The organism is Anabaenopsis sp. NIES-4685 (assembly GCF_059725405.1).
This window is the reverse complement of sequence record NZ_AP043602.1, coordinates 3344751-3460093: the sequence shown is the minus strand read 5'-3', so window position 1 is coordinate 3460093 and position 115343 is coordinate 3344751. Positions and strand designations below refer to the sequence as shown.

Here is a 115343-nt window from a genome sequence, read left to right as displayed (position 1 = left end):
CTACCGCTACTGTTAAATCACCGGCAAAGTTAGCATTAGGTGTAACGACTAAGGTGTACTCAGTACCACTGACTTCTGTAAAGGTTCCCTTGGTACCATTGGTGACTGTAATCTCCTCTGCGGTCAAGCCGGTCACTGCTTCACTGAAGGTGAAGGTGTAGGTTATGTCTCCTGTAGCTATTCCCTCTACATTGTCGCTAATGGTAACTGTGGGTGCTATGGTATCCACTGCTTGGGTGGACTGTGCGGCATTACTGGGGTTACCAGCACCATCAATGGCGGCTCCCGCTGCTACCGCTACTGTTAAATCACCTGCAAAGTTAGCATTAGGTGTAACGACTAAGGTGTACTCAGTACCACTGACTTCTGTAAAGGTTCCCTTGGTACCATTGGTGACTGTAATCTCCTCTGCGGTCAAGCCGGTCACTGCTTCACTGAAGGTGAAGGTGTAGGTTATGTCTCCTGTAGCTATTCCCTCTACATTGTCGCTAATGGTAACTGTGGGTGCTATGGTATCCACTACGGTATCTCCAATAGTCAACCGTCCATCTATTAACTGTGCCGGAACAGTGTCTTGACCCGATGCGATTCTGCCAACTCTTCCTTCCACCAAGTCTAAGATAATCTCTTGTGATGTAGTCCCTGCTGGTACCTGAAAAGTTAATTCGGCAATAGTGATGCTATCTGTGGTAATGGGTTGTGTGCCAGAAATGTCTACTGTAACAGTGCCTGACTGGATATTTGGTGTTAAAGTTAAACCTTGTGGTAAGTCCCCACGGTTGACCCCAGTTAAAGTAATGGCGCTGTTGTAATTGATTCTAAAGTTGATGGAGTCAACTCCAGTAGCACCATTGAGGGTTACAGGGACTGTGATTGTTTGCCCTGGGTTACTGGTTAAATTATCTGCAATGGTAATAGAGAATTCATCATTAAGAATGGTATCCACTGCTTGGGTGGACTGTGCGGCATTACTGGGGTTACCAGCACCATCAATGGCGGCTCCCGCTGCTACCGCTACTGTTAAATCACCTGCAAAGTTAGCATTAGGTGTAACGACTAAGGTGTACTCAGTACCACTGACTTCTGTAAAGGTTCCCTTGGTACCGTTGGTGACTGTAATCTCCTCTGCGGTCAAGCCGGTCACTGCTTCACTGAAGGTGAAGGTGTAGGTTATATCCCCTGTAGCTACTCCCTCTACATTGTCGCTAATGGTGACTGTGGGTGCTATGGTATCCACTACGGTATCTCCAATAGTCAACCGTCCATCTATTAACTGTGCCGGAACAGTGTCTTGAGCCGATCCGATTTTGCCAACTCTTCCTTCCACCAGGTCTAAGATAATCTCTTGTGCTGTAGTCCCTGATGGTACCTGAAAAGTTAATTCGGCAATGGTGATGCTATCTGTGGTAATGGGTTGTGTCCCCGAAATGTCTACCCTAACAGTGCCTGACTGGATATTTGGTGTTAAAGTTAAACCTTGTGGTAAGTCCCCACGGTTGACCCCAGTTAAGGTAATGGCGCTGTTGTAATTGATTCTAAAGTTGATGGAGTCAACTCCAGTAGCACCATTGAGGGTTACAGGGACTGTGATTGTTTCCCCAGGGTTACTGGTTAAATTATCTGCAATGGAAAGAGAGAATAAGGAGGTAATGGTTACTGGTACAGTTGAATTAGGTAGTCCCTGAATATTAAATACTGGGTTAACTACACTGAAGTTTGTATTTCCCGGTAAAGCGTCTTCAGAAACTTTAAAGGTAAAGATGGCAATGCTACCTGAACCACTTCCTGAAGGAAGTGGTTCGTTCTGATCGATACCTACGATAATTCGGTCGTTCTGAGGATTTGATAAAAAATTGGGAAAATTACTTGTTAAATCACCTTTCTCAACGTTGATGAACTCAACTAAGTTCTTATCGTAAATGATTGTAAAATTGAATGCAAATGCTCCGCTAGCATCATCGATATTAACCGGTACTTGGATATTTTCCCCTACTTTAACTGTTAGATCAGTTGGAATAAAAATATTCGGCATATAGTTTCTCCTAAATACTCAGAACGGCTGATTAAAGATGAACTCAAAGAAGGCTTGATACGTTCCGCTATATTTTTGAAAAATGACCCCACCTGATAGGGATCGCGTCGCGTCAGCCATGGAGAATTTAAACCAAATAGAGGCGGTAAAACCGCCCCATTTGAATCTTTAAATACCCCAGGTATTAAACCAATGGTGGGAGTAGGCTAGGCAGACTTACAGATGTCCGCCGCACAGAAGTTGCATCGCCGGAGTCTAATATTCCGTTGCCTGTAGCGTCTCCTATAATCAGAGGATCGGTCACAGGGAAAGCTCTAAATCCTGTATCAAGTCCCACATTGACGCGAGAAATTAAGGACGCATCTGCAGCAAAATACCTTTCAGTTCTGGTGGTGTCTCCCAATAATGCCACCAGTTGTACGGCACTGTCTCCTATTAAGCCTGCACCGGGAAGTATTTGCAGCACACCTTTAGCACCGTAGGTCGCAGTATCTCGAACCTGAGCATTCAAGGTGATTAAGTCGGTACTAGCATTGAGGGCAGGTCCAGTCAAAGTAAATTGAGCTTGTCCTGGTGTACTCAGGTCAGGAGTACCCGTCCAGCCAGCAGCGGCTACATTTGCTCCGGTAATAGCCAGGAGGTCTGGGTCATATTGCAAGGTGAAGCTGATGTTTTCTAAGCCGCCGGGATTGCTGATGCGGATGGGTAGAGGATTGAATTGACCCCCCCCACGTATGTTTACGTCTTGATCTGGTCTACGGCTAAAGTCAGGTAAGGTGAGGACTGGTGCTGTGGGGTTATTGACGGTAAATTGGCGCACAAAGTTACCACCAGATAAACCATCTTCATTACCATCGAGTAGGCGATCGCCGCTGCTGACGAAACCATCACTACGGCTCTCCAGGGTGAGGGTGTAATTACCGGGTGCTAGAATATCACCTGTTTTAACAAAGGTGAGGGTGTCAGCATTGCCTTCGTCCCAAATCAGGGAACCCTTGATGATAGTGCCGGTACCATCTCTGAGGGTGAGGTCTGGTGAATCAGTAACTGGTGCGAGTGGATTGGCTACATCTAATCCGCTGTAAAGGTTAAGGACACTGAGATTTAGGTCATCATTGAATGTTAAGACAAAGCCACTGGCGTTCTGGTCAAAATTCGTGACTTTGAAGGTTTCACCGATCTCTGAGGTACTAATCAACAGTTGTTGAGACTGGTCTGGTCCGATATTACCAGCAGCGTCGGTTTGAGAGGCCACCAACTGCAGGGATCCTTCTACCCTTAGCTGACCGGGGGCGATATCCAAAGACCAGTTACCGCCTGCATCAACATTCGCTGTGCCGATGTTTGTACCGCCAAGAGTCAGGGTAACTGTTGCTCCCGCTTCCCCTGTACCTGTGATGCTAAAGCCAGCTGCCGCCTCTGTGGCGTTGACAGCGTTATCCCCTGTGACAGGGTTAATGACCGGTGCTACTGGTGGAGTAAAGTCTAAGATCAACAATGCTGGTGCATCAGCTGATAGTGAGTTACCTGCTATATCTTCAGCTGTAGCCGTAACACCAATAAGTCCCTCGCCCAAATTACTCAAGTTAGGGGTTACGGTCCAAACACCATTAGCTACTCTAGCAGTGCTTTGTACATTGTTATCGTTGCTATCGGTAAAGACAACTGTAACTGTCTGACCTTCTGCCCCAATTGCAGTACCAGATATGCTAATTGCAGCCGCATCAGTTCTATTGAGCAAGGTATCAGCAGGCTCAGTGATAGTAACTGCTGCTCCATCCAGAATGACTGTAACAGTGTTTGCGATCTGGCGGAAGTCAGCGGTGGGTAAGTCCGCCAATCCGACAATGCTGAGAGTACCGTTCCCTGTAATGCTCTTACCACTGGCTTGGGTTGCGGTCAACGTCAGGGTTTGTTGAGGTTCTACCTCCAAGGCATCGATCGCAGAGATATCGATGTTAGTTAAGTCTACGGCGGTTTTGACGATCGCGGTGACATTTAAACCAGCACTCAGACCTGAGAGGTTTGTGGTGGCGTTTACACCTGCGACTCTGACTGCACCTGTACCTGTGATGGTCTTACCACTGGCTTGGGCGGCACTCAAGGTTAGGGTTCCGGCATCGACCTGGAAGGCATCCACTGTACCCAGGTTAGTGTTAGCACTAATGTCTGTGGCTGCTGTGACAGCGGTGACATTTAAACCACCACTCAGACCTGAGAGGTTTGTGGTGGCGTTTACACCTGCGACTCTGACTGCACCTGTACCTGTGATGTTCTTACCACTGGCTTGGGCGGCACTCAAGGTTAGGGTTCCGGCATCGACCTGGAAGGCATCCACTGTACCCAGGTTAGTGTTAGCACTAATATCTGTGGCTGCTGTGACAACGGCGGTGACATTTAAACCACCACTCAGACCTGAGAGGTTTGTGGTGGCGTTTACACCTGCGACTCTGACTGCACCTGTACCTGTGATGTTCTTACCACTGGCTTGGGCGGCACTCAAGGTTAGGGTTCCGGCATCGACCTGGAAGGCATCCACTGTACCCAGGTTAGTGTTAGCACTGATATCTGTGGCTACTGTCACCGTGGCTGTGACATTTAAACCAGGAATCAGACCTGAGAGGTTTGTGGCGGCTGCTAAACCTGTGACTGTGACTGCACCTGTACCCGTGATGTTCTTACCACTGGCTTGGGCGGCGCTCAAGGTCAAGGTTTGGTTGGCAAGTGTGACGGCGACATTACCAAGGTTGGTATCACCTGCAAAGGTCACGGACGCTGCGGCTAAATTAGCAGTAGCAGTACCAGCACCGGTAATACCGCTGAGGTTAACCTCATCGCTGCCTAAACCAGTAATTGTCACTTGTCCAGCATTGGTAATTGAGCGATCGCTAGCCTGAGCCGCTGTTAAGGTCAAATTACCAGAGCCAGTAACATCGAAAGTGAGAGTCTCCGCCAGGGTTGCTGCTGTCACATTCAGGGGTGCGCCAACTGCCAATCTCACCTCAGAGACGTTGATATTACTTAAGTCTGCTGTGAGGTTAGCGCCGGGGTTAGTCACGACTACAGTACCTTGTCCAGCGATCGCCGCTCCACTGGCTTGTGCTGCAGTTAGGGTGAGGGTTGCACCATCTCCCACCAGAAGAGTGTTGTTGGCGAAATTCAGTGCTGTTGTATTAGGAATACCCAGATTTTGGGAGAGAGTGATGTTGTTCGCACCCAGAGTAATGCTCGTCAGGTTGCCTGCATTTTCACCAGTCACAGCCTCAATTAGCTGTTGAGCAGTAAAAACTGTAATATCTGTGAGGATGATATCTGGTCTATAGACTTCTGAATCACCCACCTTCAGTACTACACGTCTATCTGTTGCTGTGGGCAGAATTAGTAAACCATTGTCTATATCTGCTTGGGTTAAATCGACAAATTGAATAGTGGGGAAATTCACTCCACCTGCTTCAAAGTTCTCTCCAATACCTGTGAGATCGATTGCACCACCTGGGTCTGCCTCGGAGAAAGGATCATTAGGATCGGCAGCCTCTCCAATACCACCCCGGACTACATAGACGCCATCACCAGATAATTCAAACCCGGCTGCTAATAACTCACGGAAGGCAGCAAGAGTAAAGTTACCAACAGAGTTAATGATCACCCTTTCATAATTTCGAGGGTCGAAGTCTGCCGTTGTGTACCAAACCTCGCCACCACTAATTCTAATGGTGTCGTCAAAACCAAGACCTAGATCAAGGAAGCCATTTCTCAGAAGCAGTTTTTGGGAGGTAGGGTCATCAGACACGGGAAACTTGAAACTGACCTCATCTTCTCCCCCTGCAGTATTAACCTGAAGCCCAGATAAAGTTATGAACGGACCATATGTTTCGGAACCTGCTTGGAAAATTTCAGCCTCGTCAAAATCGACATTTGATAGGTCAATGGTCAGTAGGTCACGAGCGCTTGTGCCATTAGCTATTAAGTCTCTGGTCTGAGACAGAGTAAGGACATATTCTGAGGAATTTCTCAAGGTCAAACCATTAAAGCCCAAAGTAGCCTGGGTTAAATTGATAATCCCTGATCTAATATTCGTAAAGAATGTGTCAGACTCAATCGACCCAGTTAACGCGAGAGTACCGTCGCCGTTGATGGTGGCGTTATTGACAGTATTTGCTGCCAGGGTCAAAGTTTGACCGTTACCGATGACAGCATTGGAAAACTTCGTAAAGTTATTTTCAATGGCGCTCAGTTTGCCGGTTCCCATGTTTCGGGTCTCAACGGAAACAGAACTGTCGTCTGCTGCACTCAGCAAATTGGTAATTACCCCTGCATTTGCAGTATTGGCATTAGTTAAGCTGAGATTGGTGAGACTTGACACCTTAGCCGCTTGGTTGGCAACCGCTGTTAGCTTGGCGCTATTCATACCAGCTGCATTCACAGCAGCAGATGCAACTACAGCGCTGCCTAGTAATGTGGTAATTAGAGATGCAGTGTCAGAATTGCTCAGGGAGAGGTTAGTCAGGTTAGAAATCTTGTCGATGGCGTTAGCTAAGGACTGATGCTGCCCTGAGTTGATGTCCCTGTGCATTCACTAATGTGGAAGCTACGGCATCACTGCCCAACAAAATCCGGATGGTGCCGGCGGAGTCAGAGTCCCTCAGGGTAAGGTTGGTGATGCTGCTGACCTTACTAATGTTGGTGGCAATGGCAGATAATATGTCACTTGCCATACCGGATGCATCAATAGCAACCGTACCTGCTACAGTTGTGCTTGACAGCAATCCATTGACTGTCCCTAGGGTATTGTCATTATTGAGGCTGAGATTAGTGATCCCGCCATCCTGAACCTGACCAATATTTGCTACCACTGAGGCTAACTGGGCTTCAGTCATACCAGCGGCATTTACCCTAGCTGACCCGGCTAAAGTTGTCTCGAGGAGTTCAGCAATGTCCTGAGGTGAGTCGGCTGCAGTAATCAGTACCTGAGTTCTTACGGTGAACTCTTGCACTGCTTGATCAGACTCATTGCCTGCTGGGTCTGTTTGTCTAGCGGTGATGATTTCTGCCCCTTCACTAAAGGCGGTCACATCTGCCTGTACGACGGCAATTGACCAGTTGCCATTAGCACCTACAACTGCGGTATTGCCACCTAGTAGAACGCGGTTACTGTCAAAACTCAATCTTACTGTTGCACCGGGTTCACCAGTCCCCGTGATGTTAAAGCCTGCTTGCGCCTCTGTGGCGTTAACAAAGTTGTCTCCCGCAATAGGTATGTTAATGACTGGAGGCGGGGGGGCAAATGTATCCACAGTAAGGTTACGGGTTGCTGCTGGGCTGGTATTGCCTGCGGTATCGGTTTGAGTGGCAGTAATCACCTCTTGTCCCTCACCAAAGGCTGCTATCTCCTGTGGTGTCAAGCGAATCGACCAACGATTATTAGCTGGTACATCAACTGTCTTGTCAGCAATACCATCGGTGCTGAAACTGAGTGTTAATGTCGCTCCGGCTTCCCCTGTACCCCGGATGGTCAAATCTCTGGTTGCTTCGCTGGCGTTGACAAAATCATCTCCCGCAATGGTATTAATTACCGGTACGGGGGGAACCATCGTATCTACCGTAATGGAGCGATTTGTGGACAAGCTGACATTGCCTGCTGGGTCTGTTTGGCTAGCGGTGATGTTTTCTGTCCCTTGGCCAAAGGCGGTTACATCTGCTGCGGTTACCGGTACTGACCAATTCCCATTAGCTGGTACTACTAAGGTATTGCCACTGGCCAATGTGCGACCGCTACTGAAGCTGAGTGTTAACGTCGCTCCGGCTTCCCCTGTACCTGTGATGTTAAAGCCTGCTGTTTCTGTGGCGTTGACAATATCATTTCCTGAAATTACGTTAATGACTGGAACTGGGGGGCGAAGTGTATCCACCGTGAATGGCTGAGTCACTGCTGGGCTAGTATTGCCTGCTGGGTCTGTTTGGGTAGCGGTGATGGTTTCTGACCCTTGACCAAAGGCGATTACATCTGTAGATGTCACAGGTACTGACCAATTCCCATTACCACCTACCTGTACTGTTTTGTCAGCAATACCATCGGTGCTGAAACTGAGTGTTAACGTCGCTCCGGCTTCCCCTGTCCCGGTAATTGCAAAACCACTTGCCTCGGCGATGTTGACTATATTATCCGCGGCTATGGGGTTAATTGTGGGAGCCGCCGGGGTCAAAGTATCTACGGTTTGCACATCGGTCTGCGGTGCAAGGCTGGGGTTACCTGCGGTATCTTGCCCGATCCCGCTGCTACGGCCACTGTCAATTCCCCTTCAAAGTTAGCATTGGGGTTGACTGCTAAGGTGTAGACAGTACCGCTGACTGGGGTGAAGATTCCCTTAGTACCGTTGGTGACTGTAATATCATCTGCGGTAAAGTCCGTGACCTCTTCACTGAAGGTGAAAGTGTAGTTGATAGGACCAGTGGCAATCTCAGGAGCATTGCTGGTGATACTGACTGTGGGTTCAACGGTATCGACTGTGAATTGTTTGGTAACGGGTTGGCTGTCAATGCCATTCAGCCTCTGGGTGGCAGTAATAACCTCTGTTCCCTCGCCAAAAGCATCTACATCATCAATGTTTACATTCACTGACCATGTGCCATTACCACCTACAGTCACTGTGTTGCCACCTGGTAACACACGACCGCTGTCAAATACCAGGCTGACTGTGGCTCCAGCTATACCAGTACCTGTAATGTTAAAGCCTCCATCTGCTTCGCTAAAGTTGACTAGATCATTACCGGCAATTGTGTCGATAGTAGGGGTGGCTACTGCGGTGTCATCTACATCTGTGACTGTAATGGTGACATTTGTAGCAGGGGAAGTATTGCCTGTAGCGTCCGTGGCGGTAATTCCCAGGGTGAAACTGTTGGGTGATGTCTCAAAGTCATTGGCTGCAGCGGCGACTCCTGCTGCTGTGAGGGTAATTACCCCGTTGTTGTCAATGCTAAAGAATCCAGCTTCGTTACCACTGTCAATGGTATACCCTCTAATACCAACGTTATCAGTATTATTTAAGTTATCACTCGCCGCCACTGTTCCCACAACGAAACCCAGAGCTTGGTTTTCTTGGTAGCTAAAGCTTTGACCTGCTGTGATGGTAGGAGCAATACCGTCAAAGACGTTAGATAAATTATTGTTGCTGAAGGTGTTGCCTGCAATGTTAACGGGTGTTGTAATTGGTTGTGTATTCCGCAGCACAACACCTATCCCCCAATCACTGATGGTATTACCAGTGATGTTCAAGTTACCTGCAAAGGTGCCGTATTTAGCAGCATTAAGGGTATTATCCGCATTTACGAAAACCGGCTGTAAGTCAACAGCATAGTAATCAGCAGGGTTGCGAGTGCCCTCTCCTCCCAAGAATTGGTTGTTGCTGACATTTACAGCACCTGGTAAGCTACCAGTGAGTGACAACCCAGTTGCTAAGGGGAAATTGTTGGTAGTTGCTCCGGTATATGCCAGATTATTACCCTGAATAGTCACACCGTTAAAGGCACCACGAATATCTATTAAGTGGGGCAGGTCTCTGCTCTGATCTGTATTATTTAACAGTGTCCCCAGATTTTTGGTGATGGTATTATCTCTGATGACCAGGTTACTGCCGGAATGTCCGTTTTCTACACTGGCACTAGCGACGATCGCAGGGGTTGTTCCTGACCTATTCCCTGCAATTCCTCTACCGTCGGGGTCAGCATTCTCAAAGTTCTCAAAGGTGTTACCCTCAATGGTGATGTTGTTAAAGACAAAGTCGCTGGAGCCTTCACCCCACAACTGAATACCACCGCTGTTACCCTGGCCGCCATTACCTTTGATTAATACGCCGTCGTTGGTTCCTTTGATTTCAAACCAGTAACCTGAATAGTATAGATTACCGTCATTAACACCGTTGTTGAAGGTGTTGTTTTCTATTCTGACATCGGTAAGAGATGACAGGTAAAGGTGGGCAGCTTGGGGACGGTCAAAGATGTTGTTACTGATGTCTGAATTATTCAGCCCAGCTAAATACAAGGCACCGCCGGCACCTTCACCACTCATGTCACCAATGTAGTTACCACTGATATTCCATCCCGTGACTACCGCTGGACCGTTGTAGTTGTTGGCATCTCCGAAACGAGGAGCATTGGCTGCTGTATACCCAGTAACGGAGCTGTTGAGCAGGTCAAAGTTATCAGGGGTTCCTTCCCAGGCTAAAGGAGCATTGGCATGATCGAGTCTGAAACCATTGATGGTGACGTTATCCGCTGCTATTGTCACCTTACCGTCAATCCTGGCGTCATTTGCCCGGGTACTTGCTGTTGCGGCGGTACCCTGATTTGGTCCAATGAGGGTGATCGCCTTATCAATGGTGAAAGATTCTGCGTAAGTCCCCGATGCTACTTGAATGGTATCCCCTGCATTAGCAGCAGCGATCGCATCGGCGATGGTTCTGTAAGCGAGACTTGTCGTTTGGTTAGTGACTGCAAGATTGGCGATCGTTACCGAAGAAATTGGATCGACTGTAATACTCTCATTTCCTGTCGTGACAACAAAATTAACTTTTGTGCCCACCTGAGGATCAAATGCACCACCAACCAATTGGAAAGGGACTCTGGCAAACACACTGGCTTGGCTATCTGCATTTAGCTCATTTATTGTTATTGCAATAAAACGTGTGGTGCTGGTATCACCATCCCCATTCCCCCCATCATTTAATGCTATCCTTCCACCAACTCGGGGTACTGTACCTCCCGGAATCTCAATATCATTGGTATTGATGGTAATTTGACTACTGTTGTAATACAGCGTTAGAGACACACTGGATACTACGTCATCTCCAAAATTATCGAGACGGTAGTTGAGGATAAACTCACTGGAACTATCGTCAATATCAACGCTAACGGGAGTAATAATTAAGTTTGCCACTGTGGAAATCTCCTATCTAAGATTGGTGATCACGGATTAATAATCGTAAATTTATCGGGAAAATATCCCACCCAGTCCATTGACCATTACGATTAACAGTCAATAGCTAAATTCTCTACTTCATGTTGTTAATTCCACACTGAACTCCTGATAAATACTTTGGGCTGTGTGCTGACTAGACAACAGTTGAATAATTTGTGAGCTGATCCAGATTAATCCTCAAAACTAAACAGTAGATACTGATCAGGCTCCCAAACCAAATACAACAATCAGGATTACACTGACGATATACTTGATCATTAAACAACTATTATTTTGCCATAGATTATACCTGAAAAAGTCTATCTAATTTTATTTTCACTCAAAAATTTTTGATGGCAGCCCGCATTTGGCGTAGACTAGCACCAATCGCTAAAAAATCGTCGTTTTTAGATAGGGCAACTACCGTAACCTCATCGCTAGAGTCGAGAATTCCGTTGTATATGAATATTGCTGTATTCAGTGTCTGGCGATCAACATTGGATATGGGCACACCCTGGAATTTGTTATCCTCCCTGCTCATGATTAAACCCTGGGAAAAATTCACCTGTTTACCCGGACTTTCAACTACTGCTGTCAACTTATGTAAAAATTTCTGATTTGATAAGGATACAAACAGTGCCGGTAAGGTGTTCATCAGCGCTGCTACCTGAGTATATTCAGCCCCAGTCAGAGCAATACTGGTACCGACCTGAACTTGAGATGGGTTGAACTCAGCTGCGGTAGCTACTGCTAAAAATGCCGATGCATTGGTAACTTGCCGAGATGTACCCTCTAGGAAAAATTGTGAGGGCTGATCATTAACTGATACCAATGTCACCATTGTGCGGACTTTATTATTAACTGTAGCCGTTGCTGCCGGAATTGACAAGGTTCTGGTTTCTCCTCTCACTGTAACACCTCCTCCACTGGCCACTTGAGCGGCTGTGGTTTGACCTAACTGAATTGGAGTCACTGGGGTAGTCGGGGGGACGTTGGGAGTTACCGTAACTGGGGTAGTCGGGGGGACGTTGGGAGTTACCGTAACTGGGGTAGTCGGGGGGACGTTGGGAGTTACTGTAACTGGGGTAGTCGGGGGGATGTTGGGAGTTACCGTAACTGGGGTAGTCGGGGGGATGTTGGGAGTTACCGTAACTGGGGTAGTCGGGGGGACGTTGGGAGTTACCGTAACTGGGGTAGTCGGGGGGACGTTGGGAGTTACCGTAACTGGGGTAGTCGGGGGGACGTTGGGAGTTACCGTAACTGGGGTAGTCGGGGGGATGTTGGGAGTTACCGTAACTGGGGTAGTCGGGGGGATGTTGGGAGTTACCGTAACTGGGGTAGTCGGGGGGACGTTGGGAGTTACCGTAACTGGGGTAGTCGGGGGGATGTTGGGAGTTACCGTAACTGGGGTAGTCGGGGGGACGTTGGGAGTTACCGTAACTGGGGTAGTCGGGGGGATGTTGGGAGTTACCGTAACTGTGGTAGTCGGGGGTCTCCCTGGCAGAGTTACCCCACTCAGAGAGCCGACGGGAACTGGCCGTTCAGGACAAAATCCGCACATATAGAGGTCAAACAATAACCCCATACGAAAGTAGCAGCAAACAAATTAAATCGTTTCATAACACCTCACACAAGTTAAGTTATATATGCAAATAGAAACTGATGTGATCCGCTAAGGTTCCTGTGACTAATATTGCTATTATTCCAGTGTTAATCCTGTTACAAGATTTCTGCCAAGGTATGCAGTATTTTTATTAACTCTACTCTTAATCAATCAGTTCCTGATTTCATAAATTTATTTTTTTTGAGAGAATAATGTTATATTGTTATGGTGGGCTTTTCTGTGTAGTAGATAGTTACCCGAAAATTGTTGTTAATGGTACTAGTAGTAGATATATGATTACAGTATGTTTCAACATAAAACTTAAACTAAAACCTATTTTGTTAACGACGGCAATTCAAAAATTATTATTTACACAGATAAATGATAGTCCGCTCTCTACTAGAACGGTTTTCATCCTATTTACCCACGATGCCAGATTCGATACTCTCCTGTTCATCTGAAGCCAAAACCCAGAGGTGGAAGATTTTATGATCTTATGGGTGGGTCTTAAGCGAGGATAAGGCTAATGTTATCAAGCTCAAGAAATGTAAAAAAAGTAACAAAAAAAATCATATCCTGATCTTAAGACAAGGCCAAGACAAGATATAGTTTAATTTATTTACTAAGTAAAATATCAGTTATTCTTCAGTGAAACAATCAAGTATAAGATAATTTCATATTATCTTCACATTCATATAGATATTACTGTATTTTTTTACCTAAAGAATATACAAGTATCAATGCTCTCCTTTGGATGAGGGATAGCTGGCTTGTTGATCTGCCATCTCCAGCCTGATTTATGAAGGATATAATCATATTTTTTAATAAAAATTCATACTTTGATTTAAGTTTCCATCCTGATAGATATAAGGAAATTTGAGTCGGTTAATTTAATTTAGTAGTCGGCGCTGGTTGCTACTATTCTTTTTTGCCCAGAGAAAAAGTATCTAAAGATACAGAATTTTAGGCTAACTAAATAGAAGATCAGTCAAATTTCTGGCTGAGTTGATGGAGGTTGATCGCAAAACCTACTTTCATTATGCCTAATCTTGTGGGAACAGAGGTACTAAATTTGTACTATTATCCATGCTTTATAGTGTTAATTTCACCTCAGATTTGCCAGTTGTGGCGATTGTGGGTTTCCAAACATGATGTTGAAGGATTAAAAATTCCGGTAAGGAGGTGAGAATTTTTGGTTAAGAATATGCTATTTCCCTAATACAATTATCAAAAATGTTTACAAGTGTACCAATAGTTTCCTAAACTCCTAGTTAGGTTATGTGCAATTTGTGCTTGATAAATCAATGTTTATTTTGGGCGTTAATGTGTAGCGCCTAAATGGTTTGTTGCATTCAAGTAGGGTGTCATTGAAACTCATGTACCAACAAAAATCGACAATTAAAAATAGGCGAGTATCTCCAAGAAAGTACGGTAAAAATACAGGCTTGACGTCCAAGTTAAAAAGATTTAACTTAGCTGTTAAGGGGCTTAGTCCCAGTTGGCAAGCCTGTTTACCCTTAGCTTGCTTGATTGTTTTGGGCTGGGGTTATGTAGCAGTTGCTCAAACGCCAGATGCAGGGATAACAGAAGTAGGAGAACTTAAGGTTGCTCTAGATACTCTTTGGGTGGCGATCGCCGCATTTTTAGTATTCTTTATGAATGCTGGTTTCGGGATGTTAGAAACTGGTTTTTGTCGCCAGAAAAATGCGGTTAACGTTCTAGCTAAGAACTTAATTGTATTTGCTCTAGCGAGTATTGCCTTTTGGGCAATTGGTTTTGGTATTATGTTTGGGGATGGTAATAGTTTCTTGGGAACCTCGGGGTTTTTCCTCTCAGGAGCAGATAACAGTCCTTTAACAAGCGACGCTTATAAAGGTGTGTTCAGTTCTCTGAGCTGGGCTGGGTGTACCTTTAGCAGCGAAGTTTTTATTTCAACTAGCCTTTGCGGGAACTGCGGCGACAATTGTTTCTGGTGCGGTAGCAGAGAGAATTAAATTTCTTGACTTCTTAATCTTCAGCCTCCTACTGGTAGGTATTGCTTACCCAATTACCGGACACTGGGTATGGGGTGGTGGTTGGCTAAGTCAATTTGGCTTCTGGGACTTTGCAGGTTCTACCGTCGTCCACTCCATGGGGGGTTGGGCGGCTTTAATGGGAGCTGCATTTCTCGGACCACGGATTGGTAAATATCAGGGTAGCGAAGTTTTGGCTTTACCGGGTCACAACATGAGCATTGCTACCCTAGGCTGTTTAATTCTCTGGTTGGGCTGGTTTGGTTTTAACCCCGGTTCCACCATGGCCGCTGATGGTAATGCGATCGCCCATATAGCTGTAACAACTAACATGGCTGCGGCTGCAGGTGCAATTGGTGCTACAGGTACAGCTTGGATTTACTTAGGTAAGCCCGACTTATCAATGATTATCAACGGTGTTTTAGCTGGATTGGTAGCAATTACAGCTTCTTGCGCCTACGTTGGTGTTCCAGCCGCGTTACTCATTGGTTTCATTGGGGGAGTAATTGTAGTTTTTGCAGTGACTCTATTCGATAAAATCCGTATTGATGACCCAGTGGGTGCTACCTCGGTTCACCTTGTTTGTGGTATCTGGGGAACCCTAGCAGTAGGTCTGTGGTCTGTAGGTCCTGGTATTTATTCCTGGTACGGTGAAGGTGCGGGGCCAGCAGCGGGTTTATTTGCTGGGGGTGGTTTAGGACAGTTCTTGATTCAACTGGTTGGTGTTGTGACTGTGGGTGGGATGACAGTTCTTCTGAGTAGCATCTTTTGGCTGACACTCAAAGCTACTTTAGGTATCCGGGTAACTCGTGAGGAAGAGTTAGAAGGTTTAGACATTGCCGAACACGGTATGGAAGCCTATACTGGATTCCTCAGAGAAACTACCCCTACGGGGTTTCCTGAAGGACACGGGTCACCTGAAATGTCAGGGGATAAATATTAAGATTGTGACTCATGACCCGTCTGAGAAGTGGCGGGTTTTTTTCAGCCCAATTTTGCACCTGTTGCCTCTGGGGATTTAAAATCACTATGGAAGGTCTGCCTAGAAAATCAATTATATTCTAGGGTTAGACATAATAAATAGTAGTGCGACTCGTTCTCTCGATCGGGAGCATATATGCTCAGGGATGAGAGGCAAGACTGGGTAAAGCCAGACTCTTGTAACTGTGTGTTCATGTGGGTGAGAATCCCACCCCCTAGGTGCAAGGGTGACAGCATCCTCCTTACGGTAGCGACTAGCCATCAATCCGTAAAGCAGGAGGAAAAGGCGTTCTTACTGGGAGCCTAACCTGGTATACGTTGAGCAAAGTACCCATGAGTAAGATTTCCTAAGATGCGTTTGAAGTGTCGTGAATTTTAACCAGCCAAATCAGGCTGACAGGCTGGAACCAAAAGGTAAAGGATAAGGAAACGGCTGCTTGCTATCAGACCGTTATGCACTCCCGATAAACCCGGCATATAGCATCACTCTAAAGGTACACAGAATGGACACATGGAACGAAGTAACCCCTTGTTAGCCCTTTTAGAAGGTCGAATCTAAAAGTAGGTGCTAACCGGATGCTGCAAGCGGGGAAGATTGAGTCAGAAGCGAACGCTTAGGGTAATGCCTAAGATATGCTGACAGATTCACGGTGATATGGATGATAAAGTCTCAAGTAGGAATTATGTCTAAAACGAGTGTAAAGACTACGGTAGAATGGAACACGATTAACTGGAAACAGTTAGAACGTCGTGTTTACAAAATCCAAAAACGAATTTATCAAGCCTGAGCCCGTGGTGATGTCAAGGTTGTTCGTGGACTCCAAAAGGTGCTGATGAAATCCTGGTCAGCCAAAGCTTTGGCAACACGTAGGGTAACTCAAGATAACCAAGGAAAGAAAACCGCCGGGGTTGATGGGGTGAAAGCTTTATCACCTAATGAAAGACTGGAATTGGTAGAAGAGTTAAAACTAGGGTCTAAACCCAGACCAACCAGAAGAGTTTGGATAGACAAACCTGGAAGGGATGAGAAAAGACCACTAGGAATACCCACAATGTATGATAGGGTACTACAGGCGCTTGTCAAACTGGCATTAGAGCCAGAATGGGAAGCAAAGTTTGAACCCAATTCATACGGATTTAGACCAGGGCGCTCATGTCATGATGCCATACAAGCAATATTCAATTCTATAAATGTCAAATCTAAGTTTGTTTTGGATGCCGATATTGCTAAATGTTTTGACAAGATTAATCATCAAGCATTGTTAAAGAAACTGAACACCTACCCTAAACTACGCCGTCAAATCAAAGAGTGGTTAAAAGCAGGTGTGGTCGATAGCAAAGTCCTATTTCCTACAGAAGAAGGCACACCCCAAGGCGGTGTAATATCCCCTCTACTGGCAAATGTAGCCTTACACGGTATGGAGGAAATTATTAAAGAGTATGCCTCGAAATTACCAGGTAAAGGCTCTAAAAGGGATAAGGCTAATGCAATATCAATCATTCGATATGCAGATGATTTTGTCATCTTGCATGAGAATCTGACAGTTATTGAACAATGCAGGGAAATCTTAGTTAAATGGCTAAATGAAATGGGATTGGAATTAAAACCTAGTAAGACCAGATTGGCTCATACCTTGTATGAACACCAATCAGAGAAACCAGGATTTGATTTTCTGGGATTCAACGTAAGACAATCCCCGGTTGGTAAATACAACTCAGGATTGAACACCCACAAGGAAATACTAGGGTTTAAAACCATCATCACCCCATCAAAGAAATCTGTTAAGAATCATTACAAAAAGGTTTCGGACACCATTAAAAGAAACTTACCAACACCACAATTGGGATTGATAAGTAAACTTAACCCTATAATCAAGGGATGGTGTAATTACTACTCATCGGTAGTAAGTAAAGAAATTTTCAACAATATCTCTAAACAGGTTTACCAACGTCTTTATAGGTGGGCAAAGCGCCGACACCCCAATAAATCTGGGAAATGGATAACCAATAAGTATTGGCATACAATCGGAGGTAATAACTGGGAATTTGCAGTAAAGATGGATGATAAGTTCATCAAACTGTTTAGACACCCAGAGACTCCCATAGTACGTCATATTAAGGTTAAAGGTAACGCCTCGCCATTTGACGGTGATTGGGTATATTGGAGTTCAAGAATGACAAACCATCCCGAAGCCAATAAAAGGGTAGCGACCCTACTTAAAAAGCAAAAGGGTAAATGTCCAGAATGTGGGCATTACTTTAGGGACGGTGATGTAATGGAAGTAGACCACATCTTACCCATCTCCAAAGGTGGAAAAGATGAACATAAGAACCTACAATTATTACACAGACATTGCCATGACAAGAAGACAGCCAGTGATGGAAGTCTTGTAGGTATTCATGACAAGAACCATATTGCTGAGGAGCCGTATGAGGTGAAAATCTCACGTACGGTTCTGAAGACGAGTCGGTCAGGTGACTGACCGGCTTAGTTTAATATTTAAGTTGCAAATCCAATGGATACAAAAGCTTTTAAACGAGCGCTCCAACATTCGGAAAATTATAATCGTAAGGGATTTGGTCACCAAGCCGAAGTCACTACCCAGCTACAATCTGAGTATCAAAGTGGTTTGATTCAGGAAATTCGCGATCGCAACTACATTTTGACACAAGGCGATGTGACTATCCGCCTCGCCCAAGCCTTTGGTTTTTGCTGGGGTGTAGAACGCGCTGTGGCCATGGCTTATGAAACCCGTCAGCATTTCCCCACTGAACCCATCTGGATTACTAATGAGATCATTCATAATCCCTCTGTGAATCAGCGCATGCAGGAAATGGGTATCAAATTTATTCCTGTAGAAGCTGGTCAAAAGGATTTTTCTGTGGTGGAAACTGGTGATGTGGTGATTCTACCAGCATTTGGAGCCAGCGTTCAAGAAATGCAAATTCTCCATGACCAAGGTTGTAAAATTGTTGATACAACTTGTCCTTGGGTATCGAAAGTTTGGAATACAGTTGAAAAGCACAAAAAAGTTAATTACACATCCATTATTCACGGTAAATATAAGCATGAGGAAACAGTTGCTACTAGTTCCTTTGCGGGCAAATATCTGATTGTGCTCAATTTACAACAAGCCCAGTATGTTGCAGATTACATTCTCCATGGTGGCGATCGCCAGGAATTTTTGCAAAAGTTTGCTAAAGCTTGTTCAGCAGGATTTGACCCTGACAGGGACTTAGAAAGAGTAGGTATTGCTAACCAAACCACCATGCTCAAAGATGAGACTGAGCAAATTGGTAAGCTGTTTGAGCGGACTATGATGCACAAGTATGGAACTATTGAGTTAAATCAGCATTTCCAAAGCTTTAATACTATCTGTGATGCTACCCAAGAGCGTCAAGATGCTATGTTGGAATTAGTACAACATAACCTAGATTTGATGCTAGTAATTGGTGGGTTTAATTCATCGAATACAGCCCAATTACAACAAATTGCCTCTGAAAAAGGTATTCCTTCCTACCACATTGATTGTGTGGAACGAATACAGTCAGCAGATGCTATTGAACATCGACGGTTAAACGGGGAATTAGCGATCGACCAAAGCTGGTTACCTGATGGTGAAATCGTTGTGGGAGTGACTTCTGGTGCTTCTACACCCGATAAAGTAGTAGAAGATGTGATTTCGCGGATTTTTACATTAAAAGCAATGGTATCAGCAGTTTAAGTAACTTCTACATAGCAGATACCCGACTGATCAAAGAAGTCGGGATCTATTCCCTTGAACTACTCATAACTTAGGTAAAATTTCGGGTAATAAAGATCCTGGAACCTTAGATAAACCGAGATTTTGCCCCTCTATGCCCAATTTATTGTGGAAAGCACGAATTGTTTTCACAATATAATTCAAGGTTGTCTGACGAGCCTCTGGTTGGTGAGCAAATCCATTTATAGCGTGCAAATGATGAGTTAATGCTGCCTCTAAGTGTTGTGAAATTGTGGATTGAGTACCAGTAAAATAATTATCCATAACCAGCTGATAATGAGCTAACCCCAAATTATTGTGAGCAGCAAACAAATCAAAACCTAAATTATTACCCCTAAGTGAAACAGCCAAAGCAATAGCTTCATCATAAGCTGCAATAGACAATTGTAATAAATTTTGTCGTGACTGTTTAGTTGTTTGAGCTAAGTTGGCTAAATGTCCAGTAAGCAGTGGCTAGATTATTTTGCGTCGCAGCACAAGCACTAGGAGCCTTAGCTGGAGTCCGGTATTTTAAAGCTTCGTGGTAGACATTAATAGCTAATTGCAGATTTTCTGCTGATTCTTCGTATTGTGCTAAATTCCAGTAGGCAGTACCGATATTATTCTGGATCATACCATACTTCAATGGTTCCTGCTCCGGGCTGTACTGAGCTAAAGCCTGAGTGTATAAAGCGATCGCTTTTTTAAAATTGACTACTGGTTGATTGTGTTGCGCTAAATGCCAATAAGCCGTACCTAAGTTATTTTGGCAAGCAGCATACTTTAACGATTCCATCGTGGGTGCACCATAACGCAGCGCTTCGCTGTAAGCTAATACTGCCTGTTGCCAATTCTCGCATGGGTTGGTAAGACGAGCTAAATCACTGTAGGCAGTACCGAGATTATTTTGTAGGCGTGTATGGGTTTCTGGTTTTTCTTGGGGGGATGTCAGCTTTAAAGCCAAATGATAAAATTCAATTGCCTGCTCTATATACGCTTTGCTATCACCTGATGGATGGGGGGTTCGGTATAGCATCCAATAGAGTGTACCCAGGTCATTTAAAATCTCTGGTGTTTGAGGTGATGTTTCATCATAGGCGATCGCCTCCTGATAGGCAAGAATTGCCACCATCAAATTTTCTGAACTTGATTTTCCCTGTTCAATGCGTAAGCGATATAAGTTTCCCAAATGATGATACAGTCGTGCCAATACCTCAACAGAGGCTTGTTGTGAGTGTAGTTCTTCAATTTCTAAAAGGATTTCTTGCAGTTGTTGGTGATCCTCTCCATTTTCACCAGGACTGGTGTTGATTGTTGTTATAATCAGTTGAATTAACTGCTTATTAATATGGGAGAATGAAAATTTCATCAGCTGGTTGCCTTGACTGGATTGATCACCAGATTTTTGTTGTTCCTTTCCAGCCCTGAATGATTTGGAGTTTTCCTTTTTACCTGGGTGATTCGTTGGTGATTCCACAGGGAAATCTAAATCATCCTCAAAATTTAATTCCTGGGCGGATGTACCGTAGGTTTCGGCTTCCATTACTGATTCATCCAGAACAGATTGGTTAATATCTTCTAAATCCCAATTTCTAGCACTGGAGGAACTTTCCGGAACAGCTTGACTTTGTGTACTTGGTGTTGGCTCTCCTGCAAACACAAACACACCAGTACGCCAACGCCAAAACTGTGGTGCTGATTCCTGAATAGCAGATAACCAAGGACGCGTTACCCACAGCAACAGACTCGTTTCTAAAAATAGACCAGGCTGTCGACTAGAATAATTCTCATCAGTTAAGCGCAGATAGTGTAAAAATAAGCGCTGTATCGCCACTGGTTGCTTGGTTAATTGTTCCACACCTACAATCTGAAACATAGGTATTGGTAGGGGTTTACCTGGTGTATCTTTTGATGTACTTACAATCGGTGGTGGGTAATTAGATAACCATTGATTAACATGATCTATAGGATTAGGATCATTGAGATTCAATCTTAAGGTGACTAATCGCGGATAAGCTGAAGTACTACTTTCATAACCATCTACAGGCTTATATAGGACCTGCCCAACTGGATAAGCTAAAGTAGAATGCAACCGTGCTGCTACTTGATTTCGTAGGTTGAGATTATCACTAACTGCTAAAAAAACTTGTCGTCTTAAACCAAGACTCAGGGCAATTTTTAGACGATTATAGACTTTTCGATTCCAAGTAAAATGATCGGAGTGTGTAATGTCATTCACGCTCATGGCGGCTAAAGAGCCAAAATATCGTAAACATAGATTTGACAGGATGTATTGCAGCAGACAGACAAAAATAAATTATGGCCTTTAATCTGCTCAGTATTTATCAAGGATTTGACTTTTTGTCAAATGTTTAGTATCTATTTATATTAATTCTACATAATGTATATGATTATAACAAATTATCACAAAAATTGACTCTACCAGGATTTAGTGTTATCTATATAGGGGGATTTTTACTTAATGTTCTCAGTATATAAGTATGGAATTAAAAGTGACCAACTCACATCACTAATGGACTGAGCTAGCCAAGGATTATAAAATTAAAGATTTTATAATGAAATTGAAAAAATCTTTTAGTTAACTGACATGAGAAACAGAGAAGGAAACAAAAATTAAACCAGCAACCAAAATGGCGGCGGCAATTCCTAAAATGATATAGGTACGCTTTTGCTCGTTTGTGGGAGGTTCTGCTTGGTAAACTTTTGGTTCATTGGCAAAATTATTCAAACGGCCGCCTTCTTCGTTGGTATAGGGCATAAATTAATTCCTAATGATGATCTTTTATTCGTTTTATGTTACATAAACGCTATATTCGGCTTTCCTATTAATATACAAATCGTTACATTAGGGGTTCAATATCATCCAGAACCCCCAATTCTGCATTGCCTATTCCCTATTCTCTAATTAGTAATTGTTCCGGTCAGAGGTGAGCTAGCACTAGCGTAGGTTTTCAGGGGCATTCTGCCAGCCAGATATGCTAAACGCCCGGCTACTGCTGCTAAATTCATGGCTTGGGCCATGGCTGGAGGGGTTTGGGAAAGAGCGATGGCACTATTAATTAATAAGGCATCTGCACCTAATTCCATAGCCTGGGCTGCTTCGGATGGTGAGCCAATGCCCGCATCTACCACTACTGGTATCCGGGCATTTTCAATGATAATTTGAATATTAGCAGTTGTTTTCAACCCTTGTCCCGAACCAATGGGAGACGCTAAAGGCATAACTGTAGCACAGCCAACATCTTCGAGGCGCTTGGCTAACATGGGATCAGCATTGATGTAGGGTAGTACAGCAAAACCTTCTTTTACTAGCTGTTCGGCCGCTTGTAGCGTGCCAATCGGGTCAGGAAGTAAATATTTAGGATCAGGAATGACTTCTAATTTCACAAAATTGTTATCTTCCTGTCCCAACAGTTTCGCCATTTCCCGCCCCAAACGAGCCACGCGAATGGCTTCCTCGGCAGTTTCACAACCAGCAGTATTAGGTAACATCCAAATTTTTGTCCAATCCAGGGCTTGGGCTAAACCCTCATGTCCAGGGGCTTGAGTTTGCACCCGTCTAACTGCCACAGTGACAATTTGACAACCACTAGCAAGAATACTTTGCTGCATTTCTTGAATGCTGCGATACTTACCCGTTCCTGTCATCAAGCGGGATTGAAAAGTTTTACCGGCGATGACCAGTGGTGAATCTGTAGAGCGGTAATTGGTCTGATCTTCAATAGGGAGCAGTGAATTGGGAGAATGACTGACCTGAGAGAAGTTAGCTGAGTGGGTAAACATGGGGGTAAAGGTAGATGACTGGCGATGAAAGCGCGAATAGTGGAAATTAGACAAGATCGGATCATATTTTTGCTGACATATCAAATCAGCAATTAATGCCGCGGTGATGGGTGCAAGCAGTATGCCATTACGATAATGACCTGTAGCCAAAGTTAAATTTTGACAGTGGCTACCACCTAAAATAGGTAACTCATCGGGTGTAGCGGGACGAAATCCCCACCAGAATTCCTGGATGGGATAATCTTGTAATTGGGGATACAGTCTAATGGCTTGTTGGAGTAAGGTTTGAATACCTGCGGGGGTGTTGTGGGGCGTAAAGCCCACATCTTCATTGGTTGCCCCAATGATTATAGAACGGTTTCGCCTCGGTACAATATAAATATTCTCTCCGAATAAAACCCGTGTTAGGGGCAATTCTGGGATAAATTCCGGTACTCCCACCCTCAGCATTTGCCCTTTGCGAGGGCGCACAGGTAATGGTAATAATTCAGACGACCATGCACCTGTAGCTAAAACATAATGGGCAGCACGAATTATCCCTGTATTTGTTCTTACGCCAATAACTTCACCCTGCTGTTGTAAAAATGCTTCGACTTTCACCTGGTCTTTGAGTTGAACACCAAGGGATTGGGCAGCTGTCCAGAGTACATTTGCCAAAGCACGATTATCAACTTGTCCGTCCTCAGGATACCACCAACCACCAACTACTTCTGCTGTTAATCCTGACTGATATTGGTGAATTGCTGCTTGATCTCGCCAGTATGGGGACTGATGGGTGGGTATTCCCAAAGCATCCACTTTTTCCACTTGTCCTTGATAAACTGGTGCTAATATCCCGCAAGGCCAGTAACCAGTATTTAAACCGGTTAATTGTTCGAGTTTATCAGTCCAGTCTGAATATAAGGCACGCGATCGCCGACACAACAAGCCCATTGCTTGATTGTCGATCTTTTCCGCATCTGGTGCTAACATCCCGGCTGCAGCCTGGGTAGATGCAGCCTGAAAATCACGGCAAAGCACGGTAACTGAGGCTCCGCGCAACTTCAATTCCACGGACAGGCTTAAGCCAATGGCACCGCCACCAATAATTAAAACGTCACTAGTCATTAGTCATTTATCATTAGCTATTTACAATTAGTACATAACTAATAACTCATAACTAAACCATCATACCCTCATCACCTTGAAAGACTATCCAGCTTTACCACAAAGCTCGAATCGGTCGCTGACTTGTTGTGGTAGGGGAAGAAGAAGTAGTAGCTGACTGGACACCGGTACTTCTGCTACTTGATAAAGTCTCAGAAGTTGAAGATGAATCATTACTTCTGGAAACGCTAGTCCTGGGAGGGGGAGAAAAACTATCCTGAGCAACCTCACCCCTGCTGGGAGTGGGTCTATCGTTGCTTGTGCTCCTGCTAGGAGAAGAGCTATTAACATTAATATTAGCAGGGAGTACCCTGGATGTTCTGCCATTCGGAACATCATTACCGGCGGTTTCTTGTCCACCTATGGGAAAGTTGATACCCAACAATGTACCAACCAAAATTGCCAAGCCTCCGCCCATGAGAATTATTGGAGTCCATCTACCCATCTTAATCTTTATCTCCTTTTTTAACCTAACCTTCTGGTGTCCATAGGATTTGAGGACTAAATAGAATAAGCTCGAATTTTGCGAATTTCACATCCCCCATTAGCTTATATTGACTTTTCTTAGGCAGTGCCGTTGTAGGAGAATGGAGAGGTGGGCTGCTGGCTTTGTCTGAAACCACTGGCAGTCGCTCCTAAATGGAAACCAAAAACATCACACTGCCAGTCTTTGAGGTCGGACACCTTACCTTCTACCTTGACCGCACAGTTACCACAAATGGGAATTCCTCCCCCAGTGATTACCTTAGTACCAGCATTGTAGAGGTGAATACTCTTGAGGAGCAAAATTCGACCTAATTGATCTACCCCAGTAGAACTCAATTGTCTTAGCTTGATAGTTTCAACCTTGGGCATACCTGAATTCCCAAATTTGCCTTTTGTTATATATTGACACATTGCTACTCATTGTCCCGCAACTTGCAGTTTTATGACCACAGACCCATCACCTCAACTTTGGCTATATGACACCACGCTAAGAGATGGCACTCAGCGCGAAGGTCTATCACTTTCTATAGAAGATAAAATACGCATTGCCCGTAGATTAGACCAGATGGGAGTTCCCTTCATCGAAGGTGGTTGGCCTGGCGCCAATCCCAAAGATGTTGAATTCTTCTGGCAACTGCGCGAATACCCGCTTAAAAAAGCAGAAATTGTGGCTTTTTGTTCCACACGCCGCCCTCATAGTACCGCTAAAACTGAAAGCCTGCTGCAACCAATTCTGAATGCCGGGACTCGTTGGGTGACAGTTTTTGGTAAATCTTGGGATTTACACGTTACAGCCGGTCTCAACACGACTTTAGCAGAAAACCTAGCCATGATTCGTGATACTATCGAGTATCTTTGTTCTCAAGGGCGACGCGTCATTTATGATGCAGAACACTGGTTTGATGGCTACAAGCACAATCAAGATTATGCCTTACAGACATTAGAAACCGCGATCGCATCGGGCGCCCAATGGCTAGTTCTGTGTGATACCAATGGCGGTACTTTACCCCACGAAATTAGTCAAATTGTCACATCAGTTATCAGTCATTTGTCATTAGCCGCTAATCAACAACCAATCCCCCTTGGCATCCACACTCATAATGATTCCGGTACAGCAGTAGCTAACGCCCTAGCCGCCGTCATGGCAGGCGCAAAAATGGTACAAGGAACAATTAACGGCTACGGCGAACGCTGTGGTAATGCTAACCTGTGCGAATTAATTCCCAATCTACAACTCAAGCTTGGTTATAGCTGTATCTCAGAACACCAGCTAAATCAACTTACAGAAACAAGTCGTTTTGTGAGTGAGGTGGTCAACCTTGCCCCCGATGAACACGCGCCCTTTGTGGGAAGTTCAGCCTTTGCACACAAAGGTGACATCCACGTGTCAGCCGTAGAACGTAATCCCCTGACTTACGAACACATTCAACCAGAACAAGTTGGTAACCGTCGCCGCATAGTAATTTCCGAACAATCTGGGTTGAGTAATGTGTTAGCCAAAGCTCGTACTTTTGGCATTGAACTAGATAAAGACCAACCAGCCGCTCGACAAATTCTGCAACGCCTCAAGGAATTAGAAAGTCAAGGATACCAATTTGAAGCAGCAGAGGCGAGTTTTGCACTGTTGATGTACGAGGCCTTGGGTAATCGTCAGCAGTTCTTTGAGGTCAAAGGCTTTCAAGTACATTGTGATTTAGTTGAAGGTAAAGAAACTAACAATGCCCTAGCGACTGTAAAAATAGCTGTGAACGGGGAAAACATTTTGGAAGCAGCAGAAGGAAACGGACGAGTAGCCGCGTTGGATACGGCTTTACGCAAAGCCTTGGTCAACTTTTATCCCCAAGTTGCCACCTTTGAACTAACCGATTATAAAGTCAGGATTCTCAACGGACATACAGGTACTACAGCTAAAACACGTGTATTAGTAGAATCAGGCACTGGTTATGAACGCTGGACTACTATAGGAGTTTCACCTAACATTTTGGCAGCATCCTATCAAGCAGTGGTAGAGGGATTGGAATATGGTTTGTTGTTACATCAGGTCCAACTTAACCTTGAAAACTTGTAAATGAACGGAAATAATCATTATTACCCATTCCATCCCATTTTCTAGATAACTTCGTTATTTAGAATGGGATAATTCATCGCGTAGTCAGCACAGAAAACAAGAATGAACTACCCACAGTTCGTTTTTAGCAAAACTTTCTGTAGATTTTTGTCGCTTCTTTGCCCCTACTGGCCGCATCGCTCCGGCAAGCTTATGCTTACTGGTAGATGCGGTAGAGATAGACGACTCTGCGACTACGAAGCCAGTTCCTGACTCCGGTAGAATTCCTTTTGCCCAGTAAAGCATTACTTGTGCAGCGGCAATGTCGCGGTCTTGTATATAACCACAAATAGCACAATTATGCACCCTCATGCGCCTAACAAGTAATTGGAACTTACTCAAATCCCCTCTGCACTCTCTGAACTACGTTCAGATACATTTGAGAGGTTTTCGTAACTTGATATCGTAGGATTATATCTCAAGTGGGCGATTTTCTTAACTCACTTATGTCAATGCTTGTCAATATAAGTATAGTTTTGTCTATAAAATAGTCAGATGAGGACTAGCTCAAAACTTATCAAACATCCTCTAAGATGAGTAAGCGGGGGAATCAAAACTTTATCCCCATTCCCACAGGGCGACTAATTGAACGCCTTAAACAACTTTGTCTAGAATATGGGATAAAATTAACAGTTACTGAGGAAGCGTATACATCAAAAGCGTCTTACCTGGATGGCGATCGCCTCTACAAACATGGTGAAAAACCCAACGGATGGAAACCGTCAGGTCAAAGGGTAAAACAGGGATTGTACAAAACTTCTACGGGGATACTGGTAAACGCTGACTGTAACGGTGCCGCAAATATCTTAACAAAAGTAGCCACACAGCTAGGTGTTAGCCTAGCCAAGGTGGGTAGGGGAGCCTTGACACTCCCAAGACGAGTTGATTTATTTAAGGGATTAAGTAAATCATATCGTAAACGTTGCGTAGCAAGGCTTGGGCCTGCGTAGCAACATCGGTTTAGAATCCCCTGTGTTTCAACCAGGGGGAGATGTCAACACCAGATGTCAGCAAACAATGATCACAGAAATACTTTATTTAGAAATTCCCACACCCGAAAGCACCCCTGTACTAACTTGGCTGCAAACTGACTTTGAACCAGGTTTTGGGGAAAAATTGCTCACCCCCGATGGTTTTCGCTTGAAAATACTCACAATCAACAAAAATCCACCAGGGGAAGATACAAAAAAAATACCGCCCGAACTTTCTGTATTCCTCTGGTCAGTACAGCGAACCACTTATCTCAAAGTGTTTCGTTGGGCAAATCAGCCGCCCTATGGACTTTCAATCAGAGAAAAAGAAATTGTGCAACGTCTGACTAATCAAATGCGGGAAAAATTTCCGCATAAATATCCTGAACCTCCGGGTATTGATGCCCAAACATCGATTTTTGAGGCACTAGCAACCTCTTACCCCCTCACAGTTAAATATTTTCAGCGCATGCCCAATGGCGAATATGATCTCAATCGTGCCTATTGGTGGGAGCAAAAATGGCGGGAAGGAGTACGTAATCCTCAAAAACCCCGACAGGTAGTTTTTAGCGGCTCGCCAGAGTCGCAGGGCGTGACATCTTCCTCCTCCCCTATGTATGACTTAATCTACATCGGTGGCGCATTAGGCGTAATTCATGCCGCTGTCATGGCCAAATTAGGATATAAAGTCTTGCTGGTGGAACGTTTGCCTTTTGGGCGGATGAATCGAGAATGGAATATTTCTCGTGATGAACTTGAAAGCTTAATTCATTTGGGTTTACTAACACCTAGCGAGTTAGAAACTTTAATTGTCCGAGAATACAAAGACGGATTCAATAAATTTTTTGATGGCAATAATCCCCCAAAATTGCGATCGCCCATCTTGCATACACCCACAGTATTAAATATAGCGCTAGACTCCGATAGATTACTGCAAATGTGTGGGCACAAACTACGAGACGCTGGCGGTGAAATCTGGGATGAAACAGAGTTCATACGTGCCGATATCAACTCAACCCAAGTTGTGATTACACTCAAGGATTTACCTAGTCAAAATCAGCAGCAAGTCAGCGGGCGATTATTAATTGATGCCATGGGAACCGCATCCCCCATCGCTTGGCAATTAAATGGCGGTCGTGCTTTTGACAGTGTATGTCCGACAGTGGGAGCAGTCATCTCCGGGGGATTTGACCCAGGGGTTTGGGATTCCCAATATGGTGATGTACTTTACAGCCATGGAGATATTTCTAGGGGAAGACAGTTAATCTGGGAATTATTTCCGGGATCTGGCGACGAATTGACAATTTATTTATTTCATTACCATGAAGTCAATGAATCTAACCCTGGTTCCTTGCTGGAAATGTATGAAGACTTTTTCACTATCTTGCCAGAGTATCGGCGCTGTGACCTAGATAAACTAGAGTGGAAAAAGCCGACATTTGGATATATACCTGGACATTTTAGTATAGGAAGTAGCGATCGCACCATCGCCTTTGATCGATTAATTGCTATTGGTGATGCCGCATCCCTCCAGTCTCCTCTGGTGTTCACGGGTTTTGGGTCCTTAATTCGCAACTTAAACCGTTTAACAACACTTTTAGATACAGCCCTCAAGCATGACCTGCTCAGTTTCCGCCATTTAAACAGAATTCGCGCCTACCAAAGTAATGTTGCCGTAACTTGGCTATTTTCTAAAGGAATGATGGTTCCCACGGGGAAATTTTTGCCCCCCCAACGGATTAACTCCATGCTGAATACCTTCTTTGGTCTGTTAGCAGATGAACCACCAGAAATAGCAGATAATTTCATTAAAGATAAATGTGATTGGTGGACTTTCAACCGACTAGCACTCAAAGCAGCTCGCAAAAATCCAGCCATGCTGTTATGGATTTGGCAACTAGCTGGATTCAAAGATCTAGTCCGCTGGATGGGTAATTATTTTAATTTTGGTCTTCATTCCTTAGTCAGTACTTTACTGAGTGGATGGTTCCCGCACTTCTTGCTGCAAACTCAACCCTGGCTGGAATCACGCCATCCTGCACTATGGTTCCGGCTCTTGGCGATTAACTACGCCATCGCTGCTGGTAAAAAAGGAACAAAAAATCAGTTAGCACTGAATAATTCAGATGCCATTATTCCAAAATCAGAAGCAAAAATTCTGTAGCTTGGGTGGCAAAGCGATGTAACCCTGGGTAAAGCCAATTCACAAATCTGATTTGGCTCTATTAGTGATAGTTGTTATCTTGACGATTTTTCGATAAATTCGGTAGTTCTACTGATAATAAAGACCTGCGCACTTTTGGATCGCGCTGGCGATTAACCAGGGGTGATGGTGATTTAGCATCGTTGGCGTAATCTCCAAAATCATTTGAGGTGGAATCGGGTTTATACAATCGTGAGTTTTCTAACAAATATTTTTCCCATTCTATGGGTTGCCTAGGGGAGCTATCAGGCAAAGTGTAGGACTCTGGGGAATGTTCTTCTGTTGGAAGTATTTCCAATTGCTGATTGTCCTTTGTGGGATACTGGGGGCTCTCACTTTCCCCGGTTGTGTCCATACTCTCCCAGATAGGTGCCACCGTTTCATTGCTGTCTACATTCATCTCAGCAGAGGCCAGTGAGGCAGATTTTGGCTCACTAGTAAAAAACAATTGGATTAGAGTATCCAATTGAGTATCTAGCTTTGATGAATCTACAGATGAAATACTTTCTGATGTACTCGCAGAGTCTTCCAGTGGAGCAGATGGTTGTGTGGGCGCTGGTTCTTCTAGAGAGGGAGCAGGCCTGTCTTGCTGAATTGATGGAGAATTATCACTCCTAGATGGAGGTGAGGCAGATAGATTGCTGCAGGGGTCTATAGATTGATTCCCAGAAGAATCAAATTGGTCTGTGAAAGATTCTGATTCTGCTGACCAGGGTCGAATAGGTTGGACATTAGGCAACAAAGACCGAGCCTTTCGGGAAAATCTCGTTTGGTGGTTGGCTGTATAGTCTGAGGAATCATTAACCACCGGTGTCTCTAGGCATTTTTCGAGAGCGGCTTTGAATTGCAGGGTCTGGCGTTGTTGTCGCATGAGCCTACTATGTAGCTCTCGACAAGCATTTTCCGATTGTAATACCTGTTGAGACTGTTCGTTATAGTTAGTTTGCAGCAGCGCACATTCTCGCTCTAATTTAGCCAGGCGTTGTTGGCTAATGTGTAATTCTGCCTTATAAGTTTCAATATAGTTTTCTTGGCGTTGAATGGTTTGTACAGCCGTTTCTAACTCTTGGAATAGAGATTTAATTTGTTGTTGAGCCGCGGCCAGTTCTTGCGTGTGTTGGTTCAACATTGACTCGGCGACACTAGAACGCCTTTTCTGCCACTGCAAAGCCTTTTCTGATTCAGCCAGCTGATCTTTGAGATGCTCTAGCTGCTGATACAAGTCATTATTTGCCCCTCGCAATTCTTCATTCAAGGCCTGTAGAGAAATTGTATGCAACTGCTCTACATTTTCACTATCCACAAGTATTTCTTGTTGACTGTTAGGCGTCTCCACCCAGTTTGATGGGTTTTTAATTGTCTGGGAGTCAGGAGTGTGTACTTCTGGCTCTGCTTCTACCGCAGGTGTGAGGATCTGCAATTGTGTATTTGCCATATTGTCAGGAGGTACAATGGAGTAAAATGGACAGATTAGCCGTTATGGCTACGCCACGCCAGCTATCGGTTGTCGCGAATTATCAAAATTTAGGGATTCCATTCCAGCTATGACCAATTCCTTCAGGGTTAGGGTTCCTAGGGTCTAGTCCACGCAAGCTATCAGGCAGGGGTGAGTGACAACATTACCCTATGGCTAGGCCACAAAAGCTATTAGAATCACGGCAGATTTTACTGTAAACACTACCAATATACAGGGTTGATGACAGATTGTGAGAAATGATTTTCAGTTACTTGACTTTTATTCACATTTATGAATGTTATTTATTTTATCCTTCAAGGCAACCAACGGGGATGAAATCCTACGAAAGGTAGTTTCTCTGGTTTGATTGTGGTCTGTGACGTATCATCAATAGGCAATAAAGGCATTAACCACAGGCTACTAGTAGCGATCGCTTCTCCATCTTGTGTTTTGAGTACACTTGCAGATAAGGGCTGCTGATCTACTTGTGCTGTTACTTGATCAAAGAGCAAGCCTAAACCATCTGGTGCTAAACTCATTTGCACGTTCCGCTGTTCAGTGGGTAGTAATAATAGTGGTTTTTGTTCTCCAGTTTTCAGGTCAATTGCGACTACATAAGGCTGTTCTATATATTCTTCATCAGATATGAGCTGTGTCAGCAAGCAATAGAGAGTTGGTGAAGCTGGGTCAAATTGGCAGTTGTGAATAGAACCCGTGGTTTTTAACAAGGGTTTCTGGATGCCTTGATTGGTTACCAAAAATAAGTCCCTTGTATAATCTGTATTGAATTTGACCATTGCTGCTTGAGAGCCATCTTTGGAAAAAGACTGTACTAACCCGAACTGTGGGAGGTAGTCCAAAGGTTTGCTGGCATCATTTTGTATTGGTAAAATTGCAGCCCCTTGACCTTGAGCAACTGCGACGGCTTGACTATCAGGAGTGATCATAAAGTCTCCCCCTGGTTCACTTTTGAGGCGTTGGGGGGTGGGTCTTTCTCTGGTATTGCTAGTGCTGGGCATAAACCATAACCCAAAATCGCTGGGATTATTTTTGTTGCCGCGTTGAACCACAACTGTTTTACCATCTGGCGATAAGTCAAATTTGAGGTTTTGATATTGCTTGTTGTCTAACAGCAGGTCCATTCTACCTGGTGGTTCTGCAGGTGTTTCAGGTTGTGCAGAAATACCTGTGGTTACAGTATATAATTGAGCCGAGAGTAAGTCTGGGTTATTTTTGGTGCGAGCCAAAAATAAGATTTTTTCCCCATCTGGAAATGGCTTAAAGTCCATGACAATCAGGTCTTTGGGGGTAAGTATGTTTTTTTTCTCTTGAGTTAAGTTGTAAAGAACTAACTGACCTTGATGTTCTGCATCGGCCCCTATGTAAATAATCACGCGATCGCGGGATCTAAAGTTACCAACAAAGGGGTGGATAACGCGATTTTTCCCTTCTTGTATAGCAAACCTATCTCTGGCATCTTGCAACCGCACTTGATAATTTGTACCATAGGGTGCTGGTGTGAGCAGTGTATAAACCATGCGCCGGCCGGCCCAACTAATTTTACCTGCTAGGGGCGGTTCAATTCTCAAGTTTTCCTCGACGCTTTGAACGTCCATAGGGCGGCTAAAGTTGAGAGTGAAGGCAATATCATCTGCTCCGATTTGTTGATTTTGCCAAGTAAATTCCCGGACACTAGCTGCCACCAGATCACCTTTAAGTATCATGAATCCAATCAGGAGACTCACTAGGATCATCAGTGAAATCGCCACGCGATCTAGTGGTTGGATCAAGGTCTTGGATGTAGCCATTTTTCAGTGATTAAGTATTAATAACTATAAGGATTCCGAGGTTGGGGAATTTGTTTAATGGAAGTAGCAGCAATAGTCAGGTTACGTTTACCAGCGAGAGTTTCCGTGATCATTTTTCCTTCTACTTCCAGCCAAGTGTCAGGGGGATAGCGCTCTTGATTTTCTGGTAGTTTGACTGGCAATCCTACAGGATAGGCATCTGCGGCACAACAAGTAAGCACAAATCGCGCCAGAAAAATATAGTTTTCTCCTATGTTGGGTGGATGAACCACAAATCCCTGAACTTTGGCATTTTGACCTGTATATGAATCTGGTTCTGGGTAAACGTTAAGTGTCCGCGCCCAATCCACAAGTGAGCGATCTTCTGGGCGAATAGAAGGGCGAAAGGACTGGGGTTGAACGCGTCCGGTGGATAATAAATCAGTCACACCCAGCTGCATGGCGGTGTCGCTAGCAAAAACCCGGGGTGTAATCATTAAACCCAAAATCGCAACTGTTAATAATAAAGCACTACCCCATCCAGGGGGAAATAAGTTCATGTGCTGAATATTCGATGTATTAGCCAGGCGGCGTTTTCGCCAAATCTCTCGCATCTTCAACAACCCAATAATCAGGAAAGCTATACCACAACCAATGACTAAACCAAAGAAATTGGGGTGAATCAACAAGTACAATTTACCTGATAGCCAGTATTGCAGCATCAAAATCCCCCAACTGGTGATCGCTAAAGCATCTAGCCAGGGGAATAAGATATTTTGCAGGGTAATTTTGGTTTTTTTAGCCATTTTTCAACAGTGATAAGTCAGTAGTCAGTGGAGAAGAAAAAAACCTACTGACAACTTAATAAAGTACAAGGTTCAAAGCACATATAAGTTCATGAACAGGGTAAACAAAAATGTCAACTGTGCGGCTAAAGCAAATAAGTAGAATATAGTTTTGGGATGAAAAACAGTTAACATTAATCCCACACTTTTAATGTCAACCATAGGGCCAAATACTAAAAATGCCAACAGGGAACCACTACTAAAAGCCGAGGCGAATGACAGGGCGAAAAATGAATCGACGGTGGAACAGATGGATACAACTGCAGCTAATATCAGCATGACTACAATTGAGCTAACCTGTCCCGCACCCAGGCTGAGGATTAATTCACGGGGAGCAAATACTTGCACAGAAGCGGCGATCGCGCTGCCTAAAATCATGACGCCGCCTAGCTCTCGCAATTCTTGGATGAGATTATCCAAAACTAGTTGTAGTTTATCCATCACAGATTTACCGGAACTGACAGATGGGTTCGTGGCTGGTAATAAGTTAGAATCTAACCGTGTGGTAAGTCCTGCTTTTCCTCCTAAAATATAAGTTCCGGATTTCAACGCACTGGTGAATCTGCTTGGTTTTACGTAACCTCCACCAGGGACTTCAGTGTCTGATTTCCCTGGTGGGTTAAATTTGAGATAACGAGCGATCGCTGGCTGAACAAACGGACTTATATCTTTTTGAAAACTGAAAACCATGCCAATAATTACGGCGATTAATAGAGAAAATACCACTCGTAAAACTACTATTTCTGGCTGGTCTCGAAAGGCTAACCAAGTTGCCCAAATCACAATTGGGTTAATCGTCGGTGCTGCTAATAAAAAACCAATAGCCACGGGTGTGGGGACTCCCTGCATCAGCAACCGCCGTGCTACGGGGACATTACCGCACTCACACACCGGAAACATAAAACCGATGAGACTACCTGCTAAAGCGCCTAGAAAGGGGTTTTTAGGCATTCTGGCTACTAATTGCCGCTCGTCAATAAAAATTAGCAGCACACTGGAGAATAAAACTCCCAACAGCAAAAATGGCATCGCCTCGACTAGCAAACTCAGAAATATAGTGAAACCATTGTTCAGTTGATTCATGGGTGTCGCAGTCAAAAGCGTTTGAAAGTTTTTAGGTTATGTTTAAACATTCTATCGGAATGGGGATCAAAAGCATCTATGGGTAAATCAGGCTGATCGGAACAGGAAAGTAGTGTTTTGTTTCTAGTTACCCTTAAGGGATGATGAAGGCTAGGGAGTTGTGGATAGTTTTGCTCAAATGTGTGCATTTACTGATGCTGACTGATAGTCAGATTGCCCCCTTGCTGAAATTGTTCCGAGTTTGGGGGAATAAATATCTAGCAGAGTGAGATTTGATAGACTAATGTTTATACTTGGTTTGATCTACTGGCTCAAGATGTCATCTTACCTGAAATTTCATAAACTGTTCATACTGTTTAAATATTCCGCGTTAACATCTCGCCTCCTTGAAAGCTCTGCGGTGCACACACAAAAAATTAAATTACTTCAAAGCCTTGTAAAACTCTTGTGTAGTGGGCATACTTCCACAAGGTCAGTACAAGTCATACCCGCGGTTGTCTACCTTAACCACATGAAATTAATGGTAGGTCTTTAGACAAGGGGGGTGTCAAACCAAGTCGGGTGAATTATCAGAGTCACAGAGCATTTGCACCAAGTTTTCTCCCCTTTGGTAAATATTACGCGCATAGTCTGTCCATGAACCTTGTCCCCAGTAGCGAAAACAGCTCGTTTGTAGCAAAAGGTTATGTAAAAGGAGATTACGGTATTCCACTGAATTAGTGGGCAATATATTCTCAACCTTTTGATGAAATAAACTGCTTAATTTATGCATGGGTGAGAGCACATTTTCATATCCTGTTACCCAACTAATATGATTAGTCCATGAGGCTCCATCCATGTGAAAGTTAGGATTGATTTGCTTTAATTCTTGAATGGCAATTTCTACAGCTATGGCTACGCCACGCCAGCCATCAGGTTTGCAGTTTTCAAGTGAAACTCGCTGCCAAATTTGATGTTGTCCTAGTGGCTGACAGGTGGGATAGTCTTTGGTTTGACAACCTGCGGCTGCTAATAATTCTAAGTATTCTGTACCACATACCCCAACAACCCCAGATTTACCTCCTCCTTGATTTACCATATCTTTCCAAGCTTGTTTGAAAGCACTGGGAAATTCATTCATCATCACACCACCATTTTCACCATCGCCAATTTGGCTGACTATTGGTGGTATTATGATATTTGCTACTTGTTGTTTAGCTAAAGTTTTGGCTTCATAGTAAGGCTGCATCTGAGCCACTAATTTGGTATCTGAACCTTGGGTTTTAATCAGGGCTGTAATACTAATTGTTTCACCTTGAGAATTGCGGGCTATCAGACGATGTGGTAAGTGCTTATGGGTGAGAGATTCACCGCTAATTGTTTCTACAGAATGTTCTTGTACAAGTAACCAACGATAGCCACATTCCTTGAGAGCTTTGACAAATGCAAATAAAGTATCCGGGTGATTTGGTAGGTGCATTTCTGGGGGGGAAAATCCTTTGACTCTTGCTAATGCTGCCCAGCCAAAGATGGCAGCAAAGTGATGTTGCCATGCCACGATATGCAATTTAATATCGGGTATGGGTGTGGAAGGAATGACAGCATGACCCCACATTGTGCCGAGCCATTCTACATAAGGTTGATAGGTGGGATTGCAGGTGATTCGTTTGAGATTATCCAAAATATCCTTACGTCCCATTTGTCTGAGTCCCCACAAAAGATTACCAGAGTAATCCAACATCACACGGGGATTGCAACCTTGATGGACAAGTTCGGGGATCATGTCCCCCATACGGCTGTAACAATAGGCGAAAGCTGCGGCGTTATGGTTATCCCCTTCGTGAGAATGTTCAAACATATATTGCAGATTGCTGATTAATCCGCCATCGGGTCCAGCTGGTATGGTTGGCTGGTGCATATGTAGGGCGATGGTAAAAACTGCATTTACATCCTCTAAGCGGATATTTGTTGAGGGTAAAAATACAGGCGCATCATGGTTAACTACAGAGAGGACTTCTGTTTCCCAACCAGAAATATTGGGTAAGTCGTCTATGATTTCCGGCACAGAAGTAAGTGTGGTAGGCAATTTCATTTTCCCTGAACAACTACGAGATGGGCAACAAGGCGCTAATTATCATCGGTGCGGTCTTACAAAGATATTCCCATCTTTTTGTTTGAGTCGGTTATGAAGTTTGTTGCTCTTCTGCGGAAAATACGAATTATTGGTGAGCTTGGGGTAAACGAGGGCGAATTGCGGTCAATAGGTTCTATTTTTGGGAATGTTGCCCTTTTGATCTCAAAGGTAAAATTTATTGACCGCAGTATGAAATTGTGAGAATTTAACTGGAGAGATAATTTATGTTTTTGACCATAATAAATCGCTAAAACGATAAATTTTGGTCATGAAACTCGGTTTTGCCGGAGGCTGTGGTTTTGTCAAGGTTGGCGGGGTGGCGATTTGTAAAATTATCTCTAGTAACCAAGGGGCCAAGCGTTGACACCACACGGCTAAATGACTTTGCCAACCTACTAAAATTTCTGCTGTATCTTTTTGCAATCCAGAGACGAGTACTTGTGCTACTGCTTCGGAACTCATAGGGATCACCCAGCGAAATAATTTTAAGTCCCGCGCCATATCTGTGTCTGTGAGGGAAGGTAATAAGGCGAGGACTCGGATGTTGTGTTCAGCCAGTTCGCGACGTAAGGCTTGGGTAAATCCTAAGATGGCAAACTTGGTAGCTGAGTAAGTGGCCATTGTCGGTGCTGCTACTTTCCCCATCAAACTTGACACATTAACGATTGTTCCTTGTTTTTGGCTGACCATCCGCCGGGCTATAAGGCTGGTGAGGTTGTACATTCCCAATAAATTCACCGAGATTTCTTCTTGAACTTGGGGTAGTTTGGTCTGTAAAAATGAGGTTTGATATGCTACGCCGGCACAATTAACCAGGAGATGAATTGGGCCATAGTTGCGCCACAATTGGGCAACGGCAATATTAACTTCAATTGTTTTTGTTAAATCAATGCACAAAATTTCGGCTTCTACGCCCATGGCTTCGATTTGGTTAGCGACGGCGGTTAATTTTTGCCCATCGCGTGCTACTAATATCAACCGCTTGATGCCTTGTTGGGCCAGCCTCAGAGCGATCGCCTTACCAATACCACGGGAAGCCCCAGTAATCAGAGCGACTTTACCTCGAATATTCATCGGTTATGACCTCCAAAATGGCGTCTTACCCTAGTCTTAGTGATTGCGGATAGACACAATCAGAGCTACTAGCTTGGACAAGGTAAGACAAATAATCAGTCGTTGGTAAATAAGCTTGTGGCAACGAAATATTCCTGGACTAAAAGGCACAAATACCTGGGTTTTCAGTCAGATTAACAATCAAAATTTCGCACAATTGCCGGAGTGAATATAGCTCATAGGTTTTTCTCTCCTAAATCTCAGAGCGTTCATCAGCGTTGTTGCCATACACACAGTAACAACTAAATCAAGTTATTGCAATATTTTTTAATAAGAATTTCTTAATAACTCTTAAAGAAAATTATATATAGCATTTCCCATGCTCGTGAGGTACAAATTTTTTTAGTTTGAGGGAACAGGGAACAGGGAACAGGGAATTGGTGTGTACTTCATGAGACTGAAAAAGGCTTTATTTGATGGGTAATATCCGAAGTTGACAATTAATTTCCTAGGGTATGGAGAAGAGTCAAAACTAGGAAAAGGTGTTCTTGGTTAGCCAACTTCCCACTCCCGGTCAGTTTGTAGATCAAAGAAGTAACAATCAAATTTTATACTAATTAATATCCTTCAACCTGGTATTTATTACGTAAACATCAAGTGAATTAATTATTTGAAAAAATAAAACATCCCCAAGATTTTCTCGGATAGTCCAAAAAACGTCTTAAGGATGTTGGCGTTTGACTTGCTTAGTGATCCAGGCTATAGAACCGAGGGAAATTCCAGGTAATTATTTAAAAGTTATCCACAAACTGACTTAGGCGTTGGATCACGGGATCAACCTCTTCTGGGGGTTGCTCCTCATCAGTAGTATATGATACTGATATATCTGGTGTGCTTGGAGACTCAATCATTGAACGCTCACTAAGCATATTTACTACATATGCCATTTGTTGCGTAAGTTGCAAAATATGGCATTCTATAGTCTCCAAACGATGAGATTGTTTTGGGAAAAAACGTTCCTCTAGGTCAGCCACTTGACGTTGCAACTCATCGATTTTTTTTTCTAGTGAATCTGTTGCTACTGTTTTTGGACTAGGTTTTACAGTCTCCGGTATACACAAAGATTGCCATAGAGCCTGCTTACAGATGTCGCTAAAAGTTTTATCAGGCAATCTTTCCAGACAATCCTCTACAACTGCTAACAAGCTTTCATCGGCAACCGATGGGTTGAAGGTGACGGATTTAACTACCTTTTTTGGCCATTGGAACATTAGTTTTAAGACCTAGCAGCTCGAGCGGACAATTGCGCCTCTCCATAAATGTATTGCCCCAAGCTATTAGCCTGGCGGGAAGGGGCGGATAAATGGGCATTTATTTGGGCTTCCTTGAGTAAACGTTGAACGTCGTCCCAGAAAAATTCACCACCGCCTCCAGTGATAATGACATCAGTGACCCGCTCTGGTATCCAAGCTAAGACACGATGACAAATATCTCGAGAAAACATTTCTATGAGGTTAGGTAGAAAATCATCCAGGTTAGTGGGCTTGCTGGCACCTTTAGGACGATAGAAGCGTTCACCTTTGGGTTTATTGACAGCAGAAATCAGGGCTAAAGATTGACTATCAGATCCCTCTATTTCGGCGGCTACCATTTCATAGAACTTGTTCATGCCAAATTCTTCACTTTGAGAAGCAGCGCGGGCAAAACGGAAGTTATCTACCATTAACATATCAATGGTTTGATGTCCGATATCAACAATTGCGACCGAGATTTTGGTGAAATCTGGAACCCTAGCGCCTGTCTTAGGTTGAGCTTCAGACCAGAGCAGGCTACCATATCCTTCTGGCATGACCCAAACCTTATTAATATTGAGCGATACGGATTCCCCTCGGAAGTTCATCACATGAGGTCCAGTAACTTGACTGGTTAACTGAGCTTTTTCCTTTTCAAATTGTTCTAAAGACAGGAAAGGCAGACCCATGATGACGGAGATTTCATCTTTGAGTTTAAAGTAGCCAGCACAGGCCAAAACCTTGACTAGTGCATCTTCTACTTTAGACTGGCCAACACCTAAATTCGCCCCAAAGTCGGCTGCTAGCTGACCAATAGCATATCCATTACCTTGATACTCCAGCCATAAATCCATGAGAGGGTCAGTAGCCTTGGCTTCAAAAACGCCGCTTTTAACCTCTTCCATAGACATTTTCTTAACGTTGGCAGGTATGAAAGCTACATCAGCTGGTTCACGGTTAATACAAGTTTTAGTAGAAGTTCTACCTAAATCAACACTGAGAATATTTTTGCCGCTAATACTTGACCTATTAGCAGGAGGGTTGGTATTCATCGGGGTAGATGCTGACACCTTATTTAAAGGTATGGCGGCGGCATTCATTGGGGTAGCTGCGGAAGGTTGGTCTGTCATGAAAGCTCCTAATCCTGATTTAACTTTTGCTAATGCCTGAGTGACAGAAATTAATGTGCGGACTTGTAGTATAGAGAGAGCAATTAATATTGCTCTGCTACCTTGCCTATGAAATCAGTGTTTTCCTGATCTCCTAGGGGGGTTGAGTTAGTCAATTCCCATAATTCATTGTCAGCTATACTTTTCTCGACATTTTTACTCAACAACTTTCCTGGATAGTAGCAGATAAATGGGTCAACTAGAGAATCGTCACATGAATCACATTGAGTTTGTTACTTGGTCTTTGATGGGTTGGCTTTAAACAGTCCAAAGCCTAACTTTAGTTTCATGGAGTGAAGACTTTTGAGAAATTGCTGGTTGTATTCTACTCAGGTAGACGATTAAAGGCTAGTGTTACTAGGTGAGTTTTTCCTTGTTGGTTTCCTGGGGAGGGCACAAAGATCAGGGGAGAGTTTGTTTTCCTATGCCCCATGCCCCAGGCCCGTTCCCGTTTTAAATTGTTGGGGTCAATGACTGCACCCGTGTGTGAGATTCCCAATCTAATGGCTTTAAAACCCGATCTTCTAATGCCATTTGCTCAATTAAACTAGCCAATCTCAGAGCTTTCAGGGCTTGTTCACCACCTACCGAAGGTTGATTACCGCCGTGGACGCAATTAATAAAATGCTCTAGTTCTGCACTCAGAGGTTGAACATTAGTGGTGTAAACTTTCTCAATCAAACCATCCTGCCTGTACAGCACTTGTCTATGGTCACTTAGACTATTATTATTAGTTTGTCGGTGAATTAAAATTTCATTTTTGAGGAAATCTGCTTCTGTAAATGAGTTTTTGCAATGAGCCACTATGCGGCGGATTTTCCGGTGGGTAACTTTGCTGGCAGTTAAAGTGGCAACAATACCATTAGCAAAGCCCAAGGTAGCAGTGACGTAATCCAAATAACCAGAATTCACAGAATGAGTACCGCTAGCGGTTAACTTCACCACTGGAGAACCAGCTAGTTCTAATAACAGGTCAATGTCGTGGATCATTAAATCCAGCACCACCGAAACATCATTGGCGCGGTCTGAGTAAGGACTCATGCGATGCGCTTCTAGAGCCAGCAAATTTTCTGTTTTTAACACTTTACTGAGTTCTTTAAATGCTGGATTGAAACGCTCAATATGACCCACTTGCAGAATACACTGAGAATCAGCTGCCGCATTTACTAGGGATTCGGCCTCAGAAATGCTCGCAGCAATTGGCTTTTCAATCAAGACATGAATTCCGGCCAACAAACAGTTGATACCTACTGCGTAATGCAGGCGGGTGGGGACAGCGATACACACTGCTTCTACATGGGGTAGGAGGTCACAGTAATCTTCAAAAAAATGCCCCTTGTATTTACTAGCTGTTTCTAAACCTCGTTCAACATTAATATCTGACACACCTACGAATTCAACATCTTTCATTGAACTTAGTATGCGAGCATGATGTTGTCCCATGTTGCCCACTCCAATTACGCCTACGCGAATTGGTTTTGTTTGATTCCGCTGTGTATATGAAGGTTCTGCCACTGACATGCTATCTTGCACTATTATTCTCTCCTCAACCACCAAATCTAGAGGCGCTACCGCCGTTAGTATTTATACTTGAAGACCAGTTATGATCTGTTGAAAACCATCCAGATGGTAACATAGAGGCTACATTTATGAAGAATTTCCCAGTTTTTTATGAGTTCCCGCAATTTACCTTTTCCTTGTGTGTTCAGGTGGCAATTGCTCAATATTTTTTTACTAACATAAGATATAATGTGTCTTTTTGTTGACTTGATAAACCAATGAAGATGTAAGTAATAACTTATAAGAACCCTGGGGTAATTAATGAGCGGGATCGATCTTTAATTAGGAATCATTCAAAAATAATAATATTGTTTTGTTATCAACAATACAGAAATTTGCAAGGAATCCACTTAACCCTTTACTTTTGGTATGTTTTACGCAATTGCCACCGCTGAAATACTCCAACAATTCTTGCACAATTATCTATTTTTTTTTACATATTGACCTGTCTAACTTTTTTCAGGCGCTGGTGTAGACATTTGTTTGGCTGTGGTGAAAATAGTAAAAACTCGACCAAGATGGATTAAGGAGGACTGTAACATTATTCGTGGAATTTTATGGAAGTGTGATTTGGCAATGGAAAACCCAAAAGTTGAGAGTGAGATGAAGGCTGTAATTCTATTATCTGGAGGATTAGACTCTGCCACAGTTTTGTATCAAGCCAAAGCTGATGGTTATGAATGTCACCCGATTTCTTTCGATTACCAGCAGCGACATCGGCGAGAGTTGGACTCAGCCTTCCGCATCGCTCAAACAGCTGGAGTGGTGAGACATCAAGTGGTCAATTTTGATTTACGACAATGGGGCGGTTCAGCACTTACAGATGACACCATTAATTTACCGCAAGAGAGATCCATCGAAGAAATGTCGCAAAAAATTCCAGTTACCTACGTACCTGCACGTAATACTATTTTTTTGAGCTTTGCTCTGGGCTATGGGGAAGCGATCGCAGCCCAAAGGGTCTACATTGGTGTTAACGCCTTAGACTACTCTGGATATCCGGATTGTCGTCCCGACTATATCCAGGCGATGCAGAAAGTATTTCAACTAGGAACCAAACAAGGACGTGAAGGCAAACCTATCGAAATTGTTGCTCCTCTAATTGATTTAAAAAAAACCGAAATCATCCAACTGGGCAATCAATTGGGAGTTCCCTGGGAGCTAACTTGGTCTTGCTATGCAGGTAGCGATGTAGCCTGTGGTGTTTGTGATTCTTGTCGTTTACGGCTAGCGGCCTTTGCTGAATTGGGGTTGAAAGACCCACTACCTTATGCTCAAGACTAAAGTTGTAACCTACCAATGACCACTGCAATTATTTAGCCTCCAATCGTCGCACTTGAATTTGATGCAAGCGCGGTCCGAAGGTTGAAACTATAGTAAATTCGAGATTTTCATAGTAGAAGACTTCGCCTGTTACGGGGATCTTTTGGAGTTGATACAGCACAAAACCGCCCAGTGTCTGGTATTCGTTTGTTAGGGGTAAATTCAGATGTAAAACTTCGTTGAGGTCTTCGAGGTTAACTTGGGCTTGCACCAAAAATGTTTGATTGTCTAACATTTCCACCAGCAAGTCATCCATGTCCTCCGGTTCCCCTGCATTACCAATAATTTCGGCAATGACATCTTGAAGGGTCACCAACCCTACGGTACCGCCAAACTCATTGACTACTATGACCATGGCCGGCTTCTCTTGCTGCATCATGGGTAATAGTTCACTCAAGGGTGTTTGTTCCGGCACAAAGCGGGCGTGACGCCTCCAAGGTTGGATATTTGTTTCTGGGGTGAGTTTCCCCATTGCCAAGGGTTCTGCCAAATCTTTAAAATAAACTATGCCGCGAATGTCATCTAAAGAGTCTCCCATGATGGGGTAGCGTGAGTGACCACTAGAGGTCATTTCTTCGAGTAAAGTCTGGAAAGTTGCATCTTTTGACAAAGCGACAATAGCAGTGCGGGGGGTCATAACTTCAAAGGCTCTGACATCGCCGAACTCAAAGACATTATTCAGCAATTCTCGCTCTGCAAGCTGTAAACCAGTTGATTCTTTTTCTGTAGAGATGATGATCTGTAATTCCTCTGGAGTCACTGGCGATCGCCAACTTTGGCCGGTGTATTCTATACCAAAAAGCCGCAACAAAAACCGGGTTGATTGGTTAAGAATCCAGATAAAGGGGTTAAAAAAGCGGACGATGGCTTTTACCGAAGGACCCAAAAATCTCGCCAAATCCTCTGAATACAACATAGCTACTGATTTAGGACATAGTTCACCTAAAACAATTTGCAGATAGGCGATCAAAAAAAAGGCAATGGGAATTGATAGAGAATGAGCGATAAAATTATTCATCTCTATGGGTAAAGTCCAGGATTTTAGCCATGACTTCACCAGTAGGACAATGGAACTTTCACCAATCCATCCCAGGGCTAAACTAGAAAGGGTAATGCCTAATTGAGTTGTAGATAATAACCTTTCAATACTAAGTTGTAGTCCCTCCACGGCGATGGCCGGAATATCACCAGCTTTAACCAGCTGATGAATACGCGATCGCCTAACCGTCACCATTGAAAACTCTGCTGTCACAAAAAAAGCATTAATAGCGATCAGCAATAACACCGTCAACAATCTCAGCCCCACATCAGTCGGAATTAAGGTAGAAAAACGACTCACCGCCAAAGCTCGTGTAAAAATCATGTCCCCATTTTGGGATTAATTGGGATTAAATAGCGGGAATTTGATATCAGGTATTGAATAATCATCTTCCCGAGTCCATATTCTCATTTACCTTTCTACAGGGATATTTAAAACTTCTAGCTTCAGTCGTTGAGCGGGGTAATCTGTCAGAGACAGGGATATCCGATTCACATCATCAAGCAAAGCCGTAGGAATAATCACCGTACCTGAAGCTATGGGACTCTCAGGATCTAATTCTGTTGGTAAACCTTCTGTGGTAGCACTCAGTGTCCGTCCTTTTTCGTCCCTAACATCCAAAAAACTATACAAAAAGCGCACAGAATCATTACCTTTATTCTGCATATTTACTCTCATGAGTAAATCACCCCCAGAGTAGCGAACAGATTGGACGGCAAAAGTTACACCCTGACTCTCAGCAACCACTGGAAATCCCGGTTGGAGTTTTTCAGCGACCACAGATGGGGGTTTTTCCTTTGAGCTTCTCTCCTACTAGTTCTTGCTTCCTGGTCATCTTCATCTAATTTTCCTGATTTAGCAGCCTTGGTTTTCCCCTCAATTCGAGCCTGGACAGTTTTGAGGATCTCATCTTCTTTCAATAGTACTACTCCTAGCTGTTGAGAGTTATTAGACCTACTGCTAATAAACTTATTCGTGGGGCGGCCATCTGGTGTTGTTACACCTCTGAGGGCCGAGGTTCCCATCTCAAAACCTAAAAACGCACTCACAGAACCAGCACCCAGCATCAGGACTAATAAGATTAAAGTGAGAATTGCCGTGGAATTTACTTTCATTGCTGACAAGTTATTGCGTCAAAATTTTGCCTTATTCTAAGCGTATTCAAACCAAAAGTATTGCAACTGTCTGCCTCAATTGTGAAAAGAACTTAATCAATACCAGGTTGCACCATTTTGGACTTTACACAATCTGTAAAATTACGCTATAATGGAATTCCGCCAGGGTTGGCCGAGCGGTTGAGGCAGCGAACTCATAATTCGCCCAAGGCAGGTTCAACTCCTGCACCCTGGATTTTTTTGAGTCCTGACCCAAGACTCCATTCAAACCCATATTACGCTGATTCAGAACTCTGATCAGGTCTACCTTTGGTGTAACACAACTTTGCCTGTTTTGTAATGACGGATACTACTGGAACCTTTACTCAATCAAATATTTGTGCGGCTACTACTGATTTAATCACCCTGCACCACCAGCTACTAGATTTATTTTGTCAACTCGCTTATCAAGAGGGTGATTTTATTCTTTCTTCTGGACAAAGCAGTTCTTACTACATCAATGGTAAGCAGGTAACCCTCCACCCCCAGGGCGCTTTAGCCATTGGCCGCATTCTTTTATCTGTATTACCTACAGATACCCAAGCTGTGGCCGGCTTAACTTTAGGTGCTGATCCCATTGTGTCAGCTGTGAGTGTGGTTTCTGCTTATGAAAATCGCCCCATACCAGCGCTGATTATTCGCAAGGAAGCCAAAGGACATGGAACAATGGCTTATATTGAAGGTCCGAATTTACCCCCGGGTGCAAAAGTCGTAGTTTTAGAAGATGTGGTGACTACAGGAAAATCAGCCATGAAAGCCGTTGAGCGTCTTCGGGATGCTGGTTATATAGTTGATACCGTAATTTCACTTGTAGATAGACTACAAGGAGGGGCTGAGTTTTACCAGTCAGTGGGGTTGAACTTTCAGGCGGTATTTACCATCACTGACCTCCAAGAACGATATCAAGCATTAGCTAATTAATGGGTAATTAGGGTCGCGCTGTGGCTCTTCCCCAGAAATGGGATCAGGAAATTTGAGAATAGCGATTGCGTCTCGCGCAGAGCCAGAGGCGATCGCACTACTAATCACTGATCAATTTGGTAGTTTTAGCATAGGCGATCGCTCATTCTATATCAAGCTCGTTTCAAAAACGAAACTTCTTGACAACTATCAAATAAACACTGAGCTTAACGATTCATAATCTGGGAACTGTTCCAGATGCAGAAAATCTAATCTGAATAAATATAAACGTGCAAAAAATCCGTCAATAAATTAATTTACATCTTAGTTAAATTTTTGTTTAACCTGTTCATAAATTTCGAGAGTGATGAGAGATATACTATTCTCCTCTGCATAAGTTTCAATTTTTTTACGGGCAAAAGGACGGACAAAGAAAGGAATTTCCTTAAGTTTATCTTCAGCTTCAACAGTCCATTTAATTGCTGCACTCATTGATTTTTAGGGTTTAATTTTGATACGAGTATTTAGATTGAGCCCCATTTATAGCATTTCCCATGCTCGTGAGGTACAATTTTTTTTAGTTTGAGGGAACAGGGAACAGGGAACAGGGAATAGGGAACAGGGAATAGGGAATAGGGAATAGGGAATAGGGAATTGGTGTGTACTTCATGAGCCTGAAAAAGGCTATATACCGGAATTTAATATAGTTACCAACTGGTAACTATATTAAAGGATAATTATCTTAATTAACCCTGAGTCACGGGTTCCTTAGCCAAAAACTTCTCAAGTTCAGTCAAAGCATCAGCATCAACCTTGGTTTGCATCGGGCAAAACTTAGGACCACACATAGAACAAAACTCAGCAGTTTTATAAATATCTGCTGGTAAAGTTTCATCGTGATATTCTTTGGCTCTTTCCGGGTCTAAAGCTAACTCAAATTGACGATTCCAATCAAAATTATAACGGGCTTTAGAAAGTTCATCATCTCTGTCCCTAGCACCGGGGCGGTGTCTAGCAATATCCGCAGCATGAGCGGCGATTTTATAAGCAATCAAACCATTGCGCACATCTTCAGCATTGGGTAAACCCAAATGTTCTTTAGGTGTGACATAACACAACATAGCTGTACCATACCAACCAGCCATAGCTGCCCCAATGGCGGAGGTAATATGGTCATAACCGGGAGCAATATCTGTTACCAAAGGTCCCAAGACATAGAAAGGAGCTTCCGAACACTCTTCCATTTGCTTGCGGACATTGAACTCAATTTGGTCCATGGGGACGTGTCCGGGTCCTTCGACCATGACTTGTACGTTATCTTCCCAAGCTCTGCGGGTGAGCTGTCCGAGGGTTTTTAATTCTGCTAATTGTGCCGCATCTGAGGCATCATGAGTACAGCCAGGACGGAGGGAATCACCTAAACTAAAAGAGACATCATATCTCTTGAAAATCTCGATGATGTCGCGGAAGTGGGTATACAGAGGGTTTTGTTTATGGTGATGTAGCATCCACCGGGCTAAAATACCGCCACCACGGGAGACAATACCAGTAATGCGGTCTCTAACTAAAGGTAAATGTTCAATTAAGATCCCGGCGTGGATGGTTTGATAATCTACACCTTGTTGGGCGTGTTTTTCGATGACATGGAGAAAGTCGTCGGCGGTGAGCTTTTCAATGGTGCCGTGGACACTTTCTAAAGCTTGGTAAACTGGTACTGTGCCAATGGGAACAGGTGAAGCATTGATGATCGCTGTGCGAATTTCATCTAAGTTACCGCCCCCTGTGGACAAGTCCATGACGGTATCAGCACCATATTTCACTGCTAGATTTAACTTATCTACTTCTTCTTGAAGATTGGAAGAGTTAGGAGAAGCGCCGATATTAGCGTTAACTTTACATTTAGACGCGATGCCAATAGCCATCGGTTCTAGGTTGGTGTGATTAATGTTAGCAGGGATAATCATCCGTCCCCGCGCCACTTCCTCACGAATGAGATCCGCAGGAAGATTTTCCCGCTGGGCGACGTAGTGCATTTCTTCAGTAATAACACCCTGGCGTGCGTAGTGCATTTGAGTGACATTACTCTGTCCACGACGCTTGGTAACCCATTCTGTCCGCATATTGAATTCCTCGATAAACAGCTTCCCTCCGCTGGTATTAGCCAGACTCAGGTGTTAAGGGTGTGATCTCAGCCTGATTCTTCAGGCACCCCTAGCATGAATGAAATTGTACCATCTGGGTTAGGAATACGGGTGAGACTGTTTACAATTCCTTTTGATCGACCGCACCAGCTAGGGGAAGGAGGTCAAGGCACTAAGAAGAAAGAGTATGGTTATACTGTAGGCGATCAGTCCCGATTTGATCTAAGCATTTATGGCTAACCATTACAGATATATTATTTTTTACAAACCTTATGGTGTTGTCAGCCAGTTCACTCAGGAAACACCGAAACATCGTACATTGAAGGAATATATACCGGTTCCCGATGTATACCCTGTGGGACGTTTGGACTGGGACAGCGAAGGGTTATTATTACTAACCAATGATGGACAATTACAACATCGTCTCGCTCATCCTCGCTATGGACATGAACGCACTTACTGGGTGCAGGTGGAGCGCGTTCCTGATGTAGATGCGATCAACAAGTTAGAAACGGGTGTAAATATTCAAAATTACCGCACTCAACCGGCGCAAGTACGACTGTTGTTAGAAGCCCCCCATTTACCAGAACGCCACCCGCCAATTAGATTTCGCCAAAATATCCCCACGGCTTGGTTAGAAATGACATTGACGGAGGGAAAGAATCGTCAAGTGCGGCGAATGACTGCGGCGGTGGGATTTCCTACTTTGCGATTGGTGAGGGTGAGCATAGCCCATCTGAGTCTGGATGGTCTACAGTTGGGTGAATGGCGCGACCTGATGCCATCAGAACTCAAGTTTTGGCATAATTTGCCTAAAAATCACCAGCCTAGCTCCCAATATCTGATATAATTACGGAAGTGTCACGCCAAATAATTTTCTTTTGGTAGTAATTGCTCTGGTGGGAACGGAAATGAAGGAACTTTCATTATGCTCATTTGCCCTCAGTGTACATTTCAAAACCCTAATGGTAACAAATTCTGTCAAAGTTGTGGTGTATCGCTAACTCACAGGGTTTGTCCTGAGTGTGGTACTGAAGTACCTGTGAATGCACAAGTTTGTCATCAGTGTGGTGCGCAATGCGGCAAGGTTTGGCAGGCAATTATCAGTGTTACCAAGAGGGGGAATGAAGATGGGGAATTGATTCGCGAGGAAAAGGCAGAAAATGAGCAAGAAACATCCCCAACTGCTTGTATATCAGGGTCACATCTGACATTAGGTTCTTATTTAGACAAAAAACAGCGCTATCAACTTTTAGAACCACTATCAACGGTGAATGAGTCCGAAATGTGGGTGAAAGTGTTGGACTGTCAGCCATATCAAATATCTCCCATTGAGGCTATACTAGCTAGTCAGAGACAGGGATTGGTTATGCCATCAGTGGAAATTACTGGAGTTTCTCCCCTGGCTCAAGCTTATATTTTCTTGCAATCTCAAGGTCACCTAGGTATACCAGCTATTCATGATGTCTGGGAACAAGATAATATGCAGGTGTTACTCATCGAAGACCGTTCCCATTGGCAGTGTTTACTCGACATCTGGGAAGCTGAAACCACATCTACCTTAGAGATTTTACATTACCTAGATCAGATGAGCCGACTCTGGGGGGCATTAGAAACGGTGAGTTGTCGTCAAAGTTTATTGAAATTAGATAATCTGCGCTTAAATGCAGAGAAAAAACTAGGTCTGGAAAGGTTGTATGTAGAATCTCTGAAGGAACTGCCAAATATAGTATTCTTAGATCAGGGAAAAGTAGAAACATTCACCATCCTAGAGCATCCTTTAACTATCCAAGCTTTGGGGGAAGTTTGGCAGGCAATCTTTAGACAGTCCCAGAGGACTTACTTTGGTTCTATAGTGAGGATTTTAGAAGATTTACAACTAGCTAAAATTGAGACAGTTGAGCAGTTGCGATCGCATTTACAGGAAATTATCGCGGAACTAGAGACACCCATCAGCAGAATAGCTGATCCCATAAAAGAAAATGCCGCAGCACCGACTATTTTACAATCCCATGATTTGCCAAATGTTCTACCCTCAATGGAATTGAGTAGTTTAGAAAATGCAGCAGGTACTGATGTAGGTAAGAAACGTAACTACAATGAGGATTACTTTGGCATTCAAACCAAAATCAGTGAGTTGGAATTGCCAAACCAACAAATTCTTGAATTCCGTGGTTTATATATCCTCTGTGATGGGATGGGTGGCCATGCGGGGGGTGAGGTAGCCAGTGAGTTAGCAGTTAACACACTCAAGGAATACTTTGATCAACATTGGACTACTAACCAAATACCCACAGAAGACCAGATTCGTGAAGCTGTATACGTAGCTAATCAAGCAGTTTATGAGTTAAATCAGCAACAAATGCGTTCCGGGGTCAAGCGCATGGGTACTACCTTAGTTATGCTGTTAATTCAAGGTACTCAAGCAGCAGTGGCCCATGTAGGAGATAGTCGCCTTTATCGGCTGAGGCCTAACAAAGATTTAGAACAAATGACTGTAGATCATGAAGTAGGTCAACGAGAGATTTCTAGAGGAGTGAATGCCAGTATAGCCTATGGCCGCCCGGACGCGTACCAGCTAACTCAGGCCTGGTCCGCGAGATCAAAATGCTATTAGTCCGGATGTCAAGTTTTTCACGATTACTGAAGATAGCCTGTTGCTGCTGGTGTCTGATGGTCTGTCAGATAATGATGTCCTAGAAATTTATGGGCAGAATAACTTAATTTCCCTGTTGCATTCTGACTCTAATCTAGAACAAGGAGTCACAGAATTAATTGATTTAGCAAACCAATACAATGGTCATGACAATATTACAGTCATACTTATCCGGGCGAAAGTGCGTCTAAATATGAGCGGTTAAAAGTATTTAGGAATGCTAGATTAATTCCCAGTGGCTAATTGTTGGCTAATTGTTTAAATTGATGCAGGTTGTTGTATTGTGGTTATTCTGACTTTGTTAGAACCCCAACAGAAAACGCCACTTCAGCAGTGGTATTTTGAAAATCCCTCGGTAATTCGCATTGGAAGAGCGGGGGATAATGATGTGGTTTTATCTGATATTCTGGTTTCGCGGCACCATTTAGAACTCAGAGAGGTTAAGTTATCCCAAAATAATCATCTCTCTTCTTGGCAGGTAATTAGTCAAGGTACTAATGGCACTTTTGTGGATGGTATCCTTGTACGTCAGTGCCCTTTGGCGGATAATTCCGTATTACAACTGGCACAAGGGGGTCCAATATTACAATTCCAATGTCAGCAAGTTTCAGGTACTTTGCTCGGATATGTTGCGGGTGGTGAAGCTGAGGCTTTAGCCTCGACTTGCAACCACGAAGGTAATTCGCCTGGTAATCTCTTTTGTGTTCATTGCGGTCAACCTATTTCAGTCAAGCAGAAAATTCGTCAATATCAGGTTTTGCGAACTCTGGGACAGGGAGGTATGGGTACTACTTATCTAGCTTGGGATGCAGGGGGTCTGACTTTAGGAAAACCACAATTGTTGGTTTTAAAGGAAATGAACGCCGACATGGCTAAAATTGCCAAAGCCCAAGAATTATTTGAACGGGAGGCGCATACTCTCAAATGCCTGGATCATTCAGGAATTCCCAAATATTACGACTTTTTTGTGGTTGGGGGTAAAAAGTACTTGGCCATGGAGTTAGTTCATGGCGAAGATTTAGAAAAAAGAGTGTATGGGAGAGGTCCGGTATCACCGAATCAGGCGATTGTCTGGATGATTCAAACCTGCAACATCTTAGATTATCTCCATAGCCAAAATCCACCACTAATACATCGTGATATCAAACCTGCTAACCTGATGGTGCGAAGTTCCAATAATCATGTCGTGGTGTTAGATTTTGGTGCTGTCAAGGAGATTGGGACCAGACAAGGAACCCGGATTGGTGCTGAGGGTTACTGCGCCCCGGAACAAGAGCGAGGACAACCCTTAACTCAATCTGACTTGTATGCCATTGGTCCTACTTTAATTTTTCTCCTCACCGGCGAAAATCCTTTTAAGTTTTATCGTTACCGAGGACAAGGTTCGCAATTTGATGTGGAAAAAATTCCCACAATTAGTCCTCAACTCAGAGAAATTATTGAACGGGTCACGCAGTACATACCACGGGACCGATACCAAAGTGCTAGAGAACTGGCTGAAGCATTAGCTGCTTGCCAAGTTTAGGGAGTGGGGAGCAGTCAGAGAAATACTCCCCGGATCTAGCATCTATTCCTCGTCCCAAGCTTCCACTGCTAGCAGTTCGCCAATTGGATCTTGCATACTAAAGCCAAAGTCTTGCAGTTCCCGTTTCCAGTGCTGCCAGTCATCGCCGTAGAGCAATGCAATTTTCCAAATGCTATCAGTTGGTTTGATAATATTAGATTCGATGAGTGATTGCACTTTACGTTGCAATTTCACCATTGGGTGAATCACTTGCTGAGTCATAGCCTCGATTCAATTTGTGATTTTGTTTGATAAATACTTAATCAAAACTGCTTTCCGTTTTGCAATTGTCATCGATGCGTGGAGTATTGTAGTTGGTAAAGCTAGTCTTAACTTCTTTACTATACCATAATAAACCCTACTAGTCAGCCAGAAAATTCGGTTTTATACGGTAATCACCACTAAATAACTGAAAATTCTGCCGTTACTTCATCTTAGATGCCATACGAACAACCTATGCACCCGATAAATAACATAGAAAGATTAATGGAATCTGTTAACTTTTTTAGTTTTATAGTCACCACAGTTTGTGTGTCTATTCAAATATGAGCTAAATTGGGGGCTTTTGATAATTTTCGCCTCTTGAGGCGGGAAAAAATTTATTACTTACAATTGACCCTTATATAACCTATCGCAAACATCTGGGAATTAACAAACTTCTTACAAATCTTTATATAAATTTAATTTTTCCCGACTGAGGGGCTACAAAGGTTCTTTCTCCAGCAACAGGGTAACAGCCGTCATTTTCGATAGTCACTTCCATGATGGCACCAAATTCACCGGTAGCCACTTTGAGACCACTACCCTGTAATTTGCTGACAAAGCGGTCATATAATTCTTGAGCTAGTTGGGGATGAGCCGATTGGTCAAAAGAGGGGCGGCGACCTTGACGACAGTCACCATAAAGAGTAAATTGACTGACTACCAGCAACTCACCGCCAATCTCTTGCACAGATTTCTGCCATTTCTTGCCATCTTCTGTACTAGGAAATACTCGTAATTCTAAACACTTACGCACCATCCAGTCGAGTTCAGCTTCGGTATCCCTGTGAGCAATTCCCACTAGTAAATTGAGTCCCAGTCCAATTTTGCCAATGATTTTACCGTTAACGGTGACTTGGGATGATTTAACTCTCTGGAGGACAACACGCATAGAAAAACCTATTCAAGCTGAAAATTAAAGGGTAAACGAGCGTAAATTCCCTGAGGGTCATTCATTTTTTGGAGAATCACCAATTCCTGTTCAAGTTTTTGTAATTCCGCTATCAGGGGATGAGATGGCTGAACTGATACTCCCACCATGTGTAAAATAGTGCTGATTTCTTCAACTGCTCTGCCAAGAAAGCGTTCTTCCAAGGTACTTGCTTTAGGATATTCTTGTAATTGCCAATTGTTATCTAGTTTAGCTTCCTGGGCGGCATATTCAATAGCAGCATTTAAACCACCTATTTCATCTACTAAGCCGATTTCTTGGGCTGCTATTCCTGACCAAACTCTTCCCTGGGCAATTTCTGCAACTTTTGCGGCTGGTAAATTCCGACCTTGAACGACTTTATCCAGGAATAGATTATAAATCCTGTTAACACTGCGCTGAAAAATTTCTAACTCCTGGGGTGACTTGGGGCGCGTCGCTGTTTGAATATCGGCATAACTTGCAGTTTTCACTGTGTCCCAGGTTATCCCATTATTATTAGCCAGTTTTTGCCCATTCAACAGCACGCCAAACACGCCTATAGAGCCTGTAATTGTATTTGATTCGGCAAAAATCCGGCTGGAATCGCTAGCAATCCAGTAACCACCGGAGGCGGCCACATTACCCATGGAGACTACAACAGGTTTTACCTGGCGGGTCAATTGTACTTCCCTGTGCATGACCTCGGATGCTATGGCGCTCCCTCCAGGACTATTAATTCGCAACACCACGGCTTTGACATCATTATCTTGACGTATTTGATTCAAAATTCTGGCAAAGCGATCGCCTCCTATTTGTCCATCTTCGCCTTTACCATCGACAATTTCGCCTTCTGCATAAACCACAGCAATTTTGTTGGGTGAGTTGCGTTCTACACCTAGATTTTTGCCGGAAACTTGAGCGTAGTTTCTGAGGTTAATTTGTCGGAATGTGCTATCTGTTTCATTGCTGGATGTGATTTTCTTCAGGTTGGCGACCACCTCATCCAGGTATGCGACCTGATCTATTAAACCATTAGCTTTAGCTTCACTAGCTGTGAGTAACACCTGAGTATCTGCGATCGCTTGCAACTGTTGAGGAGTAATTTGGCGACTAGAACCGACTGTAGTCCGCCAATCTTGCCAAACATCATCCAATAATTTTTGGATTTGTGCGCGGTTTTCTGGACTCAATTGCTTGAGAATCAATGGTTCGATTGCTCCTTTAAATTTCCCCTCCCGCACTACCTGAACACCGATCCCAAACCTTTCTAAAGCCCCGGATAGAAATAATGGTTCACTGCTCAAACCCTTGACTGGCATGAATCCCAGAGGATTAAGTATGATTTCATCCGCCACTGAAGTTAGGTAATATTCCTTTTCACTCAAACCCACACCATAGGTGACGATCTTTTTCCCAGATTGGCGGAACTTCTCCAGGGACTGACGGATTTCCCGCAGGGTAGCAAAGCCTGTTGGATTAATGATGCTGGTACGACTTGCATCTAAATAAATACCGACTATGCGGGGATCCAGCCTGGCTTTTTCCAGGGTATCCAGAACACTACGCAGGCTCATTCTTTGTACTTCTGCACCCGATAATGCTTGTTGTAGCAATTCGCCCGAACTCGGGGAGCTATCAGTGATATTCATGGATAGGTCGAAAACCACAACGGAGTTATCTTTAACTTCTGGAGTAGTATCCCTAGAGGAGGTAACTGCAAATAGCAGTAGTAATATTCCTGTTGTGCTGAGACCGAAAAAAATCATCAGCCCCAAGACAGTACCCAGTAAACTGGCAAAGGTTTGTTTGAAAAAATTACGCATTTGAGTTATTTAGTTGATATTTTTTTTACGTAAACTTCCTGATTTATATAAGTCATTTAATGTAGAGTTGCCAGTACAAAATAGTACTGTATTTATTTCCGCAATTAACACTTGAACTAAATCATACAATGCCGCTTCCGATACCACCGCCGCTTGCAGGAAAGGCATAGCCAAACCGGCTATATCTGCTCCTAGAGCGATCGCCTTCGCCACATCTAGCCCATCACGTAACCCCCCGGAAGCAATTAACGGCACATCTGAAGAAATGGCGCGGATACTGGTAATACACTCTGCTGTGGGTAAACCCCAGTCAGCAAATGTCCTACCTAAACGCTTTTGCAAAGCATTTTCCGCCCGCTCACTTTCCACCTTCGCCCAAGAAGTACCGCCAGCACCAGCCACATCAATAGCCGCCACTCCAGCCCCTAAGAGTTTCTCGGCCATGACCGCAGAAATGCCATTGCCCACTTCCTTAGCAATCACTGGCACAGCTATGTTACTGCATATAAAGCGGATTTTGTCAAGTAACCCCCGAAAATTAGTATCACCATTGGGCTGAATACACTCTTGCAGTGGATTAATGTGTAAAATTAGGGCATCAGCTTCCAATATATCAATAATCCGAAGACATTCATCTAAACCATAGTGATAATTCAGTTGTACCGCCCCCAAGTTAGCAAATAACAACACATCGGGCGCGTACTTGCGGATGGCGAAGGTATCGACCACTTGGGGTTTTTCCACCGCTACCCGCTGGGAACCAACACCCATAGCAATTTTATACTGCTGCGCTACTTTTGCCAGACGTTGGTTAATCATTGCAGCTTGTTGTGTTCCTCCAGTCATAGAGGAGATTAACAGAGGTGCTCCTAGGCGCTTACCCAGGAAGGTTGTACTGATATCAATATCATCGCGGTTGATTTCTGGTAAGCAGCAGTGATGAAATTTATAACTTTCTAGTCCACTGGTTACGTGGTGGAATTGAACATCTTCTTCTAAACAGATGCGGATATGATCTGCTTTACGTGACTGGGTGTATTCTGGGTTTTGGTTAGGAGAATTCATTAATATTATGTTATATTATTTACAGCACATTGCAGGATGTCAAGTACAGATTTAATGATAAAACTTTTGTGGGGTGGGCATCTTGCCTGTTTTTGTACCTACTCAGATCAAATGTGCTGTATATGTTTTTCGTTTTGATCATACAGGATTCTGCCATTAAATATCTACTGATAGGTTTTACATATCAAGTAGAATACATTAAGACTAACAAACTTAATAAAACTTCATTAACTTCCTCCCTGCATTTCTTCAATATTAAACATACTAATTAATACTCCAGCGATAGGAATTGACAGAAAAATCCCTACTAAACCTGCTACTGTGGCTCCTACTAAAAGAGCAAAGAACATGAAAACTGGATTCATATTGATTGAGCCTTGCATAATGCGCGGCATAAGTAAATTTTCTTCTATTTGCTGTAGGACAACACAGGCGATTAATACTTGCAGACTCAACCAAATGCCTTGAGGTAAAATAATCAGAGCAACTAGGGTAATACCAATTGTAGCGCCAATTCCCGGAATTAAATCAAACACTCCGGCGATCGCCGCTAAAAATAGGGCATAAGGTAGTTGGAGGAAAATAAATACTAAAAATGCGGAAACACCGAAAAATAAAGATAGCAACAAACGCCCCCAAAAAAATCCTAAGAAATTTTGCTGGATAGCAGTAGTCAGGTGATGACCAATATTTTGCGGGAATATTTTAATGATAAAATTCCAAACCCTTTCACCATCTAACAACATAAAAAAAGCAACAACTACAACCAAAATTAAATCAACTAAGTTAGTTAATAGCCATTGAAAAGTTGCCCACCCTGTACCAATACCTGATAAAATCTGATTGCGTAACTCCTGTTCTATTACTTCAAAATTCACCTGAAAATTAAATCTAATGAGGATATTTTGTAAGGTATCTAATAGAGAAATAGCATACTCAATGAATTGAGGTGCTTGTTCAAGTAATTCTTGAAATTGAGATAAGACAGAAAAACCCAGAGTTGCTATCAAACCACCCAAAATAAATAGACTGAGTAAAAAAACCACAATAACTGCGATACCATGTGGTAGAAACCGCTCAGACCACTTCACAGGATAATTCAGCAAAAATGCTAAAATTCCAGCGAAGATAAAAATGACAATCACCGTAGAAAAATAAGCTAAAACCTGCACAATTGCCCAACCAAGAACCAATAATAATAGATAGCGAATCAACTTGCTATTACTGAGGTTTTGCCAAAACATTCGGATACTAAAATCATTCATATTTACAAATTATTCTTATATAATAATTTTGATAATTGTGTTAAATAATTGTAGATAATCACATCTACCTATAGAGAAGAGTTTGCGGGTTAAATCACCGGTTATCGTGTTGTTGTGGTGATATTTTCACAGCATATTCAGAAGGAACAATGGCAGATCCTCGCTGTTTGGCGTAAACCTTGGTAAATTCCGCCCCTAAAAACAAAATGTGAGCAGCATAAAAAATCCAAGTAATCACAATTACAAAAGAACCAGCCACCCCATAAGCAGAACCAAAATCAGTGCGACCAAGAAACAGTCCAAATAAATACTGTCCTACTAAAAACAGCAGTGCAGTGATTAAAGCACCAACAATAGTATCACGCCAGGCAATGTCGGCATCTGGGAGTATACTATACATCATTGTAAATATTAATGTAGTACCTCCAAAAGTAATCAATAAACTAAGGAATTGGGATATATAACCCAAACCGGGAAATAATTGATTAAAAAATGTGACTAAACTTGTCAAAATTGCATTGGCTATAAAAAATAATATTAAAAGCAAGGCAATTACTAGGACCATTAAAAAACATAATAACCGTTTGCGCAACAGGTGAAAAATCTTACGTCTTGGTGCTGGCTTAACTTCCCAAATTCTATCTAGTGCTGTTTGAATTTGTGTAAATACGCCGGTAGCTCCAAAGAGTAAAAAAACGAGATTAAAAAAGACGGTAAAAGTTAGTTGTCTATAATCCACTTTCAGATTAGCAATAGCAGTAGAGATTAATTCTGCGCCCTGCTGACCAAAAAGTTCTCTCAATCGATTAACTACCTCTTCTTGAACCACAGCTTCCCCAAAAATTGCACCGACAATCATAATCACTAGTCCTAAAAGTGGTGCTAGAGAAAATACTGCATAATATGCTAGTGATGAAGCTAACAGAGAGACTTCGTTAGCTTGCCACTCAGCGGCAATTTCTCGCAGTAATCGGCGAATTTTCCTCAAAGTTACCATAATCAATCAATGTTAAATCAAGTGGAATCAATAGGAATATACAGAACCTTGCAGGTAATGGTAATTGGTTTCTATGGTTTTTGCTGGGAAATAGTTAAAATATCATTAAATTTTAACGTGTAAATATCTGTAGGCATATTAATTTCAGCCTCTTCTAAGGCTTCTTTAATTGCTTGAGCCATTAAAGAAGTAGCTTCTAAAAATGGTAACCGCCGAGAATTGACCCAGCAACGCACCTCGATATTGACTGTACTAGGAGCTAATTGACGGACTAAAATATCTGGCTTGGGTTCTTTTTCAATTTCAGGAACTGACAAAACAGCATCATTAATAACTTGTTTAGCCTTAGTAATATCTGCTTTATAGTCTATACCAAAGGTAATAGAATTACGGCGAATATTTGAGGCAGTATTATTAATAATAATGGCACTAAAGACTTCTTGATTGGGAATGTAAACCACACGCCCGTCATAAGTTTTTACAGTTGTAGCTCGTAGTTGAATTTGGGTAACAGTCCCTTCAAAGTCGCGAATAACTATCTGATCTCCTAAACGAAAGGGACGAGATACCAGCAATACAATACCGGAAAAATAATTACTCAATATATCCTTGAGACTAAAACCTATAGCTACACTGGTTAATCCTAAAGTTCCTAGTAAGGTGGCGAAGTCTAATCCTAAAACTCCTAAAGCGACAATTGCGCCTATGACCCAAACTAAGCCATAGACCAAACGACTAACCAAGATTTTAGAATTGCGGTCTACCTCCCAATGTTGCGCCCCGGTAAGGGTGACGTGGCGCATACTAGCTGCTATTAACCCGGTAGTAATGACTACTAATAGCATTCCTAGAAAAGAGGGTAAATTGTCGATAGTCTCTTGCTGAAACTTCCTCAGAGTAGAGAATAGTCTTTGTCCAACATCAATTACTAGTGGGGGTTGCTCAAAAGCCTGATTTAACTGCTTTGCCCACCATTGCCCTAATGTTTCCACATCTAAGTTAAAATCTTCAGCATCCTGTCGAGTTACAGTCATGACAACCCGGTTATTCAGCTGTAATGTAGCAATACCACGTTGGGGATCTGGTACTAGGGAAACTTGGCTATCAGTTTGGCTGCGTACTAAAATACTAGCAATGCGGCGGTTGATAATCTCCGCGCGTTGAGTAGCGCTGAGTTCTCCTAAGCTACCCACTTGAAACACGGGTTTTCCCCTAACGACTATATCGGCGAAAAACAGCCCAGTTGTAGGGGTTTGTTCGGGTTGAGATGGCTGGGATATCACAGGTGTAGGGGAGATTTCCTGTGCTAGCCCCCTTTGTGTAGGTAAAATCACACCCAAAAAGAAGATCACAACTAGGAACTGACGGGAGCCAGATCTGCTATTACCTTTGGGAAACAAACTCACCATCATCTTTAATCAACTAATATTGCCAGTAAATAAATTTACCCTTATTCACCTCAGATTCTGGGGTACTCCCCCCACAATCAATGATTTTAAGTTACTTATGTTTTTGAGATGATAAAAAATGTGACACTGGTGTATTTGTCAAATATATCTGATTTTTCTGACAATAGCCAGAGCGATCGCCTGACATTCAATAGTGATTTTTATCTCTCTCAAGTATGAAATTAACTTACTACTGGTTCTATACTGTGAGGTACAGAATAATAAACGTATCTAACAATACCTAACTATGACCCAGATATGTTGTCTTAATCCCGAATGTGATAACCCCTCAGTTGTTAACAGGGATTCATCCTTGGGAATTATGGCGGGAGGATGGTTATGGATGGGTGAAACAATGGCGTAACTATGTCAAGCAAGCAGTAACTCTAGAATTAGGGCAAATTCTAGATAAGTTATTACATAAAGATGCACAATTTCGTTATCAGTCTGCTGAGGAAGTTTTACAAGATTTAAATTTGGTCAAAATACCTCCAACGGTAGCTGTAGAAAATCCACAAGTACCCATCCCCACACAAATAATCAAACCATCTCCCCCGCGGGGTCGGTTACAAATTGCGGGTTTAGTTTTGGGAGGGTTTCTGATAGTTTTAATCGGGGAACGTATATTTAGAAATAGTCCCACCCCAACACCAGAACCGATTGCAATACAAGAAACTCAACCCATAGCAGAACCTGCACCAGAACCGATTGCAATACAAGAAACTCAACCCATAGCAGAACCTGAACTAATATCATCTGTCGGTATGGACTATAGGAAACTACAAGATTTACTCGCTGCGGGAAGGTTAAAAGAAGCAAATGACGAAACAGTGAGAGTTATGTTAGTGGTAGCAAAGCGGCAAAAAGAGGGTGTATTAGATGCTCAAAGTGTTGATAATTTACTCTGTAAAGACCTGAAGACTATTGATAAATTGTGGGTAAAATACAGCAGGGGAAGGTTTGGTTTTTCTGTGCAAAAGCAAATTTATCAAAGTTTGGGGGGAACAAGAAAGTTCAACGCAATCATTACAGAAGCTTTTGGAGACAAAATAGCATGGAGGAAAGAAGAAAAATGGAAAAGTTATAGTGAGCTTACTTTTGATAAAATAGCGCCACGAGGACATCTTCCATCTGATAGGTCACCAGGAGGCTTTCGTTGGGGATTGACGAGAGGTGTTCTTTTTGACCGTATGGAGACTTGTAAGATTTAAATATCAATTGGTTTCCAGCAAAGTCGCACAGACGCGAAGGAAAAGAGAATACCCAGAGCGATCGCCCAACAGCAAATATTGATTTTTTTCATTCTTCCATATCTCTTGAAGTATGAAATTAAATCTCCTATAATACGCGCCCTTTTTAGATGGGAAGAATTCTTATTGCTGAGGTTTGGGAAAGTCAAATATGGGGGGTTTATGTCTTACTGGTATTATCCTCTACAGCAAGGCGGACAGCTTCTACTTTAACATTGAGTTCTTGGGCAATCTGTTCTACACTCATACCTGTTTTTAATAGTAGGGGAACTGTAACTTTGAGTATTTCAGCTTCCCTTTGTTCGCGACCCTCTTCGCGACCTTCTTCGCGACCCTCTGCTTTAGCTTCTTGATAAACTCTGGTTTGTTCTAATGTCAGTCCTAGCATCGCTTCCACTTCCTCTCTACTCAATGCAGAAAACTTGTAAACAGCAATTGTGGTAATAATATCTATGATTTCAGTTTTCGCTAGTGTCTGGCTTATCTCTAATTCTACCCTCTCTAGTAATTGTTTTGCTTGTGTGGCCATTCTCTCCTCTGAGGCGATCGCCAACTGCATTAAATTAATACCTATTGACAGGGTATTGGGAGATCCTAACTCATCTAGATAAATTCGCTGTACCTGGTCACTATTTAATAAAGTCCGATGGGTTCTAGTATCCCTTGGTTCTAAACTACGTGAGGGGAAGATCACTACACCATACCAGTCGTCATATTCAGACTGATTCCGGTTCAAATACATCAGTGACTCGGTAAAAAAACGATGGTAAAGACCTTCATCTTTCTGAAATTGCACCTCGGCGAAAAATATTATCCTTGGTTTTGCGCCTTCTGGCGGTAAAAACACCCCATCAATGCGAAATGTTGTTTCTTTCACCTCCACTGACTCAAATCGATATTTATCTGCTTGTTGCGGAGACTGATTAATTAGTTCAAAAATTAACCCCGGACTGCGCTTGAAAATTTGGTAATAAATCGAGTCACGTTTCACTAATATTTTTGAGGGATACTAAGTATTTTTGACTGCTGAAATAATTAATATAGCATTATTATGCTAAGTATATTAATCAATATCAAGACAGACATCAGTTAATCTCAATCACACTGTCTGATCCTGTACAGCAAGGCGGACAGCTTCTACTTTAACATTGAGTTCTTGGGCAATCTGTTCTACACTCATACCTGTCTTTAATAGTAGGGGAACTGTAACTTTGAGTATTTCAGCTTCCCTTTGTTCGCGACCTTCTTCGCGACCTTCTTCGCGACCCTCTTCGCGACCTTCTTGGCGACCCTCTGCTTTAGCTTCTTGATAAACTCTGGTTTGTTCTAATGTCAGTCCTAGCATCGCTTCCACTTCCTCTCTACTCAATGCAGAAAACTTGTAAACAGCAATTGTGGTAATAATATCTATGATTTCAGTTTTCGCTAGTGTCTGGCTTATCTCTAATTCTACCCTCTCTAGTAATTGTTTTGCTTGTGTGGCCATTCTCTCCTCTGAGGCGATCGCCAACTGCATTAAATTAATACCTATTGACAGGGTATTGGGAGATCCTAACTCATCTAGATAAATTCGCTGTACCTGGTCACTATTTAATAAAGTCCGATGGGTTCTAGTATCCCTTGGTTCTAAACTACGTGAGGGGAAGATCACTACACCATACCAGTCGTCATATTCAGACTGATTCCGGTTCAAATACATCAGTGACTCGGTAAAAAAACGATGGTAAAGACCTTCATCTTTCTGAAATTGCACCTCGGCGAAAAATATTATCCTTGGTTTTGCGCCTTCTGGCGGTAAAAACACCCCATCAATGCGAAATGTTGTTTCTTTCACCTCCACTGACTCAAATCGATATTTATCTGCTTGTTGCGGAGACTGATTAATTAGTTCAAAAATTAACCCCGGACTGCGCTTGAAAATTTGGTAATAAATCGAGTCACGTTTCACTAATATTTTTGAGGGATACTAAGTATTTTTGACTGCTGAAATAATTAATATAGCATTATTATGCTAAGTATATTAATCAATATCAAGACAGACATCAGTTAATCTCAATCACACTGTCTGATCCTCTACAGCAAGGCGGACAGCTTCTACTTTAACATTGAGTTCTTGGGCAATCTGTTCTACACTCATACCTGTCTTTAATAGTAGGGGAACTGTAACTTTGAGTATTTCAGCTTCCCTTTGTTCGCGACCTTCTGCTTTAGCTTCTTGATAAACTCTGGTTTGTTCTAATGTCAGTCCTAGCATCGCTTCCACTTCCTCTCTACTCAATGCAGAAAACTTGTAAACAGCAATTGTGGTAATAATATCTATGATTTCAGTTTTCGCTAGTGTCTGGCTTATCTCTAATTCTACCCTCTCTAGTAATTGTTTTGCTTGTGTGGCCATTCTCTCCTCTGAGGCGATCGCCAACTGCATTAAATTAATACCTATTGACAGGGTATTGGGAGATCCTAACTCATCTAGATAAATTCGCTGTACCTGGTCACTATTTAATAAAGTCCGATGGGTTCTAGTATCCCTTGGTTCTAAACTACGTGAGGGGAAGATCACTACACCATACCAGTCGTCATATTCAGACTGATTCCGGTTCAAATACATCAGTGACTCGGTAAAAAAACGATGGTAAAGACCTTCATCTTTCTGAAATTGCACCTCGGCGAAAAATATTATCCTTGGTTTTGCGCCTTCTGGCGGTAAAAACACCCCATCAATGCGAAATGTTGTTTCTTTCACCTCCACTGACTCAAATCGATATTTATCTGCTTGTTGCGGAGACTGATTAATTAGTTCAAAAATTAACCCCGGACTGCGCTTGAAAATTTGGTAATAAATCGAGTCACGTTTCACTAATATTTTTGAGGGATACTAAGTATTTTTGACTGCTGAAATAATTAATATAGCATTATTATGCTAAGTATATTAATCAATATCAAGACAGACATCAGTTAATCTCAATCACACTGTCTGATCCTGTACAGCAAGGCGGACAGCTTCTACTTTAACATTGAGTTCTTGGGCAATCTGTTCTACACTCATACCTGTCTTTAATAGTAGGGGAACTGTAACTTTGAGTATTTCAGCTTCCCTTTGTTCGCGACCTTCTTCGCGACCTTCTTCGCGACCCTCTTCGCGACCCTCTTCGCGACCCTCTTCGCGACCTTCTGCTTTAGCTTCTTGATAAACTCTGGTTTGTTCTAATGTCAGTCCTAGCATCGCTTCCACTTCCTCTCTACTCAATGCAGAAAACTTGTAAACAGCAATTGTGGTAATAATATCTATGATTTCAGTTTTCGCTAGTGTCTGGCTTATCTCTAATTCTACCCTCTCTAGTAGTTGTTTTGCTTGTGTGGCCATTCTCTCCTCTGAGGCGATCGCCAACTGCATTAAATTAATACCTATTGACAGGGTATTGGGAGATCCTAACTCATCTAGATAAATTCGCTGTACCTGGTCACTATTTAATAAAGTCCGATGGGTTCTAGTATCCCTTGGTTCTAAACTACGTGAGGGGAAGATCACTACACCATACCAGTCGTCATATTCAGACTGATTCCGGTTCAAATACATCAGTGACTCGGTAAAAAAACGATGGTAAAGACCTTCATCTTTCTGAAATTGCACCTCGGCGAAAAATATTATCCTTGGTTTTGCGCCTTCTGGCGGTAAAAACACCCCATCAATGCGAAATGTTGTTTCTTTCACCTCCACTGACTCAAATCGATATTTATCTGCTTGTTGCGGAGACTGATTAATTAGTTCAAAAATTAACCCCGGACTGCGCTTGAAAATTTGGTAATAAATCGAGTCACGTTTCACTAATATTTTTGAGGGATACTAAGTATTTTTGACTGCTGGGATGATGATTACTATAGCATCATTTCATTATCTGTTTTTGTCCTAACCTCCTTGGCGGTTGTCGTATCATGATCATATTTTGTCTATGACCTCTAACCCAGCATTGTGTACAACCATAGCTCATCGTATTACTACCAGTCCCCAAGGGCGAATTACTTTCGCTGAATACATGGATATGGCTTTATATCACCCCGAACACGGTTACTACTCCAGTCACGCTGTGAAAATTGGATTTGGGGGTAGTGATTTTTTCACCTCTCCTAGTCTGGGTAGTGACTTTGGGGAGCTATTGGCGGAACAATTTCGCCAGATGTGGGAAGTTTTAGGGCGTCCTGAGCCTTTTTCTTTGGTAGAAATGGGAGCAGGTCAAGGACTGTTGGGTTATGCATATCCTGAGCTACTCTCAGCTACATTATCCAGACTTTTTTAAGGCGCTAAAGTATATTATTGTGGAGAAGTCCCCAGGATTTCAGCAAGAACAACAGGAACGGTTACAAAACTTTCCTGTTCGTTGGTGTAATTTAGAAGATATCCCCACTGACTCGATAACTGGTTGCTTTTTTTCTAATGAATTGGTGGATGCTTTGCCAGTACATCAGTTTATTTTAGAAGCTGGGGAAATGCGAGAAATTTATGTCACTACCCACAAAGATAAGTCTGAAACTTGGTTTATAGAGGTGACTGGCGAAGTTTCTACACCCCTACTGCAAGAATACTTAAACTTGATAGAAATTGATTTGACTCATCCTAGTTATGAGGATGGTTATCGTAGTGAAATTAATTTGGCTGCTGGTGAGTGGTTAGGTATAGTAGCCGACCGCTTGCATCGCGGGTATGTGTTAACAATTGATTATGGCTACCCCGCTCATCGTTATTATCATTCCCGGCGATCGCAAGGAACCTTACAATGTTATTACAACCATCGCCACCACAACAACCCCTATATCAACATTGGTCAGCAAGATATTACCGCTCATGTTGATTTTACTGCTTTGGAACGATGGGGCGATCGCTTTGGTTTAGAGAAAATAGGATTTATCCAGCAGGGTTTATTTTTAATGTCCTTGGGTTTAGGCCAGCGCATTGCTGCTATTTCTCATCAAGAAATTCCCCTCTCACAACTATTGCAAAGGCGCGAAGCATTACACCAGCTCATAGACCCATCAGGGCTAGGTAGCTTTGGAGTTTTAATTCAAAGCAAAGGACTCCAGCCTACAGAAATAGGTCAGCCACTCACAGGGTTAACTGTGCCGGAGTAAAATAGAGGAAAGTTAAGACTCTCTTTAAGAATGCGATCTTGTCCTGATATAGATTAGCATAAAATTGACTACTGTGCAGACCCAGGTAACAGGAAAGTATTAATTATGACCGCTCATGAACTCTTGTTATTGATAACACTACTTAGCCCAGGCATCTTGCTGTCGGTGATTATAATGGTCACCTTTGCGGCTGGGGGCTGATTGTTCTTCACTCATTAGGGAACAGTTATTTCTGGACAGTGATAACTGTTCAACAATCTTACAATCAGACCATGGAAACGCGATATTTAGGACTGGCTACACCCAAGCTGTACCAAAGGAAAGTAAAAAATGAAGGTGGCATTTCTGGGAACTGGACTTATGGGATTACCGATGGCTCAACGGTTGTTAGCAGCCAACATAGAGCTAGTGGCCTACAACCGCACCCCAGAAAAATTAGCTCCACTACAGGCAGCTGGTGCGGAAATTGTAACACATCCTCGTCAAGCAATTCGTGCTGCTGATTACATTATTCTCATGTTGACTAATGCCGCAGCAATTTATCATGTTTTGCTTTCAGATACTGCTTGGCGCACTCTAGAAGGGCGGACTGTGATTCAGATGGGGACTATTACCCCCATAGAAAGCCAAGAAATCAGAGATGCGGTCATTGGTGGCGGTGGCGAGTATATAGAAGCTCCAGTATTAGGTAGTATTCCAGAAGCAAAAGCTGGTAAGCTGATTGTCATGGTAGGTGCAGAACAAAGACAATATCAACGGGATTTAAAGTTACTGCAAAACTTTGGTTCAGATCCTGTATTTGTCGGTCCCGTAGGCTCCGCTGCTGGGTTGAAGTTAGCACTAAATCAACTCATTGCTTCCCTAACCACTGGCTTTGCTCTGAGTCTGGCGTTTGTCGAGCGTCAAGGTATTGACATAGATTTATTTATGCAAATCCTGCGCGAAAGTTCACTTTATGCGCCTACTTTTGACAAGAAACTCAGACGGATGCTAGACGGCGATTATACCAATCCCAATTTCCCCACAAAACACCTGCTCAAAGATACAGATTTGTTTATCTCAGCAGCAAAATCACTGGGTTTGGATCTCGCCAGTATTGAATCTGTGCGGCAAATTTTGCAAACGGCGATGAAAATGTCATTTGCTAATGACGACTACTCGTCAATATTTTCTGCCATTAATCAATGGGGAGAAGCAAGTGGCGAATAATCCCTTAACCTAAATTATAACCACAGCGATCGCTCCTCCTAATGCAGCAAATACAGCTGATACAAATGCCGTAGCAAATAACCACCAAGAAGCTGTAGCAGCGGCTTTGCGGGTTTCTTCTGCTTGTCTTTGTGCTTGATATTTTAACTCTTCTAGACGGCGTTGGCTTTCCTGCTGTAGCCTTTCAGCACGTTGCAGTACGGTGTTGCGTACCCGCTCAATCTGGTGAATAATGGCGTTGGCATCAGCTTCAGAAATATCCTCACGGGAACTTATAATCGCCACCAAGGTGTCCCGGTCACAAGCAGACAGGCGACGGCGTAACGCTTCAAACCCAGCCGGTGGATCATCAAATAACCTGCGGATATCGCGCTTGATGCCATCATAATTCAATTCTGGGCGCTCTAAGGAATTGAGATAGTTACGGAGCCGGGCAAAAATCCCTTCTATCACATCTTGAATCCCCCTTTGAATACCATGTACTTGTTCTACAAATTGATCCCGCACGGAGACGATATGATCAGCAATTCTGGCTGCTTCTTCATCAGTCATATCTTCCCGAATTTTTAGCAAAGCCATGACTGTGGAACGGTCAAAATGAGCCAGGCGATCGCCCAGGGTTTCCATTCCCACTCCCGGATCATGCAATAATAATTGTAGGTCACGCTTAATAGCTTCTGGGTTAAGTTCCTCCTTACCAGTTTGCCGCAAATACTCTGACAGATAAGCTTGAAATGTTGTCATTCTTTGCTGGGTGCGGGTAGCCAGACGACGGGGCGCGCGTACAATATTACGAATGGAAGTTTGCACAGAATTAATCACTTCATTGACTTGTTCTGCACTCAGGTCTGGCCGTTGACTGAGTAACTGAACTAAAGTATCCCGGTCTACCTGAGACAAACGCCGGCGCAAGGCTACAACTCCCTCTCTAGGGTTGTAAAATAGTCTGTTAAAATCGCGTTGAATGCCTTCAGGGTTTAATTCTTCTTTACCAGTATGACGTAAATAATCAGCGATAGTAGCTATTACTGAGTCGTACTGTTCCTTCCAAGCTTGAGGTGTATGGCGGATATTGTGCCAGGACTCTTCTACAGTGTCAATAATTTGATTAACTTGCTGTGGACTCAAATCTTGGCGCTGACTGAGTAAGCTAACTAAGGTATCTCGGTCAAAGCGAGCTAATCGCGCCCCCATAGCAATGATTCCCGACTGGGGGTCTTCTAGCAGCTTTTGCACATCAGCGCGAATCCCATCAGGGTTTAACTCCGCTTTGCTAGTATTACGCAGATACGATTCTAAATTTAACCATAAAGTTTCCGCGTGATGTTTGGCTTGTTCCGCCAACCCTTGAGATTGTACCAAGACCTGATGGCGCTGATTTTCTAATTCATTGAGAATCGGGTTGACTTCTTCTGTGGGAATATCATTTCGTGCTAGCAATATCTCCCGCATTTCTTGGCGGTCTAATTCTGAGAGTCGTAGCGAGAGAGTTTCGTAATCTACCTGTGGATCTGCTAATAATGGTTTAAAGTGCTGCTCAAGTCCTTGTGGAGTTAATTCTGCTTTATTGGTAACAAGTAAGTAACTTTCTATTCGGCGTTGTAGGTCTTGTGTAATCTCCCTTTCTTCCGCATCCCTGACTATAACTAATACCTGTTGGCGGACAGTTTCTAGCTGGTCAGTAATACCCTGGATTTGTTCTTGGGTGAGTATCCCCCGTTCCTGGAGAGTACGGGCAAAATCCTGGCGAGAAAGTCTCTCTAGTTCCCTTTTGACTATACCAGGGTCTGCCTCTGGGTCATAGATGACATGACGAAATTCTTCAGCAATTCTCTCAGGACTGAATTGCCAAGCATAGGTATTTAGTAGGTAGTTTTCCACATCAGCTCTAATGGGACTATAGGGTTCTGATGGTATGGGCAACCCCAGTTGATCAGCTTGTGCAGTGAGTTTCTCCTTAGCAGTGGTGAGCGATCGCCAAATTCTTTCTACATCTATATCTGATAAATCTGCCCTTCCCAACACAATACCAGTCAGTGCAGTGATTATTTGTTGTAAAGTTTGTTGCATCCAACCTGGTTTTTCTGTTCTTGATGCTGTTTCCTGAGCAGTCCGGATTTCTGCTATTAACCGATCTAATTTGGCGTTGATCTCATCTGTCTTCCCTTGTCCCGGGGGGAGTGACTGCAAATAGTTAACTAACTCAGCTAAATTGTCTTGGATGGGTTTTTGCTGACTAACTACCTGCTGCCAAACTTTGTATAGTGTATCACTGATCCGTTTAACCTCTCTGGGAGAAAAGTCGGTACGACTGCTGACTAAATCCCTAAACCTTTGGCGGTCAATGTTCCGGAGGTCTGGACTGGATGCGATGGCTTGCAATTGTGGATCTTTGAGTAAATTTTCAAAATCCCTGCGAATGTGGGATATATCCCATTCTGGGGGGCGGATCTGTTCTAGGTAATCTTCTATATTTTCCCGAATACTAAGGGGGTCAACAGCATTCCCTAATTCCCGACCCACAGCAGCAGCAGCAGCTTCGGCTGTTGCTACGACTTGTTGATTCACCGCCTTTGCACCCAATGCAGCCGAAGCAGTCCCCATAATCGCCTGAAAACCTGAAGTTGCTGAATTGACGACCGAACCAACTAAGGAACCCACAGTGGTCGAACTTACCCACACCAGCAGCAAAAAGTATGCTCCCCAAATAACTAATCCCAGAATTGCGCCCAGCCTGGCATCTAATACCAGTAAACTTAATTTAACCGCGAGGAAGCAAGCGATTAATAAAGCGATGGTAACAGTAACTAATGTCCATAACCCCAATGCTGTACCAATTTTGCGAATGCTACCACCGAAACTTCCCACTTCCCCAGCCAGTGCATCTGAGTCAGATGGCCGCCCCAAGTAGGAAATACCAGCGGCGACGGAGAGGTTAGTTAACAGTAATTGGAAGGCAAAAGCTAGGATCACACCGGAGATTAAAGCGACAAAAAAGCGCGGACCCGAATTGATCACTGATGCTTGGGCTGGGGTGATAGCAGTGGGAACTACGGGAGTCTGTGCTACCCATAATAGTGGCTTGTAAACCTCCAGGATGTTTTCTGTAAATTGAAACATTATATTTCCTTCTTATAAATTGCAATGTCGGGAGGATGAGGAATTTCATGAGCAGGAATTAAACATCTATTTCTTGGGTGTATCTATGGCAATACTGATTTTTTTCCACTTTTAGGATCGTGGAATTTAGCCATTTTATGCATCTCTCTCAAGTTATAAAAATCTATCTATACCTAGGTGTAAGTTTGATGATTTAACTTTTAAGATTTTTCTGAAGCTACAAGGCATAATATGAAAATATAGCCTGAAAAATGCTATGATTTCAGAGTTGAATTTTGGTAATTTATTGGCTGAAATTACCCAGAAAATTAGCTTTTTATGATGACAATTAGGATTTCTACCTGGCAGCCATACCTGGCAAGAGTTTGATGTATAAATCAATTATAAATACTGAATTATTATGCTTGAGAAATTATTAATTTACATTTATTAATTTACATTTATTTATGCTGAGGATTTTCATCACCCCCTCAAGGTGGATATGCCCAGAATTATAACTTTCTGATAATCCTCCGCAAGAGGTGTGTGTAGTTTGTACCTACAGAGGGAAAGCAACTTACTGATAAACAGCTAAATTAAGGTTAAGCAATAAATAATTTTGGATAAGAAAAATGGAAACTCGAGAGACGCGTTCTTCCACAAATCTACCACCGGTGGCGGTGGAATACAATGGCAGAGATAGGAATGCATTTCTATTTGGCTGGACTCCTCAAGCCGAAATCTGGAATGGTCGCTTTGCAATGATTGGCTTTCTGGCCTATTTAGCTTGGGATGTAGCGGGATATAGTGTTCTACGGGATGTACTACATCTGGTTGGTCGTTAACCATGAAAAAATTAACAATTTAGTTGGATTTGGGAGTAAAAACATGGAAACTAAAGAACCACGTCGTTCTACAGATTTACCACCAGTAGCTACAGCTTATAACGGTGTTGACCGCAACGCTTTTCTTTTTGGTTGGAACCCTCAAGCAGAACTATGGAATGGCCGCTTGGCAATGATTGGCTTTCTGGCTTACCTAATTTGGGATTTAGCTGGATACAGCGTTTTACGGGACGTACTCCACATTATGAGATATTCGTCTTGAAAATCCTAGGACTAAGTCGAGAGTAGTTACTAATTCCCAAATAAACATTGACGTTCTTAACTCTTCAATAATACAAATCAAAATTAAAAAGGCGGTACCCAAACTGGTAACCGCCTTTTTGATAACTTGCTCACCCATGGAACTCTACCGGAAACGCGCACAATACCCCTATGATCACAAAAGAAAACGAACCATTACATATAACGCTAACGCCACAAGTTGTACAATCGTAATTGGGAGACCATAATGAAGAAAAGTTTTAAAAGAAATCGGACGACCGTGTTGCTCAGAAATACCTGCGGCTACTATGTTAGCAGATGCTCCTATTAAAGTACCATTCCCTCCTAACGTTGCACCAAACATCATGGCGTAAAACATTGGGAGCACTTCCGGGGGAAACTGTCCATCAAAATTTGTAAGAAGAACTTCTGGGCTGACTAATCCCACTGTGACAAGATATTGTTTAAGCAAAGGAAGCATCCCTACTACCAATGGAATGTTGGGTACTAGACTGGATAATATGTAATAAAACTTCGTATAAGGATATACTTTTAACCATAAAAATAGTCGATAAATTGATACTTTATGATAGAATTTGAGACTATTGCCATTATATTTAGTAATCGCAGAACCCCATGTTCAGAGTCATTATTAATGAAATCAGTACAACTCTATATGAAGATCATAGAATGCTCTCCAAGGTTTGAGATTTATTGCCAGGGCAACGATAAAAATAAGTAAAATTACTATAGTCACAATGGACAAGAAAGCACGTGCGATGTTGAAGGTGCCAAAAATTGCTATGCTAAAAGCCGAGACTAGCTATTGTGCCAACCATGCCCGCGCCTACTATCAACCCTACAATCACAGCCTTCCCCTTGACAGCTGTAGTCGGTCAAGAAGCAATTAAATTAGCCTTGCTGTTAGCAGCAGTTGATCCTGGTTTAGGAGGAGTGGCGATCGCCGGCCGTCGCGGTACGGCAAAATCAGTAATGGCGCGTGCTATCCACGCCTTACTACCACCCATCGAAGTTGTGAAAGGCTCGATGAGTAACTGCGATCCCAACCGCCCAGAAGACTGGGATGATGATCTGTTAGCAGAGTACGCAGATCAAGATATTACAGAAGTACCCACGGAAATTATTCCGGCGCCATTTGTGCAAATTCCCTTGGGAGTCACAGAAGACAGATTATTAGGTTCTGTAGATGTAGAACAGTCTGTAAAGCAGGGTGATACAATTTTTCAGCCGGGGTTACTCGCCACAGCTAACCGAGGGGTGCTGTATGTGGATGAGTTGAATTTATTAGATGACCAAATATCAAATCAGCTGCTCACAGTCTTATCCGAGGGACGTAACCAAATTGAGCGGGAAGGAATTAGTTTTCAGCATCCTTGCAAATCCTTATTTATAGCCACCTATAACCCAGAAGAAGGAGGATTACGGGAGCATTTACTAGATAGAATTGCCATCGCTCTTTCTGCTGATGGTGTCCTGGGACTAGATCAAAGAGTAACAGCTGTGGAGCAAGCGATCGCCTATGCTAAATCTCCCCAAGCATTTCTGGAGCAATACGCCGAAGATTTAGACGGATTAAAAACCCAAATTATCCTAGCGCGGGAATGGTTGAAAGAAGTAACCATTACCTCAGAACAAATTACCTATTTAGTCAATGAAGCCATTCGCGGGGGAGTGGAAGGACATCGGGCGGAATTATTCGCCGTGCGTGTAGCTAAAGCTGCTGCGGCTTTAGAAGGAAGGACAACAGTCAACGCCGAAGATTTACGCCGGGCCGTGGAGTTTGTCATTGTACCACGTTCAACAATTGTCCAAACCCCACCACCAGACCAACCACCACCACCACCCCCACCCCCTCAAAATCAACAAGAAGAGGACCAACAGGACGAGGAAGAACAAGAACAGGAAGAACAGGAAGAACAGGAACAAGAACAAGAACAGGAACAAGAACCCCCTGATGTTCCAGAGGAATTTATTTTTGACCCAGAAGGGGTAATTCTGGATGACAGCGTGCTTTATTTTGCCCAAATGGCCAAGCGTCAGGGTAAATCTGGCAGTCGCAGTATGATTTTTTCCGAAGACAGGGGACGCTATATTAAGCCCATGTTACCCAAAGGGAAAGTGCGCCGCATTGCCGTAGATGCTACACTTAGGGCGGCTGCACCCTATCAAAAAGCCAGAAGGGCAAGACACCCGGGTAAAAGAGTTATTGTGGAGCAAAGCGATATCCGTGCCAAGCGCTTGGTACGCAAAGCGGGAGCCTTGATAGTATTTGTAGTGGATGCTTCGGGTTCCATGGCTCTCAACCGGATGCAATCAGCTAAAGGGGCGGTGATGCAACTGTTAACGGAGGCTTATCAAAACCGTGACCAAGTAGCATTGATTCCTTTCCGGGGAGAACAAGCAGAAGTATTGTTACCTCCTACCCGTTCTATAGCTCTGGCACGTAACCGCCTAGAAAGATTACCTTGTGGTGGTGGTTCACCCTTAGCACATGGTTTAACTCAAGCGGTAAGGGTGGGTGTCAATTCAGAAATGAGTGGAGATGTAGGGCAAGTGGTGATTGTGGCAATTACGGATGGGCGGGGTAATATTCCTCTAGCACGTTCTCTAGGTGAACCATTAGAACCAGGAGAAAAGCCAGACATTAAAGCAGAACTATTAGATATTGCTGGGAGGATTCGCGCCGGAGGAATGCAGCTATTGGTAATTGATACCGAGAGTAAGTTTGTGTCCACGGGTTTTGCTAAAGAATTAGCACAAACAGCGGGAGGTAAGTATTATCATTTGCCTAAAGCTAGTGATAAAACCATTGCTGCCATGACTAAAGGTGCGATCGCCGATATAAAATCCCGATAATTAGCACTATCACCAGGCTACCTAGCTATTAATAGGAAATGTTGGTATAAATGGAGGTAAAGCGAATGTTTATCTCTCCAAAATCGACTTATGAGCAATACCAGCAACTTTCGTGACGCTATTCGCGAGGCTAGAACTCAGTCGCTCATTGGCCCCAATGTCATTGCCAATGCCCTACCCTATGTTGGTGGTGGTCTGGTGCTAACCGCCTTGGGAACCTATGGTGGTTTGGGCGTTATCCGTACCAATCCGGCTATATTCTTCCCCACCTTCATCGGTGCGATGATTGTGGAGTTAATTTTATTTTTTGTCGCCCGTAATGTTGCTGAAAAAGGCAACAAGAGTGTAGCATTACCTCTATTAGCAACCTACGGGTTGTTGTCTGGGTATACCCTGAGTGGTTTAGTCTTCCTGGCCTTGCAAACCCAAGGGGTAGGTATTCAAGGTGTGGGCTTGGCAGCCCTAGGTTGTGGTGTCACCTTTATTGTTGCTCGTCAAATTGGTTCCAATCTCTCCGAAAATGATGGCATGGCTTTAACCAAAACTATCAGGTTAGGCGTTATTGCCTTGGTAGTTGTGGTCTTGACCCAATTTGTATTGGCGATGTTTGGTGTTTACACCCCCAGTTGGTTAGAAATCGGTATCTCTGGTTTGGGGGTATTTCTATTTGTTGGGGTATCGGTGGTTGACTTCTACATCTTGCCCCGTACTTATAGGGATGACGAATATTTACCGGCGGCTTTGTCCATGTACCTCACCTACATCAACTTGTTTGTGTTTATCTTACGGTTACTAATTGCCTTGAATAGTAGGGATTAAGCACAATCCACTGCCCCTTCCCCCCTGTGGGAGGGGCTGATAAATTATTTTTAATGACATTTTCTGAGAGGATGATTTTGATGTTAGAACTCCACAAAGTGGCAAGTACGATTGCCCTGCTAATTTCTGGGACACTTATCGGATGTGCCCAACCAAAGGAGATTCAAGCAATTAACCCCAATGAATTTAGCTCCGAGCAGACGGGTACTAACCCCAATGTGATCGCTCAACCAGTAGAGCAAAACATAACTAGCAGTGGTGCAATTAATCAGTTGCTGTCAAATCGTCAATGTCCGGGTTGTGATTTAGAGAGGGCAGACTTAAGGGGTGCTAACCTGAGTAATGCTAATTTATTGCGTGCCGATTTGGCAAAAGCCAATTTGAGTAATGCTAATCTCAGTGGAGCTAACTTGATGGCAGCAGACCTAGAGGAAGTGAATTTCACTGGGGCAAATCTCAGAGGGGCAAATTTTCTAGGTGCGGATTTAGAAGGAGCCAATTTCACTAATGCAGATGTTACCGGAGCCAACTTTACAGCAGCTGACCTAGAACGAGTAATTGGGTTGAGGAGATAACACTACTGCATAGACTACAAGAGAAGTCGCCCAATTACAGCTACAATCAAAAGTAAATCGACTTAACAATATCCACCAAAAGCGCTCCCCAATTTAGCAAGCTCTATGGAAGTACTAGAACTAAAACGCGAAATCGAAACATTGTCCGGTCGTCTGGGTAAAGCCCAGGACTATCTTTGACATACCCGCGCTAAATGCCAAAATACAAGATTTAGAACAAATTGCAGCGCAGCCAGAATTCTGGAACGAGCAGACAGAAGCTCAAAAAACACTGCAAGAACTTAACGACCTCAAAGACCACTTGGAACAATATCATCACTGGCGAGCCAGTCTGGAAGATACCAAGGCTGTGGTAGAGTTGTTGGAACTAGAAACCGATGCGGCACTATTAGAAGAAGCAGAATCTACAGTTACTCAGCTCAATCGTGAACTAGACCAGTGGGAATTACAACAGCTGCTTGCTGGTCCTTATGATGCTGAGGGGGCAGTATTGACAATTAATGCTGGTGCTGGTGGTACAGATGCCCAAGACTGGGCTTTTATGCTGATGCGAATGTATACCCGGTGGGCGGAAGCTCACGGCTACAAGGTGACTTTAGCCGAAGAATCAGAGGGTGATGAAGCGGGTATAAAATCAGCAACCCTGGAAATTACTGGCCGCTATGCTTATGGTTATTTGCGATCGGAAACAGGCACCCATCGCTTAGTACGCATTTCACCTTTTAATGCTAACGGCAAGCGACAAACCAGTTTTGCTGGGGTAGAAGTGATGCCACAGTTAGATAACTCTGTACAACTGGACATTCCAGACAAGGATTTAGAAGTCACTACATCTAGGGCTGGCGGTAAAGGTGGGCAGAATGTCAACAAAGTAGAAACAGCAGTACGGATTGTTCACTTACCCACTGGTATTGCAGTACGTTGTACTGAAGAACGCTCTCAGTTGCAAAACAAAGAGAAAGCCCTGGCGCGCCTGAAGGCTAAACTGCTGGTGATTGCTAGAGAGCAAAAAGCCCAAGAGGTGGCTGAAATTCGCGGCGATATGGTGGAAGCTTCTTGGGGTAACCAAATTCGCAATTATGTTTTCCACCCTTACCAAATGGTCAAGGATTTGCGTACCAATGTGGAAACAACAGCGGTAGGTGATGTAATGAATGGCGAGCTTGATTTGTTTATTCAAGCTTATCTACGGCAAGAAAGCCAGCTGGTAGAAAACATTGCTATCTAACCAAAGATTTAGGGGGGAGTTTGATTGATTGTTGCTGACTCCCGCTCTGATCAGCTTTGTGGGACAAAATCGTTAAAATGGGAGTCAATTCCCCAGTAAACTGTTACATTGGTAAATAAAAGAGTGTTGTAGTCAAAATATTATGAGCAACTCGCCCACAGAACCCAAACCTAGCTATGTAAAACTTGCCATGCGAAACATGGTGCGCAAGGGAGGTACTTCCATGAAACACTTTGCGCTTACTACTGTAGGCCTTTTAGCTGTGTTCGTGGGTCTTGCTTACCTAACTCGGTAAGAATTAACCAACATGAAAACCCGGGATGCGGGAGGAGAGTTGATAACTGGTGCAAGTTGAAGTAGATGTGCAGGATTTGTTTTACCAATCCTCTTCAGGAGAAGTTATAGATTTTGAGTATAAGTATATTCCAGTTGCTAGGGAAACTTGGCAAGACTGGTTTGGTTGCTGGTTGTCAAGTCTACAAGCTGATCTTCCTCGTGCACCGGGTTATGAAGTCGGGCTGCGTTTGACAGATGACAGGGAAATTCAGTTATTGAATGCTGAATATCGTCATCAAAATAAACCAACAGACGTTTTATCTTTTGCCACATTGGAAGTAGATTTTCCTCAAAATCCGGAAATGCAGGATGAACCTTTGTATCTAGGTGATATTGTTATTTCGGTAAATACGGCTCAACTTCAAGCACAACAACAGGGACACAGTTTACCAACCGAATTAGCTTGGTTAGCCGCCCATGGGCTATTACATCTGTTGGGTTGGGATCATCCAGATGAAGAACAGTTGATGCAAATGCTCAAGCAGCAAGTAGAATTACTGAGGTTAATTAGTATTGATATTGACATTGAGTATTAAATTGTATTTATGTCAAGAAATGTCTATAATACTGCTGTAGAAAAGTGCCTCAAAGTTGATTGCCTGATCGGAAATTGTCACATCAGTGAGATTCTTCTGTAATTACTTTATCATTCTATTTTTAGGCTTATGTCCCAACAAGTTTCCCCTCCATCAACACAAAACTGCCTACCAACGCTGATTACTAAGGAACGGGAACTGTCCTGGCGAGTTGCTTCTAATTTATTCATTAGCTTTAAATACGCCTGGGCTTGGAATTAGCTACACCTTTCACACTCAACGCAACTTTCGTATCCACTTAAGTGTATGTGCTTTGGCGATCGCCTTAAGCATTTTCCTGCACCTGCAAGGGGTAGAAATTGCCGTCATTAGTATAACCAGTGGTTTAGTATTAGCATTGGAATTAGTTAATACAGCTATTGAGTCCCTGGTAGACTTAACAGTGAAGCAGACCTATCACGAGTTAGCTAAAATTGCCAAAGATTGCGCCGCTGGTGCTGTACTGATATCAGCCTTAGTAGCTTTAGTGGTTGCGGCTACCCTGTTGCTACCCCCTCTAGTGATTTTAATTCTGTCAAATTTCTAGATAAAAACCAGGAGTCATAGGCCTTGATTATAGTCATTGATAATTATGACAGTTTTACATATAATCTGGTGCAGTATCTCGGAGAACTAGCAGCAGAGTTTCCTGTGGCCTCAGATATTCAAGTTTTTCGCAACGACAAAATTACAGTGGAGGAAATTAGGGCATTAAATCCCAATCTAATAGTAATTTCTCCGGGTCCTGGTCGTCCAGAAAACGCCGGCATCTCCCAAGATGTGATTAAACAGCTAGGTCACAACTTACCAATTTTGGGTGTTTGCTTAGGGCATCAAAGCATTGGTCAAGTATTCGGTGGTAAAATCGTCTCAGCTAAGGATTTGATGCATGGTAAAACCTCCCAAGTGTCTCACGCGGGAGTGGGTGTTTTCCAGGGTTTAGAAAATCCCATGGTAGCCACCAGATATCATAGTTTAGTGATTGACCGTGACACTTGCCCAGAGGTGTTAGAAGTCACCGCTTGGGTTGAGGATGGTACTATTATGGGAGTGAGACACCGGAACTATCCTCACATTCAGGGCGTCCAGTTTCATCCAGAGAGTGTTTTAACATCTTCAGGAAAGCAGTTATTACGAAACTTTCTGGAACAATTACAGCCGACAGGGTAATTTATGAACCGACGAGAGTTGATGGGCTATGGTGGTACGGGGTTAGTGACAGCACTGCTGAGTAATTTAGGCCGCAAGGCTGACGCAAAATCTCCGGCTTTATCAGTTCAGTGGTTGGGTCATACTTGCTTTTTATTTACTGGTAGCGGTGTGAGGATTTTGGTTAATCCATTCCGCACAGCTGGTTGTACAGCTGGGTATCGTCCGCCCCGAGTCGAGGCGGATTTAGTCATGATTAGCAGTAAATTACTAGATGAAGGTGCGGTAGATGGACTACCGGGAACCCCCAAGCTAGTATATGCTCCTGGTGCTTACGAGTTTAAAGGTATTCAGTTACAGGGAATTGCTATAGACCATGATCGCAAAGGTGGTAGACAATTTGGGATGAATACCGCTTGGAGTTGGGAACAAGGGGGAATTAAGATTCTCCATTTAGGAGGTGCTGCGGGGCCGATTGGGATTGAGCAACGAATTTTGATGGGTCGCCCTGATGTGTTGTTCATTCCAGTGGGGGGTAGTGATAAGGCTTATAATGCCCAAGAAGCCCAGCAGGTGACTGGGTTGTTAAATCCTAAATTGGTAATTCCCACTCACTACCGTACACAAGCGGCTAATGATGTATGTGATATTTCCCCGGTGGATGAATTTCTGAGTTTGATGGCAGGCATGACTGTAAGTCGTAGTAATAGTGATATAACTAATATTACTGCTAATAATCTGCCAGAAAAAAGTGAGATACGCGTTTTAACCTATAAGTTTTAACCTATAAGTTTTAATTAACACTTTGATTAATACAACATTGCTCAGTTAATAGAGGCAATTGATCAATTGCCTCTATTGTAATTTCAGATTACCAATTTCCAAAAATGACTTTTAGGCAGTTAACCATTCTGGTGTAAATCTATCTTCTTCAGCAACAAAAGACTCAGTTGCTATTGTTCCATCCATAGACCAAATTCTATCTACACCGGTTTGTGGATCGCGCCAGTAGATATCAGTTGTACCGTTACCATCAAAATCTCCTAATGACAGCATTAAACCAGGCTGGGTGTTGGGTAGGAAGGCTTCAGAAGCGATTGCTCCGCCATCCATGATCCAGGCGGTATTCTCACCGGTTACCTGATTATGCCAGAAGATATCAGTTTTACCGTCGCCATTAAAGTCACCAATGGATGATGTCCAGGATGAGTCTAATGTTGTTAAATTAGATTCGGTAATTATGATACCGTTCATTGTCCAAATCTTGTTCTCTCCTGTTTCACTGTTGCGCCACAGGATATCAGTTCTCAAGTCACCGTTAAAATCCCCTAGGGTAAAGTCCCAAGATGAGTCTTTTGATTCCAGAGCAAATTCATTTTTATTGGTTCCATTCATCAACCAAAGTTTGTTTTCACCGGTTTCGCTATTGCGCCAGAAGATATCACTTCTACCATTACCAGTGAAATCAACAACGGTGGGGGTAAATGATGTATCTGTGGTTTCTATAATGGAGGCATCGACAACATTAATACCATCCATTGTCCAAATAGCAGTTTGACCGTTTTCGGTATTATGCCAGAAAATATCGGTTTTGCGATCGCCATTAAAGTCGCCAATTTGAGCCTTCCAAGTTGGGTCAACGGTATCTAGTGCTATGGTATTAGCAATTCTTGTACCATCCATTAGCACAATGCGATTTTCCCCTGTAACTTGATTACGCAACAAGAAGTCAGTTTTGCCATCACCATTGAAATCAGCGATTTCATAACCCATAGATGATAAGTCAAATTGACCTAGAGAAGCCTCTTGCAGCACTCTGGAACCTTCCATGAGGCGAATGATGATTTCCCCTGTTTGAGTATTTAACCACAGCTTATCTGCTTTACCATCGCCGTTGAAATCAGGGACAATGGCCGCACTTGTTAAGTAAGGATTGGGGTTGGGGTTAGCTCCTCCAAATAGATTCGGAAGTGATGGGAGAAAATTTACTTGTGATGAACTACTACTTCTTGGTAAACTAGCATCTAATTCAGGCTCATTAGATACTAATAGCGCTGACTTTACCAAGGATTGGTCATATGAATTTTGTATCGTCTGGTCAAATACAGAGGGGTTTGGTTGTGTAGGCATACTGTTTTCTTATCACTGGTGGTTATCCCACTTTTATCTCTTTTTTTGGATGAATTTCTGTATTTAAAAAACATTATTTTTGGCTGATAATTTAATTGATAAACATTTATTTTTTATAAATGTCAGGTTTTATAGATATCTAGGAAATCAAGGATAATTTGATTTAATTATCATTTTTTCCAGACAATATAACCATAGTGTTTTGATTCCCTAACTTGATGATCGAAAATATATATTTAATTGATTAAATGCAGATAGTGACTATGGAAATCAATATTGGCTAAAATAATTGATATCAGGAGCAACTGACCCAATCTAGATGATTTAGAAGTGTACAATAATACTAGAAGTCAAAATTTAAGTACCTATGCAAGCAGAATATCAGCAACGTCGCCAAGAATTAATGGCAAAAATTGGTAATGGTACGGCGATTTTTCGCAGTGCGCCCATGGCGGTGATGCACAATGATGTAGAATACACTTATCGCCAAGATAGTGATTTTTTCTATCTGACGGGGTTTAATGAACCCCAAGCAGTAGCAGTGTTAGCACCACACCACCCAGAACATCGCTTTATATTGTTTGTGCAACCGAAGGATAGAGAAAAGGAAGTTTGGACTGGTTATGTTTGTGGGGTGGATGGAGCTAAAGAAATTTATGGCGCAGATGCTGCTTACCCTATAGGGGAACTGGAGGAAAAATTACCCCAGTATTTGGAAAAAGCTGATCGCATTTACTATCATTTCGGCCGCGATCGCACTTTTAATGATATAATACTTAAGAACTACCAAAGTTTACTGCGAACCTATCCCAAACGTGGTACAGGTCCTGTAGGGATTTCGGACACCGGAACTATTCTCAGCACCATGAGATTAGTAAAAAGTGAGGCGGAATTAGAATTAATGCGCCAAGCAGCAGCGATCGCCGCAGAAGCACATAACCGCGCCAGAGAATTGACATCCCCTGGACGTTATGAATACGAAATCCAGGCGGAAATAGAACATATTTTTAGGTTGCGGGGCGCAATGGGTCCAGCTTATCCTTCTATTGTGGCTTCTGGTGTGAATGCTTGTGTATTGCATTACATCGAAAATCAACGGCAAATGCAGGATCAAGAATTGCTGCTGATTGACGCTGGTTGTGCATATGGTTATTACAACTCTGACATTACCAGGACATTTCCCGTAGGGGGTAAGTTCACCCCAGAACAAAAGATATTGTATGAGATTGTTTTAGAAGCCCAAAAACAGGCGATCGCCCAAGTCAAACCGGGTAACACTTTTAACGCTCTTCATGATGCGGCTGTGAGTGTAATTACCCAAGGTTTAGTAGAAGTTGGTATTCTCAAGGGCGAAGTTGACAAGTTAATAGAAGAAGAAAAGTATAAACCCTATTATATGCACCGCACCAGTCATTGGTTAGGTTTAGATGTCCATGATGTGGGTGTCTACCAGTATGGTGAAGATAAACCCCAGATTTTACAACCTGGTCAAGTGCTAACAGTCGAACCAGGAATTTATATAGTCCCAGATACCAAATTACCAGAAGACCAACCAGAAACCGATCCGCGTTGGGTGGGTATTGGTATTCGCATTGAAGATGATGTTTTAGTCACACCCACAGGTCATGAAGTGTTAACCGCTGGGGTTCCCAAGGAAGTTACAGCAGTGGAAAGATAATATAAATGGGATGGGTAAACCATCCCTATTCAGTACATATCTATGGGATGCTCCCAATAGTTGTTTTATATACTACAAATTCACAAGCAATTAAAGACTTTGAGCTTATTCAATCGGGAACCCAGGAATTAAACCATCAATTTCCTCCATTAACCGTAAGGTTTCCGTTAACGCAACCACAATTTTTTGATAGTGGTTAATTTCTGCTACTGACAAGACCCGATGACTATTCTTTCTATCTTTTAACCATTTATCTAATACTTGATATCCACCGATTTTAAATTCCCAGATATGTTGAGGAATATCTGTAAAATAACTCTGTTTATTGATATACACTCTTTGTAATTCTGAATTATAAGTTACTTGAGTAACTTGGTTATCCCCTTCGGTGAATGTGGTAATTAAATTATTTAGGGTGGGAGATTTCATTAAATGTAAATTTACTAATTCTTCTCCTCTGGTAGTTAAGGACTTAAATAATTGCTTGTTACTAGTTAAGGGGAGACGAGGAAAATCTACTTTGAGAAATTCTGCGTATCTGGTGCGATAGGTGGGACTGTGAAATATAGCATAAGCATAGTAAAGTATTTCTTCTGGGGTTGGTGTTTGACCTAGTTTGTTTTTAATGGTTTCTAGGAATTTGGGGGATAGGTTAGGAGTTTTTTGTATAAATAGGTTAGTTTGCTCATTTTCTGTATTTGGGTAAAGGTATAGGGGGAATAAATAGTTAGTTTCTCTGGTTTTATTAGAAATAGCACAACATTCTATAATTTGATTGGATACACTAACTAAATACCATTTTCCTGGTTGTGATTGTTGACGACACAAAACTAAGGCTAAATTTCCACAATTTACCATATTTTGCATCACCTCATTTCTGGTGAGTTCTACAACATTTTGATGATGATAATAAAATCTTGTATCAAAAGGACGATACAAACAAGTAGTAAAATAAGATAACCAAGATTTATTATTAGCTAACAATTCTCGCTTTGTACTAAGTTTCCAGTCACGAGTATCACCCAGATTGTAAATCTGACATATATGTTCATCTGTGATACTTAAATCTCTAAAATCTTCTATTCTTTGACGCAGTTTTTCTAAATCAAAATCTATAACAAAATGGTCACGGTGAGTTTTTACCCCTGTGGAATTTACAGGGAAAATATCTGTAACACTCCAACCCAGGTGATATTCTGTAGTTAAATCAAAATCCTTTTCAATCGGGAACCCAGGAATTAAACCATCAATTTCTTCCATTAACCGTAAGGTTTCCGTTAACGCAACCACAATTTTTTGATAGTGGTTAATTTCTGCTACTGACAAGACCCGATGACTGTTCTTTCTATCTTTTAACCATTTATCCAATACTTGATATCCACCGATTTTAAATTCCCAGATATGTTGAGGAATATCTGTAAAATAACTCTGTTGATTGATATACACTCTTTGTAATTCTGAATTATAAGTTACTTGAGTAACTTGGTTATCCCCCTGGGTGAATGTGGTAATTAAATTATTCAGGGTGGGAGATTTCATTAAATGTAAATTTACTAATTCTTCTCCTCTGGTAGTTAAGGACTTAAATAATTGCTTGTTACTGGTTAAGGGGAGACGGGGAAAATCTATTTTGAGAAATTCTGCGTATCTGGTGCGATAGGTGGGACTGTGAAATATAGCATAAGCATAGTAAAGTATTTCTTCTGGGGTTGGTGTTTGACCTAGTTTGTTTTTAATGGTTTCTAGGAATTTGGGGGATAGGTTAGGAGTTTTTTGTATAAATAGGTTAGTTTGCTCATTTTCTGTATTTGGGTAAAGGTAGAGGGGTAAAACATAAGTTCTTTCTCTACTTCCTGATGAAACAGAACATATTTCAGGAATTAAATCACTAATAAAGATATGTCTCCATCCTCTAATAGAAAGCTGACGACTACATAATAAACTTAGATTATCTTTAATTAAATGCTGTTTCAATGGTGGTCGTGGAAAATCCATTGCTACTGTACTTAAATAACAGAAGCGCTGATCAAAGGGACGATATAAACAAGAGATTAAATCATCTTCCCAGGTTAGATTTTTTCTAACTTGTTTTCGTGCTTCACCTAAATTCCAATCCCTACTATCATGAATACTATATAATTCTTGCAAATTATCGTTAGATAAATCTTCAGAAATTAAATTTAGTATTCTTTGTTTAACAACATCTCTATCAAAATCTATTGCAAAGTTATCTCTATGAGTAGTAAATCCACTAGAATTTACAGGGAAAATATCTGTAACACTCCAACCCTGATGATATTCTGTAGCTAAATCAAAATCCTTGGGTGCAAAAAAGTAATTAGGTGCTGTAGGTTGTAACTGAATCCAATCAACATTATCTAAACTTGCGGATTCCAGAAACCTATATTTACCCTCACGACTACCCCAGAGGTCATAATACCACACCCGCGCCATTTCCTGAACACCATCTCTGGACTTATAAGCAGTAGAAAAATAATCAGGTTCGCTTTTTTCCCTTACAGCAATTAAAATTGCGACCCCCTGCTGAATATCAAACACATTTTGATCAACACTTCCATCCGGTGCGGTTTCTTTTAACAAAGAATTACCGTGTAAATCCATAATATATAAAGTATCGAAATACTTTAATAACTCCTCTCTCATCCCCCGATGAATTAACCCATTGAGATAGGAATGATTGGTAATGAAACCAATAATCCCATAACCTTTGGGTGTTTTTTGAATTTGCTCTTGAGCTAACCGAATGAATTTAATATAGTCATCATCCAAAGGTTGAATATTCTTTTCTCTTTCTAACCTGACCCGACCTTTATATAATTCTAAAAGTTCCCCAATATAGGTTAACTCAGTAATAGTTTTACCTGCTTTACCAGTTTTATAAATCCGATTCCAATCTGAACCCGTATATTCAATATCAGCTAAATACTTCTCATCTTGATTTAAAATTCTTTTGCGTTTACTCCCATTTTGGGAACTAACGGAATAGGGAGGATTACCCAATACTACCATTACGGTAATTTCGTTTTTAACTTTTCCTGCTTGACTTGATTCTTCTGCAAGAATTTCTGTGTTGATTCCCGGTTCTAATGCGTTAGTTAAATAAACTTTTAATCTTTCATCTGGGGCGAATTTATAACCTAAATCTCCTAATAATAAACCTAATTTTAAATGGGCGATGGTATAGGGAGTCATCAATAATTCAAAGCCAAAGAGACGGTTTAACAGTTTTACATCTCTTAAAAAAATATGCCATTTATCAATCCCATATTTAGCGACATTATCCCGAATTTGTTTAATAACTGCATATAAAAAAGTGCCTGTACCTGTCGCCGGGTCTAGAATGGTAACTCTACGATTACCTAAACCATATTGTAAATCAAAAATGTCTTCATTTTCTAAAATATCATTGACAGCACGAACTATAAAATTAACTACGGGTTCAGGAGTGTAATAAACTCCGCGACTTTTTCTTAATGATGCTGCATAAGCTGCTAAAAATGTTTCATAAAAGTGGATAACTGGGTCTTCTGTGCGGGTTTCTCTCCCGAAAGTTTCTAAGATGTTGGTCATATCAACTGTATTTAGTAAATCTACTAAATTTTCAATTGATTTATGAATTTTACTTAGGCTATCTGTGGCTATAACTACATCAAATAAACCTTTTAAAAAGGGGATTCTCTCACTAATATAAATACTAGCTGTTCGGCGATTAAATGTAAATTCTCCTGGGTTTTGAGCGTGACCAATTTTAGCTGTAAATAAACCATAGGCTATGGTTTGAGCATACATATCGGCAAAACTTTGATTATCTATATCTAGAATTAATATTTTCTTAAATGTTTCTTTTAATTGATATAATTGTTCTGTAGATGTTTCTATTTCTAAGGATGCTAAAATGGCATTTCTAATGGTTTTGGTATAAGCTGCCATTTGTTTAGCTAGGTCATAATAGTTATTAATATCTTGGGGTTTGTGGTTGAGAAATAATTGCAGTAGGTCTCTGATGGGTTGTAAATCATCTACTAGGATAATTTCCCCTTGCTCTAAATTAGCTAATTGAGCAGTTTGCTGACATTCTCCATCTACATACCAACGAAATTCTAGGTAATTAGTTAAAATCAGGTTATAACCAATGTTTGATTCTAAATAGCGTTTGAGTTGTTCGGTTTTGGCGGTTTTATCTAAATCAATATTAATATCTTTAGCTTCTATATATCCTAGGATGCGGTCATTTTTTCTGATGGTGAAGTCGGGAATACCTTGTTGATTACCTTTTTCTTCAATTGTGGCGTTAATTCCCATCATTAAACTTTCAATCAGTCTTTTTAAGCTGGGGTAATGACTACGTTCTCCACCGCGTTTGATGTTGGTTTGTAGGTCTTCGATGTAGTTGGTAAATTCTGTCATGGGGAATTAGGGGAGTTTAGTTAAAGGGGTTTTATAACTTTTCCGAGGTACTGTAAATCACATTTTTACCCTGTTAATCTCCCCTTACAGCGGGGAAACAATCAAATCTAATCCCCTCCCCTCAAGAGGGGAGAGTTAGGGTGGGGTCAATCATAACTTTTAAAACATCTTTTCACCCAGATTCAATTATAAGCTTTACTCAGTTTCATCAAGCAGACACCAAGTAACCTGTTCCCTGTTTCCTAAAACTCAAAAACTCTGACTATAAACTTACAAGCAATTAAAGACTTTGAGCTTATTCAATCGGGAACCCAGGAATTAAACCATCAATTTCTTCCATTAACCGTAAGGTTTCCGTTAACGCAACCACAATTTTTTGATAGTGGTTAATTTCTGCTACTGACAAGACCCGATGACTGTTCTTTCTATCTTTTAACCATTTATCTAATACTTGATATCCACCGATTTTAAATTCCCAGATATGTTGAGGAATATCTGTAAAATAACTCTGTTGATTGATATACACTCTTTGTAATTCTGAATTATAAGTTACTTGAGTAACTTGGTTATCCCCCTCGGTGAATGTGGTAATTAAATTATTTAGGGTGGGAGATTTCATTAAATGTAAATTTACTAATTCTTCTCCTCTGGTAGTTAAGGACTTAAATAATTGCTTGTTACTGGTTAAGGGGAGACGGGGAAAATCTATTTTGAGAAATTCTGCGTATCTGGTGCGATAGGTGGGACTGTGAAATATAGCATAAGCATAGTAAAGTATTTCTTCTGGGGTTGGTGTTTGACCTAGTTTGTTTTTAATGGTTTCTAGGAATTTGGGGGATAGGTTAGGAGTTTTTTGTATAAATAGGTTAGTTTGGTCATTTTCTGTATTTGGGTAAGTGTAGAGGGGGAAATAATAGTTATATTCTCTAGAATTTACTGACATTGTATTACCATCACCTATAGTATCAGTGACTAAACAATGTTTAAATCCTATATCTTTTTGCTGACGTGATAAAATCAAAGCCAAATTATTTAATTGCAAATTATTCATAACTTCTTTTCGGAGTCTTTCACAGAAAATCTCACTAAAAAATATATGTCTTTTATCGAAAGGGCGATATAAAATAGGATAAATCAAGGATTTAATATCTACTTTAATTAATAACTGTCTGGTTGTCTCTAATTTATAATTACCAGAGTCTTTTAAATTATACTGGCTTTCAACTTTTGCAGGAGTATTACTTGGGTTTAAGAAATCTGTTAACCTATCCAATAAAACCTGTTTGTCAAAATCTATAACAAAATGGTCACGATGTGTTTTAACACCACTAGAATTTACAGGGAAAATATCTGTAACACTCCAACCCTGATGATATTCCGTAGCTAAATCAAAATCCTTGGGTGCAAAAAAGTAATTAGGTGCTGTAGGTTGTAACTGAATCCAATCAACATTATCTAAACTTGCAGATTCCAGAAACCTATATTTACCCTCACGACTACCCCAGAGGTCATAATACCACACCCGCGCCATTTCCTGAACACCATCTCTGGACTTATAAGCAGTAGAAAAATAATCAGGTTCGCTTTTTTCCCTTACAGCAATTAAAATTGCGACCCCCTGCTGAATATCAAACACATTTTGATCAACACTTCCATCCGGTGCGGTTTCTTTTAACAAAGAATTACCGTGTAAATCCATAATATATAAAGTATCGAAATACTTTAATAACTCCTCTCTCATCCCCCGATGAATTAACCCATTGAGATAGGAATGATTGGTAATGAAACCAATAATCCCATAACCTTTGGGTGTTTTTTGAATTTGCTCTTGAGCTAACCGAATGAATTTAATATAGTCATCATCCAAAGGTTGAATATTCTTTTCTCTTTCTAACCTGACCCGACCTTTATATAATTCTAAAAGTTCCCCAATATAGGTTAACTCAGTAATAGTTTTACCTGCTTTACCAGTTTTATAAATCCGATTCCAGTCTAAACCAGTATATTCAATATCAGCTAAATACTTCTCATCTTGATTTAAAATTCTTTTGCGTTTACTCCCATTTTGGGAACTAACGGAATAGGGAGGATTACCCAATACTACCATTACGGGAATTTCGTTTTTGACTTTTCCTGCTTGACTTGATTCTTCTGCAAGAATTTCTGTGTTGATTCCCGGTTCTAATGCGTTAGTTAAATAAACTTTTAATCTTTCATCTGGGGCGAATTTATAACCTAAATCTCCTAATAATAAACCTAATTTTAAATGGGCGATGGTATAGGGAGTCATCAATAATTCAAAGCCAAAGAGACGGTTTAACAGTTTTACATCTCTTAAAAAACTATGCCATTTATCAATCCCATATTTAGCGACATTATCCCGAATTTGTTTAATAACTGCATATAAAAAAGTGCCTGTACCTGTCGCCGGGTCTAGAATGGTAACTCTACGATTACCTAAACCATATTGTAAATCAAAAATGTCTTCATTTTCTAAAATATCATTGACAGCACGAACTATAAAATTAACTACGGGTTCAGGAGTGTAATAAACTCCGCGACTTTTTCTTAATGATGCTGCATAAGCTGCTAAAAATGTTTCATAAAAGTGGATAACTGGGTCTTCTGTGCGGGTTTCTCTCCCGAAAGTTTCTAAGATGTTGGTCATATCAACTGTATTTAGTAAATCTACTAAATTTTCAATTGATTTATGAATTTTACTTAGGCTATCTGTGGCTATAACTACATCAAATAAACCTTTTAAAAAGGGGATTCTCTCACTAATATAAATACTAGCTGTTCGGCGATTAAATGTAAATTCTCCTGGGTTTTGAGCGTGACCAATTTTAGCTGTAAATAAACCATAGGCTATGGTTTGAGCATACATATCGGCAAAACTTTGATTATCTATATCTAGAATTAATATTTTCTTAAATGTTTCTTTTAATTGATATAATTGTTCTGTAGATGTTTCTATTTCTAAGGATGCTAAAATGGCATTTCTAATGGTTTTGGTATAAGCTGCCATTTGTTTAGCTAGGTCATAATAGTTATTAATATCTTGGGGTTTGTGGTTGAGAAATAATTGCAGTAGGTCTCTGATGGGTTGTAAATCATCTACTAGGATAATTTCCCCTTGCTCTAAATTAGCTAATTGAGCAGTTTGCTGACATTCTCCATCTACATACCAACGAAATTCTAGGTAATTAGTTAAAATCAGGTTATAACCAATGTTTGATTCTAAATAGCGTTTGAGTTGTTCGGTTTTGGCGGTTTTATCTAAATCAATATTAATATCTTTAGCTTCTATATATCCTAGGATGCGGTCATTTTTTCTGATGGTGAAGTCGGGAATACCTTGTTGATTACCTTTTTCTTCAATTGTGGCGTTAATTCCCATCATTAAACTTTCAATCAGTCTTTTTAAGCTGGGGTAATGACTACGTTCTCCACCGCGTTTGATGTTGGTTTGTAGGTCTTCGATGTAGTTGGTAAATTCTGTCATGGAGAATTACGGGAGTTTAGTTAAAGTCCGGGATCTGAGTAAAAAAAATAGGGACGGTCTTAACCATCCCCATTGCTGTCAAATTTAATTATAAGCTTTATAGCTGTGGTACATACTGAGCTTTTTCGGGTACTTCAGTGTACTCAGCGACGATCTGGCGGAATTCTTCGCCGTCAATGGTTTCTTTTTCAATGAGTAAATCTACTAGGCGATCGCAAGCTGTGCGGTGGTCGCGGATAATTTTCTTGGCGTTTTCGTAGCAATCTTCGGCGATTTTGCGGACTTGAGAGTCAATGCGAGCGGCGATCGCTTCGGAATAATCAGAGCGGGTTGTCCAATCACGACCTAGAAATACTTCTCCCTGTTGGCTTTCCAAAGACAGCGGACCTAGGTCAGACATTCCGAACCGGGTCACCATTTGGCGAGCCATTCCGGATAACTGCTGTAAGTCGCCACCCGCGCCAGTTGTGACTTCCGCAGAGCCAAATACCACTTCTTCAGCAGCACGACCACCCAACGCACCGGTAATTCTAGCTTTGAGTTGAGAACGAGAAATTAAACCTTGTTCTTCATTGGGGGTAAACCAAGTTAAACCCTGTGCTTGTCCACGGGGGATGAGGGTAACCTTTTGTACGGGGTCATGTTCTTTTAACAATGTCCCTACTAAAGCGTGTCCTACCTCATGGTAAGCAATCAAGCGTTTGCTCTTGCTATCTACTAAAGGAGTACCCTCCATACCAGCCACTACCCGGTCTACTGCATCATCAATTTCACTGAGGGTGATGGCTTCTTTGCGTCTTCTGGCGGTGAGGATGGCGGCTTCGTTGAGTAAATTGGCTAAATCCGCACCTGTGAAACCAGGAGTGCGCCGAGCGATGACTTCTAAAGATACAGTAGGGTCAAGTTTCTTATTGCGGGAGTGGACTTGTAAGACTTCCAAACGCCCTTTAATATCCGGTGCGTCTACAGTAACTTGGCGGTCAAAGCGACCGGGGCGCAATAATGCTGAGTCTAGGACATCGGGACGGTTGGTAGCGGCAATAATAATGATACCGGTGTTACCTTCAAAGCCATCCATTTCCGTGAGTAATTGGTTTAAGGTTTGCTCTCTTTCGTCATTACCGCCACCAATACCAGCACCCCGCTGTCTTCCTACTGCGTCAATTTCATCAATAAAGATGATACAGGGAGCGTTGTCTTTAGCTTTTTTGAATAAATCGCGGACACGGGATGCACCCACACCCACAAACATTTCTACAAATTCTGAACCGGAAATACTGAAGAAAGGTACACCAGCTTCCCCGGCGATCGCCTTGGCGAGTAAGGTTTTACCAGTTCCGGGCGGACCGACTAACAACACCCCTTTAGGAATGCGTGCGCCCACAGCGGTAAACCGTTCTGGCTGTTTCAGGAAGGTAACGACTTCTTGCAGTTCTTCTTTAGCTTCTTCAATACCTGCTACGTCGTCAAATTTCACCCCTGTTTTGGCTTCCATTTGAAACCGAGCCTTAGATTTAGCAAAGTTCATCGCTTGACCAGGACCACCGGGCATATTGCTAGAGCGACGGAACAAAAAGAACAATCCTGTAATTAAGAGGATGGGAAAAACCAGATTCCCCAACAGTCCCCAGATAGCGCCATCATTGCGCATGGGGTGAGCATCAAAACTGATGTTTTTCTCTTTGAGCTTGCTAATTAACTCAGGAGAATTAATTGGCAGATCCACCCGCCACCGTTGCACACGATTTTCGATATCTTGATCGCTGGCTTCGACTATTGCTGTTCTGCCACCTTCATACAAATCGACACTATTAACACGGTTAGCGTCTAGGTATTCCAGGAAGCGGCCATAGGTCATACGGGTATTAGCTGCATTTTTACCCATTTCAGCGGTATTGCCAGCAAAAGCGCCTTGCCAGAGAAAAAAGCCAATCACCAAAGCCGGCAATGTCCAGAGTACCGCGACTCGCCAGGAGAATTTCATTTTAATTTGCCTCTAGATGCCAATACAATTAACCTTCCGTAGAAACTGATGATGCCATCATCTGTGACTAGGTTAGGTATGCCATTTTGTTTAATTTGATCTTTGATCATAAATCGCTGTAGCCATAGGGGACTAACGGCGATATCAAAAAGTATCTTAATTAAAGTTAACTTAATTTTAATACAACTTTGCATCAAGCGTGAAAAACTAAGGCGACGAAAAGAAAATTAAAATGCCCATAACCCCTATATCCCTGTCATTGCAAGGATTTCAACATTTCTGAAAAAATTGTTTCAAAGTCGGTGAGGCTTTGAAACAATAGTTGTGGATGTGTTGAAACAAAGAATTCCCCCCTCTCCCCAGTAGGTATTCACCTTGTCTTTACTTAACTTGGGTGATGTGTAATGTATAAGGGAAATACTTGTCTTTTTGGTATGAACCCACCCAAATTTGGTATATTCCGGGTAACCACTCCCCCACTATGCCGGGATTTTCGCGATCAAAGTCGTCATTACACCAAGTTCCGCCAGGTCCTTTGACAATCATGGTGGTGTCTTGAGGACTTTGTATTAATAATTTCAAATAGTCGAATCCAGTTTTTAACTCTAATGTATGTCCGGGGGTGAGGTGGAAAAATCCGGTACAGGTACCAGTGGCTGTTTGAGACCGCCCCGCAATTTGTCTTGCTGGTAGTGAACCCCCACTCATCCCCCGTACTTTCACAGGATCTGGAGAAAATTCTCGGTTGATAGTGATGTCCCCAAATATCGGTGGTGTTTCCTGGGCATTGGCTATGGCTTGAATTACAGATGTGGTGCCCAGTACAAATATGATCAAGAATAATCTTATCCCTTGGTTGATCACTATTTTCGACATTAAAGATTAGGTTTTGGTGGACACTAATTTTACACAGCAAGTTCCCAAAATGAGAGAAATTTACTGCTGGGGACTGGGAAAAGCAGGGAAAATTATCAAAAATTTCTCCCGGTCTTCTTGTCCCCTGTTGTGAAAGCGCCTAATTGGCGGCGGACATGGCTTGCTGTAACCGGGGTTTGTCTAAATTAATCTGATTGAGCAGTAACCAAGATTGAATTAGATCCGGTCCATGAACATCTCCAGTTAAAGCCGCTCTGAGCGATCGCATAACTAAGCCTTTTTTAAGTTTTTGCTCTTTTACCACTTGTTTAATGATTTCTTGGGCGGTTGTTTCTGACAGATGGGGGTGATTTTCCAAAGCTGCGATAATTCCCTGAATAGCAACCTCTGAACCTTCTTTTTGTAGTTGCTCCCTAGCTTCTGAGGTAAATTCTACTGTTTGAGTGAAAAACGGTTTACTCATTTCCACCGCATCTGTGAGACGAGTTAAACTCTGGCTGATTAAAGTGACTAACTGCTCTAACCAGGGGCGTTCTCGTCCTCCCTCAAAGGTAAATTTAGCATCTTCCCAAAAGGGGATGATTAAATCTGTCAGTTGCTCCAGGGGCATATGATGGAGATACTGACTATTTAACCAATCCAACTTTGCCCAGTCAAATTTGGCTCCAGCTTTGTTCACCCGCTCAAAGCTAAAGTGTTCGGCTGCGGTTTCTAAGGTAAAGATTTCCTCTGTTGATTCCGGTGGCGACCACCCCAGTAAGGTCATGTAATTGACTAAAGCTTCAGAGGTGAAGCCCATTTTCTGAAAGTCAGAAATAGAAGTCACTCCATCCCGTTTGGAAAGTTTGCGCCCTTCCATATTTAATATCAGGGGTGTATGAGCAAATTCGGGAATTTTACCTCCTAAAGCTTCATATAACAAAATTTGTTTGGCGGTGTTGGCTATGTGGTCTTCCCCGCGGATAACATGGCTAATTTGCATATCTATGTCATCAACTACAACCACAAAGTTGTACAGTGGTTGACCAATACCTGTTTCTGAAGCGCGGGCCATGACCATATCACCACCAAGGTCACTACCTCGCCATGTCATTGTTCCCCTAACTAGATCATTCCAGACAATTTCTCGCTCATCAGCAATTTTGAACCGAATCACACAGCTGCGCCCTTGGGCTTTAAAGGCTGCTTCTTGTTCTGGTGTCAGGTTGCGGTGACGGTTGTCGTAGCGGGGAGCTTGGTTTGTGGCTTTTTGGGCTTCTCGTAGTGCTTCTAGTTCTTCTGATGTGGTGTAGCAACGATAGGCTAATCCTTGTTCTAGAAGTTTTTCCACCGCCTCTTTATACATATCCAGGCGTTGGGATTGGAAAAATCGCCCTTCATCCCAGTTTAACCCCAACCAGCGAAAACCTTCCAGAATATTTTCAGTATATTCGGGACGCGATCGCTCTAGGTCTGTGTCTTCAACTCTTAGAATAAACTTCCCACCATGGTGGCGAGCAAATAGCCAGTTAAACACAGCGGTTCTGGCTGTACCAATATGTAAATTCCCCGTGGGACTCGGCGCAATCCGGACTCTAACAGTCACAATTAATTCTCTCTTTCACAAAGCATCATCAATGTAGCTTATATCTAGACTGAAATCCTCAGTTTTAGGACTCAGCACCATAGACAAACATCCCCAAATACATATATTATGCTGCAGGGGATTTATAAATTATTGCTCGTAACCCAAACGGGACTGACGGGGCTCGAACCCGCAACTTCCGCCGTGACAGGGCGGTGCTCTAACCAGTTGAACTACAGTCCCTTGATTTCCAACTTTCTTAAGTTACCTCTTATTTAGATAATTGTCAAGTGTTTTTTGAAAAAAAAATCAGATTTTTTTTCTGGCTGGTTTGGCGCGTCTAGTTAGCCGGGGTTGTTACCGCCTGATTAACCGGCGTAGTAGTCTCATCAGCGGTGACTCAATCTTAACTTTAAAAGCCAGAAATTGGTTGCGCTGGAATGAATTAAAATTGTTATCACTGATCAAAATCAATGAACGATATCCATCAGGTAGATCCGGGCCAAAAGTTAAACCTTCGATATTATCTAAGACTACATCTAGACTTGTCAAATCTAAGAGCAATTTTTTCTCTGCGGGTTTAATTTTCTGTGAGTCCACTGCTAAAAGGCTGTTAATATTCTGAATATCATCAGCACCTTCTAGGGAAACCTCAAATAGAGAAACAGCAAATAACAACCCAGTAAAAGAGCGTTCTATACTCAGGAAATGTCCGCGGTTATCTAATGCTAGTAAATCCGGTAATCCACTACTAAACCTACCAGTAACATTGAGCATTTCTCCTACTGGTTCAGTTGGGTATAAAAATTCCTTTTCTGGTAGATTAGTGAAGAGATTATACTGTAAAATTCGCGAAGAAGTACCAACATTAGGTTTAGTAGCTGGGCCATCTTGAATCAGAGCATTTTCTGTGGCGGTGAATAAATACTGATGGTTAGGTGTGATGGTGAGGCTTTCAAAGGCTAAGTTATTGCGGATACCTTGCTGACCGTTTTTGTCTGGTAAAAACTTATTTGGTATGGGTAATGTTGTCAGCAATTTACCCGAGTCCAGGGCGAACTCTTGAATAAAGGGATTAATTAATTGTCTCCCATCCCCCTCGGAAGAAATAAATACAGTGTCCCGATTAGTTACAGCAATACCTTCTGTATCTGTTTCCCCGGGAGGAAAGGGTTGATTATCTTGATTTAAAATTGTAGTTACACCCACGGGAACAACATCGCCATTTTGCAGTTTACCTTTACTCAAGTCTATCTTGAGGGTATAAAATCGAGCGGGTGCTTTTTCTCCCCGGTCATCGGAGATAGCATAATAAACATCTTTGTTGGGGTCGTAAGTAATTCCAGATAATCCGCCAATTGCGTTGTTTTTCAGGGTGGAATTATGAGGTAAAATTGCTTCACCAATAAATTCTATCTGACTAATTTCGGCGGCGTATAATTGTGAATTATTCAGCAGTGTCGTGACTAAGATGATTGTCAGACTAATGGCAATGATTCCAGGGAATGATAAAAGTTTTTTAATTAGCTGCATATTATTTTGATTATGGGGGTTCTCACCCTCCCACTGGGTTTTGATAGAATATATAGGCGGTGGAATGTTGAACTTGTAATTAATTATGCCAGTTAACTCAAGAGGCTGAAGAGAGTATATTTACAAAAAGAAAATGTTTTTGGCAAAATACCTATTGATTTCAGGAGTGGGTTTATGGGAATTGATGAGATACTCACGGCTCATCGTGAAGAAATATTGAGGATTGCTGCTGAGTATGGAGGATATAATGTACGTGTTTTTGGTTCTATAGCCAGAGGTGAAGCAAGAGTAGATAGTGATATAGATTTTCTGATGGAAATTGAACCACAACGAACTTTATTAGACCAAATTGCTTTGATGCAATCCTTGGAGGAATTGCTCGGACGTAAGGTAGATATCACTGAACCAGACAACTTACACGAGGTGATCCGGGAAAGAGTTTTGGAGGAAGCAGTTTTTTTGTGAGGGTTAGATTGACCGTGTTAGCCTGTGGACTAGATAGTGCTGACACTTCTAGGGTGAAACACAGAAGAAAAAGCGGACTTTTGTTAGTATTAGTTAGCTTTTTTGGATCGGATGGGTATGATTTTGAAAAAAGGTAACTAGCCAATCCTTAACATTACGGGTAGCTCGACAATCATCCTCGTTATAACTTTGAATCACTTCGAGTAAAGTGCGATCGCCTGTTTCTAACCATTGGTCATACCAATAAATACACTTAGCACCACTAGCTTCTTTTTCCCGCCACTCAAAGCCCAACCAACGGGCGATCGCTTTAAGTGCATAGCTTTCTACGGGTAAAGCGACGGTTTTAATTAATTGTTCATAGACATCAACAAACCGATTCAAAACAGGATAGACTAGGGAGTTAGGAGTTTGGTAGAGTTTCCCTAGGCGTTTGACAGTATCAACTTCATAGACGCAAAAATGATAAATTGGTGCTTGGGGATATTGCCAAACCAAATCTAAAAATTGCTGCCAAATTAATTCTTCTTCTTCTGGTTTTTCGGCGATAAAGGAATAGAATTTTTCCGTCTTGGCTTGCTGGTCAACCACCAAAATTCCCAACAAATAATCTAAATCCAAATCTGGCTGGGCTTCAATATCAAAATAAAGCTCTACAGGAGCGGTAAATAGAATATCTTCTTTTGGTAACCCATGGGGTAACATCAAAGGTTGTCTGTAGAGTACAGATTGGGCTTGTAATATAAGTTTGGCTGCAACTGCACCATCAAAACCAGGAAGGTTTTCTAAAGTCTCAGGGGTAGTATGAGCTAGAGATTCTAGGGTAGTGATAGATAAAGCCTGAAGTTGGTCGTAGCGCAGGGGTGTTACCCCTGGTAACAAAGAAAGGTGTTGCTGTGATTGAGCGACCTGATAACAGTCATTATACCAGTGGCAAAGATTGCACTTTTGGCGAGAAATAAATACTTCTGGTGGTGAGGGTAACTGTAAGTCCTGGAGAAACTCTAGTAAAATGCTTTGCATTTGTGGAATCCATTTATCTAAATCCACTGCATAATCTCTGTTTTTTGTCCGCAACAGTAGCCAAGCGTTTTCCGGTATGATACCCTGTACGTTTGCCAATACTTGGGCGTGAAAGGCCGCCACAACTTGATATTCTTGCTTAGGACGCTTACCCAATTCAATATTTACGGGTACATACATCCAATCCCCAAACCGAGATTGTCCCGACTGTTTTACCAGTAAATCAGGACGACTAAGAAAAGTGTGTTCTGTATATTCTGGGGATAGTGAAACATCTTCAGGAGTAGGAGTTACCAAATCATAGTACTCAGCTAAGAGTACACCGCGATAAATGTAGTCAACCCCACGCTGCATTAATTCTACAGTCGCTGCTTGACCTGCTTCCCAGTCTCCTCGTGGATAATCTGGTTTGTAATAATCGCCCAACTCTGCCAAAATACTGGTACGATGGGCGGCCTTGTCTTGTTGTAATTTGAGTAGCAACTCATTAGCAGCATCCCGCTGGGGTCTATCGCCCTGAGCATCTAGGACAGGTCGGCGTTTGCAGCGTTGATATTGCAGTAATTGTTCAGCATTGATTAACATTCCTTTAAGTTAACAAGAATTTCAAAAATCTGGTCATGAGCCGGAGAGTAAACTGGTTTGTGAGCAAAATTGCTATTTATGACAAATATTTTGGCTAGAGAAACTCAATTACATCAACATCGCGCACAATTTCCCGCTTTGGGAAATAAGATTTATTTTAATTATGGTGGACAGGGGCCAATGCCTCAAGGGGCAATGGATGCCATTACTCAAGCTGAAGCTGATACCCAACAAGCGGGACCTTTTGGTAATCAAGCTTACGCCCTAGTTGCACAAGCAAAGCAAAATCTTAGGGAAGCTTTGGCTTGTGAGTTGCAAGCACCACCAGAAACTATTACCCTCACAGAAGATGTTACCGTTGGCTGTAATATTGCCATGTGGGGTATTGATTGGCGTGGGGGTGACCATATGCTACTCTCGGACTGTGAACACCCAGGAGTAATTGCTATTTCCCAGGAAATCGCCCGTAGGTTTGCTGTGGAAGTTACTATCTGTCCCCTCAAGGTAACTTTAAACACAGGCGACCCTGTAACGGTGGTTGCTCAACACTTACGCCCCAATACCCGCTTAGTAGTTCTTAGTCATGTTTTCTGGAATACAGGACAAGTTTTACCCCTTGACAAAATTATAGAAGTATGCAGAGCTAATAATTCCTTGGTGTTGGTAGATGCTGCTCAGTCTGTTGGCTTATTACCTTTAAATTTAACCGCATTGGGGGCGGACTTTTACGCCTTCACGGGTCATAAATGGTTATGTGGTCCTGGGGGTGTGGGTGGTTTATATGTCCGTCCCGAAGTTAGAGACAATTTACAACCCACATTTATCGGCTTACGTGGCATTGTGGTAGATAGTCAGGGTCAAAGGGTAAGTTGGCAACCGGATGGGCGAAGATATGAAGTATCGACATCAGCAACGTCATTATATGCTGGTTTGACAGGGGCGATCGCCATTCATCAGCAATGGGGAACCCCACAACAACGTTATGAGCAAATCTGTGATCATAGTGAATACCTGTGGAGAAGATTAACAGACCTAACCAATATCCGGTGTTTACGCACATCTCCACCCCAAAGCGGGATAGTTTCCTTTCAACTGTCTGAGGAAAAATCGGGGGTACATTTCCAGTTAGTCCAATTCCTAGAGTCACAAAGAATATTAACTAGAACAATTGCTGATCCTGACTGTATCCGCGCCACTGTCCATTATTTGACCCTAGAAGCAGAAATTGACCAATTAATAGAGGCTTTACAAAGGTTTAGCCTTTAAGTAAGAGGAAGGGGGGAAAAGGTAGCATTGTATTTATGTTCCTCTTCCCCAATTTAAATTAGTAATTAGCAATTATCAATTATGCGGCCAATTTTATATGTAGCAATTACTAACCACGGTTTCGGTCATGCTACTCGCACGGCTTCAGTGGTATCAACAATTCAAAAATTATGTCCAGAAGTTTTATTGATTCTGGTCACCACCGCCCCCCGGTGGTTGCTAGATTCCTATATAGAGGGGGATTTTATTCATCGTCCCCGGGCTTTTGATTTGGGTGTAGTCCAGGGAGACAGTTTGACAATGGATAAACCGGCGACTTTAGCCGGTTTGCGGGATATTCAACAGCGTCAAAATTCCCTAATTGCCTCAGAAGTCAATTTTATCCGCCAAAACCGGGTGAATTTAATTTTAGCAGATATTCCTTTTTTAGCTCCTTTATTTGCTAAAGCCGCAAATATTCCCTGTTGGATGATGAGTAATTTTGGTTGGGACTTGATTTACCGACATTGGGGGGGTGAATTTATCACCATTGCGGATTGGATTAGTGAATGTTACTCTCAATGCGATCGCTTGTTTCGTTTGCCTTTTCACGAGCCGATGTCATCTTTTAGTAATATTACTGATGTGGGCTTAACTGGTGGTTACCCTCGTTACTCTGCCGAGGAACTGCGCGCTACTTGGGGAATTACTGCGCCCAAATCAAAAACGATATTAGTCACCTTCGGGGGTTTGGGGTTAGAAAAAATACCTTACGAAAATTTACGAAATTTTCCAGATTGGCAATTTGTGATCTATGATCAATCAGCCCCGGACTTACCTAATGTCAAAAAGGTTAGCGGTTCCAAATACCGCCCAGTAGATTTTAGTCCTATTTGTGGGCGTGTGGTTTCTAAACCTGGTTATGGCACTTTTGCGGAAGCGACAAAATTTGATATACCTCTGGTGACCATTCCCCGGGATGACTTCGCGGAAGCTAATTTTCTGTTAGCAGGGATTGTGAATTATCATCACCATCAAATTATCACTTCCCAGGAATTTTTTAGCGGTAATTGGGATTTTTTGCGTCAAGAACCCCAGCAACCCCAGCAATCTCAACCTTTAGCTAAAGATGGTAATGAAGCGATCGCCCAGGCTGTGATTGACTATTTTCACAGTTTGTAGTATGTAATAAAACCTAACTAGGAACAAATTTGACGGAGCGCCTCTACTAAAACTTGATTTTGTTGGTCTGTACCCACGGTAATGCGTAACTTATGATCCAGTCCTGGGCGTGGGAAGTAGCGTACTAAAATCTGTCGTTCTTTGAGCCGTTGATAGAGGAATTGAGCATTTTCTTGGGGGGGTTGTACGAATAAAAAGTTAGTCTGGGAATCCCCAACCTGAAAACCTAATTGTTTTAAGTCCGCGGCTAGTTTAGTCCGTGATGCTTTCACCTTGGCTACACAAGCATTTTTATAAGCTTGATCTGTCATAGCTGCGGTTCCCAATGCGCAGGCGATCGCATCAATGTTATAGCTATCCTTCACCTTAAACAACCCATCGAGTAAGCCAGGATTTGCCACCCCGAAGCCTAGACGTAACCCTGCTAAGGAGTAACCCTTAGAAAGTGTGCGAACCACAATTACGTTATCATATTCCTTCACCAAAGCCAGTGCATTCTCCTGTGCAAAATCTACATATGCTTCATCAATGACCAAAACCCCAGATAATCGGCTTGCTAGCTTTCTCAGGTCTTCCATGGGGACAATACACCCCGAGGGACTATTAGGGGATGCGATGAACGTCACATTTCCATCAGCGGTAATTAGTTCTTCCAGGGGGAATCTGTCATCTTCTCCATAGGGAATCTCAATAATTTCTGCGCCCTGTATTTGTACTAAGGTCACATATAGTACATAAGTTGGTATAGGGTAAACGACCTTTCTCCCGGGTTCAGCGCAGGTTCTAACTACTAGGTTCAAAACCTCATCACTACCATTACCGACAATAATCCAATCATGGGGAACACCCAAAACCTTGCTTGCGGCTCGCCGGAACTCTCCCCCTAAAGGTTCTGGATAACGTCGTAACCATTCCCCGTTAATATTCTTCAGCAGGTCTAGCACCACCGGTGAAGGAGGATAAGGATTTTCGTTACTATTAAGTTTAATTATCTCTAGGCCGGGTTGGGGTTGTTCGCTGGGGACATAGCTAGCCATTGTCCTGATATGATTGCGAAAATAGTTATTTATCATAGTTTATTAGGTAACTAAATTAGCTAAAGCCTTTTTCAGGCTCATGAAGTACACACCAATTCCCTATTCCCTGTTCGGTGTGTTCCCTGTTCCCTCAAACTAAAAAAATTTGTCCATCACGACCATGGGAAATGCTATATAACCTTGACACAGAGAAGTCATTAGCTTAATAGTAGTGAGTTGGTGTGAGCATGAGCTAGTTTTTGTCTAGGCGAGAAACTCCCATAACCCTAACTCCTGACTCAGGGTAGTCTAGTCACCTGGACTTCATATTCTTTAGTGTGTACTTATGGGATTTTATCAGCCTGTCACATGCCGCCTATAGTATCTCCAAAAAATTATTGCTTGTACAAAAAAACTAACAATTATGTCATCTAATGAACCTACCCCCAATGGAATTAATGAGGCTGAAACTCAACAACCCGCACCTGAAGCTGAAGAAGTAAGTATCGATACTGAAAATCAGGTAGAGATTGAAGAACCTGAAGCAATCTTTCAAGCTATTGGGGTAATTGTTGGAGATGTCAACCTGAATGAAGATGGTAAGAACACTGTTACTATTGGTAATTTTGATTACCCACTTTTTTACATTCCCCAAAAACGCAAAGTATTTGACGCTCTGATTAAAGAAATAGAAACTACTGGGAACCGTACTTTTAGGTTGGTTGTTTATCCTAAAGTCATTCATTTTCCCCGTAGAGATCAACCCCATAGCGTCACTTTTCAGCTAGTTGGCTTTGACAGAGGGCGAGAAAAACAGACAGTTTCAGCGGAGCTAGAAGACAACGAGTTTAAATTCTCAGGACTATGGCAATTTATCCCCGTCTGTCAAACCCCCTGTATTTCTGTTTTCCGCAATTTTACTCGCGAAAGACTTGAATATATTAAACAAGCGGAGGCCAGTAAAAAAGTCAAATTTATGAAGGTTAGCCATCTACCCTTATTCTGGAAGGACTCACCGGTTAGACCTTTCCGATTTAATCCCAAAGCTGAAAAAGAAGACCAAGGACATGCGGTATTTGTCTCATTGAAAGCCAAATTTCTGCCTGGGCGTAATGTCTTCGGTTTTGTGGCCCTATTAGCGCCACCCCAAGAAACCGCACCTAGATTTCTCAAAGCATCTAAAAAGGATAAAGCTACGGCGCTGCAGGAATCTAGAAAAAATCAACCCACGGTACCGCCAGTATCCAAAAAGGTTGATACCAAGCCCAGCAGTAATCTACCCAAAACTATTATCAAAAAGAAGTCCCCAGAGGCTAAAAAGGACGGCGAGAAATAGGTTCAGCCCACAGGCGTGAGCCTGTGGCTAGCCAGATGAACAATTTTCGCCCATTACCTATGATTTAGAGGATGATTCATAGTATCTAATTGCAGCAGCACCAAGACATAATCCTAGTAATTGTACCCAGAAGGAGAAGTTAGCTGAGTTGACATCGGATGCAGTTATGTTTAAGCTGCCAATGCCGTAAAATAGCTGTTGTATAAACCACCAAAATAGGTAAGAATAGGCAGGTAATTCTACTGGTATGTATAAGATTAACAGGGGCATGATAGTATCAATTTTCCCTTGAGGGAACTTGCTGAGGTAGGCTCCTAAGATAGTGGCGATCGCCCCATTTGCGCCAATTAATGGTACTGTCAAACTCGGTTCTAAAATAATTTGTGCTATTCCCGTGAGTATCCCCCCTCCTAGATACAAAGCTAGGACACGTTTATAACCAATGACACTCGACAAGGTTTTACCAAAAACCCATAAAAATATGAGATTCCCGACAATTTGACTAATACTACCATGGAGAAACATGGCTAAGAAGAGGGAAGGTAACCGCCAAAAAACAACCACCCAAGCAGCTGGATTTAAATAGATAGCATGGGTAATTGCACCACTAATCTGAGCGGGAATCAAACCCCAGCTATCAATAAAAGATGCTAATTCCCCGGTTATTCCTAGTTTTATTTGCCAGAGAAATATAGCAATGTTAATACCAATCAGCCAATAAATAACAATTGGTGGATGACGCAGCCGAATATGATCACTAATAGGAATCATCTATAGAAATCCGGTTTGGTTTCTGAATTGATTTGTCTAGGTAGGGAACAGGGAACAGGGAACAGGGAACAGGGAACAGGTAAGAAGAATTGCCGTGTGTACTGAGTCTTGTTCAAAAATCAAATAGGAGTCCTCTATCTCATTTTTTGCCTCAAACCACCCCATCATATCAACAATTGGTTAAAGAAATTCCGGGATTTAAAACTGTGATCAAACCCCTTAAAAGCTGGACAAAATATTTAATTTTTCCCGCCAATCCTGATCATAGCGCAGAGTTATAACTTGATAACTAGTATTGTATCTGAGGTTATCTCGCTGAATTTTGTCCTGTTTTTTTTGCTCAGGGCTATCATGTACAGAGCCATCACAGAAAATTGCGATCGCCTCTTGCTCATAAACAAAATCTGGTTTACAGTCAGCTTCAGGGATGAACTTTTGCGCCGTATCGGGTAATTTAAATAATGTTCCCTGGTGCAAATTACCGTAAAGCCACAGCACGGAGACGGGAGATAAATTCACCGCCATCATTAGTAGGAATGTAAGCCCTCACTGGTAAGCGGGGGAAGTTGAACCCTGGTAAAAATCCCTCAGCTGCAAAGTAGCGGTAGGGATAAAATTCAAATTGGTGATTATTGTTACCTTGCTTGTATCCTATCAGTAAATCTATTTGTCGTTGGGCTTCCCGTTCTTGGGCTTTGGCGTTGTCCCGTTCTTCTTGATTCACACCACCAGCAACAGAACGATCAATAGTCAGTCTGGCTGCGTCTCGTTGTTTAACTGCTTCACGGTATAGTTCACGCCAGCGATCGCACTTTCTATCAAAAGTATTCAGTGCATTTTCGATAGTAAATTGTAGCCAATGATCAGAATACCAAGAGGTTTTTTGTAAATCACAAGAAAATCGCAAAAAAGGCACTTCCTCCACTTGGCTTTAGACAGTGGAGGAAGTGCCAACGGCGAATTGATTCGCCGTGATGATATAATCAAGGTGCGAGTAAGAATAACCATCTGCACGAAGAAGTATTTTGAGCAGGAGAAACCCCTGATTTATCTCGTCTCGGCTTTGACCGTAATCTGGGTAAACAAGCAAAGGCAAAATACAGAGTGTATACCGCCAAAATTCGATGGACTCAGAAAGCCAAAAAAATATAAAATTTTGCGCAATTGCAACACTTATCCGTAGGTAGTTGTTTTGAGCGTGTAGGGGGATAATTGACTATTCCTTTTAAGCAAGTCTTAAAGAATCTGCGTGTCTTCAGACCGCAGAGTGTCAAAGCATAATCCCACGTCTAGTCATGGGAGTATTAACAGCAAGCAATGCCTTATTTAATTTACAAGAATATCCACAGGTAATGGACTTTTATCACCAAGCCATATGATCAACAAGTAATTAAAGCCCGTTACCAGAACCAGCAAAGGCAATTATCTAACGAATACTTACCTCTTGCAGCTCCTTGTCTGGGTGAAAATTGTCATTTTTAGCGGTTAAGGAATTCAACGCGATATTTACACCTCGATCATACAGTTGCTGCTGTTGGGTATATTCATTCAGTTTAGCCCGAGCTTGAGGGTAAACAGAACTACTTTTATGAATTTTACGCAGAAACTGGATAGCGCCACTAAAGTCGCCAACAGATGCTTTGATATTGGCACGATGTAAAAAATAAGCCGCTCTAATCTGCCGCTTTTGGTCGTACTCGGCTATTTTCTCTTGAACTAAAGCACTAGCAGTACTGTCGGGAGGAATTTGACGCAGATATTCTATAGCCGCTGAAAATTCTCTATCTACGGCTTTTGCATAGGCTTTTGATAACAAATCGTGTGTTTGTGTGGCAATGTTGGCTTGTGCTTGCTCCACCAGTTTCTCTACTTTAGATTGCCAATATAAAATATCTGGTAATTTCGCCGGCACACTTAAAACATCTGACCATCTCTCCTCATTTAGGGCTTGTTGGGCAATTTCGTATTGTTCAGCCGCCAATCGCCATTTGCCCTGCCATTCTTCTATATTAGCTTGAACCTCCGGGTAAACATTGCTGTAAGCAGGAATTGATTCAGCTAACGCCAGGGCTCCTCGAAAATTGCCTGTTTGATATTCTTTTATGGCTATATCTAATCTGCCTTTATGAGAATATGCAGGAGAATTATCCATTAAAGAACATGCTGCTAATCCCACTAATAAGGAATTAGCCGCCAAGCCTAATTTCATCCCTGAACATACTGGGGAGGATGTAGCAAAATTATGTTTTGGTTGTGGATCCTGATTTTTAGCCCTGATGATTTGATGGAGTTGATGGGGTATTTTCGGGGCGTTGAAGACTTGATTAAGGGTATATAAGACTTCAGCCGCAGACTGAAAGCGATCTTGGCAATCATAGCAAATCATTTTACTCAGAATAGCAGCTAGCTGATCACTCACTGATATATCTTCAGTCCGCCAGATAATCTCACCAGTTCCAACATTTAGTTTTAATTGCAGTGGTTCTAGTCCTGTTAAGGCTTGAATGGCAATCATACCCAAAGCATAAATATCACTATTGGGCAGGGTTTGACCAATAAATTGCTCTGGCGATATGTACCCCAGGGCGTTTACAGGAAGGTTATAAATAGGTAGCTCCCCATATGCGCCTAAATCAACTGACTCGATTAAACCGAAGTCGATTAAGGCTAATTTGCCATCAAGAGTACGTCTAATCAAGTTTTCGGGCTTAATATGGCAATGGATCACACCTTGAGAGTGAACAAAATCTAAAATACCTAGGGTATCTTCTAACAATTCTATAACTTCGGTTTCCGTCCACAGACCTCCGCAGGAATGCTTGATGGGTAATTCCTGAGTCAGGGAATGTCCCTCTACAAATTCCTGTACTAAGTAGAAATGCCCATTTTCTTCAAAATAGGCGACAAACTGGGGAATTTGACCATGGGTTCCTAGACGCTGCAGAGTTCCTGTTTCATTGAGAAAGCAAAATTTTAAACTGTCTAAGTAGCTGGGGGAGAATTGCTCACCGTTAATCTGTTTAATCGTGTATTTGCTATTTCCCGGGTGGTCTCTATCTATGGCGATGTATGTTTCGCCAAATACCCCTGCACCCAGGCTTTGGATAACTTGGTAACGTGCTTGTAGTACTTTACCGATCATGTGATCATTCATGAGCTGGTTACTAAATAAGGCCTTATCATATGTTTCGCTAGATCAAGCGTTTTTCCGGAAGTCTGGGAAATAAATCATGCTAGCGTCCATTTTTGAAAGCCCAGTAGCTTTATCCTTTGGTTTCTTCGTCCTGTGAAATCACCTGGGTGTTATTTGTTAATGGTTTGACCACCCGCGCGATCGCTTCTTGCACAAAAGCTTTGATAAATTCATCCCTGCGATTTAATTTAAATTGTTCCTTGACTACTTCAGTCATACCACCATCACCCCAATCTTGGTCATGGCGAAAATACTCAATAAAACTTTTTCCCGCAATCCGTGTTAAATAAGCTACCGTTACTCCTTGAATTGCCCTACCAATGACAAAGGTGGCTACATGAAATTGTAAAGCTGTAGATATTAATTGAATTGCACCTTTGACTATACCTAAACTAGCGATGGTCTTGGCGAGGGAAAGAGCTAACTCTTTACCCCGTTCCATGTTCAGTTCACAGCCGTAGACTCTGCCAATCTCCACCACCATTTGAGCATTGACAGCGGCGGTCGCCAGTAAATCTACTACTGGTAGAGGTGTAACTGATACCACACCAGCCCCAATCCACCCAAAGCGATCAACTATTTTGTCAGCTTGACGACGACGCTGGACATCAATCAAATTTCGCGCCTCTTCTCCCAGGCGTAGGGATTGCAGAAGAATATTATCCGCTACCAAATCCTCACCTTCAGCCCGTAAAATCGCCGCCATCCGTCGCAGCAAGGGGATAATATCCGCTTCTGGCTGTAGGGTTTCGCCAGTTTCTAGTTTTGCCGTTTGGGGATTAGCCGCGATCGCAATCACATCATTGGCGGCAATAAATCCCTGTACCCGTTGACGTAACCGAGCCAGGATAGATTCTTGATCTTCATCTGTATATAAATCAGTTTTATTGAGAACCAACAGCGATCGCTTGCCAATTTCCGCCAAACTGCGCAGGGGTTCATACTCAGAACGTCGCAAATCATTATCCACCACAAATAACAGTAAATTTGCTGAAGTTGCCAGTTCTCGGGCTAATTGTTCCCGTTCGGTTCCCTCCACCCCGGCTTCTAAAATCCCCGGAGTATCAGTAATTAAAATCTTGCGTTGTAATCCCTTCAACCGCAAACAATAAGTTTCCCCCACCTGGGTAGTCCCCATGGGCGCATTTACCTGACCGACTATGCGCCCCATAATAGCATTAACTAAAGAAGTTTTACCAGCACTACCTGTACCAAAAACAACTACTTGAATTTCACCCCGTGCCAGATTAACTTCAATTTCCCGGGATTTACTTAATAAAGCTTGTCGTGCGACTTCATCTTGAATTTGGGCTACCTGCTGTTTAACAGCTTTTAATGTACTCGAAGCGGCATCAGATTTAGCAGCGGGAATTTCTGCAGCCGTAACTCGTCGGGCTGGGCGGCGCGATCGCATTGACCCGGCTTGAAGTATCAATACATAATAAACAAAAGCCGCAACCAACCCCCCAATCAATAAAACCAACAACAACAGCAGCAAATTACCCAGCAGTGGCGAATAGGACAACTGCCAGTAAAGCCGAGACAGTGAGTCAATCAACCAGAGGCTTAATGCCAAAATGACGATTAAACCTACAATTAGGGTGACTATACGCGACAAAGGCATAGATGGCACAGTTAGTTAGTGGGTGTTCAATTGGCTGATGTTTTGAGTTTTTTTTGGGGTTTCGGTATACAGACACACAGGGATGAACAACTAGGAGATTTATTGTCAGTTTCTGGGGAGGGATATGAGGTAGAAACTAATGCTCAGTCCCCAATCCCCTCTCCAGTGTACTATCTGTCCACAGATCCCATGATCACGTCAACACTACCAAGAATAACCACAATATCTGCAACTTTCATCCCTCGTAGGAGTTCCGGGACAATTTGCAGGTTGTTAAAGTCAGCGGCGCGAATTTTCCACCGCCAAGGGAAGCCATGATCATCACCGACAAGATAAATTCCCAGTTCACCTTTACCGCTTTCCACACGGGAATAGATTTCGCCTTTGGGCATTTTAAAAGTAGGTGCAACTTTTTTCCCAATGTATTGATAATCAAAGCCATACCACTCAGATTTTTTCCCCTCTGCCATGCGCTTGGCTTCCAGGTTTTCGTAGGTCCCCCTGGTAGTCCTTGAATTGCTTGGCGAATAATCTTCACAGATTCGCGCATTTCCCGCATCCGCACCATGTAACGGGCTAAACAATCCCCGGCGGTTTCCCATTGCACATCCCAATCAAAATCGTCGTAGCACTCGTAATGGTCAACTTTCCTTAAGTCCCATTTCACCCCAGAGCCGCGTAACATGGGGCCTGATAATCCCCAGTTAATGGCTTGTTCCCGGGTGATGGTACCAATACCCTCAATCCGCCGGCGAAAAATCGGATTATTGGTAACCAAGCGCTCGTACTCGTCAACTTTGGGGAGAAAATAGTCACAGAAATCTAAGCATTTATCAACCCAACCATAGGGTAAATCAACTGCTACGCCACCCACACGGAAATAGTTGTGGTTTACCATCCGGTATCCCGTGGCGGCCTCCCACAAATCATAAATCATTTCCCGTTCTCGGAACTGATAGAAGAAGGGTGTTTGCGCCCCCACGTCAGCCAGAAACGGACCAAACCACAATAAGTGGTTAGCAATTCGGTTGAGTTCTAACATGATCACCCGAATATAGCTGGCGCGTTTGGGTACGGCTATACCTGCTAATTGTTCCGGGGCGTTAACGGTGACTGCTTCGTTAAACATACCCGCGGCGTAGTCCCACCGACTGACGTAGGGAACGTACATTACAGTGGTGCGGTTCTCAGCAATTTTCTCCATCCCCCGATGCAAATAGCCGATCACCGGTTCACAATCAACGACATCCTCGCCGTCCAATGTCACAATTAACCGCAAAACCCCGTGCATTGAGGGGTGGTGTGGCCCCATATTCAGCACCATAGGCTCGGTGCGGGTTTCTAGTCTGGCCATAAGTTCGGTGTTCTCCCATTATGAAAATTTCCACTTCAACCCCATCATCCCCACCAGGCTCGATTGTTTGTGTCTGCCAAAATCAGTTTGTCAGGGAAATAGTTTTCAGAAGTCGCTCTAGCAGCGTCTACATCTATTACCCATACAGAGTATGTTGGAGATGGGTCCTAGTGAGGGGATTTTACTTGATGTTTCAATTTGTTTCACTTCTTCAACTATTATTATATGGAGCTTGAGATTCAGGGAATTGTAGGCGCTGAATTTCTTCATGTGCCAGTTTTAAGCCGAGAGGTCATTGATGGGTTGGCGGTACGCCCTGGTGGCCATTATTTGGATGCAACTGTGGGCGGTGGTGGCCACAGTCGCTTGATCTTAGAGGCCGCTGCTAATGTGCGGTTGACGGCTATTGACCAAGATCAGGATGCTCTGCTAGCTGCCCAAAAGCACTTGGCTGAGTTTGGTGATCGGGTGCAGTTTGTGCTGGGCAATTTCTCATCTTATCAATATACTCCCCACTCTTTTGATGGTATCTTGGCTGATTTGGGTGTGAGCTCTTACCATTTAGACCAGCCAGAACGGGGTTTTAGCTTTCGCCACACCGCTAATCTGGATATGCGCATGAATCAGGGTCAATGTTTAACCGCCGCTGATGTGATTAATCACTGGGATGAGCCGGAGTTGGCAGATATTTTCTTTAAGTTCGGTGAGGAACGTTTATCCCGCCGCATCGCCAGGCGCATTGTGGAAAGACGACCATTTCACACTACTACGGAATTGGCTTCGGCGATCGCCTCTGCTGTCCCCCGTCAATACCGTTATGGTCGTATTCACCCTGCTACCCGTGTTTTTCAAGCTTTGCGCATTGTGGTTAATGATGAGTTACAGTCTTTGGCAACTTTTTTACAGCAAGCCCCCTATTCTCTGGTTCCCGGTGGTCGAATTGCCATTATCAGCTTTCACAGTCTGGAAGACCGCCCCGTCAAGCATGATTTCCGCAATTCTCCTTTGTTAAAGGTCTTGACTAAAAAACCAATTACTGCTAACGAAAAAGAATTGGCTGAGAATCCGCGATCGCGTTCCGCTAAGTTGAGGATAGCTGAAAGGCTATAGATACTATTTACAACTTCTTTGCAACTTTTCGTTACACTTTTTAAAATATCTGTTACAGTACTTAATAGAGAAAACAAAAACCTCTGTTAAGTCCTACTGGGAGTATTAAAGATGAAAACTACAACAACACCAGCTCCAGAAAATCGCAACGCTTGGAACTGGGGATTTACTACCCAAACCGAAAACTGGAACGGTCGTTTAGCAATGATTGGTTTTTCAGCTGCTGCTTTAATTGAAGTATTTTCTGGTCAGGGCTTTCTCCACTTTTGGGGTATCCTCTAAAACTTAACTTTTGTCCCAAAAAGCTCAAGTATCAGAGTAATTTAACACTTGCGAAAATTTTGGGTAAAAATATGAACGCAATCATACAGTTAGAAAGTGGTGTATTAGATAGCACCAGATTATTAACATCCCTCAGTGTAGATGACCAGTTAGCACTGCTGTGGTATGTATGTCACTAAGAAGAGGCCTAGCGGACTGATTCTGGTGTTGAGTTTATTTTATGCCTTCTGTAAATTAGAAGATAAAAAAATCAACTTACACCTTTGGGATGATCCCCATTATCAGGGATCATCCCAATTTTGCAGAAATACAAAATTAGCATCCAAAAAACCTCTTCTTACTGTTGCTTCCTTCCTGTTGAGTTTATTTCATGCCTTCTGTAAATTCAAACATAATATAAACTTACACATTTGGGATGCCCTCAATTATCAATTATGAATTGTTTGAAATTGTAACTCCTTATTATGATTTAATTGCAAATTAATTGCAACTATCTTATGCTTGTGGCTATTTAGTTTCATGAAAACTTTGTCAGGATTGCCCATGAAAAACTTATTAACTTACCCTAGAAAAATAGAAATAATGACATCGGAAGAAAAGTCAGTGGAAGTTAATAGTTTATCTAGCAATCCTCGTCAGTGGCGCATTGCTTTATATTCCCATGACACAATGGGATTAGGACACAAACGCCGTAACTTGTTAATTGCCCAAACATTGGGATATTCACCTCTACAAACCGATATTTTAATGATTAGTGGTATACAGGATGGTAGCAGTATACCAACGCCTTCAGGAGTTGATTTTTTGAGTTTACCTGCTTTGTACAAAAACATAGATGGTCAATATCAAGCACGAAAATTAGATTTATCATTACCGGAAATTATTACACTGCGATCGCAAATTATTCTCACTGCAATACAAAATTTTAAACCGGATATTTTCATAGTTGATAATGTACCCAGAGGCGCAGTCAGAGAACTAGAACCAACACTAAATTATTTACGTCATCAAGGAAAAACACACTGCATTTTAGGTTTACGAGATGTATTAGACGAACCAGCCTCAGTCCAGGAAGGTTGGAAACGCATGGAAAATGAAAAAGCGATTCAAACTTATTATGATGACGTTTGGGTATATGGAGATCCTACCATTTATGATTTAGCCAAAGAATATAATTTTGAGTCAGAAACAATTAAAAAACTCCATTACATTGGTTATCTTGATCAAACTACTCGCCTCAAGTTTATTGATAGTGAAACCATTCATACTTTTCAAACCCTCAATTTATCTAAAAAAAAATTAGCATTATGCTTAGTAGGTGGTGGACAAGATGGAGCGAGTTTAGCGGAAACATTTGCCCATGCTCAACTAGCACCAGAGATGAATGGTATTATTTTAACAGGTCCATTTATGCCAAGGGATGTACAACAGAAACTGCAAAAAATAGCGGCTAAACGTGAGAATTTACAGGTATTGAAATATTTATCTGAACCGACACTTTTAGTCAATCGGGCGGAGCGGATCATTGCCATGGGAGGATATAATACAACCTGTGAATTATTATCATTTCAAAAAAAATCCCTCATCATTCCCCGCATCCAACCGAGAAAAGAACAATTTGTGAGAGCAGAACGTTTACATTCTCTTGGTTTAGTGGATATGGTACACCCCCAAAACCTCACATCTCAAACATTAACAAATTGGTTAAATACAGAAACAAAAAAACCTCAAGAGAGTAACTTTGTGAATCTCAACGGACTCAATCATATTTATCAATCGATAGAGGAAATACTCATAAATAAGCATTCAGCTAATACTAGTTCTGTATCATAGGGTAGCCATAGATGCCCTAAATTCAGATCAATGAATCACAGAAGCACAGAGTAGACCAAGATAAAATATCGAAAAATACGCGCATAATCACACATAAATGGTATAATATTATTCCACTTGTTAAAGAAGGTAGAAGGCAGGAGCTTTAATAATTCATAATTCCACCAATTACCAATTATGCCCATTGTTGGTTACATTCTCAAACGTTATCCCCGCTATTCCGAAACCTTTGTAGTCAATGAAATTTTGGCACATGAAACAGCAGGTTTAAAGATAGAAATTTTCGCTTTAAGACCACCGAATGACACTCATTTTCAAAATATTATTTCTC

The 115343-nt window shown here is 42.4% G+C and carries 82 protein-coding genes, 2 tRNA genes, 9 pseudogenes and 1 riboswitch (2 of these 94 cut by a window edge); of the genes and pseudogenes, 38 read left to right on the top strand and 55 right to left on the bottom strand.

The annotated features are described in order from the left end of the window. From AC6IZ0_RS14770 to AC6IZ0_RS14750, 5 genes are all read right to left on the bottom strand, one after another. Nucleotides 1–2032, bottom strand: the start of a protein-coding gene (locus AC6IZ0_RS14770; RefSeq protein WP_497723612.1) for an Ig-like domain-containing protein. Its footprint begins 9734 nt before the window's first position; 2032 of the gene's 11766 nt are visible here — the first part of the coding sequence; the start codon lies at nt 2030–2032; its stop codon lies off the left edge, out of view. A gap of 184 nt (nt 2033–2216) precedes the next feature. Next, the gene (locus tag AC6IZ0_RS14765; protein ID WP_497723610.1) at nt 2217–6605 is read right to left on the bottom strand and encodes a beta strand repeat-containing protein; all 4389 of its coding nucleotides are present in this window, start codon (nt 6603–6605) and stop codon (nt 2217–2219) included. After that, the gene (locus AC6IZ0_RS14760) at nt 6562–8253 is read right to left on the bottom strand and encodes an Ig-like domain-containing protein (protein ID WP_497723609.1); all 1692 of its coding nucleotides are present in this window, start codon (nt 8251–8253) and stop codon (nt 6562–6564) included. Before AC6IZ0_RS14760 ends, AC6IZ0_RS14765 begins: the two co-directional genes overlap by 44 nt. Next, nucleotides 8241–10964, bottom strand: coding sequence for a beta strand repeat-containing protein (locus AC6IZ0_RS14755; RefSeq protein WP_497723607.1), 2724 nt, complete (start codon nt 10962–10964; stop codon nt 8241–8243). Before AC6IZ0_RS14755 ends, AC6IZ0_RS14760 begins: the two co-directional genes overlap by 13 nt. A gap of 361 nt (nt 10965–11325) precedes the next feature. Continuing rightward, nucleotides 11326–11958: a hypothetical protein gene (locus AC6IZ0_RS14750; RefSeq protein ID WP_497723606.1), complete on the bottom strand. Its 633-nt coding sequence runs from the start codon at nt 11956–11958 to the stop codon at nt 11326–11328. Between the two features lie 19 nt (nt 11959–11977). Here AC6IZ0_RS14750 and AC6IZ0_RS14745 point away from each other — a divergent pair, with 19 nt between their 5' ends. The 4 genes and pseudogenes from AC6IZ0_RS14745 (at nt 11978) to AC6IZ0_RS14730 (ending at nt 19306) form a co-directional block, all read left to right on the top strand. Continuing rightward, nucleotides 11978–12550, top strand: a complete 573-nt coding sequence (locus AC6IZ0_RS14745; RefSeq protein ID WP_497723605.1) for a hypothetical protein — start codon at nt 11978–11980, stop codon at nt 12548–12550. 1414 nt (nt 12551–13964) lie between these two features. Beyond that, nucleotides 13965–15543, top strand: a pseudogene (locus AC6IZ0_RS14740) (ammonium transporter). An 871-nt stretch (nt 15544–16414) separates the two neighbouring features. Further along, on the top strand, nt 16415–18064 hold the full coding sequence (ltrA, locus tag AC6IZ0_RS14735) for a group II intron reverse transcriptase/maturase (RefSeq protein WP_497722976.1): 1650 nt from the start codon (nt 16415–16417) through the stop codon (nt 18062–18064). A gap of 33 nt (nt 18065–18097) precedes the next feature. Further along, complete coding sequence (locus AC6IZ0_RS14730) at nt 18098–19306, top strand: 4-hydroxy-3-methylbut-2-enyl diphosphate reductase (RefSeq protein ID WP_271731710.1); 1209 nt, start codon at nt 18098–18100, stop codon at nt 19304–19306. Between the two features lie 63 nt (nt 19307–19369). On the opposite strand, the pseudogene AC6IZ0_RS14725 reads toward AC6IZ0_RS14730, so the two are convergent. The 5 genes and pseudogenes from AC6IZ0_RS14725 to AC6IZ0_RS14705 all read right to left on the bottom strand — a co-directional run bounded on the left by AC6IZ0_RS14725 (nt 19370) and on the right by AC6IZ0_RS14705 (nt 25129). After that, nucleotides 19370–21569, bottom strand: a pseudogene (locus AC6IZ0_RS14725) (tetratricopeptide repeat protein). A gap of 354 nt (nt 21570–21923) precedes the next feature. Then, nucleotides 21924–22103, bottom strand: a complete 180-nt coding sequence (gene psb34, locus AC6IZ0_RS14720) for a photosystem II assembly protein Psb34 (protein ID WP_497723603.1) — start codon at nt 22101–22103, stop codon at nt 21924–21926. Nucleotides 22104–22246: 143 nt separating this feature from the next. Continuing rightward, nucleotides 22247–24235: a glycine oxidase ThiO gene (gene thiO / locus AC6IZ0_RS14715; protein WP_497723602.1), complete on the bottom strand. Its 1989-nt coding sequence runs from the start codon at nt 24233–24235 to the stop codon at nt 22247–22249. An 84-nt stretch (nt 24236–24319) separates the two neighbouring features. Beyond that, nucleotides 24320–24565, bottom strand: coding sequence for a hypothetical protein (locus AC6IZ0_RS14710; protein ID WP_497723600.1), 246 nt, complete (start codon nt 24563–24565; stop codon nt 24320–24322). Nucleotides 24566–24838: 273 nt separating this feature from the next. Continuing rightward, entirely contained in the window at nt 24839–25129 is a 291-nt protein-coding gene (locus AC6IZ0_RS14705) for a hypothetical protein (RefSeq protein ID WP_271730639.1), read from the bottom strand. A 73-nt stretch (nt 25130–25202) separates the two neighbouring features. Between AC6IZ0_RS14705 and cimA the strand changes: the two genes are divergently transcribed. Beyond that, the gene (cimA, locus tag AC6IZ0_RS14700; RefSeq protein WP_497723599.1) at nt 25203–26828 is read left to right on the top strand and encodes a citramalate synthase; all 1626 of its coding nucleotides are present in this window, start codon (nt 25203–25205) and stop codon (nt 26826–26828) included. A gap of 84 nt (nt 26829–26912) precedes the next feature. Here the strand turns inward: cimA and AC6IZ0_RS14695 are convergent, their stop codons facing one another. After that, nucleotides 26913–27209 (bottom strand): hypothetical protein, encoded by a 297-nt coding sequence (locus tag AC6IZ0_RS14695; protein ID WP_280805614.1) that lies wholly within the window; start codon nt 27207–27209, stop codon nt 26913–26915. A 191-nt stretch (nt 27210–27400) separates the two neighbouring features. On the opposite strand from AC6IZ0_RS14695, the gene AC6IZ0_RS14690 reads away from it, so the two are divergent. Beyond that, nucleotides 27401–27817 (top strand): zinc ribbon domain-containing protein, encoded by a 417-nt coding sequence (locus AC6IZ0_RS14690; RefSeq protein ID WP_271730634.1) that lies wholly within the window; start codon nt 27401–27403, stop codon nt 27815–27817. Between the two features lie 70 nt (nt 27818–27887). Then, the gene (locus AC6IZ0_RS14685) at nt 27888–30002 is read left to right on the top strand and encodes an NAD(P)/FAD-dependent oxidoreductase (protein WP_497726069.1); all 2115 of its coding nucleotides are present in this window, start codon (nt 27888–27890) and stop codon (nt 30000–30002) included. Between the two features lie 61 nt (nt 30003–30063). Here AC6IZ0_RS14685 and AC6IZ0_RS14680 read toward each other — a convergent pair whose 3' ends face one another. The 9 genes from AC6IZ0_RS14680 to AC6IZ0_RS14640 all read right to left on the bottom strand — a co-directional run bounded on the left by AC6IZ0_RS14680 (nt 30064) and on the right by AC6IZ0_RS14640 (nt 42372). Beyond that, on the bottom strand, nt 30064–31476 hold the full coding sequence (locus tag AC6IZ0_RS14680; RefSeq protein WP_497723597.1) for a hypothetical protein: 1413 nt from the start codon (nt 31474–31476) through the stop codon (nt 30064–30066). A 335-nt stretch (nt 31477–31811) separates the two neighbouring features. Next, on the bottom strand, nt 31812–33305 hold the full coding sequence (locus AC6IZ0_RS14675; protein WP_497723595.1) for a hypothetical protein: 1494 nt from the start codon (nt 33303–33305) through the stop codon (nt 31812–31814). Between the two features lie 17 nt (nt 33306–33322). After that, nucleotides 33323–34090: a TIGR03943 family putative permease subunit gene (locus AC6IZ0_RS14670; protein ID WP_271730628.1), complete on the bottom strand. Its 768-nt coding sequence runs from the start codon at nt 34088–34090 to the stop codon at nt 33323–33325. A gap of 72 nt (nt 34091–34162) precedes the next feature. Further along, nucleotides 34163–35212: a permease gene (locus AC6IZ0_RS14665; protein WP_280801518.1), complete on the bottom strand. Its 1050-nt coding sequence runs from the start codon at nt 35210–35212 to the stop codon at nt 34163–34165. A 547-nt stretch (nt 35213–35759) separates the two neighbouring features. Then, nucleotides 35760–37283: a glycosyl hydrolase family 57 gene (locus tag AC6IZ0_RS14660; protein ID WP_497723594.1), complete on the bottom strand. Its 1524-nt coding sequence runs from the start codon at nt 37281–37283 to the stop codon at nt 35760–35762. A 264-nt stretch (nt 37284–37547) separates the two neighbouring features. Next, entirely contained in the window at nt 37548–38399 is an 852-nt protein-coding gene (locus AC6IZ0_RS14655; RefSeq protein ID WP_280801516.1) for an SDR family NAD(P)-dependent oxidoreductase, read from the bottom strand. A 770-nt stretch (nt 38400–39169) separates the two neighbouring features. Continuing rightward, nucleotides 39170–39649, bottom strand: a complete 480-nt coding sequence (fcmC, locus tag AC6IZ0_RS14650; protein ID WP_497723593.1) for a filament morphology membrane protein FcmC — start codon at nt 39647–39649, stop codon at nt 39170–39172. Nucleotides 39650–39654: 5 nt separating this feature from the next. Beyond that, nucleotides 39655–40800 carry a filament morphology actin-like protein FcmB gene (gene fcmB / locus AC6IZ0_RS14645; protein ID WP_271730622.1) on the bottom strand — a complete coding sequence of 382 codons (1146 nt, stop codon included), beginning with the start codon at nt 40798–40800 and terminating at the stop codon, nt 39655–39657. Nucleotides 40801–41292: 492 nt separating this feature from the next. Then, entirely contained in the window at nt 41293–42372 is a 1080-nt protein-coding gene (locus AC6IZ0_RS14640) for a Gfo/Idh/MocA family protein (protein ID WP_271730621.1), read from the bottom strand. Between the two features lie 630 nt (nt 42373–43002). Here AC6IZ0_RS14640 and queC point away from each other — a divergent pair. Beyond that, nucleotides 43003–43683 (top strand): 7-cyano-7-deazaguanine synthase QueC, encoded by a 681-nt coding sequence (gene queC, locus AC6IZ0_RS14635; protein ID WP_271730641.1) that lies wholly within the window; start codon nt 43003–43005, stop codon nt 43681–43683. A gap of 28 nt (nt 43684–43711) precedes the next feature. On the opposite strand, the gene AC6IZ0_RS14630 is transcribed toward queC, so the two are convergent. Both AC6IZ0_RS14630 and AC6IZ0_RS14625 read right to left on the bottom strand, forming a co-directional pair. After that, on the bottom strand, nt 43712–45085 hold the full coding sequence (locus AC6IZ0_RS14630) for a hemolysin family protein (protein ID WP_497723591.1): 1374 nt from the start codon (nt 45083–45085) through the stop codon (nt 43712–43714). Between the two features lie 87 nt (nt 45086–45172). Then, a pseudogene (locus tag AC6IZ0_RS14625) lies at nt 45173–45876 on the bottom strand (hypothetical protein). 162 nt (nt 45877–46038) lie between these two features. On the opposite strand from AC6IZ0_RS14625, the gene AC6IZ0_RS14620 reads away from it, so the two are divergent. Then, nucleotides 46039–46111, top strand: a tRNA-Ile gene (locus AC6IZ0_RS14620). 104 nt (nt 46112–46215) lie between these two features. Then, on the top strand, nt 46216–46836 hold the full coding sequence (pyrE, locus tag AC6IZ0_RS14615) for an orotate phosphoribosyltransferase (RefSeq protein ID WP_497723589.1): 621 nt from the start codon (nt 46216–46218) through the stop codon (nt 46834–46836). Nucleotides 46837–47139: 303 nt separating this feature from the next. Here the strand turns inward: pyrE and AC6IZ0_RS14610 are convergent, their stop codons facing one another. Next, complete coding sequence (locus tag AC6IZ0_RS14610; RefSeq protein WP_271730615.1) at nt 47140–47307, bottom strand: PCP reductase family protein; 168 nt, start codon at nt 47305–47307, stop codon at nt 47140–47142. 254 nt (nt 47308–47561) lie between these two features. Beyond that, entirely contained in the window at nt 47562–48935 is a 1374-nt protein-coding gene (gene thiC / locus AC6IZ0_RS14605; RefSeq protein WP_271730614.1) for a phosphomethylpyrimidine synthase, read from the bottom strand. 6 nt (nt 48936–48941) lie between these two features. Then, nucleotides 48942–49038: riboswitch (TPP riboswitch) on the bottom strand. A 150-nt stretch (nt 49039–49188) separates the two neighbouring features. On the opposite strand from thiC, the gene AC6IZ0_RS14600 reads away from it, so the two are divergent. The 4 genes from AC6IZ0_RS14600 to AC6IZ0_RS14585 all read left to right on the top strand — a co-directional run bounded on the left by AC6IZ0_RS14600 (nt 49189) and on the right by AC6IZ0_RS14585 (nt 53137). Further along, nucleotides 49189–49806, top strand: coding sequence for an rRNA large subunit pseudouridine synthase E (locus AC6IZ0_RS14600; protein ID WP_497723587.1), 618 nt, complete (start codon nt 49189–49191; stop codon nt 49804–49806). A 78-nt stretch (nt 49807–49884) separates the two neighbouring features. Continuing rightward, nucleotides 49885–51573, top strand: a complete 1689-nt coding sequence (locus AC6IZ0_RS14595; RefSeq protein ID WP_497723585.1) for a serine/threonine phosphatase — start codon at nt 49885–49887, stop codon at nt 51571–51573. A 49-nt stretch (nt 51574–51622) separates the two neighbouring features. After that, on the top strand, nt 51623–51817 hold the full coding sequence (locus AC6IZ0_RS14590) for a hypothetical protein (RefSeq protein WP_497726068.1): 195 nt from the start codon (nt 51623–51625) through the stop codon (nt 51815–51817). A gap of 78 nt (nt 51818–51895) precedes the next feature. Continuing rightward, entirely contained in the window at nt 51896–53137 is a 1242-nt protein-coding gene (locus AC6IZ0_RS14585; protein ID WP_497723583.1) for a protein kinase domain-containing protein, read from the top strand. A 42-nt stretch (nt 53138–53179) separates the two neighbouring features. Here AC6IZ0_RS14585 and AC6IZ0_RS14580 read toward each other — a convergent pair whose 3' ends face one another. From AC6IZ0_RS14580 to AC6IZ0_RS14550, 7 genes and pseudogenes are all read right to left on the bottom strand, one after another. Beyond that, complete coding sequence (locus AC6IZ0_RS14580; protein ID WP_200988220.1) at nt 53180–53398, bottom strand: DUF4327 family protein; 219 nt, start codon at nt 53396–53398, stop codon at nt 53180–53182. A gap of 480 nt (nt 53399–53878) precedes the next feature. Further along, nucleotides 53879–54329 (bottom strand): annotated as a pseudogene (gene dtd / locus AC6IZ0_RS14575) (D-aminoacyl-tRNA deacylase). Between the two features lie 8 nt (nt 54330–54337). Next, entirely contained in the window at nt 54338–56173 is a 1836-nt protein-coding gene (gene sppA, locus AC6IZ0_RS14570; RefSeq protein ID WP_497723581.1) for a signal peptide peptidase SppA, read from the bottom strand. A 9-nt stretch (nt 56174–56182) separates the two neighbouring features. Next, on the bottom strand, nt 56183–57238 hold the full coding sequence (gene fni / locus AC6IZ0_RS14565) for a type 2 isopentenyl-diphosphate Delta-isomerase (RefSeq protein ID WP_497723579.1): 1056 nt from the start codon (nt 57236–57238) through the stop codon (nt 56183–56185). A 227-nt stretch (nt 57239–57465) separates the two neighbouring features. Then, nucleotides 57466–58503 carry an AI-2E family transporter gene (locus AC6IZ0_RS14560; protein WP_497723577.1) on the bottom strand — a complete coding sequence of 346 codons (1038 nt, stop codon included), beginning with the start codon at nt 58501–58503 and terminating at the stop codon, nt 57466–57468. A 94-nt stretch (nt 58504–58597) separates the two neighbouring features. Next, entirely contained in the window at nt 58598–59500 is a 903-nt protein-coding gene (locus tag AC6IZ0_RS14555) for a YihY/virulence factor BrkB family protein (RefSeq protein ID WP_497723575.1), read from the bottom strand. Between the two features lie 71 nt (nt 59501–59571). Next, on the bottom strand, nt 59572–60912 hold the full coding sequence (locus AC6IZ0_RS14550; protein WP_497723573.1) for a mechanosensitive ion channel family protein: 1341 nt from the start codon (nt 60910–60912) through the stop codon (nt 59572–59574). Nucleotides 60913–61226: 314 nt separating this feature from the next. Between AC6IZ0_RS14550 and AC6IZ0_RS14545 the strand changes: the two genes are divergently transcribed. Next, nucleotides 61227–62159: a GUN4 domain-containing protein gene (locus AC6IZ0_RS14545; RefSeq protein WP_497723572.1), complete on the top strand. Its 933-nt coding sequence runs from the start codon at nt 61227–61229 to the stop codon at nt 62157–62159. Nucleotides 62160–62358: 199 nt separating this feature from the next. Here the strand turns inward: AC6IZ0_RS14545 and AC6IZ0_RS14540 are convergent, their stop codons facing one another. From AC6IZ0_RS14540 to AC6IZ0_RS14525, 4 genes are all read right to left on the bottom strand, one after another. Then, nucleotides 62359–63189: an Rpn family recombination-promoting nuclease/putative transposase gene (locus AC6IZ0_RS14540; protein ID WP_497723571.1), complete on the bottom strand. Its 831-nt coding sequence runs from the start codon at nt 63187–63189 to the stop codon at nt 62359–62361. Nucleotides 63190–63297: 108 nt separating this feature from the next. Further along, nucleotides 63298–64146: an Rpn family recombination-promoting nuclease/putative transposase gene (locus AC6IZ0_RS14535; RefSeq protein WP_497723570.1), complete on the bottom strand. Its 849-nt coding sequence runs from the start codon at nt 64144–64146 to the stop codon at nt 63298–63300. A gap of 108 nt (nt 64147–64254) precedes the next feature. Then, nucleotides 64255–65055 (bottom strand): Rpn family recombination-promoting nuclease/putative transposase, encoded by an 801-nt coding sequence (locus AC6IZ0_RS14530; RefSeq protein ID WP_497723568.1) that lies wholly within the window; start codon nt 65053–65055, stop codon nt 64255–64257. A 108-nt stretch (nt 65056–65163) separates the two neighbouring features. Further along, nucleotides 65164–66024: an Rpn family recombination-promoting nuclease/putative transposase gene (locus AC6IZ0_RS14525; RefSeq protein WP_497723566.1), complete on the bottom strand. Its 861-nt coding sequence runs from the start codon at nt 66022–66024 to the stop codon at nt 65164–65166. Nucleotides 66025–66148: 124 nt separating this feature from the next. On the opposite strand from AC6IZ0_RS14525, the pseudogene AC6IZ0_RS14520 reads away from it, so the two are divergent. Beyond that, a pseudogene (locus AC6IZ0_RS14520) lies at nt 66149–67322 on the top strand (class I SAM-dependent methyltransferase). Nucleotides 67323–67652: 330 nt separating this feature from the next. Then, entirely contained in the window at nt 67653–68531 is an 879-nt protein-coding gene (locus AC6IZ0_RS14515; RefSeq protein ID WP_497723564.1) for an NAD(P)-dependent oxidoreductase, read from the top strand. A gap of 9 nt (nt 68532–68540) precedes the next feature. Here AC6IZ0_RS14515 and AC6IZ0_RS14510 read toward each other — a convergent pair whose 3' ends face one another. Beyond that, on the bottom strand, nt 68541–71651 hold the full coding sequence (locus tag AC6IZ0_RS14510) for an MFS transporter (RefSeq protein WP_497723563.1): 3111 nt from the start codon (nt 71649–71651) through the stop codon (nt 68541–68543). A gap of 611 nt (nt 71652–72262) precedes the next feature. Between AC6IZ0_RS14510 and AC6IZ0_RS14505 the strand changes: the two genes are divergently transcribed. Continuing rightward, nucleotides 72263–72475, top strand: a complete 213-nt coding sequence (locus AC6IZ0_RS14505; RefSeq protein ID WP_271731397.1) for a chlorophyll a-b binding domain-containing protein — start codon at nt 72263–72265, stop codon at nt 72473–72475. 43 nt (nt 72476–72518) lie between these two features. Next, entirely contained in the window at nt 72519–72737 is a 219-nt protein-coding gene (locus AC6IZ0_RS14500) for a chlorophyll a/b-binding protein (RefSeq protein WP_271731399.1), read from the top strand. A 174-nt stretch (nt 72738–72911) separates the two neighbouring features. Here AC6IZ0_RS14500 and AC6IZ0_RS14495 read toward each other — a convergent pair. Then, nucleotides 72912–73259: pseudogene (locus tag AC6IZ0_RS14495) on the bottom strand (transporter); the annotation flags it as partial. Between the two features lie 314 nt (nt 73260–73573). On the opposite strand from AC6IZ0_RS14495, the gene bchD reads away from it, so the two are divergent. From bchD to AC6IZ0_RS14450, 9 genes and pseudogenes are all read left to right on the top strand, one after another. Then, nucleotides 73574–75613, top strand: coding sequence for a magnesium chelatase ATPase subunit D (bchD, locus tag AC6IZ0_RS14490; protein WP_497723561.1), 2040 nt, complete (start codon nt 73574–73576; stop codon nt 75611–75613). 90 nt (nt 75614–75703) lie between these two features. After that, nucleotides 75704–76432 carry a Bax inhibitor-1/YccA family protein gene (locus tag AC6IZ0_RS14485; RefSeq protein WP_497723560.1) on the top strand — a complete coding sequence of 243 codons (729 nt, stop codon included), beginning with the start codon at nt 75704–75706 and terminating at the stop codon, nt 76430–76432. An 80-nt stretch (nt 76433–76512) separates the two neighbouring features. Next, nucleotides 76513–77007, top strand: coding sequence for a pentapeptide repeat-containing protein (locus tag AC6IZ0_RS14480; protein WP_497723559.1), 495 nt, complete (start codon nt 76513–76515; stop codon nt 77005–77007). A gap of 105 nt (nt 77008–77112) precedes the next feature. Continuing rightward, nucleotides 77113–78235 (top strand): peptide chain release factor 2 gene (gene prfB, locus AC6IZ0_RS14475; protein WP_271731404.1). Its coding sequence is split into 2 segments (ribosomal slippage): nt 77113–77184 and nt 77186–78235, totalling 1122 coding nucleotides; the frame shifts between segments, so codons are not numbered across the junction. 142 nt (nt 78236–78377) lie between these two features. Continuing rightward, nucleotides 78378–78530 carry a DUF3285 domain-containing protein gene (locus AC6IZ0_RS14470; protein WP_271731405.1) on the top strand — a complete coding sequence of 51 codons (153 nt, stop codon included), beginning with the start codon at nt 78378–78380 and terminating at the stop codon, nt 78528–78530. A gap of 49 nt (nt 78531–78579) precedes the next feature. Further along, nucleotides 78580–79107 carry an rRNA maturation RNase YbeY gene (gene ybeY / locus AC6IZ0_RS14465; RefSeq protein ID WP_271731406.1) on the top strand — a complete coding sequence of 176 codons (528 nt, stop codon included), beginning with the start codon at nt 78580–78582 and terminating at the stop codon, nt 79105–79107. Nucleotides 79108–79236: 129 nt separating this feature from the next. Then, nucleotides 79237–79693 (top strand): annotated as a pseudogene (locus AC6IZ0_RS14460) (diacylglycerol kinase family protein). Nucleotides 79694–79716: 23 nt separating this feature from the next. Beyond that, on the top strand, nt 79717–80316 hold the full coding sequence (locus tag AC6IZ0_RS14455; protein ID WP_271731411.1) for an anthranilate synthase component II: 600 nt from the start codon (nt 79717–79719) through the stop codon (nt 80314–80316). 3 nt (nt 80317–80319) lie between these two features. Continuing rightward, nucleotides 80320–81078, top strand: a complete 759-nt coding sequence (locus tag AC6IZ0_RS14450; RefSeq protein ID WP_497723556.1) for an MBL fold metallo-hydrolase — start codon at nt 80320–80322, stop codon at nt 81076–81078. A 111-nt stretch (nt 81079–81189) separates the two neighbouring features. Here AC6IZ0_RS14450 and AC6IZ0_RS14445 read toward each other — a convergent pair whose 3' ends face one another. Further along, the gene (locus AC6IZ0_RS14445; protein ID WP_497723554.1) at nt 81190–82425 is read right to left on the bottom strand and encodes an FG-GAP repeat domain-containing protein; all 1236 of its coding nucleotides are present in this window, start codon (nt 82423–82425) and stop codon (nt 81190–81192) included. Between the two features lie 367 nt (nt 82426–82792). On the opposite strand from AC6IZ0_RS14445, the gene AC6IZ0_RS14440 reads away from it, so the two are divergent. Further along, the gene (locus AC6IZ0_RS14440) at nt 82793–84103 is read left to right on the top strand and encodes an aminopeptidase P N-terminal domain-containing protein (RefSeq protein WP_497723551.1); all 1311 of its coding nucleotides are present in this window, start codon (nt 82793–82795) and stop codon (nt 84101–84103) included. 105 nt (nt 84104–84208) lie between these two features. Here AC6IZ0_RS14440 and AC6IZ0_RS14435 read toward each other — a convergent pair whose 3' ends face one another. The 8 genes from AC6IZ0_RS14435 to AC6IZ0_RS14400 all read right to left on the bottom strand — a co-directional run bounded on the left by AC6IZ0_RS14435 (nt 84209) and on the right by AC6IZ0_RS14400 (nt 97993). Further along, nucleotides 84209–88531, bottom strand: coding sequence for a type ISP restriction/modification enzyme (locus AC6IZ0_RS14435; RefSeq protein WP_497723550.1), 4323 nt, complete (start codon nt 88529–88531; stop codon nt 84209–84211). Nucleotides 88532–88826: 295 nt separating this feature from the next. Further along, the gene (locus tag AC6IZ0_RS14430; RefSeq protein ID WP_497723549.1) at nt 88827–92036 is read right to left on the bottom strand and encodes a type ISP restriction/modification enzyme; all 3210 of its coding nucleotides are present in this window, start codon (nt 92034–92036) and stop codon (nt 88827–88829) included. A gap of 97 nt (nt 92037–92133) precedes the next feature. After that, on the bottom strand, nt 92134–94020 hold the full coding sequence (gene ftsH2, locus AC6IZ0_RS14425) for an ATP-dependent zinc metalloprotease FtsH2 (RefSeq protein WP_497723547.1): 1887 nt from the start codon (nt 94018–94020) through the stop codon (nt 92134–92136). Next, nucleotides 94017–94214 carry a hypothetical protein gene (locus tag AC6IZ0_RS14420; protein WP_271763529.1) on the bottom strand — a complete coding sequence of 66 codons (198 nt, stop codon included), beginning with the start codon at nt 94212–94214 and terminating at the stop codon, nt 94017–94019. The genes ftsH2 and AC6IZ0_RS14420 overlap by 4 nt, the downstream gene beginning before the upstream one ends. Before the next feature lie 187 nt (nt 94215–94401). Continuing rightward, entirely contained in the window at nt 94402–94896 is a 495-nt protein-coding gene (locus AC6IZ0_RS14415) for a hypothetical protein (protein ID WP_497723546.1), read from the bottom strand. Between the two features lie 139 nt (nt 94897–95035). Next, the gene (gene gltX, locus AC6IZ0_RS14410; RefSeq protein ID WP_497723544.1) at nt 95036–96481 is read right to left on the bottom strand and encodes a glutamate--tRNA ligase; all 1446 of its coding nucleotides are present in this window, start codon (nt 96479–96481) and stop codon (nt 95036–95038) included. Between the two features lie 148 nt (nt 96482–96629). Beyond that, nucleotides 96630–96703 (bottom strand) — tRNA-Asp (locus AC6IZ0_RS14405). A 114-nt stretch (nt 96704–96817) separates the two neighbouring features. After that, nucleotides 96818–97993 (bottom strand): esterase-like activity of phytase family protein, encoded by a 1176-nt coding sequence (locus tag AC6IZ0_RS14400; RefSeq protein ID WP_497723543.1) that lies wholly within the window; start codon nt 97991–97993, stop codon nt 96818–96820. Nucleotides 97994–98167: 174 nt separating this feature from the next. Between AC6IZ0_RS14400 and AC6IZ0_RS14395 the strand changes: the two genes are divergently transcribed. Further along, nucleotides 98168–98458: a nucleotidyltransferase family protein gene (locus AC6IZ0_RS14395; RefSeq protein WP_200988190.1), complete on the top strand. Its 291-nt coding sequence runs from the start codon at nt 98168–98170 to the stop codon at nt 98456–98458. 93 nt (nt 98459–98551) lie between these two features. On the opposite strand, the gene AC6IZ0_RS14390 is transcribed toward AC6IZ0_RS14395, so the two are convergent. After that, on the bottom strand, nt 98552–100066 hold the full coding sequence (locus AC6IZ0_RS14390) for a TM0106 family RecB-like putative nuclease (protein ID WP_497723542.1): 1515 nt from the start codon (nt 100064–100066) through the stop codon (nt 98552–98554). Nucleotides 100067–100144: 78 nt separating this feature from the next. Between AC6IZ0_RS14390 and AC6IZ0_RS14385 the strand changes: the two genes are divergently transcribed. Next, on the top strand, nt 100145–101332 hold the full coding sequence (locus tag AC6IZ0_RS14385) for an aminotransferase class V-fold PLP-dependent enzyme (protein ID WP_497723540.1): 1188 nt from the start codon (nt 100145–100147) through the stop codon (nt 101330–101332). A gap of 78 nt (nt 101333–101410) precedes the next feature. Beyond that, complete coding sequence (locus AC6IZ0_RS14380; protein WP_497726067.1) at nt 101411–102493, top strand: glycosyl transferase; 1083 nt, start codon at nt 101411–101413, stop codon at nt 102491–102493. Nucleotides 102494–102510: 17 nt separating this feature from the next. Here AC6IZ0_RS14380 and hisC read toward each other — a convergent pair whose 3' ends face one another. Beyond that, nucleotides 102511–103563, bottom strand: coding sequence for a histidinol-phosphate transaminase (gene hisC / locus AC6IZ0_RS14375; RefSeq protein ID WP_497726066.1), 1053 nt, complete (start codon nt 103561–103563; stop codon nt 102511–102513). Nucleotides 103564–103933: 370 nt separating this feature from the next. Here hisC and AC6IZ0_RS14370 point away from each other — a divergent pair, with 370 nt between their 5' ends. Next, entirely contained in the window at nt 103934–104845 is a 912-nt protein-coding gene (locus AC6IZ0_RS14370) for a hypothetical protein (protein ID WP_497723539.1), read from the top strand. A 57-nt stretch (nt 104846–104902) separates the two neighbouring features. Here AC6IZ0_RS14370 and AC6IZ0_RS14365 read toward each other — a convergent pair whose 3' ends face one another. From AC6IZ0_RS14365 to AC6IZ0_RS14355, 3 genes are all read right to left on the bottom strand, one after another. Beyond that, nucleotides 104903–105616 (bottom strand): rhomboid family intramembrane serine protease, encoded by a 714-nt coding sequence (locus tag AC6IZ0_RS14365; RefSeq protein WP_497723538.1) that lies wholly within the window; start codon nt 105614–105616, stop codon nt 104903–104905. 219 nt (nt 105617–105835) lie between these two features. Then, nucleotides 105836–106135, bottom strand: a complete 300-nt coding sequence (locus AC6IZ0_RS14360) for a hypothetical protein (protein ID WP_497723535.1) — start codon at nt 106133–106135, stop codon at nt 105836–105838. After that, the gene (locus tag AC6IZ0_RS14355) at nt 106095–106523 is read right to left on the bottom strand and encodes a hypothetical protein (protein ID WP_497723534.1); all 429 of its coding nucleotides are present in this window, start codon (nt 106521–106523) and stop codon (nt 106095–106097) included. The genes AC6IZ0_RS14360 and AC6IZ0_RS14355 overlap by 41 nt, the downstream gene beginning before the upstream one ends. Nucleotides 106524–106541: 18 nt before the next feature. On the opposite strand from AC6IZ0_RS14355, the gene AC6IZ0_RS14350 reads away from it, so the two are divergent. After that, nucleotides 106542–106799, top strand: coding sequence for a hypothetical protein (locus AC6IZ0_RS14350; protein WP_497723532.1), 258 nt, complete (start codon nt 106542–106544; stop codon nt 106797–106799). Between the two features lie 243 nt (nt 106800–107042). On the opposite strand, the gene AC6IZ0_RS14345 is transcribed toward AC6IZ0_RS14350, so the two are convergent. The 4 genes and pseudogenes from AC6IZ0_RS14345 to AC6IZ0_RS14330 form a co-directional block, all read right to left on the bottom strand. Further along, the gene (locus tag AC6IZ0_RS14345) at nt 107043–108770 is read right to left on the bottom strand and encodes a protein kinase domain-containing protein (RefSeq protein WP_497723531.1); all 1728 of its coding nucleotides are present in this window, start codon (nt 108768–108770) and stop codon (nt 107043–107045) included. 109 nt (nt 108771–108879) lie between these two features. Then, nucleotides 108880–110433 (bottom strand): YcjF family protein, encoded by a 1554-nt coding sequence (locus tag AC6IZ0_RS14340; protein ID WP_497723530.1) that lies wholly within the window; start codon nt 110431–110433, stop codon nt 108880–108882. Between the two features lie 170 nt (nt 110434–110603). Then, nucleotides 110604–110825 (bottom strand): NADH-quinone oxidoreductase subunit D-related protein, encoded by a 222-nt coding sequence (locus AC6IZ0_RS14335; RefSeq protein ID WP_497723528.1) that lies wholly within the window; start codon nt 110823–110825, stop codon nt 110604–110606. A gap of 44 nt (nt 110826–110869) precedes the next feature. Then, nucleotides 110870–111745 (bottom strand): annotated as a pseudogene (locus AC6IZ0_RS14330) (NAD(P)H-quinone oxidoreductase subunit H); the annotation flags it as partial. A gap of 267 nt (nt 111746–112012) precedes the next feature. Here AC6IZ0_RS14330 and rsmH point away from each other — a divergent pair. From rsmH to AC6IZ0_RS14310, 4 genes and pseudogenes are all read left to right on the top strand, one after another. Further along, nucleotides 112013–112897 (top strand): 16S rRNA (cytosine(1402)-N(4))-methyltransferase RsmH, encoded by an 885-nt coding sequence (gene rsmH, locus AC6IZ0_RS14325; protein WP_497723527.1) that lies wholly within the window; start codon nt 112013–112015, stop codon nt 112895–112897. Between the two features lie 111 nt (nt 112898–113008). Beyond that, the gene (locus AC6IZ0_RS14320; RefSeq protein ID WP_271734084.1) at nt 113009–113179 is read left to right on the top strand and encodes a CAB/ELIP/HLIP family chlorophyll-binding protein; all 171 of its coding nucleotides are present in this window, start codon (nt 113009–113011) and stop codon (nt 113177–113179) included. Between the two features lie 543 nt (nt 113180–113722). Then, nucleotides 113723–115012 carry a glycosyltransferase family protein gene (locus AC6IZ0_RS14315; protein ID WP_497723526.1) on the top strand — a complete coding sequence of 430 codons (1290 nt, stop codon included), beginning with the start codon at nt 113723–113725 and terminating at the stop codon, nt 115010–115012. 177 nt (nt 115013–115189) lie between these two features. Next, nucleotides 115190–115343: pseudogene (locus tag AC6IZ0_RS14310) on the top strand (glycosyltransferase family 4 protein); it runs 1096 nt beyond the window's last position.

Coding starts and splice junctions, on each gene's coding strand:
- AC6IZ0_RS14765 (WP_497723610.1), bottom strand. CDS start 6,605: ATGCACAGGGACATCAACTCAGGGCAGCATCAGTCCTTAGCTAACGCC.
- ltrA (WP_497722976.1), top strand. CDS start 16,415: ATGAAATCCTGGTCAGCCAAAGCTTTGGCAACACGTAGGGTAACTCAA.
- AC6IZ0_RS14730 (WP_271731710.1), top strand. CDS start 18,098: ATGGATACAAAAGCTTTTAAACGAGCGCTCCAACATTCGGAAAATTAT.
- psb34 (WP_497723603.1), bottom strand. CDS start 22,103: ATGCCCTATACCAACGAAGAAGGCGGCCGTTTGAATAATTTTGCCAAT.
- thiO (WP_497723602.1), bottom strand. CDS start 24,235: ATGACTAGTGACGTTTTAATTATTGGTGGCGGTGCCATTGGCTTAAGC.
- AC6IZ0_RS14710 (WP_497723600.1), bottom strand. CDS start 24,565: ATGTTAATAGCTCTTCTCCTAGCAGGAGCACAAGCAACGATAGACCCA.
- AC6IZ0_RS14705 (WP_271730639.1), bottom strand. CDS start 25,129: ATGCCCAAGGTTGAAACTATCAAGCTAAGACAATTGAGTTCTACTGGG.
- cimA (WP_497723599.1), top strand. CDS start 25,203: ATGACCACAGACCCATCACCTCAACTTTGGCTATATGACACCACGCTA.
- AC6IZ0_RS14690 (WP_271730634.1), top strand. CDS start 27,401: ATGAGTAAGCGGGGGAATCAAAACTTTATCCCCATTCCCACAGGGCGA.
- AC6IZ0_RS14680 (WP_497723597.1), bottom strand. CDS start 31,476: ATGGCAAATACACAATTGCAGATCCTCACACCTGCGGTAGAAGCAGAG.
- AC6IZ0_RS14675 (WP_497723595.1), bottom strand. CDS start 33,305: ATGGCTACATCCAAGACCTTGATCCAACCACTAGATCGCGTGGCGATT.
- AC6IZ0_RS14670 (WP_271730628.1), bottom strand. CDS start 34,090: ATGGCTAAAAAAACCAAAATTACCCTGCAAAATATCTTATTCCCCTGG.
- AC6IZ0_RS14665 (WP_280801518.1), bottom strand. CDS start 35,212: ATGAATCAACTGAACAATGGTTTCACTATATTTCTGAGTTTGCTAGTC.
- AC6IZ0_RS14660 (WP_497723594.1), bottom strand. CDS start 37,283: ATGAAATTGCCTACCACACTTACTTCTGTGCCGGAAATCATAGACGAC.
- AC6IZ0_RS14655 (WP_280801516.1), bottom strand. CDS start 38,399: ATGAATATTCGAGGTAAAGTCGCTCTGATTACTGGGGCTTCCCGTGGT.
- fcmC (WP_497723593.1), bottom strand. CDS start 39,649: ATGTTCCAATGGCCAAAAAAGGTAGTTAAATCCGTCACCTTCAACCCA.
- fcmB (WP_271730622.1), bottom strand. CDS start 40,800: ATGACAGACCAACCTTCCGCAGCTACCCCAATGAATGCCGCCGCCATA.
- queC (WP_271730641.1), top strand. CDS start 43,003: ATGAAGGCTGTAATTCTATTATCTGGAGGATTAGACTCTGCCACAGTT.
- AC6IZ0_RS14630 (WP_497723591.1), bottom strand. CDS start 45,085: ATGATTTTTACACGAGCTTTGGCGGTGAGTCGTTTTTCTACCTTAATT.
- pyrE (WP_497723589.1), top strand. CDS start 46,216: ATGACGGATACTACTGGAACCTTTACTCAATCAAATATTTGTGCGGCT.
- AC6IZ0_RS14610 (WP_271730615.1), bottom strand. CDS start 47,307: ATGAGTGCAGCAATTAAATGGACTGTTGAAGCTGAAGATAAACTTAAG.
- thiC (WP_271730614.1), bottom strand. CDS start 48,935: ATGCGGACAGAATGGGTTACCAAGCGTCGTGGACAGAGTAATGTCACT.
- AC6IZ0_RS14600 (WP_497723587.1), top strand. CDS start 49,189: ATGGCTAACCATTACAGATATATTATTTTTTACAAACCTTATGGTGTT.
- AC6IZ0_RS14595 (WP_497723585.1), top strand. CDS start 49,885: ATGCTCATTTGCCCTCAGTGTACATTTCAAAACCCTAATGGTAACAAA.
- AC6IZ0_RS14580 (WP_200988220.1), bottom strand. CDS start 53,398: ATGACTCAGCAAGTGATTCACCCAATGGTGAAATTGCAACGTAAAGTG.
- sppA (WP_497723581.1), bottom strand. CDS start 56,173: ATGCGTAATTTTTTCAAACAAACCTTTGCCAGTTTACTGGGTACTGTC.
- fni (WP_497723579.1), bottom strand. CDS start 57,238: ATGAATTCTCCTAACCAAAACCCAGAATACACCCAGTCACGTAAAGCA.
- AC6IZ0_RS14560 (WP_497723577.1), bottom strand. CDS start 58,503: ATGAATGATTTTAGTATCCGAATGTTTTGGCAAAACCTCAGTAATAGC.
- AC6IZ0_RS14555 (WP_497723575.1), bottom strand. CDS start 59,500: ATGGTAACTTTGAGGAAAATTCGCCGATTACTGCGAGAAATTGCCGCT.
- AC6IZ0_RS14550 (WP_497723573.1), bottom strand. CDS start 60,912: ATGATGGTGAGTTTGTTTCCCAAAGGTAATAGCAGATCTGGCTCCCGT.
- AC6IZ0_RS14515 (WP_497723564.1), top strand. CDS start 67,653: ATGAAGGTGGCATTTCTGGGAACTGGACTTATGGGATTACCGATGGCT.
- AC6IZ0_RS14510 (WP_497723563.1), bottom strand. CDS start 71,651: ATGTTTCAATTTACAGAAAACATCCTGGAGGTTTACAAGCCACTATTA.
- AC6IZ0_RS14505 (WP_271731397.1), top strand. CDS start 72,263: ATGGAAACTCGAGAGACGCGTTCTTCCACAAATCTACCACCGGTGGCG.
- AC6IZ0_RS14500 (WP_271731399.1), top strand. CDS start 72,519: ATGGAAACTAAAGAACCACGTCGTTCTACAGATTTACCACCAGTAGCT.
- bchD (WP_497723561.1), top strand. CDS start 73,574: ATGCCCGCGCCTACTATCAACCCTACAATCACAGCCTTCCCCTTGACA.
- AC6IZ0_RS14485 (WP_497723560.1), top strand. CDS start 75,704: ATGAGCAATACCAGCAACTTTCGTGACGCTATTCGCGAGGCTAGAACT.
- AC6IZ0_RS14480 (WP_497723559.1), top strand. CDS start 76,513: ATGTTAGAACTCCACAAAGTGGCAAGTACGATTGCCCTGCTAATTTCT.
- AC6IZ0_RS14470 (WP_271731405.1), top strand. CDS start 78,378: ATGAGCAACTCGCCCACAGAACCCAAACCTAGCTATGTAAAACTTGCC.
- AC6IZ0_RS14450 (WP_497723556.1), top strand. CDS start 80,320: ATGAACCGACGAGAGTTGATGGGCTATGGTGGTACGGGGTTAGTGACA.
- AC6IZ0_RS14445 (WP_497723554.1), bottom strand. CDS start 82,425: ATGCCTACACAACCAAACCCCTCTGTATTTGACCAGACGATACAAAAT.
- AC6IZ0_RS14440 (WP_497723551.1), top strand. CDS start 82,793: ATGCAAGCAGAATATCAGCAACGTCGCCAAGAATTAATGGCAAAAATT.
- AC6IZ0_RS14435 (WP_497723550.1), bottom strand. CDS start 88,531: ATGACAGAATTTACCAACTACATCGAAGACCTACAAACCAACATCAAA.
- AC6IZ0_RS14430 (WP_497723549.1), bottom strand. CDS start 92,036: ATGACAGAATTTACCAACTACATCGAAGACCTACAAACCAACATCAAA.
- ftsH2 (WP_497723547.1), bottom strand. CDS start 94,020: ATGAAATTCTCCTGGCGAGTCGCGGTACTCTGGACATTGCCGGCTTTG.
- AC6IZ0_RS14420 (WP_271763529.1), bottom strand. CDS start 94,214: ATGCAAAGTTGTATTAAAATTAAGTTAACTTTAATTAAGATACTTTTT.
- AC6IZ0_RS14415 (WP_497723546.1), bottom strand. CDS start 94,896: ATGTCGAAAATAGTGATCAACCAAGGGATAAGATTATTCTTGATCATA.
- AC6IZ0_RS14400 (WP_497723543.1), bottom strand. CDS start 97,993: ATGCAGCTAATTAAAAAACTTTTATCATTCCCTGGAATCATTGCCATT.
- AC6IZ0_RS14395 (WP_200988190.1), top strand. CDS start 98,168: ATGGGAATTGATGAGATACTCACGGCTCATCGTGAAGAAATATTGAGG.
- AC6IZ0_RS14390 (WP_497723542.1), bottom strand. CDS start 100,066: ATGTTAATCAATGCTGAACAATTACTGCAATATCAACGCTGCAAACGC.
- AC6IZ0_RS14385 (WP_497723540.1), top strand. CDS start 100,145: ATGACAAATATTTTGGCTAGAGAAACTCAATTACATCAACATCGCGCA.
- AC6IZ0_RS14370 (WP_497723539.1), top strand. CDS start 103,934: ATGTCATCTAATGAACCTACCCCCAATGGAATTAATGAGGCTGAAACT.
- AC6IZ0_RS14365 (WP_497723538.1), bottom strand. CDS start 105,616: ATGATTCCTATTAGTGATCATATTCGGCTGCGTCATCCACCAATTGTT.
- AC6IZ0_RS14345 (WP_497723531.1), bottom strand. CDS start 108,770: ATGAATGATCACATGATCGGTAAAGTACTACAAGCACGTTACCAAGTT.
- AC6IZ0_RS14340 (WP_497723530.1), bottom strand. CDS start 110,433: ATGCCTTTGTCGCGTATAGTCACCCTAATTGTAGGTTTAATCGTCATT.
- AC6IZ0_RS14335 (WP_497723528.1), bottom strand. CDS start 110,825: ATGCCCAAAGGCGAAATCTATTCCCGTGTGGAAAGCGGTAAAGGTGAA.
- rsmH (WP_497723527.1), top strand. CDS start 112,013: ATGGAGCTTGAGATTCAGGGAATTGTAGGCGCTGAATTTCTTCATGTG.
- AC6IZ0_RS14320 (WP_271734084.1), top strand. CDS start 113,009: ATGAAAACTACAACAACACCAGCTCCAGAAAATCGCAACGCTTGGAAC.
- AC6IZ0_RS14315 (WP_497723526.1), top strand. CDS start 113,723: ATGAAAAACTTATTAACTTACCCTAGAAAAATAGAAATAATGACATCG.